The organism is Bradyrhizobium xenonodulans, from assembly GCF_027594865.1.
Classification (GTDB): domain Bacteria; phylum Pseudomonadota; class Alphaproteobacteria; order Rhizobiales; family Xanthobacteraceae; genus Bradyrhizobium; species Bradyrhizobium xenonodulans.
Window position 1 is genome coordinate 5,751,226 of sequence record NZ_CP089391.1, and the last position, 113,736, is coordinate 5,864,961.

103 protein-coding genes, 1 tRNA gene and 1 pseudogene (2 of these 105 cut by a window edge) are annotated in these 113,736 nt (G+C 63.8%); 28 read left to right on the plus strand and 77 right to left on the minus strand.

Annotation, left to right across the window (positions count from 1 at the left end; translation table 11 throughout):
• The 11 genes from I3J27_RS27390 to I3J27_RS27440 all read right to left on the minus strand — a co-directional run.
• Nucleotides 1-82, minus strand: partial view of an acyl-CoA dehydrogenase family protein gene (locus I3J27_RS27390; protein ID WP_270161998.1) — the start only. Its footprint begins 1,073 nt before the window's first position; only the first 82 of its 1,155 coding nucleotides appear in the window; its start codon is at nt 80-82; the stop codon falls past the left edge of the window.
• Nucleotides 83-113: 31 nt separating this feature from the next.
• The gene (locus I3J27_RS27395; protein WP_270161999.1) at nt 114-1,613 is read right to left on the minus strand and encodes a tripartite tricarboxylate transporter permease; all 1,500 of its coding nucleotides are present in this window, start codon (nt 1,611-1,613) and stop codon (nt 114-116) included.
• Nucleotides 1,614-1,625: 12 nt separating this feature from the next.
• Complete coding sequence (locus I3J27_RS27400; RefSeq protein WP_270162000.1) at nt 1,626-2,093, minus strand: tripartite tricarboxylate transporter TctB family protein; 468 nt, start codon at nt 2,091-2,093, stop codon at nt 1,626-1,628.
• Nucleotides 2,090-2,905: a carboxymuconolactone decarboxylase family protein gene (locus tag I3J27_RS27405; protein ID WP_270162001.1), complete on the minus strand. Its 816-nt coding sequence runs from the start codon at nt 2,903-2,905 to the stop codon at nt 2,090-2,092. Before I3J27_RS27405 ends, I3J27_RS27400 begins: the two co-directional genes overlap by 4 nt.
• Before the next feature lie 13 nt (nt 2,906-2,918).
• Nucleotides 2,919-3,692, minus strand: coding sequence for an SDR family NAD(P)-dependent oxidoreductase (locus tag I3J27_RS27410; RefSeq protein WP_270162002.1), 774 nt, complete (start codon nt 3,690-3,692; stop codon nt 2,919-2,921).
• Nucleotides 3,693-3,703: 11 nt separating this feature from the next.
• A complete protein-coding gene (locus tag I3J27_RS27415; protein WP_270162003.1) occupies nt 3,704-4,735 on the minus strand; it encodes an acyl-CoA dehydrogenase family protein in 1,032 nt (343 codons plus the stop codon).
• 25 nt (nt 4,736-4,760) lie between these two features.
• The gene (locus tag I3J27_RS27420) at nt 4,761-5,531 is read right to left on the minus strand and encodes an SDR family NAD(P)-dependent oxidoreductase (protein WP_270162004.1); all 771 of its coding nucleotides are present in this window, start codon (nt 5,529-5,531) and stop codon (nt 4,761-4,763) included.
• Complete coding sequence (locus I3J27_RS27425) at nt 5,531-6,742, minus strand: acyl-CoA dehydrogenase (RefSeq protein ID WP_270162005.1); 1,212 nt, start codon at nt 6,740-6,742, stop codon at nt 5,531-5,533. The genes I3J27_RS27420 and I3J27_RS27425 overlap by 1 nt, the downstream gene beginning before the upstream one ends.
• Before the next feature lie 44 nt (nt 6,743-6,786).
• On the minus strand, nt 6,787-8,004 hold the full coding sequence (locus I3J27_RS27430) for an ABC transporter substrate-binding protein (RefSeq protein ID WP_270162006.1): 1,218 nt from the start codon (nt 8,002-8,004) through the stop codon (nt 6,787-6,789).
• A 62-nt stretch (nt 8,005-8,066) separates the two neighbouring features.
• Complete coding sequence (locus tag I3J27_RS27435) at nt 8,067-10,190, minus strand: acetate--CoA ligase family protein (protein ID WP_270162007.1); 2,124 nt, start codon at nt 10,188-10,190, stop codon at nt 8,067-8,069.
• Between the two features lies 1 nt (nt 10,191).
• The gene (locus I3J27_RS27440) at nt 10,192-10,962 is read right to left on the minus strand and encodes an enoyl-CoA hydratase/isomerase family protein (protein ID WP_247410571.1); all 771 of its coding nucleotides are present in this window, start codon (nt 10,960-10,962) and stop codon (nt 10,192-10,194) included.
• 174 nt (nt 10,963-11,136) lie between these two features.
• On the opposite strand from I3J27_RS27440, the gene I3J27_RS27445 reads away from it, so the two are divergent.
• On the plus strand, nt 11,137-12,114 hold the full coding sequence (locus tag I3J27_RS27445) for a tripartite tricarboxylate transporter substrate binding protein (RefSeq protein WP_270162008.1): 978 nt from the start codon (nt 11,137-11,139) through the stop codon (nt 12,112-12,114).
• A gap of 18 nt (nt 12,115-12,132) precedes the next feature.
• Here I3J27_RS27445 and I3J27_RS27450 read toward each other — a convergent pair whose 3' ends face one another.
• On the minus strand, nt 12,133-12,807 hold the full coding sequence (locus tag I3J27_RS27450; protein ID WP_270162009.1) for a TetR/AcrR family transcriptional regulator: 675 nt from the start codon (nt 12,805-12,807) through the stop codon (nt 12,133-12,135).
• Between the two features lie 110 nt (nt 12,808-12,917).
• Here I3J27_RS27450 and I3J27_RS27455 point away from each other — a divergent pair, with 110 nt between their 5' ends.
• Nucleotides 12,918-13,802, plus strand: coding sequence for an SMP-30/gluconolactonase/LRE family protein (locus tag I3J27_RS27455; protein ID WP_270162010.1), 885 nt, complete (start codon nt 12,918-12,920; stop codon nt 13,800-13,802).
• 7 nt (nt 13,803-13,809) lie between these two features.
• Here the strand turns inward: I3J27_RS27455 and I3J27_RS27460 are convergent, their stop codons facing one another.
• Complete coding sequence (locus tag I3J27_RS27460; RefSeq protein ID WP_270162011.1) at nt 13,810-14,727, minus strand: LysR family transcriptional regulator; 918 nt, start codon at nt 14,725-14,727, stop codon at nt 13,810-13,812.
• A 121-nt stretch (nt 14,728-14,848) separates the two neighbouring features.
• Between I3J27_RS27460 and I3J27_RS27465 the strand changes: the two genes are divergently transcribed.
• Genes I3J27_RS27465 through I3J27_RS27475 form a run of 3 tightly spaced genes read left to right on the plus strand, consistent with a single transcriptional unit; the run spans nt 14,849 to nt 16,823 of the window.
• Nucleotides 14,849-15,931: an LLM class flavin-dependent oxidoreductase gene (locus I3J27_RS27465; RefSeq protein WP_270162012.1), complete on the plus strand. Its 1,083-nt coding sequence runs from the start codon at nt 14,849-14,851 to the stop codon at nt 15,929-15,931.
• A 48-nt stretch (nt 15,932-15,979) separates the two neighbouring features.
• Nucleotides 15,980-16,483, plus strand: coding sequence for a flavin reductase family protein (locus I3J27_RS27470; RefSeq protein ID WP_270162013.1), 504 nt, complete (start codon nt 15,980-15,982; stop codon nt 16,481-16,483).
• Nucleotides 16,484-16,523: 40 nt separating this feature from the next.
• Nucleotides 16,524-16,823, plus strand: a complete 300-nt coding sequence (locus tag I3J27_RS27475) for a hypothetical protein (protein ID WP_270162014.1) — start codon at nt 16,524-16,526, stop codon at nt 16,821-16,823.
• Between the two features lie 68 nt (nt 16,824-16,891).
• Here the strand turns inward: I3J27_RS27475 and I3J27_RS27480 are convergent, their stop codons facing one another.
• The 8 genes from I3J27_RS27480 to I3J27_RS27515 all read right to left on the minus strand — a co-directional run bounded on the left by I3J27_RS27480 (nt 16,892) and on the right by I3J27_RS27515 (nt 25,144).
• Complete coding sequence (locus I3J27_RS27480) at nt 16,892-18,067, minus strand: Gfo/Idh/MocA family protein (RefSeq protein WP_270162015.1); 1,176 nt, start codon at nt 18,065-18,067, stop codon at nt 16,892-16,894.
• A gap of 9 nt (nt 18,068-18,076) precedes the next feature.
• Nucleotides 18,077-19,132, minus strand: coding sequence for a sugar phosphate isomerase/epimerase family protein (locus tag I3J27_RS27485; RefSeq protein ID WP_270162016.1), 1,056 nt, complete (start codon nt 19,130-19,132; stop codon nt 18,077-18,079).
• A 149-nt stretch (nt 19,133-19,281) separates the two neighbouring features.
• Nucleotides 19,282-20,331 (minus strand): LacI family DNA-binding transcriptional regulator, encoded by a 1,050-nt coding sequence (locus I3J27_RS27490; RefSeq protein WP_270162017.1) that lies wholly within the window; start codon nt 20,329-20,331, stop codon nt 19,282-19,284.
• Nucleotides 20,328-20,972 (minus strand): ThuA domain-containing protein, encoded by a 645-nt coding sequence (locus tag I3J27_RS27495; RefSeq protein ID WP_270172898.1) that lies wholly within the window; start codon nt 20,970-20,972, stop codon nt 20,328-20,330. Before I3J27_RS27495 ends, I3J27_RS27490 begins: the two co-directional genes overlap by 4 nt.
• Nucleotides 20,973-20,982: 10 nt before the next feature.
• Nucleotides 20,983-22,080 carry a Gfo/Idh/MocA family protein gene (locus I3J27_RS27500; protein WP_270162018.1) on the minus strand — a complete coding sequence of 366 codons (1,098 nt, stop codon included), beginning with the start codon at nt 22,078-22,080 and terminating at the stop codon, nt 20,983-20,985.
• Between the two features lie 22 nt (nt 22,081-22,102).
• Complete coding sequence (locus I3J27_RS27505) at nt 22,103-22,951, minus strand: carbohydrate ABC transporter permease (protein ID WP_270162019.1); 849 nt, start codon at nt 22,949-22,951, stop codon at nt 22,103-22,105.
• Nucleotides 22,944-23,852, minus strand: coding sequence for a carbohydrate ABC transporter permease (locus tag I3J27_RS27510; protein ID WP_370691984.1), 909 nt, complete (start codon nt 23,850-23,852; stop codon nt 22,944-22,946). Before I3J27_RS27510 ends, I3J27_RS27505 begins: the two co-directional genes overlap by 8 nt.
• A gap of 32 nt (nt 23,853-23,884) precedes the next feature.
• Entirely contained in the window at nt 23,885-25,144 is a 1,260-nt protein-coding gene (locus tag I3J27_RS27515) for an extracellular solute-binding protein (protein ID WP_270162020.1), read from the minus strand.
• 164 nt (nt 25,145-25,308) lie between these two features.
• On the opposite strand from I3J27_RS27515, the gene I3J27_RS27520 reads away from it, so the two are divergent.
• Nucleotides 25,309-26,067, plus strand: coding sequence for an SDR family NAD(P)-dependent oxidoreductase (locus I3J27_RS27520; RefSeq protein ID WP_270162021.1), 759 nt, complete (start codon nt 25,309-25,311; stop codon nt 26,065-26,067).
• A 153-nt stretch (nt 26,068-26,220) separates the two neighbouring features.
• On the opposite strand, the gene I3J27_RS27525 is transcribed toward I3J27_RS27520, so the two are convergent.
• The 6 genes from I3J27_RS27525 to I3J27_RS27550 all read right to left on the minus strand — a co-directional run bounded on the left by I3J27_RS27525 (nt 26,221) and on the right by I3J27_RS27550 (nt 33,110).
• A complete protein-coding gene (locus I3J27_RS27525; RefSeq protein ID WP_370691871.1) occupies nt 26,221-26,661 on the minus strand; it encodes a hypothetical protein in 441 nt (146 codons plus the stop codon).
• 13 nt (nt 26,662-26,674) lie between these two features.
• Nucleotides 26,675-27,592, minus strand: a complete 918-nt coding sequence (locus I3J27_RS27530; RefSeq protein WP_270162023.1) for a DUF2950 domain-containing protein — start codon at nt 27,590-27,592, stop codon at nt 26,675-26,677.
• On the minus strand, nt 27,589-29,268 hold the full coding sequence (locus I3J27_RS27535; RefSeq protein ID WP_270162024.1) for a DUF3300 domain-containing protein: 1,680 nt from the start codon (nt 29,266-29,268) through the stop codon (nt 27,589-27,591). Before I3J27_RS27535 ends, I3J27_RS27530 begins: the two co-directional genes overlap by 4 nt.
• A 203-nt stretch (nt 29,269-29,471) precedes the next feature.
• The gene (locus I3J27_RS27540) at nt 29,472-31,355 is read right to left on the minus strand and encodes an ATP-binding protein (RefSeq protein WP_270162025.1); all 1,884 of its coding nucleotides are present in this window, start codon (nt 31,353-31,355) and stop codon (nt 29,472-29,474) included.
• Between the two features lie 104 nt (nt 31,356-31,459).
• A complete protein-coding gene (locus I3J27_RS27545) occupies nt 31,460-32,692 on the minus strand; it encodes an HlyD family secretion protein (RefSeq protein WP_270162026.1) in 1,233 nt (410 codons plus the stop codon).
• Complete coding sequence (locus I3J27_RS27550) at nt 32,685-33,110, minus strand: hypothetical protein (RefSeq protein ID WP_270172900.1); 426 nt, start codon at nt 33,108-33,110, stop codon at nt 32,685-32,687. Before I3J27_RS27550 ends, I3J27_RS27545 begins: the two co-directional genes overlap by 8 nt.
• A gap of 164 nt (nt 33,111-33,274) precedes the next feature.
• Between I3J27_RS27550 and I3J27_RS27555 the strand changes: the two genes are divergently transcribed.
• A complete protein-coding gene (locus I3J27_RS27555) occupies nt 33,275-33,727 on the plus strand; it encodes a hypothetical protein (protein ID WP_270162027.1) in 453 nt (150 codons plus the stop codon).
• A gap of 20 nt (nt 33,728-33,747) precedes the next feature.
• A complete protein-coding gene (gene ppk2, locus I3J27_RS27560; protein ID WP_270162028.1) occupies nt 33,748-34,548 on the plus strand; it encodes a polyphosphate kinase 2 in 801 nt (266 codons plus the stop codon).
• Nucleotides 34,549-34,591: 43 nt separating this feature from the next.
• Here ppk2 and I3J27_RS27565 read toward each other — a convergent pair whose 3' ends face one another.
• The 5 genes and pseudogenes from I3J27_RS27565 to I3J27_RS27585 form a co-directional block, all read right to left on the minus strand.
• A complete protein-coding gene (locus tag I3J27_RS27565; RefSeq protein ID WP_270162029.1) occupies nt 34,592-35,026 on the minus strand; it encodes a hypothetical protein in 435 nt (144 codons plus the stop codon).
• 19 nt (nt 35,027-35,045) lie between these two features.
• The gene (locus tag I3J27_RS27570) at nt 35,046-36,746 is read right to left on the minus strand and encodes an aspartate:alanine exchanger family transporter (protein ID WP_270162030.1); all 1,701 of its coding nucleotides are present in this window, start codon (nt 36,744-36,746) and stop codon (nt 35,046-35,048) included.
• 18 nt (nt 36,747-36,764) lie between these two features.
• Nucleotides 36,765-39,518, minus strand: coding sequence for a decarboxylase (locus I3J27_RS27575; protein ID WP_270162031.1), 2,754 nt, complete (start codon nt 39,516-39,518; stop codon nt 36,765-36,767).
• A gap of 137 nt (nt 39,519-39,655) precedes the next feature.
• Nucleotides 39,656-41,358, minus strand: a pseudogene (locus tag I3J27_RS27580) (SulP family inorganic anion transporter).
• On the minus strand, nt 41,355-42,035 hold the full coding sequence (locus tag I3J27_RS27585) for a YoaK family protein (protein ID WP_270172901.1): 681 nt from the start codon (nt 42,033-42,035) through the stop codon (nt 41,355-41,357). The pseudogene I3J27_RS27580 and the gene I3J27_RS27585 overlap by 4 nt, the downstream one beginning before the upstream one ends.
• Before the next feature lie 137 nt (nt 42,036-42,172).
• Between I3J27_RS27585 and I3J27_RS27590 the strand changes: the two genes are divergently transcribed.
• The 3 genes from I3J27_RS27590 to I3J27_RS27600 are packed head-to-tail and all read left to right on the plus strand — an operon-like array spanning nt 42,173 to nt 45,368.
• Entirely contained in the window at nt 42,173-43,861 is a 1,689-nt protein-coding gene (locus I3J27_RS27590) for an aspartate:alanine exchanger family transporter (protein ID WP_270162032.1), read from the plus strand.
• 11 nt (nt 43,862-43,872) lie between these two features.
• Nucleotides 43,873-44,760, plus strand: a complete 888-nt coding sequence (locus I3J27_RS27595; protein ID WP_270162033.1) for a dienelactone hydrolase family protein — start codon at nt 43,873-43,875, stop codon at nt 44,758-44,760.
• A 23-nt stretch (nt 44,761-44,783) separates the two neighbouring features.
• Nucleotides 44,784-45,368 carry an invasion associated locus B family protein gene (locus I3J27_RS27600; RefSeq protein ID WP_270162034.1) on the plus strand — a complete coding sequence of 195 codons (585 nt, stop codon included), beginning with the start codon at nt 44,784-44,786 and terminating at the stop codon, nt 45,366-45,368.
• A gap of 14 nt (nt 45,369-45,382) precedes the next feature.
• Here I3J27_RS27600 and I3J27_RS27605 read toward each other — a convergent pair whose 3' ends face one another.
• Nucleotides 45,383-45,751, minus strand: a complete 369-nt coding sequence (locus I3J27_RS27605; protein WP_270162035.1) for a response regulator transcription factor — start codon at nt 45,749-45,751, stop codon at nt 45,383-45,385.
• A gap of 177 nt (nt 45,752-45,928) precedes the next feature.
• Nucleotides 45,929-46,552 (minus strand): response regulator transcription factor, encoded by a 624-nt coding sequence (locus I3J27_RS27610; RefSeq protein ID WP_270162036.1) that lies wholly within the window; start codon nt 46,550-46,552, stop codon nt 45,929-45,931.
• Between the two features lie 305 nt (nt 46,553-46,857).
• Between I3J27_RS27610 and I3J27_RS27615 the strand changes: the two genes are divergently transcribed.
• Nucleotides 46,858-47,541: a helix-turn-helix domain-containing protein gene (locus I3J27_RS27615; RefSeq protein ID WP_270172902.1), complete on the plus strand. Its 684-nt coding sequence runs from the start codon at nt 46,858-46,860 to the stop codon at nt 47,539-47,541.
• Between the two features lie 39 nt (nt 47,542-47,580).
• On the opposite strand, the gene I3J27_RS27620 is transcribed toward I3J27_RS27615, so the two are convergent.
• On the minus strand, nt 47,581-48,030 hold the full coding sequence (locus tag I3J27_RS27620) for a potassium channel family protein (protein WP_270172903.1): 450 nt from the start codon (nt 48,028-48,030) through the stop codon (nt 47,581-47,583).
• Nucleotides 48,031-48,771: 741 nt separating this feature from the next.
• Here I3J27_RS27620 and I3J27_RS27625 point away from each other — a divergent pair.
• Both I3J27_RS27625 and I3J27_RS39210 read left to right on the plus strand, forming a co-directional pair.
• Nucleotides 48,772-48,951 (plus strand): DeoR/GlpR family DNA-binding transcription regulator, encoded by a 180-nt coding sequence (locus I3J27_RS27625; protein ID WP_270162037.1) that lies wholly within the window; start codon nt 48,772-48,774, stop codon nt 48,949-48,951.
• Between the two features lie 218 nt (nt 48,952-49,169).
• On the plus strand, nt 49,170-49,346 hold the full coding sequence (locus I3J27_RS39210; RefSeq protein WP_370691985.1) for a helix-turn-helix domain-containing protein: 177 nt from the start codon (nt 49,170-49,172) through the stop codon (nt 49,344-49,346).
• A gap of 127 nt (nt 49,347-49,473) precedes the next feature.
• Here I3J27_RS39210 and I3J27_RS27630 read toward each other — a convergent pair whose 3' ends face one another.
• The 15 genes from I3J27_RS27630 to I3J27_RS27700 form a co-directional block, all read right to left on the minus strand.
• Nucleotides 49,474-50,343, minus strand: coding sequence for an asparaginase domain-containing protein (locus tag I3J27_RS27630; protein WP_270162038.1), 870 nt, complete (start codon nt 50,341-50,343; stop codon nt 49,474-49,476).
• Between the two features lie 90 nt (nt 50,344-50,433).
• Nucleotides 50,434-51,828 carry an L-serine ammonia-lyase gene (locus I3J27_RS27635; protein WP_270162039.1) on the minus strand — a complete coding sequence of 465 codons (1,395 nt, stop codon included), beginning with the start codon at nt 51,826-51,828 and terminating at the stop codon, nt 50,434-50,436.
• A 5-nt stretch (nt 51,829-51,833) separates the two neighbouring features.
• Nucleotides 51,834-52,160: a hypothetical protein gene (locus I3J27_RS27640; RefSeq protein ID WP_270162040.1), complete on the minus strand. Its 327-nt coding sequence runs from the start codon at nt 52,158-52,160 to the stop codon at nt 51,834-51,836.
• A gap of 91 nt (nt 52,161-52,251) precedes the next feature.
• The gene (locus I3J27_RS27645) at nt 52,252-52,611 is read right to left on the minus strand and encodes a RidA family protein (protein ID WP_270162041.1); all 360 of its coding nucleotides are present in this window, start codon (nt 52,609-52,611) and stop codon (nt 52,252-52,254) included.
• 44 nt (nt 52,612-52,655) lie between these two features.
• Complete coding sequence (locus I3J27_RS27650; RefSeq protein WP_270162042.1) at nt 52,656-54,026, minus strand: FAD/NAD(P)-dependent oxidoreductase; 1,371 nt, start codon at nt 54,024-54,026, stop codon at nt 52,656-52,658.
• Nucleotides 54,019-54,354, minus strand: a complete 336-nt coding sequence (locus tag I3J27_RS27655) for a (2Fe-2S)-binding protein (protein ID WP_270162043.1) — start codon at nt 54,352-54,354, stop codon at nt 54,019-54,021. Before I3J27_RS27655 ends, I3J27_RS27650 begins: the two co-directional genes overlap by 8 nt.
• Nucleotides 54,344-55,480 (minus strand): NAD(P)/FAD-dependent oxidoreductase, encoded by a 1,137-nt coding sequence (locus I3J27_RS27660; RefSeq protein WP_270162044.1) that lies wholly within the window; start codon nt 55,478-55,480, stop codon nt 54,344-54,346. The genes I3J27_RS27655 and I3J27_RS27660 overlap by 11 nt, the downstream gene beginning before the upstream one ends.
• Nucleotides 55,481-55,585: 105 nt before the next feature.
• Nucleotides 55,586-56,395, minus strand: coding sequence for an ABC transporter permease (locus I3J27_RS27665; protein WP_270162045.1), 810 nt, complete (start codon nt 56,393-56,395; stop codon nt 55,586-55,588).
• On the minus strand, nt 56,392-57,261 hold the full coding sequence (locus I3J27_RS27670; protein WP_270162046.1) for an ABC transporter permease: 870 nt from the start codon (nt 57,259-57,261) through the stop codon (nt 56,392-56,394). The genes I3J27_RS27665 and I3J27_RS27670 overlap by 4 nt, the downstream gene beginning before the upstream one ends.
• Entirely contained in the window at nt 57,254-58,321 is a 1,068-nt protein-coding gene (locus tag I3J27_RS27675) for an ABC transporter ATP-binding protein (protein WP_270162047.1), read from the minus strand. The genes I3J27_RS27670 and I3J27_RS27675 overlap by 8 nt, the downstream gene beginning before the upstream one ends.
• A 51-nt stretch (nt 58,322-58,372) precedes the next feature.
• On the minus strand, nt 58,373-59,398 hold the full coding sequence (locus tag I3J27_RS27680) for an ABC transporter substrate-binding protein (protein WP_270162048.1): 1,026 nt from the start codon (nt 59,396-59,398) through the stop codon (nt 58,373-58,375).
• A 238-nt stretch (nt 59,399-59,636) separates the two neighbouring features.
• Nucleotides 59,637-60,545, minus strand: coding sequence for a LysR family transcriptional regulator (locus I3J27_RS27685; RefSeq protein ID WP_270172904.1), 909 nt, complete (start codon nt 60,543-60,545; stop codon nt 59,637-59,639).
• A gap of 435 nt (nt 60,546-60,980) precedes the next feature.
• Nucleotides 60,981-61,520: a 4-hydroxylaminobenzoate lyase gene (locus I3J27_RS27690; RefSeq protein WP_270162049.1), complete on the minus strand. Its 540-nt coding sequence runs from the start codon at nt 61,518-61,520 to the stop codon at nt 60,981-60,983.
• A gap of 25 nt (nt 61,521-61,545) precedes the next feature.
• A complete protein-coding gene (locus tag I3J27_RS27695; protein WP_270162050.1) occupies nt 61,546-62,265 on the minus strand; it encodes a nitroreductase in 720 nt (239 codons plus the stop codon).
• Complete coding sequence (locus I3J27_RS27700; protein ID WP_370691986.1) at nt 62,241-63,464, minus strand: ABC transporter substrate-binding protein; 1,224 nt, start codon at nt 63,462-63,464, stop codon at nt 62,241-62,243. The genes I3J27_RS27695 and I3J27_RS27700 overlap by 25 nt, the downstream gene beginning before the upstream one ends.
• A 218-nt stretch (nt 63,465-63,682) precedes the next feature.
• On the opposite strand from I3J27_RS27700, the gene I3J27_RS27705 reads away from it, so the two are divergent.
• Nucleotides 63,683-64,660: a LysR family transcriptional regulator gene (locus I3J27_RS27705; RefSeq protein WP_270162051.1), complete on the plus strand. Its 978-nt coding sequence runs from the start codon at nt 63,683-63,685 to the stop codon at nt 64,658-64,660.
• 664 nt (nt 64,661-65,324) lie between these two features.
• Here I3J27_RS27705 and I3J27_RS27710 read toward each other — a convergent pair.
• From I3J27_RS27710 to I3J27_RS27730, 5 genes are all read right to left on the minus strand, one after another.
• Nucleotides 65,325-65,400 (minus strand) — tRNA-Lys (locus I3J27_RS27710).
• Between the two features lie 170 nt (nt 65,401-65,570).
• A complete protein-coding gene (locus I3J27_RS27715) occupies nt 65,571-66,179 on the minus strand; it encodes a Spy/CpxP family protein refolding chaperone (protein ID WP_270162052.1) in 609 nt (202 codons plus the stop codon).
• Nucleotides 66,180-66,418: 239 nt separating this feature from the next.
• On the minus strand, nt 66,419-67,423 hold the full coding sequence (locus I3J27_RS27720; protein WP_270162053.1) for a TRAP transporter substrate-binding protein: 1,005 nt from the start codon (nt 67,421-67,423) through the stop codon (nt 66,419-66,421).
• Between the two features lie 292 nt (nt 67,424-67,715).
• Complete coding sequence (locus I3J27_RS27725) at nt 67,716-69,278, minus strand: 2-isopropylmalate synthase (protein ID WP_270162054.1); 1,563 nt, start codon at nt 69,276-69,278, stop codon at nt 67,716-67,718.
• A 404-nt stretch (nt 69,279-69,682) separates the two neighbouring features.
• Nucleotides 69,683-69,952 carry a hypothetical protein gene (locus tag I3J27_RS27730; protein ID WP_270162055.1) on the minus strand — a complete coding sequence of 90 codons (270 nt, stop codon included), beginning with the start codon at nt 69,950-69,952 and terminating at the stop codon, nt 69,683-69,685.
• Nucleotides 69,953-70,228: 276 nt separating this feature from the next.
• Here I3J27_RS27730 and I3J27_RS27735 point away from each other — a divergent pair, with 276 nt between their 5' ends.
• The 4 genes from I3J27_RS27735 (at nt 70,229) to I3J27_RS27750 (ending at nt 76,817) form a co-directional block, all read left to right on the plus strand.
• On the plus strand, nt 70,229-71,476 hold the full coding sequence (locus I3J27_RS27735; protein ID WP_270162056.1) for an SMP-30/gluconolactonase/LRE family protein: 1,248 nt from the start codon (nt 70,229-70,231) through the stop codon (nt 71,474-71,476).
• Between the two features lie 126 nt (nt 71,477-71,602).
• Complete coding sequence (locus I3J27_RS27740; RefSeq protein WP_270162057.1) at nt 71,603-72,724, plus strand: D-alanine--D-alanine ligase family protein; 1,122 nt, start codon at nt 71,603-71,605, stop codon at nt 72,722-72,724.
• Nucleotides 72,725-72,853: 129 nt separating this feature from the next.
• Nucleotides 72,854-75,364 (plus strand): excinuclease ABC subunit UvrA, encoded by a 2,511-nt coding sequence (gene uvrA / locus I3J27_RS27745; protein ID WP_270162058.1) that lies wholly within the window; start codon nt 72,854-72,856, stop codon nt 75,362-75,364.
• Between the two features lie 142 nt (nt 75,365-75,506).
• A complete protein-coding gene (locus I3J27_RS27750) occupies nt 75,507-76,817 on the plus strand; it encodes an ABC transporter substrate-binding protein (protein ID WP_270162059.1) in 1,311 nt (436 codons plus the stop codon).
• A 181-nt stretch (nt 76,818-76,998) separates the two neighbouring features.
• On the opposite strand, the gene I3J27_RS27755 is transcribed toward I3J27_RS27750, so the two are convergent.
• The 4 genes from I3J27_RS27755 to I3J27_RS27770 all read right to left on the minus strand — a co-directional run bounded on the left by I3J27_RS27755 (nt 76,999) and on the right by I3J27_RS27770 (nt 80,708).
• Nucleotides 76,999-78,096, minus strand: coding sequence for an ISAs1 family transposase (locus I3J27_RS27755; protein ID WP_270162060.1), 1,098 nt, complete (start codon nt 78,094-78,096; stop codon nt 76,999-77,001).
• A 135-nt stretch (nt 78,097-78,231) separates the two neighbouring features.
• Complete coding sequence (locus I3J27_RS27760; protein WP_270162061.1) at nt 78,232-79,401, minus strand: Gfo/Idh/MocA family protein; 1,170 nt, start codon at nt 79,399-79,401, stop codon at nt 78,232-78,234.
• Nucleotides 79,402-79,444: 43 nt separating this feature from the next.
• Entirely contained in the window at nt 79,445-79,759 is a 315-nt protein-coding gene (locus I3J27_RS27765) for a septal ring lytic transglycosylase RlpA family protein (protein WP_270162062.1), read from the minus strand.
• Nucleotides 79,760-79,862: 103 nt separating this feature from the next.
• On the minus strand, nt 79,863-80,708 hold the full coding sequence (locus tag I3J27_RS27770) for a CmcJ/NvfI family oxidoreductase (RefSeq protein WP_270162063.1): 846 nt from the start codon (nt 80,706-80,708) through the stop codon (nt 79,863-79,865).
• Between the two features lie 622 nt (nt 80,709-81,330).
• Between I3J27_RS27770 and I3J27_RS27775 the strand changes: the two genes are divergently transcribed.
• Nucleotides 81,331-82,425, plus strand: coding sequence for a catalase family protein (locus I3J27_RS27775; protein WP_270162064.1), 1,095 nt, complete (start codon nt 81,331-81,333; stop codon nt 82,423-82,425).
• Nucleotides 82,426-82,431: 6 nt separating this feature from the next.
• Here the strand turns inward: I3J27_RS27775 and I3J27_RS27780 are convergent, their stop codons facing one another.
• A complete protein-coding gene (locus I3J27_RS27780; protein WP_270162065.1) occupies nt 82,432-85,503 on the minus strand; it encodes an ATP-binding protein in 3,072 nt (1,023 codons plus the stop codon).
• Between the two features lie 202 nt (nt 85,504-85,705).
• On the opposite strand from I3J27_RS27780, the gene I3J27_RS27785 reads away from it, so the two are divergent.
• Nucleotides 85,706-85,885 carry a hypothetical protein gene (locus I3J27_RS27785; RefSeq protein WP_270162066.1) on the plus strand — a complete coding sequence of 60 codons (180 nt, stop codon included), beginning with the start codon at nt 85,706-85,708 and terminating at the stop codon, nt 85,883-85,885.
• Nucleotides 85,886-86,111: 226 nt separating this feature from the next.
• On the opposite strand, the gene I3J27_RS27790 is transcribed toward I3J27_RS27785, so the two are convergent.
• Nucleotides 86,112-86,543 carry a hypothetical protein gene (locus I3J27_RS27790; protein ID WP_270162067.1) on the minus strand — a complete coding sequence of 144 codons (432 nt, stop codon included), beginning with the start codon at nt 86,541-86,543 and terminating at the stop codon, nt 86,112-86,114.
• A gap of 340 nt (nt 86,544-86,883) precedes the next feature.
• Between I3J27_RS27790 and glgC the strand changes: the two genes are divergently transcribed.
• Genes glgC through I3J27_RS27805 form a run of 3 tightly spaced genes read left to right on the plus strand, consistent with a single transcriptional unit; the run spans nt 86,884 to nt 89,894 of the window.
• Complete coding sequence (gene glgC, locus I3J27_RS27795; protein WP_270162068.1) at nt 86,884-88,146, plus strand: glucose-1-phosphate adenylyltransferase; 1,263 nt, start codon at nt 86,884-86,886, stop codon at nt 88,144-88,146.
• Nucleotides 88,143-89,603: a glycogen synthase GlgA gene (glgA, locus tag I3J27_RS27800; protein ID WP_270162069.1), complete on the plus strand. Its 1,461-nt coding sequence runs from the start codon at nt 88,143-88,145 to the stop codon at nt 89,601-89,603. The genes glgC and glgA overlap by 4 nt, the downstream gene beginning before the upstream one ends.
• A 30-nt stretch (nt 89,604-89,633) precedes the next feature.
• Nucleotides 89,634-89,894 carry a SemiSWEET transporter gene (locus tag I3J27_RS27805; protein ID WP_270162070.1) on the plus strand — a complete coding sequence of 87 codons (261 nt, stop codon included), beginning with the start codon at nt 89,634-89,636 and terminating at the stop codon, nt 89,892-89,894.
• A 45-nt stretch (nt 89,895-89,939) separates the two neighbouring features.
• Here I3J27_RS27805 and I3J27_RS27810 read toward each other — a convergent pair whose 3' ends face one another.
• Nucleotides 89,940-90,734, minus strand: a complete 795-nt coding sequence (locus I3J27_RS27810) for a DODA-type extradiol aromatic ring-opening family dioxygenase (RefSeq protein WP_270162071.1) — start codon at nt 90,732-90,734, stop codon at nt 89,940-89,942.
• Nucleotides 90,735-90,893: 159 nt separating this feature from the next.
• On the opposite strand from I3J27_RS27810, the gene I3J27_RS27815 reads away from it, so the two are divergent.
• The gene (locus I3J27_RS27815) at nt 90,894-91,073 is read left to right on the plus strand and encodes a hypothetical protein (RefSeq protein ID WP_270162072.1); all 180 of its coding nucleotides are present in this window, start codon (nt 90,894-90,896) and stop codon (nt 91,071-91,073) included.
• A 15-nt stretch (nt 91,074-91,088) separates the two neighbouring features.
• Here the strand turns inward: I3J27_RS27815 and I3J27_RS27820 are convergent, their stop codons facing one another.
• Entirely contained in the window at nt 91,089-92,549 is a 1,461-nt protein-coding gene (locus tag I3J27_RS27820) for a carboxylesterase/lipase family protein (protein WP_270162073.1), read from the minus strand.
• An 80-nt stretch (nt 92,550-92,629) separates the two neighbouring features.
• Entirely contained in the window at nt 92,630-92,839 is a 210-nt protein-coding gene (locus I3J27_RS27825) for a hypothetical protein (protein WP_270162074.1), read from the minus strand.
• Between the two features lie 227 nt (nt 92,840-93,066).
• On the opposite strand from I3J27_RS27825, the gene I3J27_RS27830 reads away from it, so the two are divergent.
• From I3J27_RS27830 to I3J27_RS27840, 3 genes are all read left to right on the plus strand, one after another.
• On the plus strand, nt 93,067-95,757 hold the full coding sequence (locus I3J27_RS27830) for a flavin-containing monooxygenase (RefSeq protein WP_270162075.1): 2,691 nt from the start codon (nt 93,067-93,069) through the stop codon (nt 95,755-95,757).
• A gap of 135 nt (nt 95,758-95,892) precedes the next feature.
• Nucleotides 95,893-96,165 carry a hypothetical protein gene (locus tag I3J27_RS27835; protein ID WP_270162077.1) on the plus strand — a complete coding sequence of 91 codons (273 nt, stop codon included), beginning with the start codon at nt 95,893-95,895 and terminating at the stop codon, nt 96,163-96,165.
• 85 nt (nt 96,166-96,250) lie between these two features.
• On the plus strand, nt 96,251-96,556 hold the full coding sequence (locus I3J27_RS27840) for a hypothetical protein (RefSeq protein ID WP_270162078.1): 306 nt from the start codon (nt 96,251-96,253) through the stop codon (nt 96,554-96,556).
• A gap of 58 nt (nt 96,557-96,614) precedes the next feature.
• Here the strand turns inward: I3J27_RS27840 and I3J27_RS27845 are convergent, their stop codons facing one another.
• From I3J27_RS27845 to I3J27_RS27905, 13 genes are all read right to left on the minus strand, one after another.
• On the minus strand, nt 96,615-96,770 hold the full coding sequence (locus I3J27_RS27845; protein WP_270162079.1) for a hypothetical protein: 156 nt from the start codon (nt 96,768-96,770) through the stop codon (nt 96,615-96,617).
• Nucleotides 96,771-96,871: 101 nt separating this feature from the next.
• Nucleotides 96,872-97,390, minus strand: coding sequence for a septal ring lytic transglycosylase RlpA family protein (locus tag I3J27_RS27850; RefSeq protein WP_270162080.1), 519 nt, complete (start codon nt 97,388-97,390; stop codon nt 96,872-96,874).
• A 157-nt stretch (nt 97,391-97,547) separates the two neighbouring features.
• The gene (locus I3J27_RS27855; RefSeq protein WP_270162081.1) at nt 97,548-98,702 is read right to left on the minus strand and encodes a serine hydrolase domain-containing protein; all 1,155 of its coding nucleotides are present in this window, start codon (nt 98,700-98,702) and stop codon (nt 97,548-97,550) included.
• 169 nt (nt 98,703-98,871) lie between these two features.
• Nucleotides 98,872-100,122: a DUF1501 domain-containing protein gene (locus tag I3J27_RS27860; protein ID WP_270162082.1), complete on the minus strand. Its 1,251-nt coding sequence runs from the start codon at nt 100,120-100,122 to the stop codon at nt 98,872-98,874.
• Nucleotides 100,123-100,124: 2 nt separating this feature from the next.
• Nucleotides 100,125-101,612 carry a DUF1800 domain-containing protein gene (locus I3J27_RS27865; RefSeq protein WP_270162083.1) on the minus strand — a complete coding sequence of 496 codons (1,488 nt, stop codon included), beginning with the start codon at nt 101,610-101,612 and terminating at the stop codon, nt 100,125-100,127.
• Between the two features lie 120 nt (nt 101,613-101,732).
• Nucleotides 101,733-104,252, minus strand: a complete 2,520-nt coding sequence (locus tag I3J27_RS27870) for a M56 family metallopeptidase (RefSeq protein ID WP_270162084.1) — start codon at nt 104,250-104,252, stop codon at nt 101,733-101,735.
• Nucleotides 104,249-104,641, minus strand: a complete 393-nt coding sequence (locus tag I3J27_RS27875; protein ID WP_092185459.1) for a BlaI/MecI/CopY family transcriptional regulator — start codon at nt 104,639-104,641, stop codon at nt 104,249-104,251. The genes I3J27_RS27870 and I3J27_RS27875 overlap by 4 nt, the downstream gene beginning before the upstream one ends.
• Before the next feature lie 393 nt (nt 104,642-105,034).
• On the minus strand, nt 105,035-106,630 hold the full coding sequence (locus I3J27_RS27880; protein WP_270172906.1) for an NAD-dependent malic enzyme: 1,596 nt from the start codon (nt 106,628-106,630) through the stop codon (nt 105,035-105,037).
• Nucleotides 106,631-106,970: 340 nt separating this feature from the next.
• Nucleotides 106,971-107,966 carry a tripartite tricarboxylate transporter substrate-binding protein gene (locus tag I3J27_RS27885; protein WP_270162085.1) on the minus strand — a complete coding sequence of 332 codons (996 nt, stop codon included), beginning with the start codon at nt 107,964-107,966 and terminating at the stop codon, nt 106,971-106,973.
• Between the two features lie 100 nt (nt 107,967-108,066).
• On the minus strand, nt 108,067-110,400 hold the full coding sequence (locus tag I3J27_RS27890) for a mechanosensitive ion channel domain-containing protein (protein WP_270162086.1): 2,334 nt from the start codon (nt 110,398-110,400) through the stop codon (nt 108,067-108,069).
• Nucleotides 110,401-111,215: 815 nt separating this feature from the next.
• Nucleotides 111,216-112,145 (minus strand): polyphosphate kinase 2 family protein, encoded by a 930-nt coding sequence (locus I3J27_RS27895; protein WP_270162087.1) that lies wholly within the window; start codon nt 112,143-112,145, stop codon nt 111,216-111,218.
• The gene (locus I3J27_RS27900) at nt 112,105-113,124 is read right to left on the minus strand and encodes a branched-chain amino acid ABC transporter permease (RefSeq protein ID WP_270162088.1); all 1,020 of its coding nucleotides are present in this window, start codon (nt 113,122-113,124) and stop codon (nt 112,105-112,107) included. The genes I3J27_RS27895 and I3J27_RS27900 overlap by 41 nt, the downstream gene beginning before the upstream one ends.
• A protein-coding gene (locus I3J27_RS27905) for a branched-chain amino acid ABC transporter permease (RefSeq protein WP_270162089.1) crosses the window boundary here: on the minus strand, nt 113,121-113,736 show its 3' portion. It continues 266 nt past the right edge of the window; only the last 616 of its 882 coding nucleotides appear in the window; the start codon falls outside the window, past its right edge; it ends in the stop codon at nt 113,121-113,123. Before I3J27_RS27905 ends, I3J27_RS27900 begins: the two co-directional genes overlap by 4 nt.

Genomic DNA, 113,736 nt, shown 5'->3' on the forward strand with positions numbered 1-113,736 from the left:
CCTCGGCCGGAATGGCAATGTCGCGAACGAACCGGCGAACGCGCTCCAGCAGGGCCTCGAAGGCGGCAGGTTCCCGGATCATGGCTGCAGCCTTCCGATGCATCTCATGCATGTCATTCCTGGAGCGCCTCCTCGCGGCGCGCACGGATCGTGGGCAGCATGATCAGGAGGATCGCGATGGCCGCCGCAGCCAGAAGGCTCGCCGAGAGCGGCGAGGTGAACAGCGCGGTGACGTCGCCGCGCGACAGCACCATGGCGCGGCGGAAGTTCTCTTCGATCGCGGGGCCCAGAACTAGGCCCAGGAGCAGCGGCGCCGCCGGCAATTGGAGCTTGATCAGGACGTAGCCGAACACGCAGAACAATGCGGCTTCGTAGACCTCGAACGTTCCGCTGTTGATGGAATAGACGCCGATCGAGCAGAACACCATGATCGCCGGAAACAGGTAGCGATAGGGAATGGTGAGCAGCTTCACCCACAACCCGACCAGCGGAAGATTGAGGATCAGCAGCATCAGATTGCCGACCCACATCGAGACGATCAGGCCCCAAAACAGGGTCGGATTCTTCGTCATCACCTCCGGGCCCGGATGGATGTTGTGGATGTTCATGGCGCCAACCATCAGCGCCATCACCACGTTGGAGGGAACCCCTAACGTCAGCAGCGGAATGAACGAGGTCTGGGCGCCGGCGTTGTTCGCGGACTCCGGCCCCGCGACGCCCTCGATCGCGCCCTTGCCGAACTCTTCGGGACGCCGCGACAGCTTCTTCTCAAGCGTATAGGACGCGAAGGACGATAGCACCGCGCCTCCGCCGGGCAGGACTCCCAGCAGCGTGCCGAGCGCCGTGCCGCGCAGCATCGCCGGCACCATGCGGCGGAAATCGTCGCGGGTCGGAAACAGATTGGTGATCTTCTGGGTGACCAGCGACAGCTTGTCGTCCTGCTCCAGATTCTTGACGATCTCGGCAAAGCCGAAGATGCCCATCGCCAGCGGCACGAAATCGAGGCCGTCGAACAGCTGGGGGACGCCGAAGGCAAAACGCTGGCTGCCGCTGTTCAAATCGGTGCCGACGAGGCTCAAGAGCATGCCGAGCACGACCATGCCGATGCCCTCGATGAACGGGCCGCTCGACAGCACGGAGGCAAGGATCAGGCCCAGGATCATGAGCGCGAAGAATTCCTTGGGGCCGAACAGCAGCGCGGTCGCGGTCAGCGGACCTGCGAGGGCGGCCAGGGCAAGCGTCGCCACGCATCCGGCGAAGAACGAGCCGATCGCGGCGGTGGCGAGCGCCACGCCCGCGCGGCCCTGCTTGGCCATCTGATAGCCGTCGATCGTGGTCACGACCGATGAAGACTCGCCGGGCAGATTGACGACGATGGCCGTGGTCGAGCCGCCATATTGCGCGCCGTAATAGATTCCGGCGAGCATGATCAGCGCGGCGTCCGGTGGCAGCGCATAGGTGATCGGCAGCAGCATCGCGATGGTTGCGAGCGGGCCGAGGCCCGGCAGCACGCCGATCAAGGTCCCGAGCAGGCAGCCGACGAAGGCGTAGAGCAGATTGGCGGGCTGGGCTGCCGTGGCAAAGCCGATCGCGAGATTGTGGAAGAGATCCATCGATCGGCCCGTTCAGTTGAGAAGAGACGGCCAGACGGGCAATGGCAGCCCGAGGCCGTAGACGAAGACGGCCAGACACAGCGCGATCAGCACGGCCGCGTTCGCCAGCGCACCCGTCCAGGTGAACTCGTGACTGGCCCGGCTCGACACCATGATCAGGACGAACAGGGCTCCGACCAGACCGAGCGGAAACAGCAGGGCGCCGAACAGGACCACCGAGCCGGTCACCCAGGCGAGCCCCTTGAGATCCCATCTGCGCAGCGCTTCCCGATCCGCGGTCGACCGGACAGCACCGAGGATCACGACGAGACCAATGGCGGCGAGCACGATCGCGAGCAGGCGTGGGAAATAGCCCGGTCCCATCTTCGCGGCCGTGCCTGCGGGATACGCCAATGCCTCGACGAAAAAGAAGATCGCGAAGGCGAGGAACAGGGCGCCCGACGCGAAAGCCCTCTGATTGCGGATCGCCAACCCCTTCATTCCGGTTCTCCTCCCTGGGTCGGTCGTTTCCCGTCCTCGCCCGCATCGGCCTTCGCGGCGCGCTCGTCGAGCGCTTCCATCAGAACCGGCACGCCGATCGCGCAGGCGTGGACGCCGAGATGAGCCGTCATCTGGAGAACCTGAAGGATCTCCCGCTGCGCGATGCCGAGCCGCAGGGCGCGCCTGATCTGCACGCGCAGCCCGTGGGGATTGAGCGCCGTGAAGCAAGCGTTCAACGCGATCGAGATCAGGCATTGCGAGCGTTGGTCGAGACCGTCTCCGGCCTGCCCGCCCGCGAGGAGATCCAGCAAAACGGCGAAATAGCCGGGATCGCGCCGCAGCCATTGCTCGCAGAAATCAGGCCAGTCCCCGAATTGTGCGACATAGGCATCGCGCAGCGCACTCTGCTCGTCCGAGAGCTCGGACTGGTCGACCTCCAGGCCCGCGCTTGCCAATTCCTCCGCCAGGATTCCGATGCCGAGATTGCAGCCGTCCAATCCCTGGGCCGTCGCGAGGCGGAACACGTCGATGATCTCCCGTGCCGTGGCGCCCTGCTGAAGCGCGAGGCGGAGGTGCAGCGCGAGGCCGTCGCGGAACAGATGCGTCGACGAGCCGTCGAGTGCGACGTAGATCAGCTCGCACATTTTGGAAGAGAGCGGCCCCGTGGCCGCGGGATAGCCCGCATATCTGCCATAGGTGTCGAGAAACCCGGGATCGAGGCGCAACAGGCCTTCCGTCCAGGGTCGCCAATAACCGCGGGCCTTGATGTAGGCCTCTTTCAGCACCTGTTGTTCCGGCGTCAGATCGGACATCGCGCTTCCACCGTCAGGCAATGTTGGTCAGGACGATCCCGCCATCGACGGTGAGCACCTGCGCCGAAATGAAGCTGCTCTCATCGCCGGTGAGAAAACAGATCGCCTTGGCGATGTCGTCGACCGTGCCGAGCCGGCCCAGCGGCGTCCGTTCGATCCGGCGCGCATCGAGCTCGGCGTTGCGGTTGCGCATGGTCCCCTCGGTCGGAATCGCCGAGGGCGCCACCGCGTTGACGCGGATGTTGCGCGCACCGAGCTCCGCCGCGGCAGCGCGCGTAATGCCCATCACGCCGGCCTTGATGCCGCTATAGACCATGCTGTTCTTGGCGGAGATCAGGCCAGCCACCGAGGCGACGTTGACGATCGCGCCGCCGCGTTCGGCATCCATGACTTCCGCGGCCGCCTGGATGCCCCACATCACCGCCTTGAAGCCGATGTTGAGCATGCGCTCGACGGTTTCCGGCGCGATGTCCGCGACCGATTGATAGCGGACCCAGGCCGCGTTGTTGACGAGGATGTCGAAGCGGCCCTGTCGCTCCGCCAATCCCAGCACCGCCTGCCGCATGCCGTCGCGGGTCGATACGTCCTGCGTGGCGGCCAGCGCCTCGCCACCCGCTGCCTTGATGGCCTCCACCGTGCTGCTCACGAACTCCGGCTTCAGATCATTAACGCCGACGATTGCGCCGCGCGCGGCGAGCTTGAGCGCGGTCGCGCGGCCGATCCCGTTCCCGGCGCCGGTGACGAGTGCGACGCGGCCCGCGAGCGTCTGATCCCTGGTCTCGGTCATGGTCATCTCCTTCATGCTCCCGCTTCGGTGAATGGAGCAACTTCCGATACGTAGCGGCGGCCGAACGCGCTGATCAGCCCGCTGGCGTCGCCCTGAGCCTGGAGTGTGCGGATGCGGCGCAAATGACGATGCACCGGGACGTCCCAGGTAAAACCCATGCCGCCATGGATCTGCAACGCGCCTTCGCTGATCGAGCTGCCATAGGTCGCTGCTGCCAGAAACGCGGCATCGCGCTGAACCGGACCGCCGTCCCCGGACAGGCTGCGCGTGATCGCGTGACGGATGCTTTCAAGTCCCAGCTTCTGGCGCGCCAGCGCGTGACGGATGGCCTGGTTAAAGGACAGAGCGTGGCCGAACTGGCGGCGCGTCGAGGCATGCTCCTGCGCCAGCGACAGGCAGGCTTCGGCCGATCCCAGGATGGCCGCAGCGCGAAGCACGTTAGCATCGGAGCCGAGCGTGTCCCATGTGTCCGCCGGCAGGATGGAGCCAATCGGAATCTCGACCCTCTGGAGCCGCACCGCGTGCTCCGGCGTCGTCAGGTCGAGGCCGGCTGCTTCCTCCACCACAACACCTTCGGCATTGGTCGGGATCAATGCCGCGGCGCCGTCGCTCATCCGCACCAGGATATAGTCGACGGTCGCTGCGCAAGGCGCGCGCGCCACCGTTCCGCTCAGCAGCAGCACCCCGCCGTCCCGTTCGGCGACGGCCTCGCCCTGCCATGCGATCGTGGCCAATGTCTTGCCGGAGACGACCGCAGCGGCCAGCCGCGTCAGCGATGACTGGAGCAGGCGGCCGACGAGAATGGTCTCCAGGAGCGGAAAGGCGAGCAATCCCGAATGAGCGGCCGCAATCACCGGCACCGCAAAGCCGAGCGGCAGGGCAAGTCCCCCCACCTCCTCGTCCGCGACGACGCCGAGCAGACCGTCACCGGCGAGATTTTGCGCCTGTTCGCGCACATCCAGACCCGCGCATGCGGTCACTGCGCGTGCAGCGGTTGCCGCGAACTCGTCGGGTTGAAGTCCTTCACCGGCCATGGTCATCATAGTCCTCTTCGAAAACTGCTGCTCACTAGGCGAGATACCCGCCGTCGACGGGCAGGATGACGCCGTTGACATAGGACGCCATCGCCGAGGCGAGAAAGATCACCGGCCCTGCGATCTCGTCCGGCTGGCCCACGCGCTTCAACGGGGTCCGCCCCATCAGACCGGACAGCCTCGCCGGGTTATCGCGCGTGCTCTCGCTCATCTCGGTCGCAATGATGCCGGGCGCGACGGCGTTGACCCGGATGCCGTCAGGCGCGAGATCGCGGGCGAGCGCCTGCGTGAACAGCCTCACCGCCCCCTTGGACGGCGAATAGCCGAGCGCACCATTCATGCCGCCAAAGGCCGCGACCGACGCCACGTTGATGATGCACCCCCGCGACTTGCGCAGCGCGGGAATAAAGGCATGAACCACGTTGAAGGTGCCGTTGACGTTGACGTCGAATACCTGGCGCCAATTCTCGTGCGCGCGCGGGCTGTCGATCGGCTCCCGAATGATGATTCCGGCATTGTTGACGATGACGTCGGCGGAGCCGAATTCCTGATCGACCCGCTTCGCCATCTCGGTACACGCCGCAGCGTCGGTCACGTCGAGCGCGTAGGCGATCGCCTCCCGGCCTCCGGCTCGTATTTCGCCTGCGGTGACCTCCGCCCGTTCCTGCCGCAGATCGGCCACGGCGACTCTTGCCCCCGCGGAGGCAACCCCCAGCGCGATGGCGCGTCCGATCCCCTGCCCCGCGCCCGTCACCATGACGAGACGATCGTGCAACAGACCCGCGGCCTCACCCTGGGCGGCCATTATTTGCCCCTCGATAGCTGGAGAATCCGGTCAGCGATGATGCCGAGCTGGATCTCGGTCGTGCCGGCATAGATCGTTTCGGCGCGCGCCTGAAGGTAGATCGCCTCGAAGCGCCGCCGTGCCACCTTGATCGCCGGGCTCTGCGGCAACGACGCCTGTTGGAGCAGCTCCAGGGCAAGTGCGGCAAAGCGCTGATGCGACTCGCTCCAGTACAGTTTCGCCAGACTGCCGCGCGCCCCGATCTTGTCGCCGCTCGCGAGCGCTTCGACGGCGGTCTCGACATGCGCCTTCAACACCTCGATCTCGACCGCGACCTCACCGAGCCTGACGGCGTAATGCCGGTCCGCGACCATCCCGGACAGCACCGGGTCCGTTTTGCTCGCCGAAATCAGATGGCGCAGCTCGTTCTCGAACCGCCAGGCGCGATACATGCGATTGGTCGCGCGCTCGATCTCCAGCACGCGGATCGCCGCGGCCCAGCCCTCATCGGGCGCACCGATCGCATCCAGCTGCGCGACCTCGACGTCGTCAAAGAAAACCTCGCAGAAGCTCTCACGACCGTCGATCGATTTGATCGTGCGCACGCGCACGCCCTTCGCATCGAGCGGCACCGCGAACATGGCAAGGCCACGATGCCGGTCCTCCAGCTGACCGGTGCGGGCGAGCACCAGGCAGCGCTGCGCCCGGTAGGCGCCGCTGGTCCAGATCTTCTGGCCGTTGATCCGCCAGTCGTCACCGCTCCGCGTGGCGCGCGTGCGAAGCCCGGCGAGATCGGAGCCGGCTTCGGGCTCGGAGAATCCCTGACACCAGATATTGCGCATATCGAGGATCGCGGGCAGGAAGCGCCGCTTCTGCTCCTCGGTGCCGACTGCCAGAATGATGGGGCCCGCGAGCTCCTTGCCGATCGAGTTGACGCTCTCCGGCATCGCCAGCGCCCCGATCTCCTGATTGGCGATGAGATGCTCGCGCAAGCTGCGGCCATGCCCGCCATAGGCCTGCGGCCAGGTAATTCCGGTCAGGCCGGCGCGATACATCGCGGCTTCCCAGGCGACGGATTGCGGCAGCGTCGGCGGCGCGAATGCGGCGCTGTCGCTGCGGAAACTGGCAGGAAGACTGGCATGCAGCCAGCGATGCATCGCATCGCGATAGGCCTCGCCCGTCAGGTTCTCACCCGCGACGGTTTGCGTCGATACCGCTTCAACTACACTCATCGCCTGCTTCCTGCTTTCGCCATACGTACCGAGACGTGCTGCCCTCACTGCGACTTGAGAAGATCGCAGGCGCTCTCCGAGGCCGGCCGCCAAGCATCCTCGGGCGCGATCGTGCCGGTGATCTCGTAATAGTCGTAGGTGTATTTCGACTCCGCCGGCGTCTTGATCCGCGCGACATAGAGCGGGCGCATCACCTGGCCGTCGGCCCTGATCGCGACATTCGTCATCTCGAAATCGTTGATCGGCGTGCTCTTCATCTGCCGCATCACGGCATCGCCGTCGTCCGAGCCCGCGGAGGCCACGGCCTTCAGATAATGCGTAATGGCGCTGTAGGTGGCCGCCTTGCCTTCGTTGAGGAGTTGACCGTTGGTCGCCTCGGCATAGCGCTTGGCAAAGGCCCGGCTCTCCGGCGTCATGTCCCAGTAGAAGGGCGTCGTCAGCCGCACGTTCTGGAGATCCTTGAGACCAATTCCGTGGGTCTGACTGATCATGAGGCCGAGCGGGACGAGGAGTTGCTTCTTGGTCAGCCCGAACTCCTGCGCCTGCTTGATCGCATTGGCGAAATCCGCGCCCGAATTGGCGAGCGCAATCGCCTTGGCACCGCTCGCCTGTGCCGTCAGCAGGAACGAGGAGAGGTCCGACGAATTCAGCGGATGCAGCACCGAGCCCACCACCTTGCCGCCGCCCGCTTCGATAAACTTGGTCGCATCCGCCTGCCAGGCCTTGCCGAAGGCATAGTCCACCGTCAGGAAGAACCAGCTGTCGATGCCCTGCGCGAGCAGCGCCTTCACCGTGGCCTTTGGCTGGGCATAGGTGTCGACCACCCATTGCGTGGTCATCGGCGAGCATTTGTCGTTGGTGAAGAACGAGCCCGCCGTGCCGGCCAGCAGATAGGGCTTCTTGCGGTTCTTCATGATGTCCTGCACCGCGAGCGCGATCGACGACGCCGAGCAGCCGACGATGGCATCGACCCCTTCATTGTCGAGCCAGCGCAGCGCGATGGCGACGCCGACGTCGGGCTTGTTCTGGTCGTCGGCGATCACGAGCTCGATCTTCTTGCCATTGACCGTGCCGCCGACGTCGCCGACCGCGAGCTTGGCGGCTGCGACCGAACCGAGGCCGCAATTGTCGGCGTAGGGACCGTTCTGGTCGTTCATGATGCCGATCTTGACGACATCGCCGGAGATGCCCTGTGCGGACAGCGGCGCATTCGTGAGCAGCAAGGCAATCATGCCGAGCGCAGTGACCGTCGTTCTCTTCACCGTTTCCTCCTGCTTTTGCGCATTTCCTCTGGGCCGGCTTATGCGGCCTCTTGTGGTTTGAATCAGTGTCGTGCCTGCTTGCCCTGCGGGATCAGCAGCGCGTCGAGCGCCACGGCCCCCTCGCCTTCGACCCGCAACAACAGCGGGTTGATGTCTATCTCCGCGATCGTGTCGGCATGCGCAGCGGCAAAGCGCGACAATGCGGCTACGGCGCGCGCTGCGGCGTCGAGATCGGCGCGCGGCCGGCCGCGCGCGCCGTCGAGCACCGCGAACGCCTTGAGCGATTTCAGCATCGCCATGGCCTGCGCTTCGCTGACCGGCGCCATCTGCACGGCGGAGTCCTGGAGGATCTCCGCGAAGATGCCGCCAAGGCCGACCATCACCACCGGTCCGAACACGGGATCGATGCGGCTGCCGAGGATCAGTTCGGCGACGCCCTTGGCCATGGGCGCCACGATCACGCCGTCGATCGCCGCGTGCGGTGCCCTGGTGGCGACGCGATCACGCATCTGGGCATAGGCGCGCCGGACTTCGGCTTCCGAACCTACGCCCACGACCACGCCGCCGGCCTCTGTCTTGTGCGGCAGATCGGGCGAGGCGATCTTCAGCACCACGGGATAGCCGATCTCGGTGGCGGCGCGCGCCGCCGCGTCCGCGTCGTGCACGAGACGCTCGGCCAGGACCGGGACACCGGCATCGGCAAGCGCGCGCTTGGCGCCGAGCTCATGGCGGAATGCGTCGGCTGCAAGCGGCTGGGCCCGCTCGACCGCCGCGGGAACGTCCTGCGGATGCTTCGACACGGCCTGCAACCGCACCAGCGCCGCGACGGTCGCGCAACAGCCATCAAAACTTTCCACCGTCGGAAAGCCCAGCGCGTGCAGCTCGGCCAGCGCGTCCTCCGGACCGTCGACGCACAGGATGACGGGACGATGGGGGAATTGCGCGCGGATGTTGCGCAGCGTGTCCATATAGATGGAGCGCAGACGCGGCAGATGCAGCGAGAACGGCAGCGGCAGGATCACCGTGTCGGTGCGCTCGTCCGCGACGACGGCGGACATGATCTTCGCCAGCAGATCGGGACGGCTCGACATCTGCGCCGTGGCGTCGACGGGATTGCGCGCCGACGCAAACGGCACCAGCTCCAGAATCTGGCGCTGCGTCTGCTGTCCAAGCTCCGGCAACGTCAGCCCGACCGATTGTGCGGCATCCGCGAGCAGCACGCCGAAGCCACCCGACGCCGTGAGGATCGCGATGCCCGGCCCCTTCGGCAGCCGGTCCGGCAGCAGGATCGATGCGGCATGACCGAGATCGATGAGCTCATCGATGCTGCGGACGCGCACCGCGCCGCAGCGGGCGAACAGCGCATCGAACACCGCATCCGATCCTGCCATTGCCCCGGTGTGCGAGGCCGCAGCGGCCTGGCCTGCCGCCGACGTCCCGATCTTCATGGCGATGACGGGCTTGCCGGCATCACGCGCCTCCTCCAGCGCCGAGATCAGGCGGCCGGCGTCGCGGCAGGCCTCGAGGCAGCACAGGATCACCTTGGTGGCGGGATCGCGCGCCATCCAGGCGATGCCGTCGGCAATGTCGATGTCGCACTCGTTGCCTGTGGTGATGAAGCGGCTGATGCCAACGCCGCGCTCGCTGGCGAGGCGCATGGTGTAGCTGCCGAGATTGCCGCTCTGCGACACGATGCCGAGCGCGCCGGCCGCCGGCATGCTGTGCTCGAGCACGATCGAGAATGTCGCGATGCTCTTCTCGGCAATGCTGACGGCGCCGAGGCAATTTGGCCCGAGCAACCGCATGCCGCCGTTGCGCGCGGCCAGTCGCAACCGCTCTTGCATCGCACGCCCCTGCTCGCCGAGCTCGGCAAAGCCGGACGAGAACACGACGACGCTGCGGACGCCGCGAGCGGCGCACTGCTCCACGGCCTCGCTTGCGCGCTCCGCGTCGACCGCGATGATCGCGAGATCCGGGGCCTCCGGAAGGTCAGCGACGGAGGCGTAGGCCTTCAGGCCCTGCACCAATGCGGCCTTCGGATTGACCGGGTAGATGTGGCCCGAATAGCCGTGCCGGCGCAGCAGATCGACGGGCCGGCCGCCGATCTTGGTCGCCTCCTGCGAGGCGCCGATGATCGCGATCGAGCGCGGCGACATCAGCGCGTCGAGACCTTCTCCCGGCCGCATCTCAGCGCCCCTTGAACACCGGCGTGCGCTTTTCCAGGAACGCCATCCGCGCTTCCTTGGCGTCCTCCGTCTTGGACAGCGCCATGGTGATGTTCTGCTCGAAGCGGTAGGCGTCGCGCGGCGGCATCAGCTCGACCATGTTCGCCGCGTTCTTGGCGTATTCCATCGCGATCGGGCTCTTCGAGGCGATCTCCCGGGCGATCTTCATGGCCTCGGGGATCAGGTTTTCCTTGGTCGTGCAGGCCTCGATGATGCCGAGGCGGTAGAGCTCGGCGGCCGGCACGCGATAGCCGGTGAAGAACATGCGGCGCATCAGCGAGCGGCCGAACAACGTGTTCAGCATGGCCGCGCCGCCGGCGAGCCCGACGTTGATCTCGGGCATGCCGAAGACGGCTTCCTCGCAGGCGTAGAAAATATCGCAGGAGGCCATCAGGCCGACGCCCGCCCCCAGCGCAACGCCGTTGATTGCCGCGATGACGGGCTTCGAACATTCGCGGATGCAGTTGCCGGTCTCGCGCGTGATCCGGTTGTGGCTGTGGAACGCGCCGATCTTGGCCGGGTCCGGACGATCCTTCAAGTCCGCGCCGCTGCAGAACACCTTTCCGGCGCCGGTCAGGATCGCGACCCTGACGTCGCTGCGCTCGGAAATCTCGTCGAACACCGCCACGATGCGGTCGCGCATCGCGCGATCGAGCGCGTTCACCGGAGGGCGGTTCAGCGTCACCAGCGCGATGTGATCGGACACTTCGAGTGTGACGATATCTCCTGACATGCTTTCCTCCTGGGCTTCTGTCTTGCTTGTTACGCCTGACCGATCGGTCAGCTTTCCGTGCTGATAGCACCAACGATGTCGGCTTGCAATATCCTGCTGATGCCCTATTGACCGACCGATCGGTCAGCCGATAGCTTCGCGGACAATCAAAGAACGACGTTGAGGAGGACTCGCATGCCCAGGATCAGCCGACGCCAGGCCACGACTCTGATCGCCGGCGCCCTCGCCACCCCGCTCGGCGCGCCCGCGATCGTGAGAGCGCGCGCGCAGACGATCTTCATCATCGTGCCCTATGCGCCCGGCGGCTCGATCGACAGCCTGATGCGCTCAATCGCGAAGGCCATGGCGGAAACCCTCGACCAGCCGGTCCTGGTCGACAACAAGCCGGGCGCCAACGGCATCGTCGGATCGCAATATGTGGCGCGCGCGCCGAAGGACGGTTCGGTCCTGCTGGCCGGCGGCACCGGCCCGATCTCGCTGAACGTCCTGCTCCGCAAGAACCTGCCCTACAAGCTCGAGGATTTCGCCTCCGTCGCCATGCTCTGCAACGGGCCGCTGTCGCTGACCGTGAACGCGCGGACGCCCGCCACTGACGTGAAAAGCTTCGTCGCTTACGCCAAGGGGCGCGACAAGCCGTTGTTCTACGCCACGCTGGGCCCGGGCAGCGTCACGCATTTGTTCGGCATCATGATGGGCAAGTCGATGGGGTTTGCCGTCACCGAGGTTGCCTATCGCAACAATCCGGCCTCCTTCATGGAGACGCTGTCGGGCGAATGCGACCTCAACTTCGCGACGCCCGCCGCCGTCATGGAGCACGCGCGCGGCGGTCAGCTCCGCATCCTCGCGGTCTCCTCGGACAAGCGCATGGCTACTCTTCCCGAGATACCGACGCTGGCCGAATCCGGCTATCCCGACCTGACGGCATCATTCTGGACTGCGCTTCATGCACCCGCGGGCACGCCGCGCGATGCCATCGCGCGGCTGAACGCGGCCGCCAACGCCGCGATGCAGAAGCCCGAGATCGCAAAGCAGCTCGAGACCGACGGCCTGATGATCGATACCGGCGCACCGGAACGGCTCGATGCCCAATTGACCAAGGACGCCGCACTCTGGGGCCCGGTGATCAAGGCGCAAAACATCGTTTTGGAATGAGGTGCGGCTGCCCGCCGGTCAGCGCGACTTGCGCCGGCCGGCGCGCGGCGGCTCAGCCCCCGGAAGTTCGACCAGTTCGCCGCTTCGCAGCCCGTTGAAAATCATGTCGAAGAAGATGTCCGCGATCTGCTCGGGCGTTGCGGACTTGTTGGGATTGTACCAGCGATGCATCCAGTTGAGCGAGGAGAGGATCAGCCGCCCGGTCATGGGAACATCGACCTTGCGGATCTCGCCGGCATCGATGGCCTCCTGGATCAGGCCGCGGAGAAAATTCTCGAAACGGTCGCGGCGCGTCAGCCGTTCCTTGTGCCGCTGTCGGTCGGGATCGTTCCAGAACGCCGTTGTGGAAGCGATCCAGGCCCAGCGGTAGCGCCGGAAGTACTCCGCCGTGGCGACCATGAACGCGCGGATCTTCTGCGACGGCGACCCGTCGGGGATGCGGTCTCGGACGAACAGATAAAGCTCGAGCGTCGAGCCGACCGCCACGCGCGCGTAGATCTCGTCCTTGTTGGAGAAATGATGATAGAGCAGCGACTTGGAGATGCCGCAGGCGAGCGCGATGTCTCGCATCGAGGTTCCCTCGAATCCCTTGCTGGCGAACAGGCGCCCCGCTTCGGCGAGGATCTGAAGCACGCGGTCCGAGGCCTCGGCCTGGTTCGCAACGCCATCCTTCATCGTTGACAGTTCAGTCATGCACTCCGCAATCCATCCGCCCAGTTGGGCACCAACCCGAGGGCCTTTAGAATGAACCTAGATTTTCACCGACCGATCGGTCAAGCCCGGCGATCCCGGTGCGAACAACCATGAGCGCGATCCGGATCACGCGCATCGGAGCGACAAAGGACCAGCTCGGCGAGAGCCCGGTGTGGGATGAGCGCCGACAGCGCCTCCATTGGATCGACGCACTGGCCGGATCGATCCACACGCTCGATCCCGTCACCGGCGCGGCCGAGCAGTTCAGCGTGCCCGCACCGATCGGCTCGCTGGCGCTGCAAGGCGATGGCGGCGCCATCCTGGCCCTGCGCCATGGATTTGCCCGCTACGATTTCGACAGGCGCGCGCTGACGCAAGGTCCGTCGATCGGGCTCGACCACCCGAAAGTGCGATTGAACGACGGCAAGGCCGATCCCCATGGACGTTTCGTGGCGGGCACGATGCACGGCGACCGCGCGCCGGACGAGGCGCCGCTCGGCGGCCTCTATCGCCTGGATGCATCAGGCGCGGTGGAACTGCTGGAGACGGACCTCGCAGTCAGCAACGGCCCGTGCTTCAGCCCGGACGGACGGACGTTCTATCTCGCGGACAGCGCCAGACGGATCATCTGGGCCTATGACTACAGTCGGGACGGCCCGCTTCTGAACAAGCGCGTCTTCGCCGATACGGAGGCGCAAGCCTCCGGCTGCGACGGCGCAACGGTCGACGCAGAAGGCTACCTTTGGTCCGTTCTCGTGCGCATCGGCAAGATCGCGCGGTTTGCGCCGGACGGCACGATCGTGCGGACGATCGAGATGCCGATCCGTCATCCGACCAGCGTGACATTCGGCGGGCCCGATCTCGACGTGCTGTACGTGACGTCGATTTCGCGCAGCCACGCCCTCGCGGACGACCATCCGGATGCAGGCGGATTGTTCGCCGTCGAAGGCCTCGGCGTTCGCGGGCTGCCGGCGCACCGGTTCGGCTCGGACTGACCTTCGGCTACTGCGCCGACCTCTTGATCTGCCTTGGCACGTTCTCCACCATATAGTCGACGAAGACCCTGATCTTCTCCGGCAAATAGCTGCTCTGGAGGAACGCTGCATAAATCCCTTCGTCGAAGGTGGAGTTCGTCACCCGGAAACCCGGCAGCAGGCGGACCAGGCGCCCGCTCTTCAACTCCTCCGCCACGGTGTAGTCGTCCAGCAGCGCGATCCCTTGCCCGTTGACGGCGAGATTGCACAGCACCACGCCGTTGTTGCTGGCGAAGGACGACGGCACGACGATCTCGCGTAGCCTGTTTATGCGCATGAATTTCCAGACGACGTCATCCGGGCCCATCCAGTAGGTCAGGCAGTTGTGGCGCGTGATGTCCTCCGGCGCGCGCAGCTTCGGCATCCGTCCGACATAGTCGGGCGAGGCCACGAGAATCCGCTCGCTCCGCAGCAGCCGTCGCTGCATCAGGCCGGGATCCTTCGGCGCCTGGATCTGGAAGTCGACGTCGAACTCGTCTTCGCGGAGCTGGGCGTGCCGCTCGGACAGGCGCAGTTCCACCTTCAGCTCCGGATAGAGCTTCTGAAAGCCGGGTATCAGCGGCGAGAGCACCTTGATGCCGAACAGCGTCCGCGAGTGCACCCGCAGGGTGCCGCGCGGCGCGGTCTGGAGCGCGAGCGCCGCGGCTTCGGCATCCTCGATGCCGTGCAGCACCTGCTCGGTCCGCTGGAAGAAGATCTTGCCGGCGTCGGTCAAGCCGAGATGGCGCGTGCTGCGGTTCAGGAGCTGCACGCCAAGCTGCGCCTCGAGCTCCCCGACATAGCGCGACACCGATGCCGGCGAGAGCCCGACGCGGCGTCCGGCCGCGGAAAAGCTGCCCTCGCGGACGGCGCTCACGAACAATTCCATGGCCTGGAGGCGGTTCATCGATCTTTTCAGTTTCTGCAAAGGACATGCTCAGAATACGTCAATTGTTCGAAAAAGCTCAAGGCCCTAGCCTGATGACAACGCGTCGCAAGAGCGACCGATTCAGTGGAGGACGCAACCGATGGAATTCGGCGTATTCATTCTGGCGCAGCAGCGCGGCTATCATCAGACCTCGCAGCAGGTCATCAACAACGCCGTCGAGCAGACGGTGGCCGCCGAGCACGCCGGCTTCGATACGGCCTGGTATGCCGAGCACCATTTCAACAATTACAGCCTGTGCCCCTCGCCGCTGATGATGGTGGCGCATTGCGCCGGCCTGACCAGGCGCATCCGCCTCGGCACGGCCGTCTGCGTGCTGCCGCTGTACAATCCGGCGCGGCTGCTCGGCGAGATCGGCTTTGCCGATACGGTCTCGAACGGCCGCCTCGATCTCGGCATCGGCTCGGGCTACCAGAAATTCGAGTTCGACCGCTTCGGCGTCGACCTCGATCATTCGCACGCATTGTTCGCCGAATTCTACGACGTGCTCCAGGCCGGCATGCGCGAGCGCATCTTCTCCTATTCCGGCGAGCACCTGAAGATGCCGCCGACCGCGATCGCCGTGCGCACGGTGCAGACGCCAATGCCGCCGATCTGGGTGACCTCCGGCCACGGCGAGACGCTCGGCCGCGCCATTCGCGACAATCACAATCTGTTCGTGACCGCGCTGCTGAACGGCCTCGACGCCATCAAGGCGCTACGCGAACGCCTCGAGGAGATCGCGGCCAAGGAAGGCCGCTCGATCGACGACACGCATTTCGGCTTCCTGCGCTGCGCCTATGCCAGCGACAATGACAGCGAGATCCAGTCGTATCTGGACAATGCGCGCTTCCAGCGCCGGCTCTCCGAAAGCCTGAAGTTCCGCCGTGCCCAGAGCGATGACGGCTACCTCATCAAGGAAGAGGCCGGGCCGAACGACATGAGCCTCGAGACGATGCGGAGCAATTTGCCCGTCGGCAGCGTCAATCAGGTGATCGACCGCATGCTGGAGGAGATCAGCATTCTCAAGCCGACCCACATCGCGCTTCAGACCCAACTCGGCGATTTCGATCAGCGCACGATGCTGCGCCAGATCGAGCTGTGGGGCAGCAGGATCATTCCCGCGATCCGGAAAGAGCTGAAGTCCGGTCGGGGCAAGGTCGCAGGCGAAGCGGTTTCGGCGTAAGCGCAACCGGCGAGGAGCGAGGTCCGGAGGTACGTCATGGGATGTCAGATGTCTCAAATGACCGATGTCCGCTCGGTCGAGGCCGCGGAGTTTCGGCTGGCCATGCGCAACCTCGCGAGCGGCGTCGCGATCGTGGCGACGGGATCGGAGAACGCACGGCGTGGATTGACGGTCAGCTCCGTCACCTCGCTGTGCATGGAGCCGCCCTGCCTGCTCGTCGGCATCAATGCGAGTTCCGAGACACACGGTGCCATGCTCGCCAACGGCCGCTTCGGGATCAGTCTCCTGGGCAAGGGGCAGGAGGAGTTGGCGTTGCGTTTCGCCGGCGGCGCCAAGGGCGTCGACCGCTTCGCGACGGCACCCTGGGAGCAAGGCGTGCTCGACGTGCCGCTGCTGGAGCCTTCGATCGGCGCACTGGAATGCGTGCTGCATCATCACCAGATGGTCGGCACGCACGGTCTCTTCATCGGCAGGATCGTGGCCACCCGCGGCGGCAATGGCGATCCTCTCGTCAATTTCCAAGGCGCGCTGCGGGCCTTGCCGCAGGCGTAGCCGTCACCAACAGGCCGAAATCGCAGAGAGGAGTGCCGTTGTGATCATCGAATGCCTGGACGGCGGCGTTGTCCGCCTGGCTGAACCGTTCGACTTCCGCCGGTTCAAGCTGGTGCTGCGTGCCGATGCCCGCCCCGAAGCGCAGAGCTGGAACGGGATCACGCTTCTTGACCATCGTGATGCCCTTGTCGCGATCGACCTGGTCCCGACCCTGGCGGGCCGCCCCGACGATGCGGACTGGGATCAGCGCTACGCGGAGATGGTGGCCAAGGCCCGTGAGCATGGCTGGATCGACGCCGAGCGACACGCGATCCGGGCTCATATCGAACGAACGCCGTAGGAGCTGCCGATTTGAAACCAGCAAGCCGGCTTGACGCCCAAGGGTCTACCGACGGCTGGCGAGCGCCCTCATCCGACCTTGGTCCATATGTTGCCGGCTTTCGAAGATGTTACAGCTGCCTCGATGAAGCGCATGCCGGCCAAGCCGTCCTGTACGGTCGGATAGATCGTTCCGGGATCGGGCGAAGCGCCCGTCCGCGCCGCGCGAATTGCCCGCGCAGCTTCGGCATAGATTGTGGCAAAGCCCTCAAGATACCCTTCGGGGTGTCCACCCGGCAGACGGGAGACGCGGGCAGCTTCAGGCTGAGCCCCGGCGCCGGCGCGAGTGAGCAGCTGCTTCGGCTGGCCGAAGCGGGTGAACCACAGATAGTTCGGGTCTTCCTGGGTCCATTCCAATCCGCCCTTGGTGCCGTAGATGCGCAGCTTGAGGGCGTTCTCGTTGCCGACTGCCACCTGGCTTGCCCACAGCAGGCCACGCGCGCCGCCCTTGTAGCGCAACATGATCTGGACGTGGTCGTCGAGCAGGCGGCCGGGCACGAAGGTGGTGAGCTGCGCCAGGATTGCTTCAGTCTCCAGTCCGGTGACGAATGCAGCGAGATTGTAGGCGTGTGTTCCGATATCGCCGATGCAGCCGCCGGCTCCCGAACGCTTTGGATCCGTGCGCCACTCGGCCTGCTTGCTTCCCGAAAGCTCGGCGCGCTCGGTAAGCCAGTCTTGCGGATATTCGACCTGCACGACGCGGACGTCACCCAATTCACCTTTGCCGATCATGGCGCGTGCCTGCCGCACCATCGGATAACCAGTGTAATTGTGAGTGAGGACGAACACCTTCCCGCTGCTTTCCACGAGATCGACCAGCCGTTCCGCCTCCGCCACCGTGGTCGTCATCGGCTTGTCGCAGATCACATGGATGCCAGCCTCGAGGAAAGCGCGCGCAGCGGGCGCGTGCACGTGGTTTGGCGTCACGATCGACACCGCCTCGATCCCGTCGGGGCGCGCGGCCTCGGCCCTCGCCATCTCCTCGAACGATCCGTAGGATCTTTCCGCAGCGATGCCGAGTTCCACGGCCGACGCCTTCGCCCGGGCGGGATCTGAAGACAGCGCGCCCGCGACCAGTTCGAACTGCCCGTCGATCCGTGCTGCTATGCGATGAACGGCACCGATAAATGCGCCCTGACCGCCGCCCACCATCCCAAGTCTGACACGGCCGCTCGTGCTGTCGGACCCGCTTGCTCCAATCGCCATGCGAACCTCCTACGCCAGTCCGAGCATTTTGCGGTTCGCTAATTCGTCGGCGCCCGCCCCGGCAAAGTCGTCGAAGGCGCGCTCGGTAACGCGGATGATGTGATGTTTGATGAACTCAGCGCCTTCGCGCGCACCGTCCTCGGGGTGCTTGAGCGCGCATTCCCACTCCAGCACCGCCCAGCTGTCGAAATCATAGGCCGTCAGTTTGGAGAAGATGCCGCCGAAATCGACCTGCCCGTCGCCCAGCGAGCGAAACCGGCCCGCTCGATTCACCCAACTCTGGAAACCACCATAAACGCCTTGTCGGCCCGTGGGATTGAATTCCGCATCCTTGACGTGGAAGGCTTTTATGCGCTCGTGATAGATGTCGATGTAATCGAGATAATCGAGCTGTTGGAGCAGGAGGTGCGACGGATCGTACAGCAGGTTCGCCCGCGGGTGGCTCTTCACCCGTTCGAGGAACATCTCGTAGCTGACGCCGTCATGCAGGTCCTCGCCTGGATGAATCTCGTAGCAGAGGTCGACGCCGTTCTCGTCGGCATGGTCCAGCAGCGGGGTCCAGCGTCTTGCCAACTCGTCGAACGCCGCTTCGACAAGGCCGGCCGGCCGCTGCGGCCACGGATAGATATAGGGCCATGCCAAGGCGCCGGAAAAGGTTGCATGCGCTTTCAGGCCGAGATGTTTCGATGCTCTCAGCGCGCGCATCACCTGGTCGATCGCCCATTCGGTACGTGCCGATGGGTTACCGCGCACTTCCGGCGCCGCAAAGCCATCGAAGGCAGCATCATAGGCAGGGTGGACCGCGACGAGCTGTCCCTGGAGATGAGTGGAGAGTTCGGTGATCGCCAGACCGTGACGTGCCGCGACTCCGCTGATCTCGTCGCAATAGGTCTTTGAATCGGACGCCCTCTTCAGATCGAACAGGCGCGCGTCCCAAGTCGGGATCTGTACACCCTTGTAGCCGAGTGACGACGCCCATTTGCAGATCGCGTCAAGGGAGTTGAACGGAGGCGCATCCCCGGCGAACTGCGCCAGGAAAATGGCTGGGCCCTTCATCGACTTCATGAGTTTTCTCCCGAATGTCCCATAACGTTTACATACGTAGAGCCGCCCGTCGGCTTACGATGCCGTCGAGCGACTTCCGCTGCCGCTCGCCACGATCACGCTACCAGAAAGTTTTTTTGAGGCGGCGCGCTCATTTCGAGAACTCGAAGCTACGGCAGATTGTCCCGCAGGAAAATGTCAATGCGGATGCGTTCCTGGTCGGGGCTGATCGGCTCGCCCGAACAATGCGCGAGCAGGATGCGCGCCGCAGACCGTGCCTCGTGCCCTGGATCCTGGTTGATGATGGCATCGAGCGTGCCGCGGACCAGGAACCGCCGCGTGTGCTGGGTGAGCTCGTGAGTGATCCAGACCACCTCGCGTGCGCGGCCAGAGGCCTCGAGCGCATCGGCGATGCCGCGGTTTCCGGCGCCACAGCAGTAGATGCCGCGAAGATCGGCATGGTGCGCGAGCAGCGCGGCGGTGAGCTTCCGCGTACGCTCGCTGTCGTCGCGGCCTTCGATGACCGGGAGCGCGACCAGGGTTGGATATTCGCTGGACAGGATCTGGTGGAAGCCGAACTGCCGCTCGGTATGATCGCGCAGCGACAACGATCCCGCGATCACGGCGACCGTCCCCTCGCGCCCGGCCAGGAAACGTCCCATCAGCGTCGACGCGGTCCGTCCCGCGGCCGGGTTGTCGATGCCGACATAGTGCAGGCGGCGCGAACTTGGCGCGTCCGACACCAGCGTGACCACGGCGACCCCGCGCGCGGTGAGCTCGTCGATTGCGGCCCGCACCCTGGGATGGTCCAGCGCGATGACGGCGACGCCCTGATAGGCCGGCGACAGGTTTTCGAGCGCGCCTGCCAGCACATCCGGATCGAACACGTCGACATGGAGGATATCGATGAAGCCGCGTTGGCCGGCGAGCCACTCCGCGGTGCGCTGGACCTGTTCGGTCAAATTGGTCATGAAGCTGTTGCTGCCGGTCGGCAGCACGAAGGCGAAGCGAAAACTCTGCCCGCGCGCCAGCCGGGCGGCCGCCACGTCCGCGCGGTAGCCGAGCTTGGCGACGGCGGCCTCGACACGCGCAACCGTCTTGGCGCGGACGCCCTCGCGCCGGTTGACGACGCGATCGACGGTCGCAAGCGAAACGCCCGCCGCACGCGCGACGTCCTCGAGCGTGGCGCGAACAGCCGGCTGCATCGCGCCAGCCGTCATTCGCGCGCCGCCCACAGCATGCCGCGGGTCATCAACGTCCGGATCTCGGGCACGTCGAGTTCGTAGGCACGGTGGCCGAGCGAGGAATAGAACACCCTGCCAGCGCCGTAACGCTTCTTCCAGACCACCGGCATCACCACGCCGTCGATCCAGGGCGCGTGCTCGCCCGTGAAGGTGGTCGTCGCCAAGACCTCGTTGGCGGGGTCAACATGCATGTAGTACTGCTCGGAACGATGCTCGAAACTCTTCAGGCCCTGCATGATGGGGTCATCCGGCTTGGTCAAGTCGACCGTGTAATCGATGATGTTGCCGGGATGCGCCACCCACTGTCCGCCGCACATGAACTGGTAGTCGACGGAATCGCGGAACGCATCGCACATCCCGCCATGGTGACCGGCGAGCCCGACGCCACCACGCACCGCCGCGCAGAGGTTGAGCGCGTCCGCCTTCTCGATCTTCGACATCGTGTAGATCGGGATGATCAGCGACAGATCATGGATCGCCGGATCGCCGAATGCTTCTGTCGTCGTCTCGATCCGGACCTCAAAGCCTTCCGCCTTCAGCCAGCCGCGGATCATCGAAGCGCACAAATCGGGATCGTGTCCCGGCCAGCCGCCCCACACAATTAATGCCTTGCGCATGGTCATTCCCTCAGTCGACCTGTCCGGTTTCATGTCCGGCCGGCAGCATCGCCGGCCGCTCGACGCGGTTCTCGATCTTGACGCGCCGCCCTTCGTCGGCGGAGATCTGGAACGCCTCCATCACCTCCAGCACGTGGAAGGCGAGCGCGCCGCTGGCGCGATGCGGGCGGTTGTTCAGGATCGCGGAGGCCATGTCGGCGACACCAATGGAGCGGAACTCGCCTTCGACATGACCGTGCGTCAACGGCACCGTCTCAAATTCACCGCCGGTCTTCGCAACCTGCACCTCGCCGCCGAAGCGGTTCGGGTCCGGCACCAGCATGCTGCCCCTGTCGCCATAGATCTCGATCGGCGCGTGCCGGTGCTTCGGCACGTCAAAGCTCATCGCGATCGAGACCACCGCCCCGCTCTCGAACTCCAGCGTGCCCGCGACATGGGTCGGCACCTCGACCGGGATCAGCGCGCCGTTCATCGGCTGGCTGGTGACGATGCGCTCCGACCTCGGTCGCGCGGTCGAGCCCATGACGCTGGCGACCGGGCCGAGCAACTGCACGAGATCGGTAATGTAATACGGCCCCATGTCGAGCATTGGTCCGCCGCCGCGCAGATAATAGAAGCCGGGCGCCGGATGCCAGCGCTCATGCCCGGGGCAGCCGAAGAAGGCGCTACCGGCGACCGGCGTGCCGATCGCGCCGTCGTCGATCAGCTTACGTGCGGTCTGATGCCCGCCGCCGAGGAAGGTGTCAGGCGCGCTGCCGACGCGCAAATTCTTCTGCGCGGCAAGATCCATGACCTTGCGCGCTTCGGCGACGTTGATGCCGAGCGGCTTCTCGGAATGTACGTGCTTGCCGGCGTTCAGCACCGCGAGACTGACGTCGGTGTGGGCGAGCGGGACGGTGAGATTGACGACGATCTCGACGTCGTCGCGTTTGAGCAGCTGATCGACCCGCATCGCTGGCAGCCCGAAGGCGGCGCCCTGCCGCTCCGCCACATCGCTGCGCATGTCGGCAAGCGCTCTCACCTCCATGACCGGGAAGCGCTGCGCTGCCTTGAGATAGGCGGTGCTGATCACACCGCAGCCGATGATTCCGACGCCGACTTTTCTCATCGTATTCTCCGTGAAGTCCTGCTCACCCCTTGACCGCGCCTGCGGTGAGGCCGGCGACGATATGCTTCTGTGCCAGCAGGAACAGAATGATCGTCGGCAGGATGGTGAGCGTGATGAAGGCCAGGATCAGGTGCCATTCGGACGAATACTCGCCCTGGTAAATCATGATGCCGAGCGGCCAGGGATAGAGCGCATCGGTGTTGAGCATCACCAGCGGCAGCAGATAAGCGTTCCAGCTGTTGACGAAGGTGATGGTGCCAACGGTCGCCAGGATCGGTCGTGACAGCGGCAGTGTCACGTAGCGGAAGAATTTGATGTAGCTACAGCCGTCGACCAGCGCGGCCTCGAGCAGCTCATAGGGAATGTCCTTGAAGAAGCGTCGCAGCAGCAGCACGCTCATGGCAAGGCTGAAGGCGACCTGCGGCAGCGCGACGCCGAAATAGGTATCGAGCAATCCGAGATCGCGCACCCTGATGAACAGCGGCAGCACGGCAGTAGCGGCCGGAAACAGCAGGCCGAGCGTCAGGTAGCTCAGCAGCATCGAGCTGCCGAAGAATCTGACGTGGGCGAAGGTGAATGCCGCCATCGAGGCGACGATCAAGGTCAATGTCACCGTGAGCGTCGAGATGATCAGCGAGTTGCGCAGGAGCTGCCAGTAACGGGCCGAGAACAGGATGTCCGCGTAGTTCTGCCACTCCCAGTGCGTGGGCCAGCCGAACGGATTGACGCGCAATTCGCCGAGCGACTTGAAGCCGCCGAGCAGGGTCGCGAGCAGCGGCACCAGCACGAAGACGGCAATAACAGCGAGGAACGCCGCCTTGAACAGCACGGCGAGGTCGAACGGCGCGCGGGTGGTCTCGGCACTACTCATCGCGCATGAACCATCGCTTGTAAGTGAAGGCGAAGGTCACGCAGATCACGAACAGGATGACACCGATGGCGCTGCCGTAGCCGACCCGCATCCGCGAAATGCCGTTGTTGTAGAGGAAGCTGACCATCGTGTTGGAGGAATCCGCCGGTCCCCCGCGCGTCAGCGGCATCACGAGATCGAACAACTGCAATGAGCCGACGATCGCGAAGAACACGGAGAGGCGGATCGTCGGATAAAGCAAGGGGATGACGACATGGCGCAGCGCCTGCGAGCGCGTTGCGCCGTCGATCCGCGCCGCCTCGATCAGGCTCTTGTCGAGACCCTGGAGCGCTGCGATAAACAGCATCATGTGGAAGCCGAAATATTTCCAGACGATCACGATCAGCACCGCCAGCATCGCCGTGTCGGTCGAGGCCAGCAGATGCAGCGGCTCGGCGCCGAAGGTGCGCCAGATCGAGGCGACCAGGCCATAATCGCCGTCATACACGAAGGAGAAGATCAGCCCGGTCGCGATCTCGGCGAGGATATAGGGCATGAAGAACAACATGCGCAGCGCCACGGCCCCACGAAAGCGCTCGGCGAGCATCAGGGCCAGCGTAAGCGCAAGCGGCAGCTGGATCGCGAGCGAGACCGCGATGATCAGCCCATTGTTGCGCAGCGCGAGCCAGAAAGCGCGCGTCTCCAGCACGAAGCGGTAATTGTCGAAGCCGATCCAGTTGGTGGGCTTGCCAAAGCCATTCCAGTTGAACGCCGAGTACCAGGCGGCCTCGCCGATCGGAAGCACCACGAACAGCGTGAACAGCAGCAGCGCCGGCGGCAGGAACAGGATCAGGACAGTGAAGCGGCCGTCCCAGCTCGGGCCGCGCAGCGCCTGCGGGGCCGTCTCGCCGGCAACGCCCATCGCCGGCGTGATCGCGAGCCGCCGCGCCACCGTCAGTTGCCCTGCTTCCACGCCGCTTCGATTGCTTTCGCGGCGTCTTGCGGGCTCATGCTGCCGCCGGCGATCTCCGCGGCGACGTCGTTGACGACGCGACCGACCGACGGGCCGAGACTCTGGTCATAGAAATTCTGGTGGTAGTTCGACTTTGCGAGATTAGCCGCGATCAACTTCATGAAGGAATTGTTGAGACCGGCGTCCGCGCCCTGCACCACCGGGATGATGAAGTTGCCCGCCGCAAGCCGCGTCTGCACGTCCTTCGAGACGAAGTATTTCAGGAAATCGACCGCCTCCTTCGGCGAGCCCTTGGTGATCAGCCAGCCGGTGATGCCGCCAAGCGTATCCGTCGGCGCGCCCTTGCCGCCGGCCACGACCGGAAAATCGAACCAGCAGATCTTGTCTTCGGAAAGACCCGTCTTGTCGGCGGCGAGCGCGCGCTGCAGATGATAGACGGTGGAAATCGCCAGCGTCATCGCCGCCTTGCCGTCACCGAAATAGCCGACGGCCTGGGGGTTCTTGAAGCCGAGAAAGCCGTTCTGGAACGGCTGGAGATCGACAAGTTGCTTGAACAGCTCGCCTGATTTCTGGAAGGTCTCGCCGGCGAAGCCACCGTTCTCGCCCTTGAGCGCCGCATCGAAGGCCGGCTTGCCGCCGATGCGCACCGCAAGATGGGTCCAGTAGAAATGCAGCGGCCATTTGTCCGCGCCGCCAACCACGATCGGCGTGACGCCGGCCGCCTTGAGTGTCTTCACCGCGGCGAGCAGATCGTCCCAGCTCTTGATCCCGGCGGGATCGACCTTGGCCTTGGCCATCAGCTCCTTGTTGCAGAGGAAGCCGACCTGCGACAGCGCGGTGGGCAGGCCATAGACGCGGCCATTGCTCGTGAACGCAGCGAGCGCGGCCGGGGTGAGGCTGTCGCTGTAGCCCTTCACCTGATCGGTGATGTCATCGAGCACGCCGGCTTCGATCTGCGTCTTCAGGACACCGCCGGCCCAGCTGTAGATGATGTTCGGCCGGTCCTTGGATTGCAGGATGGTCGGCAGCTTGGCCTTGTAGGCCTCGTTCTCGAGGAACTGCATCTCGACCTTCACGCCGGGATGCGAAGCCTCATAGGCGCGCGCAACTTCCTCCCAGAGCTTCACCTGGACCGGATTGACTTCGATGTGGAGCCATTTCACCGTCGTGTCGGCTGCAGCGATTTGGGCGCCAAGCAGGCATGCGGCAGCGGCGAGTCCCAGCTTCCCGAGCAGTCTCATCACATCCTCCCAGCCGATCTTATTCTTTGACCGCAATCCTGCCTTCAATTTTTGAGGTGCGCAACTAAAATTCTGATCTATGCACCTCACGGATGGACTGGCTAAGGTCGTGACAAGAGTCGGGACGGCCCGCCGCGCCGCCCGCAAAAGACTGGGAGGTGCCCATGGCCGCCATCTATTCCGACCTCGCCGGCAAGGTGGTGCTCGTCACCGGAGGTGCAGCGGGAATTGGCGCCGCGATCGTGCGGTGCTTCGCGGAGCAGAAATCCAAGGTCGTGTTCTTCGACATCAAGGTCGACGAGGGCCAGCGCTTCGCGCGCGAGCTGTCCGATCAGGGACTGTCTGCGCATTTCCAACACGTCGACCTCACCGACATCCCCGCGCTACGCGCCGGCGTCGTGGAGGCACGCAAGGCGCACGGCGCGATCAACATCCTGATCAACAACGCCGCGCATGACGAACGGCACAAGACCGAGGAGATGACGCCCGAATATTGGGATGACCGCATCGCGGTGAACCTGAAGCACCAGTTCTTTGCGTCGCAAGCCGTGCTGCCGGACATGAAGGCGGCCAATGCCGGCGCCATCGTCAATTTCGGGTCGGTGTCGTGGATTGCAGGCCAAGGCGGCATGGCCGCCTACACCGCCAGCAAATCAGGCGTGATCGGATTGACGCGCTCGCTGGCCCGCGATTACGGTCCCTACAACATCCGCGTAAACGCGATCGCGCCCGGCTGGATCATGACCGAGCGGCAGCTCGAGAAATGGATGACGCCGGCGGGCGAGATCGAGCTGCAGCAGCGGCAGTGCCTGAAGCGACGGCTGACGCCGGACGAGGTCGCGAAGTTCACCGTCTTCCTCGCCTCGGACGAAGCTTCCGCCTGCACCGCCCAGCACTACATCGTCGATGGCGGCTGGGTGTGAGATGCTTCGGGAATGGTGGGCGCACCAGGCCGGCGTTGATGCCTGTGCTGGTATCAAACCGACGCGAGATCCCCGGTTTCCGCTGCGCGCTTGACTGCATCGATCGCTCTAAGGGTTTTCAGCCCCTCGCGCCCGCTCACCACGGGCGCGGCCCTACCGCAGCAATATCGCGATCTGGCTGATATTGGCCGCTAGCTCCAGTCCCGCCTTAGGTCCTTGCAGAACGATGGTGACGCCATTCTCATTGCGGAGGTGGACCCCGTTGATGCCTCCAACCAAGGCGAAGCCGCCACCAACGGAGCTGTAGGTGCCGGCGAAGTCGCTGACTTCGCGGATGCCGGAGGCCCAGCCATCCAGCCGACCGACGGTGGCGCCGACCGTGATGCCGAAACTCAGTCCGCTGATCGTGAACGGATAGGTCTTGCCGCGATAGGTCAGCACGCCGCTGCCGGCACCGCCGCCGACCAGAAGCCCGGCCTTGACGATCTTGGCCCTGACGTGGCCGGCCGCTTGCGCGAAGGACGGCGTCGCCGACATGGTCAGGCCGAGCGTCAGCAGGAGGAGCGCCATCAGGCGGAGCGCGTGTGGACGCATGGACGTGCGCCGTTCAGGGCTTCGCTGCATCGACCTTTTTCCAAGTCTCGTCGGGATCGAACAGCGTGATGCGCTCTGCGACGAACGCCGTCCGCTTGCCGAGATCCTTCTGGTAGACAGTGCCGGCGTGATTGACCAGGAAGGTCGTGATGCCCGAATTGCCGTACTCCGCGGGCCAGGCGATCAAGGCGAAGCCGCCGATCATCTTGCCCTTGACGACGTAGTTGAGCGCACCGCCGGGCGCATCCCGCCCCTGCCCTTTGAGGATGCGAAAGTAGTAGCCGTGATAGGGCGCAGGTCCGACGTCGCCTGCGCGATAGCCTTCCCTCGAGGCCTCGGCCGCCAGCGCGCCGAGCGGGCTCGGATCGCTGTCGTCGCGCCAGAACAGGCCGTCCTTCTTGCCAGGCGAGGAAACGATACGCTGCGCATAGACGCCGGCTCCCTCGCCGCGATCTTTATCGGCGTATTCGTTCTGCGCATCGACATAGGCGAGCGCGGTCTGGATGGCGTCGAGTTCGTTGCGGCCGATGCGGCGGCGGAGCACCTCGATGCGTCCCTCGCCGGTGTCGAACTCCCAGCCGGTCTTGGTGTTGACCAGCGGGATCGGGAACGGGAAGTCATCCGGTCCCAGCATCAAGGTCGCAGTCTTGTTGCCCTCCGCTTTAATGCCGTGCTTGGCGTCATACATCGACGTGAAGCGCGCTCGGATGTCGTTGTCGGCGACCTCGTCGCCGGAAGAGACGATGTCGTCAGCGGCCCGGCCGAGCACTTTCAGGATGTCGTCGGGTCCGCTCTTCACCGCGGCGGCGAGCGCCGCGGCTGCATCTTCCGGCGTCTTGTAGGATTGCTGTGCCTGTGACGTAGTGCCAAGCAGCGCCAGCGCGATGATGCCCGGCAACACCGCGCGGCGGAGCGATTTCAGACCGGTCATGGCATCACCTCCGCCGGGATCTTCGCGCCACCGGCGAGCCAGTCGCGGTAGGTGCGGAATGTCAGTCCGAGCTTCTCATAGTAGACGCGGAGGTAGCCATCGCTGCCGCGGGTCACGGCATCGGGCATCACCTGCTCGACCTCCTGTGCCATCACGCCGACATAGGTCTTGTCGCTGCCGATGTAGCTGAAGCGATAGTAGCCGAGGCCGTTGGGAAGATGGCCAAGCAACGCGATGTCGTGCTTCAACGCAATGTCGGAGCGCCGGCCACCGCCGCCGCCACCGCGGAATCCGCCTCCTCCGCCTCCGCCACGGAAGCCGCCGCCTCCCCCGCCACGCATCGCCATTCCGCCCCCGCCGCCGCGTCCGGCCATGCTCGGTCCGCCGCCACCGCGCGGCATGCTCGCCATGCTGGATCGTCCGCGCGCCGACGCTGCGGCTGCCGATCGGCCGGAGGAGACGTTCATTGCGCCGCCACGATTGCCGCCGCCACGGTTGGCCGCAGCACCGCCGCCGGCGCGGTTTGCAGCCTTGGCGCGATCTCCGCCGCCCTTGTTAGCTCCCTTCGCCCGATCGCCGCCGCCCTTGGCACGATCCGCCGCCCCAGCGCGATCACCACCGCCAGGCCGATCGCCACGATTGCCTGCTCGGTCTCCTGTACGGTCTCCTGCGCGATCACCCGGACCGCCACGATCGCCCGCACGGTCTCCCGCCCCCTGATTGGGACGCAGCACCTGGCTTCCGTCACGACCGCGAAAATCCATCCGGTCCGACACGCCCGCCTTCAGATTGTTGTTCCCGAAGCGCTGTTGGACATTGCTGTTGTTGTAGCGAACGCCCTGACGATGCGCCGGATTGTGCTGCCAGCCGTTGCCGATGTTGGTGGTGCGATGGTTGACGTAGACGTTGCGATTGCCCCAATTGCAGCCGCCGCCCCAGTAGTTACCCCAGCGACCGATCGCCCAGGCCGTGCCGAAGGCGAGACCGGCCGCGACCATGCCCGCGCCGATGTAGGACGGATAGCCCCAATAATACGGCGGGTACTCCGCGTAGGGCCAACCGCCGTAAACCGTCGCAGGATCGTAATACGGCACATACATCTCCGCGGGATTGGCCTGCTGGATCACGACGACCTGCTTGCCTTCCTGGGCCTGGACGCTGACCTTCTGCTGTTTGGTCGTGACCAGCTTCTTGTTGTCGTACGCCTTGGTGCGCAGGCGCTGGATCGCATCCATCACATCGGGTTGCTGGGCCAGAAAGGCGTCGCCGAGCTTCTTGGTCCAATCGAGCTGGTCGCTCATCATGGTCAACACATCGGCCGTGCTGGCCAGCGCCTTGACGCTGTCATCCCAGCCCTGCTTGTCCACCTCCGTCTTCAGCGCATCACCCTTGAGCTGCTTGCGCTCCTTCAGCCAGCGGTCGGCCTGCACCACCTCCAGCGGATAGGTGGAGGCCGCCAGCACATTGGCCAGGAGCTCGTCGGGATAGAGCGCGATCGGCGCGACGAGAGCCTCGAGCTGCTCGGGCTTGAGGGGTTCGGCCGACGTTGCGGGCGGGCTCGCCGGCTGCGCCTGCGGAGTCGGGGCCGCTGGTGTCGTCGTGGTCTGCGCCGTTGCAGCGACCGAGGTCGTCATTATGAGCGCAAGCGCCATCACGATTTTGCCGCAGCGAAACATCACATCCTCCCTGACTTCCAGTCTGGAAAGATCGTGCCGGGCCTCGGGCGTTTATTGATCGAGATCAACGAAACGAGCTCGTCGCGCCTGTTGCGGCGCAAGAGCAAAATCTTCATTCGATCAGTTCGGCGTCCGTCAGAGCCCGGCTTGGCGCCGTCAGTCCCGAGGGCATTGGCCGTCTTCATGTTGACGTGTTCAAACCGTCAGCTCGCGATCGGAAGCCGGATCGTGAACAGCGCGCCGCCCGCCGGCAGGTTCGCAGCAGAGATCGTGCCGTGATGAGCTTCGATGATCGTTCTGGCGATCGCCAGCCCCATGCCCATGCCTTGCGGCTTGGTCGTGAAGAACGGATCGAAGACCTTTGCGAGATCGGAGGCAGCCATCCCGGATCCGGTATCAGTGATCCTGATCTCGGCCTGATTGCCGGCACGCTGGGTCGAGACGGTGACCTCCCGCTTTCCGATGCCCGCATCGGAGATCGCATCCATCGCGTTGATGATCAGGTTGAGAATGACCTGTTGAAGCTGGACCGGATCGCCCTTGACGTGCAGATCGACCAGGGTAGGCATGTAGCTCAGAGCGATCCGGCGTCCGCCGGCGACGGCCTTCACAAGGCCGATCGCTTCGCCGACTGTATCGTTGAGCTCGAAGTCCTTGACCTCAAACGGCGTCTTTTTCAGAACGGCGCGCAGCCTGCGGATCACCTCGCTTGCCCGTTGATCATCGCGCCTGATGTCGGCAAGAATCTGACGAATCTCGTCGATGTCGGGCGATTTGGCCTTGAGCAAGAGCTCCGCCGTCTCGGCATTCGTCAAGATGGAGCCAAGCGGCTGGTTCAATTCATGGGCGATCGAAGTCGTAAGCTCGCCAACAGTCGAAAAGCGATTGACGTGAGCAAGTTCGGCGAGGCGCTGGCGCGACTCGACCTCGGCGAACCTGCGGCGACGGCGCTCGTGCAACAACCCGCTGATGAGACCCGCCTGCACCAGGAATACGGCCGAGACCATCAAGATCTGCCAGCGATAGCGCACCCAGATGTTCGGCTCGCGAAACAGGACCTCGCTGCCTGGAGGCAGACGACTTTCGCTGATGCCCCAGCGCTGCAACTCCCGCCAGTCATATCTCGGCGCCGCAAAGCCGATCGGCTCATAATTGATGCTCACGGGTTTCGCACCGCCGAGAATGCCAATCGCGGCTTTGACGGTCCTCGAACTCGTTTCCGAAATCAGATGCATCGGGCCACCAACCGTGCTGTCACCGAAAAACGGCTCCTGATAGGAGAAGATCGGAGCATTCGCGACGGCATGGAGGCTGCGCAGAGCGATATCGCTCTCGTGGACGACCCCGGCCGCATCGACCGACATCAGCCCCCAGAACAGCGCCGTGTGTGGCGGGAGTTTTGATGCGCGCTTCAGTATTTCCTCGAAGGACAAATCCGAATACCAGACGAGCTCGACCCGCTCGCCGAGAGGTTTCAGCTCCCGCTTCACCTCCTCCATCCAGAACTTCTCGAGCGGCGACGCTCCGATCACGACCGCAACCGACTTGGTGTCCGGCAGAACCTGCTGGATGTTCTCGAATGCAGCCACGAAATCGTTGCGGATCGCCACGACCACGTCGTTGTCGCGGAGATCGGCGCGATCGATCAACCGATGCTCGACCGCGGTGAGAATTAGCGGCGTATTGGGGAACAGTCTCGCGCGGTATCTCTGCGCGAACCGGGCGGCAGGCGCGCCGATGCTCAAGACGACGTCGGGCATTGCGCCCTGGTACAACGAGTGCAGATACTCGACGAAAGGCGCCTCGGGACCAGGATTATTGAAGCGGGCCGTGAGCAGCGCATGCTCCTGGATATCGAGCGGCCAGGGCGACTGCCGCTCGAGCTCGGCCTTGATGTCGCGCGCATACTCGCTCCACGGCCGAAACTCGCGGCCGAACGAATGCAGCACCAGCACGCGCTTGAGCTCGCCGCGCAGGGGTCTCTCGACGGCGCCGGCTCGCTCGGCCGACAAGCACACGGCGACGAACAGGCCGAGGCATAACAGTGCGGCCGCGCCTGGCCACGGCCTGCCCGAAACGCTGGACATGCGCCCGCTCAGCTCCATTCCCGCAGCTTCCAACGGCTGCTTTGCGGACCATTCTAGCGAGAATTTCGGCGCGCGGACAGCTCCGACGATACGATCAGAGCCGTTCAATGGCCGCTCAGCACCAACGTCTGGATCGGCAGCAGCAGCGCCTGGATGCGCAGCAGCAGCGCGTGGACAAGGCCGACGCCGTCGACGACATGCAACGCGATCTTCCGGCTGGTCGATGTGTCCTTGGCCGAGATTTCGTCGTGGTTGCTGGTGTAGGCGTTGACGATGCAGCTGCTGCCCGGTGTGACACCATCCAGGCCGCCCTTGTAGAGCGGCTCCAGGAACACCAGGATCGTGCCTGGGCGGACGGCATTTTGCGGATCGATCAACTGCTCTCCAGCGCGGAACTGTCCGGCGGCGATATAGTCCTGCACCGTCGTGATCACCATGGGGATGATGACCCAGGGTTTCGAGATGCAGGTTGCCTCGGCCACCATGCCCGCGCTCATCACCTGCGCCTCAATCTGGCCGAATCCGGCCTGCAGCGCCTTGGTGCCGGCGCCTTCGGGAATCAGCACGCCCGCCGGACGCATGATCTGGGCGACGAGGTCGCCGGGCCGAAGGAGGAATTGCTCGACGCGACCGTCGACGCCTGCACGAATATAAGTCTTGTCGAGATCGACCTGGGCCTGATCGAGCACGGCTTCCGCGCTGGCCTTCTGCGCCGGCAGCAAGACGGAGACCTGCAAGGATGCAGATTGCCTTGCAGCCGTCGCCGCGTCGATGCCGGACTGACGCTGGTCGACCAGCACTTGGAGCTTTTCGATGTCGCGCTGGGGAACGATGCCGGGATTGCGGCGCTGGAGCTCGGTCTTGACCTCGAGCTCGTCCTTGGCCTGCTGGTAGTTGGCTTTCGCCTCTCCGATCTGCGCCTCGGCCTTGACCACGTCGGCCTGCGCCGTCTGCATGGTGGCATCGACCTCGGCCACCCTCCGCTTCGCCGTCTCGTAAGCGGCCCGCTGCTTCGAGCTGTCGAGCGTGAACAACACATCGCCCTTCCTCACCGGCGCGCTGAAGCCGACCTTGACCTCTTCCACGCGACCCGACCCTTCGGGAAGGATCGGCACAGTGCGGAAATAGAGCGTCGCCGACGACGTTGTCGGATGGAAGTAGAAGATCATCGTGATCAGCGACACCGTCAGCATTAGGCAGCCGGTGATACCCCAGCGCAGCTCGTACCAGATCGAGAAGAAGGTGATCTCCTTGCCCAAGCGCTTACCCTGGGCGTAGCGGCGGTAGAGATAGTCCGGCAGAATCGTGACAAGAGAGCAGATCAGGAGCTCAAGCATGGCTGGGCTCCTTATGTTTGGTTGGTCCCGGCTTGTCCGTCGGAGGCGTTGCAGTCGCGGCCTCTATCCGGACCTCCTCGCCCTCGGCGCCCGGCGTTGCCTCCGCAATCTTCTCGACGGATCCGGCAATGCTGCGCAGCGGCGTGCCGAAATCGGGCAAATCGATCATTGCGAGCAGGAGCCCTGCAATCCAGAAGATGTGCATGTGCGTGAACAGCGAGATCAGGCCAAGCACCGCGACGAACTCGAATTGCAGCTTCTGCGACTTGTGCGCCATCCGTTCGGGCAGGCTGTGCAGCTTCCAATAGAGCGTTCCGACCCAGAGCATGGTCCCGATCAGAAACACACCCATCACGACCATGAGCGTATCGGTCCCGCTCCCTGGCGCCAGATAGAACGGAAGATGATGGGGGGCCATCGGATGAAGCTGGTCGCTCAAACGTCTCTCCCCATTAACGAATATCACTTCCGGCACTGTGCTCAGACGATCTAGCTGTTTGCTTGATTTGAATCAAGAAAATGCCCCTTGCCCACCTTAGCGTTCCCAAGGTGCCGATCGCACATCCACCAGGAGCCGCAGCCATGCCCGGCCTCGACGATCTCATCCCCAACGCCGCCCAGATTCGAAAGGAAGCCGCTCTCAAGGAGGCCGAAAAGGCGGATGAGTATGTCCGTCTGGCAACCGCCGCCGAGGCCGAGAAGCGCGCGCTGATCGAGCGCTTGAGCAAACCCTCCGGCAAGAGCGAGGAGGAGAAGATCAAGCTCGCCTCGACCATCATCCAGCGCGCGGTGCGAAACGGCCTGACCGAAGTGCTGGTCTATCGTTTCCCCAACTCGCTCTGCACCGACAAGGGGCGGGCCATCAACCAGATGGAAAAAGGCTGGGAGAACACCCTGACTGGAATACCCAGAGAAATCTTCCAGCTCTGGACCGATTACTTGAAGCCGCGCGGCTATCGGATCGCCTACCAGGTCATCGAGTTTCCTGGCGGCGTGCCCGGCGACATCGGCGTGACCATCTCCTGGGACGAATGACGAGCAGCGAAGGGATCGGCATGGCCAAGGACACACCTGCGCAGCGGATGAAGCGGAAGGACTATGAGAAGGAGCTCGAAAAGCTCCAGATCGAGCTGTGCCATCTCCAGGATTATGTGCGGGAGAACAAGCTCCGGGTCATCGTCCTGTTCGAGGGCCGGGACGCCGCCGGCAAGGGCGGGACGATCAAGGCGATTACCGAGAAGGTGAGTCCGCGCGTTTTTCGTGTCGTCGCCCTTCCGGCGCCGTCGGACCGCGAGAAGACGCAGCTCTTCTTCCAGCGCTACATGGGGAACTTCCCGGCCGGCGGCGAGATCGTGATCTTCGACCGAAGCTGGTACAACCGCGCAGGTGTCGAATACGTCATGGGCTTCTGTACCCCTGCCGAGCACGATCGCTTCCTCACATTGTGCCCACAAATGGAGAAATACGTCATCGACGGCGGCATCATCTTGATCAAGATCTGGCTCGAGGTGGGCATGGACGAGCAGGAACGCCGCTTCCATGCGCGCATCGATGATCCCGTCCGGCAATGGAAGCTGAGCCCGATGGATCTAGAGTCCTACCGTCGCTGGTACGACTATTCGCGAGCTCGGGATCTGATGCTCAAGCAGACCAGCACGAAGGAAGCACCGTGGTACATCATCCGCTCCGATGACAAGCGAAAGGCACGGCTGAACTGCATCGCGCATATTCTTGATGCGATCCCCTACAAGCGTATCAAGAAGGACAAGATCAAGCTGCCGAAGCGCTCCGACAAGGGACGCTACAACGACCAGGCCAGCCTGAAGGGAATGAATTTCGTCGCCGAGCGCTATTGAGACGCAGACGGGCTGCGGTGACGCAGCCCGTCGCCTCGTCGGATCACTTCAGGCGGATCGTGACACCGCCGACGGCCGCCGATACTTCCGCGCCGACCCGTGGGCCGCTGAGCTGAAGGATCACGCCGTTGCCGTTCTGAAGCTGAACAGCGCCGGCACCTGCGGCGATTGCCCCACCCGCTCCTCCCACTGCATAGGAGCCTTCTATCGACGCGGGCCCCTTGAGATTGAGAGCGCGGCCGACAAACTTCGTGGTCGACGCTCCAACCGTCAGGCCGACACTCATGCCGGAGACTGTGAAGGGATATTTCTTGCCCCGGTAAAGCAGGACACCTTCGCCGCCCCCGACACCAACGATGAATCCGCCCTTGGTGAACACGACGGCCACCTGGCCGGTGTCAGCACGCGACGGCATGCTGAATCCGGTGGCGGCTGCGATCGATGCAATCAGAACGGCGCCGATGGTAACTTTCCTCATGACGTTTCTTTCCCCGTGTTTATTGCGCGAGCAGCATTGCGAAGTAGCCGAAGATGGTGAGCAGGATGCCCGAGACGGCGTAGCCGACCGGGAATCCGATCCAGGGCACCGTGCTCTGGATCTCGACCGCGGCTTCGCGGCACGGTCCCGAATGCGATCGCGCGCCGGCAACGCCGCCCATCAGCACGGCCGGGTTGATCTTGAAGACGTGGAAGCCGATCGCCCAGACGATGAACGGCGGGATCGTGCAGGCGATGAATCCGACGATGAAGATCTTCAGGGCAACAGCGCCGGTCAACTGCGACAGCAGTCCCGCGCCGGCATTGACGCCGACGATGGCGACGAAGACGACGAGACCGAGATCCTCCAGCACATTGCGCGCGGCATTTGGCGTATTGCCGAAGAAGCGCAGTCGCGACACCACCGAGGACACAATTACGCCCGACAGCAACAGACCGCCCGCATTGCCGAGGCCGACCCTGGCGCCGAAGGCCGGGAAGTCGACCATGCCGATCAGGAAGCCAAGGATCATGCCGAGGGACAGGGTCAGCAGATCGGTCGAGGTGTTGGCGCGCGCGATGCGACCCCACATCTCGCCGAGCTCGTTGACGGCGGACTTCAGACCGACCACGGAGACGATGTCCATCCGCTCCAGCTTGGTCTTCAGACCCGCCGGGATCTGCACGCCGCCGCGCTCGACCTTGGTGACCTGCAACTGGCCGGCAATCGCGGTGTCGCGGAAGGACTCGAAGGTGCGTCCGACCATCTCCTTGTTGGTGACGAGGATGTCGGCCTGGTCCATGGGGATGCCAAGCGTCCTGGCATCAGCAACCTCCGGCCCGATCAGGCCCATCTTCTCGGTGAGATGCTCGGTCGCGCCGCCAAGGGCGACGATGTCCCCCTTTTGCAGCACGAACTCGGGATCGGCCCCTTGCGGCTCCCCCTTGCGCCCGACGTTGACGATGCGGTATTCCGGATTCATCGCTCGGAATTTTCCGATACTCATGCCGGCTGTCGCTGGATTTTCCAGCCGATAGGCACGCAGGCCGAACTGGCGATAGCCAGTCAGGCCGCCGCCTTCGAGATCCTTGACGCCGAATTCCCGCTCATACTGCTTGGCGGCGGCCTTGGCATCGACGCCCCACCAGCGCGGCAGATATTTGCAGATCAGGATGATGCCGACGGTGCCCCAGATGTAGGTGATACCGTAGGAGAGCGCGATCATGCCTGTTGCTTCCTCGGGCTTCATGCCCGCGGGTAGCTTCACGACCCCCGACGTGACGGCCTGCTCGGCCGAACCGATCGCCGCCGACATGGTCTGCGATCCCGCAAGCATGCCGCCGGCGGCCCCTGGCGGCAATTCGAAGAGCCTGGCACCGAGCACGACCAGCGTCAGGCCCAGAATGCTGGATACGACCGCGAGGAACAGGAACTTGATGCCATCCCCTCTCAGGCTATTGATGAAGGACGGACCGACGCGCAAGCCGACGCCGTACATGAAAAGATAGTAGAACAGGCTCTTGGCAAAGTTGTTCAGCTCGAGCTTCACCCCATAACTGGAAGCCCAGACCGAGATGCCTGCACCGACAACGATGGCGCCGGCGACCATGCCGAGGCCATACCCCTTGATGCTGGCCCGGCCGATATAGACGGCGAGACCGACGACGAAAAACAGCAGCAGATACGGATACTGCCGCAAGAATTCGAAAAACGCCTGCATGTTGGTCCCCTCCAAGCCTTATGATGCGGCCTTGAGCTTCGGCTGCGCGTCGGGCTTCGGTCGGCCGAGCTTCGCCAAAGCTTCCGTGCGCACGAGCTTCAGGCCTTCCTTGGCGTCGTAGCCATGGATTTCCTTCACATCGAGCTTGCGCATGAAGTCGATGGTCTCCTGAGTAATGACCTGGCCCGGCACCATGATCGGGAAGCCAGGCGGATACGGGATCACGAAGTTGGCCGAGACGAGCTCGGGACCGGCCTTCAGCCGCCGGTCGATCTCGGGATCGTTGAGGCGGATGTGCTCGCAACCCGCGACGTCATAGGCGGCATAGAAGCCACTGCGGATATCGCCTTCGTTGGTCTTGGCGCCGGCATCGCCGCGGAAGCTCGGATGGAATTGCGAGAAGTTCGGCAGGTCCGGGACGTCGGTCATCAGGCTCTTGACCCGCGCCTCGAACGTCTTGCGCGCATTCGCGCCGCCTTGGGCCAGCCCGCGATCGACTTCGCCCGCGATCTCGGCGAGGACGCGGATGAGGTGCGCGACATCGCTGCGGGTGTTGTTGATGTTGGACTGGACCAGGACCGAGTTGCGCGAGGTCTTGTTGACCTGGATGTTGTACTCGTTGGCGAGGATGCCCTTGAACTGGGTGCCATCGTAACCGGCCGTGCCGCACACCAGCGTCATGCGGGTCGGGTCGAGGCAGAACTCGTCTTCATCCAGGCTCTTGAGCGTGTTCGCCCAGTTCACACCGTCCGAGAGATAGTCGGTGAAGCCGCTCTGACGGTATTGCGCCGGCACCATAGCGTCGGCGGGAAGCACGCGAAAGTATTTTGAGAGCAGCGGATTGTTGTTGACCGCTCGACGGATCGCGAACCCAACCTCGATCGCATTGGCGACGAGGCCGTAACCCTCCAGCTCCATCTGCCGCCGCGAGATGTCGAGGCTGGCAATGAGCTGCTGGTTCGGGCTGGTCGAGGCGTGAGTGAACACGGCCTCCTTGAACTGCTGCTCGACCGTGTGGAATTCGACATCCTTGACCGACAGCATGGAGCCCTGGCGGATCGCCGACATCGATTTGTGGGTCGAGTTGGTCTGGTAGACACGCAGGCGAATCTGCCGGGGGTCCGGAATCAGCCTGGTGTTGAGCAGCGTCTCGTCCGATGGGTCGTTGCCGAGTTGCGCCTGCTGCTTCTCATAGGCGTCGACCGACCTCGGATCGCGCATCCACGCCTCGATCTCGTTGGCGGCGCCGAGGCCGGTGCGGCGGCGCAGGAAGGGCGAGAAGCGCGCGAAGCCGAACCAGGCCTCGTCCCATAGGAAGATCAGGTCCGGCTTGATGGCGAGACATTCCTCCATCACCCGGCGGGTGTTGTAGATGTGGCCGTCGAAGGTGCAGTTGGTGAGATCAAGCATCTTGACGCGGTCGAGCCGGCCGTCGGCCTTGGCATTGAGCAACGCTTGCTTGATCGTCTTCAGCGGTACCGCGCCATACATCGAATACTCGGTCATCGGAAAGGCTTCGACGTAGAGCGGCTGCGCGCCGGCGAGCACCATGCCGTAATGGTGCGATTTGTGGCAGTTCCGATCGACGATCGCGATATCGCCGGGCGCGAGCAATGCCTGCACCGCCATCTTGTTGGAGGTCGACGTGCCGTTGGTGACGAAGAAGACACGGTCGGCGCCGAGCGCCCTCGCCGCCTTCTCCTGCGCCTTCTTGATGTTGCCGGTCGGCTCCAACATGCTGTCGAGGCCCCCGGTGGTGGCGCTGCTCTCGGCCAGGAACAGGTTCGGGCCGTAGAACTCGCCCATGTCGCGGATCCAGTCGGACTTGAAGATCGACTTGCCGCGGGCGATCGGTAGCGCGTGGAACGTCCCGATCGGGCGCTGTGCGTATTTCTTGAGATTGTCGAAGAACGGGGTGTCATAGCGATCCTGGATGCCTTCGAGGATCGAAAGGTGCAGCTCCAGGAGCTCTTCCACCGAATAGAAGATGCGGCGGACGACGTTGGCCTCGGGATTGCCGGCTAGCTCCTCGACATCGCGGTTCGAGATCATGTAGAGGTCGAGCTCGGGTCGGACGCGCTTGATGATCTGGGCGAGCCGGAGCGCCGAGGCGTCGGCCTCGTCATTGAGACCGGCCGTGGCCGTGATCGAGCGCAGAACCGGCGCATTGTGTCGGGAGCGCAGCCCGAAGCCTTCGTTGACGATGACTGCGCCGAGGTTCGGATTGAGCATCGTCGCGCAGAATGCATCCTCCAGGCTGCCGACGATGACCGGCTCATAGATGAAGCCGTCTTCCGGCCGGCGCAGCTTGCGCCATTCGGCGGCAAGCGCCGGCCACTGGCTGGGGGACACGCCGGTGACGATCAGGGTTTCAAAATACGGCCGGCGCGCCTTTTGCCCGCCGAAGGTGGGCGACACCAGCTCGGGCGTGTCGCCATCGCCGTCGTCCTTCGCGTTCCAGTCGCCGGCATGCTGGCGGAACGATCGCGTGGCCAAGGCCTGGGTGATCCGGGTCGCAAGCGAAAGCGACCCGGCCGCATCGCCGGCCGAGGCCGCCTCGCGCAAGGCCGCCATCAATTGCTGGCCGGGATAGCCGTGGAATTCCTCGGTGATCGACAACTCGGCCAGCGCAGCATCATATTGCGCCCGGTCGCCACCGCGCGCCCATAGCTTTGCCGCCTCGATCAGATCGCGCCAGTCGTCTGCCCGCGCTCCGGGGCCGGAAAAGAACTGGTCGATGCGCTTTTGCGCGGCCTTGGGCTCATTAGACATGTGTCTCTCCCGATCCGTTGGGGCGAAAGTGATGCGGGATCGTGAGTGCGGGGCCGGTCGCTCCATTGATCCAAGTCAACGGTCGCGTGCATTCTGAGAGGCAACGCGATTCCGTTCGCAGCGCAATACGAGAGGCATCAGGCCGTTCGTTGCGCGGTGCTGGCCTGGTCGTCACCGAGCAGACTGTCGAGCGAACGCAGCCACTGCCCGCTGTCGGTCTTGTCCGCGAGCCCTTCGGCGCGCAGGAGGTCGCGGAGCTGCGCGTGCGCACCGACGATGCAGAGCGTCATCCTGCGTGACGCAAGCTCGTCATGGAGATCATGCAGCATGCGTGAGCCCGCGAGATCAATGTAGGGCGAGGCCGAAAGGTCGCAGACGACAAGGTGGATACGCGGCGCGTTCCGAAGCGCGGCCAGGACCGTCTCCAGGATCGTCTCGGCATTGATGTAGAGCAGCGAGGCCTCCGGGCGGAAGGCGATGATGCCGACCAGCGGCTCGACGTCCTCGTGCCTTGCGGCGTCGGAATAGCGGCCGCTGCCCGGCAAGCGGCCGAGGAACGCGACGTTTGGCCGCGATGCCCGCGCCAGCAGCAGGAAGATCGACGCGATCGAGGCCAGCAGCACGCCCTGGAGGATGCCGAGCAGCAGCACGGAGATCAGCGCGATCGACGCCGCGTAGAAATCGATCCGGCTGACCCGCCACATCCGGATCAGAGCGCGGACATCGACCAGCTTGTAGACGGCAGCAAAGACGATGGCTGCGAGCACCGCCTTGGGCAGATTGGTGAGCAGCCCCGTGAAGAACAAAAGGCACAGGCCGAGCGTGACCGAGCAGATCACCAGCGCCAGCGGTGTCCGCGCGCCGGCGCTGTCGTTGACCGCCGATTGCGACAGGCCGCCGGCGACCGGATAGCCGTGGCCGAAGGCGGCGGCGAGATTCGCGGCGCCCAGCCCCAGGAACTCCTGCCGGACGTCGAGCGCATAGCCATGCTTGGCAGCAAAGCTGCGGGCGGCCGAGACGCCTTCGATATAGGCCAGCAGCACGCCCCGGCAGCGAGCGGAAACAGGTCGTCGAACTCCAGCAGGCCGAAGGTCGGGATCCCCAGCGCCGGCAAACCTTCCGGTATCTTCCCGGTAACGGGCACACCGAGCCCGGGGAAGCCGAACACCGTCGCCACCACGATCGCCAGCGCCACGATGGTGATGCCGACCGGCTTGCCCGGCAGCAGCCGTTCGCCGAGCAAGAGCAGCAGAAGTGCGACCGCGCCGATGGCGAGCACGAGCGGGTCAATGCCGCCGAGCTGCCCGGCCAGCTTGACAGCCCGGTCGAAGAAATTGTGCCCCCCGCCGGCCACGCCGAACAGACTCGGTAGCTGGCTCATGATGATGGTGAGCCCGGCCCCGGCCTTGAAGCCGACCAGGATGCTGTCGCTGACGAGGCGAACGAGGACGCTGAGCTTGAACAGCCAGGCGATGAAGCACAGCGTTGCTACCGCAAAGGCCGCAAGGCTTGCGATCTGCGCATAGCGCACCGCATCACCGCCGGCGAGCGCGCCGACGGTCGCCGCAATCATCAGGGAGATTGCCGAGGTCGGACCGATCGCGAGTTGCCGCGACGAGCCGAGCAGCGCGTAGCCGAGGCCACCGAGCATGTAGCCGTAGACGCCGATCTGCGGCGGCAGGCCCGCGAGCGCTGCGTAGGCGAGCGAGACCGGGATGGCATAAGCGGCGAGCGTGATGCCGGCGACGGCGTCGGATGGCAGCCACTCGCCGCGATAGGCGGGGAGCCAGCCGAACGGCGGGAAGAAGCGCGTCCAGCCGGGATCTGGCTGCGAATTCATCCGGTTACCTCGCGTGGCGCGGTTTCACAGCGCAATAGAACAATCAGCAACGCGATCACGGGAATGCCGAGCGCGAGGTTGGGAATGGTCTTGGTGGCGTAGGCACCTGCTGCAGCGCCGAAGCCGAACACCGCGCACAAGGCGAAGAAAATGCCCGACTTGCGCAGCGTGCCTGGCGGCGCGCCTCCGTACACAGCCGCAAAAATGTTCTCGACGGCCTGGCGCATGTTGCCCGTGATCATCACGGTGCTGCAGATCGTGCCCTCGACCTTGATGAACATGCCCGACTGCATGGCGGCGACGACCGAAATGCCAAGCGTTCCGGCCAGGTCAGGCAACCGATTGTGCAGGATGCCGATCGTGATCAAGAGCACGATCTCGACCAGCGTGCTGATCGCGCCGGCCCGTTCGCCGGCAACACGACGCAGCCACGCGGCAATCACGATGCCGACCGCGAAGGCCAGGATCGGCGGCACGAAGTGAAATGCCTTGGCCCAGTTGCCGGCCATTGCATGGGCCCAGAGGAAGATCAAATTGGCGGTCTGCGCATTCGCCAGCACGCCGTGGATGATCCAGGTATAGGCGTCGATATAACCGCCCGCGAAGGCGAGCAGCAATACGATCCCGATCGTTTCATCGCGGCGGATTGCTCCGGCTGCGACGTCCAGGGTGCTCATGTCGGCAATACGGGCTGTCGCGAATTCTCCATGGCTACATAGGCTTCGGCTCGTCCCTGCAAAGGCTTGATCTGGATCAAGCAATCTGTTCCCGCCGCCAATCAAATCCGCCCCAAAGTGTCGGGGGAAATGCGACCATGGACACCGTCAGGTGGATGATCACCACCGCACCGGAAATCTTCCTGCTGCTGGCGATCGCGATCGGCACCATTCTCGGCCGAATCAAGGTTCGCGGCTTCTCGATCGGTACCACCGCCTGCATCCTGATTGTCGCCGTCCTGATCGGGCAGCTCGGCAGCTTCTCCTTCCCGCCGATCCTCCGGGTGGTGCTGTTCAGCCTGTTCGTCTTCACGATCGGCTACCGCTCGGGCCCGGAGTTCTTTGCCTCCTTGAGCTTCCGGACGTTGGCGCAGGTTGCGCTGGCGCTGGTGATCGGCGGCACGGGCCTGGTGCTCGTGCTGATCTTTGCCCATGTGTTCAAGCTCGATACCGGAATGGCGGCAGGCCTCACCGCGGGCGCGCTGACGCAGTCATCCGTGATCGGCACGGCGTCGAGCGCGCTGGCGCAGCTAGGGCTGCCCGCCGACGTCTTGAAGCAGCAGGAAGCCAACATCGCAGCCGGCTACGCCGTGACCTATGTGCTCGGCTACATTTTGACGCTGCTGTTCGTTCCGTTCGTCGCACCGCGGCTGATGGGAATAGATCTGAAGGCGGAGGCAAAGAAGCTCGAGGCGGAGCTTGCCGGCGGCGCGCCCGCGAAGACGGACAATCTCTCCTATCGCAAATTCCAGGCGCGCGCCTATCGCGTCTCGGCCGCCGCAAGCCGGACGGTCGGGGCCATCGAATCCGAGATCGGCCACCGCACGGTGGTGGAGCGGATCGTCCGCCGGGGCGCCGATATTGCGCCTCGTCGCGACGCTATGCTCGAGGATGGCGACGACATCGTCCTGACCGGCCCGACCGCCGCCATCGTCGAGGCCGAGCCGATCATCGGCGAGGAAATCGACGCCGACGCGCTGCTGCGCAGCCTCCCCGGCAACGTGATCGAAGTGCTCGTGGAGAACAGCAAGCTGCACGGCCGCTCGATCCGCGAAGTCGCTGAGATCGTCGGCGATAACGCGCGCGGTGTTTTCCTGCGTTCCCTCACCAGGATGGGCCGCGAAGTGCCGCTCGGGCCCGACACACGCCTCTATCTCGGAGACGTCATGACGCTGGTCGGGAGCACCGGCAATATCGCGCGGGCAACGGCGCAAGTCGGCCACGCACTGAACACCGGCGACCGCACCGACATTGCCTTCCTTGTCGCCGGCATCGCCGTCGGCCTCATGGCGGGCCTTGCCAGCTTCAAGGTCGGCGCGGTCGCGCTGACCCTTGGCGGCGGCGGCGGCGCGCTGATCGCGGGCCTCGTCTGCGGCTGGATGCGCTCGCGCAAGCCCACCATGGGCGCGATGCCGCCGGCGGCACAGCAGACGCTCAGCGACCTCGGCCTTGGTGGCTTCATCGCTGCGATCGGCCTCGGCAACGGCCTCGCCGCCTGGTCGGCGATCCAGACGCATGGGCTGCTGCTGGTCGGCATGGGCGTTGTCGTCACGCTGATCCCGATGACGGTCGGAACGCTGGTCGCCTACTACGTGCTGCGCATGAACCCGGTGGTGACCTGTGGCGCGCTGGCCGGCGCCATGACGGTCGACGCCGCCGTCACCGGGGCCTGCGATGTCGCCGAGAGTCAGACGCCGGTACTCGGCGTCGCCGTGCCCTACGCGGTCGGCAACGTCGTGCTGACGGTGCTCGGTCCGATCGTGGTGGCCGCAACGTTTTCGGGTTGAAGGAGGTCGCGATGCGTCGGGACTTGGCCGCAATCATCCGCCTTTTGGCGACGGCGCTTCTCGCTCTTCTCGTCTTTGCCGCGCCCGCACGCGCCGAGGATGAGATCCGCATCCAGGAGGAGATCTGGGCCCTGCCCCTGCCGCTGCCGATGTTCGCCTATCTGGTGCGCCCGGCCGGCGACGGTCCCTTCCCGCTGGTCATCATGAATCACGGCGTCTCGCTCAACCCGAGAGATCGCAGCTTCTTTCCGCTGGTGGAATTCCGCGACGCCGCCAAATGGTTCGCCAAACACGGCTATCTCGTAGTTGCGCCGGTCGGCAGCGGTTATGGCGCGCAGGCGATCGACATTCCCGAGCGCGCGCTGTTCGGCCCGTTCTTCTCCAAGGTCGGCAAGTGCACCAATCCCAACTTCCATGATGCGGGGCTTGCGGTTGCCCAGGTCGACCTCTGGATCATCGACTACCTGGCCGCCGAGAAGCGCATCATCCCGAAGGACGTGATCGTGGTCGGCCAGTCCGCCGGCGGCTGGGCCTCGATCGCGCTGTCGAGCGCGAACCCGCCGCAGGTGAAGGCGATTATCACGTTTGCCGCCGGCCGCGGCGGCCGAGTCGGCGGCAAGCCCAACAACAATTGCGCACCCGACAGGCTGGTCGAAGCGACCGCGGATTTTGGCCGGACCTCGCGGGTGCCGATGCTGTGGATCTACATCGAGAACGACACCTTTTTCGGCCCCGAGCTGTCGAAGCGCATGCATGCCGCCTTCACCAGCGCCGGCGGCCGGGCCGAATATCATCTGATGCCGCCATTCGGCGACGAGGGGCATTTCTTCATCGGCTCGCCGGACGCGATTCCGCTCTGGTCGCCGCTGGTGACGAACTTTCTCGATGCGCAGAAGTGAGCCCAAGCTTCGGAGACGCGACCATGCCTCGCCCTCTTGATCATCTCTCGGGCCTCCTGATCGTTGCGGTGTTGGCGAGCGCGACGAATTCAGGCATCGCCGCACCGGAGGCGGCGCAAGCCGAGAAAGCCGCCGAGGTCGCAACGCGCGGTCAGCGCGAAGCCAGGGATATCACCTATGGCGATTGGCAAAAGCTCTGCTTCAAGGCCGGCGGCGCGCCGATGCTGTGCCGGACTTCGATCACCGGCAAATTCGCAACCGGCCAGACCGCGGTCCGCGTCGACCTGATCGAGCGCGAGGACGCCCCCACCGTCCGCCTGCAATTGTTCGTACCTGTCGGCATGTACCTGCAACAGCCGCCGAAATTGAGCGTCGACCAAGGCGAGACCTTCCGCGTGCCCTATACTTGGTGTCTCACCAATCTATGCGTCGCGGCCGACGTAGCGGCGCCACAGGTGATCAAAGAGATGGAAACCGGTAAGGCGCTTCTGCTCGAACTCGCCGATTCGAATCTTCTTGCCGTGACGACCTCGATTCCGTTGGCGCAATTCGCCTCCGTCCGCAAGGGCGCACCAACCAGAACGCTCGAGCAATACATCGACGAATGATGACCAGAGTGGAGTTACGAGATACGGGCGCGCTCGACGGATTCGATCAACGACTGCGCCGCAAAGGGTTTGACCAAATAGGCAACGCAGCCGGACGCAAGCGCCGCAGCACGGCTCGCGAGGCTGTCATTACCGGTCACATAGATCACCGGCGCCACGACGCCCTTCTCAGCCAGTATTCGCCGCACCTCGATCCCGGACCTTCCGTCAAGATTGATGTCGAGAATGATGCAAATCGCGGTGTAGAACTTGCCATGATCGAGCAAGGCACCCGCGGTGTCGAACAGCGTGGTGTCGAAACCGTGTCGTCGCAGGAGCCTGTCCATGCTGGATCGCATGGACGGATCGTCGTCGACGACAAAGACGGACTCGCGCAGGGGCAAGGCGATCTGCCTTTCCGGGAGATGACGCTACGATAGTGGGATAATGAATACGATTGCTCCGCGTTCCGAGCGGACCTCTGTGCACTATTGCACACGGCTCGCCGTGCACTGTCAACACGGCTCAGCATTGCCCTTTGGGGAAGTCACAACGGGAACCGTGCCGCGGTGACAAAGCGGCTAATGGTGGTTCGGATCGAGCATTCCGAGCCGCTCTGCGATCGAAACCAGTTCCGCCAGCGAATGAACCTGCATCTTCTCCATGACTTGATGGCGATGCGCCTTCACCGTGCGTTCGGTGGTTCCGAGCTCATGCGCGATCTGTTTGTTGATCCGGCCACGCACGATGAGATCGAACACCTGCCGCTCGCGCTGCGTCAGCGTGGCCACATGACCGCGAAACGCATCAAGCTTGCTGCGCTGGGCCCGCACCGTTTGCTGACCGGCCAAGGCGCGCTCGACCGCATCGAGCAGCTGCTCGGAGGATATCGGTTTGGTCAGGAAGTCTTCCGCACCTGCCTTGATCGCACGAACGGTGGTTGCCGTGTCGACATGACCGGTCAGGAAGATGATGGGCAACATCGAACCTGACGCGATCAACCGGGCCTGCAGGTCGGGACCGCTCAGTCCCGGGATCCGCACGTCGAGCAGAATACACCCCGCCTGCTCGTCATTCGGCACCGCGTCCAGGAGTTCCAGCGCTGATGCATAGGTCGCGACCTCGTATCCCGCGAGCTTCAGCCGACGCTCGATGGCGGTCCGAAAGGACTCGTCGTCGTCAACAACGTGAACGAGGCCTGGCACCTTTTACCTCTCGCACGAGATTTAATGAGAACGGCTCGACGTCCCCCTCAATCTTCAAGGTCATCTTCGCGTTTGGAAGTCGGAATATCTGCTTCGCGAAATGTCGCATCTCCACCGCGATAAGCTTCTCATCCCGCGCAGCAATCGCCGGTGCTGTCCTTTGGTACAATGAACCTTGGGACAATGGATTGAACTACCACCTTGGTCGAAAATCAACTGCGGCGGGAGTGGATGGCGCGGCGCATTTCCGGCCGAGGATATTTCGTCTGACGGACCAATTCGGCGGCAAGCTGAGGAGTTGGCCTATGTTCGTTCGCATCACAACAGATCCCACCCTGCGCCCCAACACCCTCCGCGACCTCGGCATGACAAGTCATTCAAATGCGCTGGTGAATTTAAGCGAATTCTCGTACCGAAAGGGATCTGAGATCTACGGCGAGAAAGAGCCAGCCGAGTATGTTTACCAGGTCAAGTCCGGCGCAGTACGAAGTTACAAGCTGCTGTCGGATGGCCGCAGGCAGATCGGCGCATTTCACCTCGTCGGCGACATCTTCGGGCTCGAGAACGGCAGCGAGCACCGGTTCACGACGGAAGCCATCATCGACACCACGGTGCGCCTGATCAGACGGCAAAGCCTCGAAACCGTGGCCGAGAGCGATGTCATCGTCACCAGAAACCTGCTCAGCATGACCACAGATAACCTCCAGCATGCGGAAGACCACATGCTGCTCCTCGGCCGCAAGACCTCCCTGGAGCGGGTCGCGGCGTTCCTGCTCGAAATGGATAAGCGCCTGACGGCCGCCGGCATCATGGCGCTCCCGATGTCGCGACGCGATATCGCCGACTATCTCGGCCTCACGCTGGAGACCGTCTCGCGCGCTCTCTCACGCCTGCATGACCTCGGCGTTCTCGGCTTCATCGGAAACACCCAGCGCCAGATCGTGCTGCTGGATCGGGACCAGCTCGGCAGCCTGGATCTACAGCCCTGATCTGCGGCTCCATTCGTTGCGCCCGTTTCGGTCCCCGGATTACGACCTTGTAAATCCAGGTGCCTTGACGGCTTCGAGATGGTCGAGCGTCTTGCGGAGGACCTCGAACAGCACGGCCGCCGACCATCCAAACAGCAGCACCCCGTTCATGGCTGTCAGGGGGCCAATGAGCCGCCATTCGCGAACAGGCGTGACATCGCCGTAGCCAAGAGTCGTATAATTGACGAAAGCAAAATAGATCAGCCCATGCTCCGCGGCTGCCGCCCCGACAATGCCGTAAGTCGCGGCCCATATGAGGACTTCCAGTATGTGCGCGGCCATCAAAACCACCGCAGTTGCCATCATCACGCCCATCAAATGCGGTCTCGGCCGCGTCGGGTGACGCAAACCTGCGCTGCGGGCTATGTCGATCGCAACGACAGTCGCTAGCGCGTGCACGGCGATACTGACCAGGCTAACCAGCGTGCCGACAAGAAACTGGAGCATCATAGCTTTCCACCGCAACTCAACTGGCTCGTCATTGTCTTCGGTCACCGAATTCCGAGACGGCTGTGCCGCCACGGTGAGCTGTTCGGCTGTGCGTATCTGGACGCGGCCGGCAAATGTCGTGATTGATCCACGTCAATGTAGACCGGTAGGCCGATCTCACACTTGGCTGGCGTGTTTCAGCGGTGGATGGGCTTCGGCCCTAAGCCCACGTGAAACCAAGGTCACGCAGCGCGCCCGCCTGGCGCACTGTGTCTCGGGTCATCCCTGAACGAGCCGAGCGCTTCGGCACTGGGCATCCGTGAACACGAGGCGTAACCATCGACGATCGCCCGCGCCCGATGAACAAGGCTCCCAAATTTTCCGAATCGTCGCACGGCGTGCGACACAAAAGCGTCGTAAGAGACCCGGTTTGCTCTGCCGCGGAATTAAAAAAGGCCCTTGCGGGCCAATTTCTTAAGGGTGGTGGGCGCACCAGGGCTCGAACCTGGGACCCGCTGATTAAGAGGCAGCCCCGGGTTGAGCACAATCAATGACTTACTTGTCGCACCACTGGGCTTATCCGACCGAGAGTGGGTATTCGTCGCACGATCAAATTCATCGCGCTGCCTGATATCTCAACACGCGCTACCCTGTCGGGTGCGACACAGCCGTTGAGGATGGGTAATACTGTTTTACCGTGGCCGACACATGTTGCCTGCGATTTAGTGCTGCGTGTCAGCTTCGAGCTATTCCAAGCAAGCCATGGTGAAGGCAGCAAGAGAGGTCTATCTCGTCGCCGACTCCACCAAAGTGAATAGAAATTCGTTCACACGGCTCGGCGGACTCGATCTGATCCAGGCCTTTATCACCGACGACGGCCTTTCCAACGTCGATGCAAAGGCAATCGAGCGAATGGGAATCAAGATCATTATCGCTACTTGACCTGGCAAAGCCATCCAGCAAGCCGAACAAACGGATTCGCCCCAAAGGAGGACGGGCCCTCTTGTCAGAGGCCCTGCCGAGCGCTGTAGCCGCGGTGAACCAATTCACGGTCGGCCTGGCGTTGCAGTATGCGAAAGCGGGCATCCCCGTGAATTTAGTGATGGACGACACCCTCCGTATTCCTGAGAGAGACGAGGTTGAAGCGCGTTCAAGACCAATTGCTCGATGCCGGCCCGTCAACGACTGTGACTGAGCTAGCCTTCGGGGCCGGATTCACTCATCTTGGCCGCTTCAGTGAGACCTACCGCAAGGCGTATGGAGAAACGCCGAACGAGACACTCGCTCGTTCGAGGAAGTCATCCCGACGTGGGAAACCAAGAAAGGGGCCGCCTTGAGGTGCCGTCGGGTACTTCCATAATCTACCCCCGTTCGCGCGGACATATTTTCGAAGCCGTCGAAATCCATCGGCCCCAAGTTGAGGCCCATCAAGGGCGCTTGCTACGTCGTACACCAGCGGAAGAGCTACTCCGATAGTTCCAGCCAAAGACGCACGAGCGCAGCCTCCGGCGTCAACCTCCCGCCATTTTTAACACCGCTCTTCCAAAGCAAAGCACCTGCGGCATACGCACCGGGCACAAGGCCTCCATTTTCGCAGCTGCTTACCGCGACAATACGACAGCCACGGCTCGTCGCGTCGGCGAACGTACGAAGCAATTCCGGGCTGTGCATCAGCGTCCCGGTACCAAAAACCCGGAGTACGGCACCTTCGAGCTGGCGGAGAGCCGCATCGATGGCCGCCACGCAAACGCCAGGCGAAAGGGTCAGAATGGCGAGCCGTCGTGGCAGGAAGCGACGCGGACGAAACTGCGCAAATTGTTGCTGACAGCTTTGATCGTCGGTTTCCCGGAAGGATGCCGGCCCGATTGAATGATGCTTGACCAGCCTTCGAGCGCACAGCAGCCTGCCATCAAAGGCCAGCCAGACACCTGGAGGCCCCGAAGCAGCACTACGAAGAGCGAAACGCAGATTCTCTTCCGCATTCTGCCCTATTCCCAGAGGCTGCATTGAACCCGTGAAGACCACGGGAAGGTCAATGCCTTCGAGCGCGTACGATAAAGCGGCACACGTGTACGACATTGTGTCCGTCCCGTGCACAATGACGACGCCATCATATCGCCGCGACATGATCAACTCGATCAGTCGATTCCATTGCTCTGAACTGAAGTCAGCACTATCGACAAGCGGAGTAAACGAAACAACGTTTAGCCGCGCGGCTGCAGGAGCGAGTAGACTAAAAGCCGCTTCGACGAGCCCCGAAGCCGGCACGAGGCCATTCGGCCCGTCCGCCATGCTGATTGTGCCGCCCGTATTGATCGCCAAAATGTCCCGCACGTCTGATCCTCGATCATCAGGCCGACGGGGCACCCGTCCGCAAATCACGGCACCGGTGCTGGCGAAGTTGCCCGATTTGTCCCGGCACCGTCAGCATGCAACCACATTGACCGCGAGCCCTCCAAGGCTCGTCTCCTTGTATTTGCTGCTCATGTCCGCACCAGTCTGTCGCATTGTTTCAATAACAGTATCCAATGAGACGACCTGGTCATGTGCCTTCAGCGCAAGCCGAGCAGCGTTGATCGCCTTGACCGCGCCCATCGTGTTGCGTTCGATACAGGGAATCTGGACCAGGCCGCCAACAGGATCACAGGTCAGCCCAAGATGATGCTCCATGCCGATTTCGGCTGCATTGGCGACTTGCTCATTGCTGCCGCCGAGCACGGCCGTGAGGGCGCCGGCCGCCATGGAGCACGCAACACCGATCTCCCCCTGGCAGCCCATCTCGGCCGCTGAGATGGAAGCGCCTATCTTGTACAGAATGCCGATTGCCGCGGCCGTAAGCAGGAACTCGCGAGATCGGGACGGCGAGGCGCCTGAACAGAACTTCTCGAAGTATTTGAGGACGGCTGGGAGAACGCCGGCAGCTCCGTTGGTCGGAGCTGTAACGATCCTGCTTCCAGCCGCATTCTCTTCATTTACCGCGAGCGCATAAAGGCTGACCCAGTCCATGCCGCGCATCGGATCCTGCTGATCGGACGACTGGCACAGTGACCTATGCATTGCCGGCGCGCGCCGCCTTACATTGAGACCGCCGGGCAGAATGCCATCCGCGAGACATCCGCGCTGAATGCTCTCCATCATGGTATCGCGCACAAGATCCAGAAACACACCTGTTTCTGTTTCCGGTCTCCATGCGCCTTCGTTCGCCTGCATGATCCCGGCTATCGTCATGTTCTGATGGCGCGCGATCTCGAGCAACTCAGCCGCGGAACCAAAAGGGAAATCAAGGGGATGATTCGGCAGAGACCGGCTGACGCGACCGTCGCCGTCCATGATCGTGCCGCCGCCTATGGAGTAATAAACCCGTTGCAAAACGACGTCGTTGCCATTGAAGGCGGAAAACTCAACGGCATTTGGATGACGAGGCAGGAATTCGTGCTTGCGGAAGTTGAGATGCGCAGCCTGGACGAACAACACGCTCTGGGTTCCACCAAGGCGAAGCTCATGCCGCGTCTGGATGTCGTCGATGATCGACGGAATGTTCTCGGGATCAATCGTCGCTGGATCATATCCCGATAGGCCCAGCATGACGGCGACGTCGGTCGCGTGCCCTTTTCCGGTGAGGGCAAGCGAACCGTACAGGTCAATCCTGACACCGGTGCAGTCCGAGATTTTGTCTCCAAGTTCGTTGACGAACCGGAGGGCTGAGCGCATTGGGCCGACGGTGTGCGAACTCGATGGCCCGATTCCAATGCCATAGATTTCAACCGCCGATATCTGAGCCACAGGGTCGGAAGTAGAACATTGCTGATCCCCACTCATAAAGGTCACTGCTCCGCAACTCTACCGGCGAAACTGCTGATGGAGCATTCTTTAACCACGCCAATAGCTTCGAGACGCAGCAAGAGATTGGCCAGTGCAGCGTCGTCACGCGCCCCGATACGGTAGTTTACCACGCCCGCGCCTGCCTCCATCCGGGCTTCGATCGCCTTGAGTTTAACACCATGCTCGAGCAGAATCGGAGCCGTCGAACAAACAACAGCAAGCGCATCAGTTCCGATCAGATTGATTTCGTGGACCACCTCAGTCCCGGGGAAGGCGGCGCCAACCAGTGCCCAGAACTTGAACTGACGCTCCGTGTGGTTGTCGTTCATGCTCGACTTGCCCACTTCTTCCTGTAATTCCACCTATGCATCAGCGACGCCGCAACACTGAATTTCGTAGCGGCGCCGCGCCTGCAATTGCCTATTGAGAGACCGCGGCTGTAACGATGATTTCCACCAGCACATCGGGTGCGCCCATGTCGCACTGCGCGGTTGCGCGGGTTGGAGCCGCATTCCGCGCAGTCCAAGCGTTCCAGACTTCGTTCATGCCCTCGAAGTCTTTGGCGATGTCCTTGATCCAGATCTGCGCGGTGAGCAGACGGCTCTTGTCAGTACCCGCCTTGGCCAGGAACTCCTCGATTTTTACGAGTGTCTGCCTGGTCTGCCCTTTGATGTCCTGACTGCGATCGTCCGCGGTCATGCCGCCTACAAAGACCATTCCGTTGTAGACCACGGCACGACTGCGACGCTTATCGGTCTCAATGCGGGCGATATCACTCATTCGATTTTCCTCGTCAGTCTGTTGTTGTTTCAAGGTTTGTTTCCCTAACCGCCAAGCTCGCCGAGCGTGATCGGTTTGATGGGCGGCCGAATTCGATAGTATCCGATGTCAGACGGCTCGACGCCGCGCGCCTGGGCGATCATCTCGGTGACCGTCAAACCGCAGAAGCGTCCCTGGCAAGGTCCCATGCCGCAGCGACCAAATGCCTTGGTCTGATTAGGACCCAAACAACCCAGTTGGACATAATGACGTATCTGCCCCGATGTGACTTCCTCGCATCTGCAGACCATGACGTTGTCGGACTCGGGTATCCGGTTCTCGTTGTTCGGCCGGTAAAGAGCATCCAAAAACGGACGGATATGTGTGTGGCGCTTGAGTTCGCGGAGCAACGGGTTCGAACGCCGTGCAATGCTCGTCGCAGCGCCAAGTCGCTGGCCAATTGCGAGAGCAGCCAAGCGACCTTGTACGGCCGACGCTTGGGCTCCCACGATGGCTCGACTATCGCCAGCCACATAGATCGACGTTTCTCCTAACCGGCCCCACGCATCCGTGACCGGCTGCCAGCAAAGTTGATCCGCACTCCAGCGATGCTCTGCGCCAATGGACCAGCTTAGCTGCGTGTTCGGAACGACCCCTTGATGCAGCAGCACCAGGGACGCAGGAAGCTGAACTCGCTTCCGACGATGTGTGAAGGTCACGCCCTCGACCTGCTTCTCACCTTCGATTTGGAGCCCGCTTGCTCCGGAGAAAACCGGAACAGCCTGACGCCGAAGCACCGTCAGCAGCTTCACGCCCTTCCCCAGGTCCCGCCACCCCTTCAGGGCCGCCGGCAAATAGCGAATGGCGCGCAAGTAGGCGGACGGTGCGGTAGTGTCGACCAGCGCCGCGATCTTGGCGCCTGCGCGCAAGTACTGCGAAGCCAACAGATAGAGCAGCGGACCGCAGCCTGCGAGGACAATCGGATTCGTCGGCAGCGCACCTGCGCTTTTGAGGAGGATTTGCCCCGCACCGGCTCCCATGACACCGGGCAATGTCCAGCCCGGGATCGGAAAAGGCCGCTCCATCGCGCCGCTTGCGATCAGGATGTGTTTGCCAGCAGCTTTGGCCGCCTTGCCATTCGCAACGTAGTCGACCGTGCCGTCCAGGGATACTTTCCAGACGGTCGCCCCGCCCAGATATTGCGCGCCACTGGCGCGGAATTCCGCCACCAAACGCTGACCAGCGGCATAGTCCTGGCCGAGAATGGTGCGTCGGTCCGTTGGTGCAGATTCAATGCTTCGATAAATCTGCCCGCCAATCGTCACCTGCTCGTCGAGCAACAGGACAGATAGACCAAGCGATCGAGCTTCGCAGGCAGCGGCCATTCCGGCTGGACCCGCCCCGATGATGACGAGATCTGCCACGCGATCAGTCATGGCTTCTCTCCGAGGTGCCACCATTCAACTCCGCGGCACCAATCTGACGCCGCACTTGCATTCCATCCCGCACCTCGATGAGGCAGCTCTGTCGCGCGGGCACATCGTCGATTTCAACCAGGCATTCGAAGCAGACACCCATCATGCAATAGGGAGCTCTCGGAGCCCGCCCCACCACGCTTGAGCGGAAATCGCGCACGCCAGCGGCAAGCAAGGCGGCCGCAACACTGATTCCAGCGGGAACGCGGAGGGCTCTGCCTTCGAAGGTAATCGTAACGGCTTCCGACTCTGAGGTTCTCGGAAGTACGAAGAGCGGTTCAGTGGTCATGGGAGACGCTCGTATTGGGACCGGCGAACCGATCCCCCTTGAAGACATCGAATTCGGCGGGCGTTTGCGCGAGTCCGCTCATCCATGGTCCGATGACGAGAGCATGCGCGGATGCAAGCGTGACGCCGCTGTGGCAGGTGGCGACATATGCCCCCGGACAGGACGGCGACTCCTGATAGACCGGATAACCATCAGGCGTCAGCGGTCGCAAAGCCCCCCAGGCCCGGACCAACCGCGCTTGCGCCAGGGCGGGAAACGTCGCGACCGCGCGGCGAGCCAACCATTCGATTTTATCGGAGCTGGTACCGTCGTTCAGACCGACATCTTCAGAGGTGGAGCCGATCTGCACGGTGCCTTCGACGGTCTGCCTTGCCTTGTTTGTCGGGTAATCGAGGAACGGCTTCAGCCGCTCCGTGATCAGCACCTGCCCGCGAGTCGCAGCGACCGGAGCACATAGACCTACCTGCGGTGTCAGCGACGCATTGCCGAGCCCCGCCGCCAGCACGATCCGCTCGCTCTTCCAGCTCTGGCCATCGCCCGCGATCGCTTCAAACAAGCTGCTACTGGCATCGTACTTAACCTGTTTGACGTCCACGCCGTTTATGACGTCGGCGCCTTTGAGGCGCAGGCCTGCATGCAAGCCATGAAGCAGCATCAACGGGTTTGCATGGCCATCGAGCGGACCGAAACTTCCACCGACCACGGCGGACCCAAGTCCGGGCAGGTATTGCCTGAGCTCAGCCGGCTCCATCATCTGAAACGGGACGCCACCGGCCTCGCGATCTATCTTTTCTAGCACCTTGGCGCGGGCCTCGACCTCTGCCTCGCTGAAGCCCAACCAAAAGCCTCCTGGCTGCCGCAAGCCGGAGTCGACACCCGTCAACTCAAGGAGTTCCTTGTGCAAGGCCGGCCATAGTTTGGCGGCATCTCGACTCCACCGGGCATAGCGGGGAACCCCTGAGCCCTTGCTTGAAACCCAAACGAGCCCGAAATTGCCGCGGGACGCTCGAAAGGCGACGTCGCCCTGATCAAGCAACCGGACGCGCGCGCCGGCCCGGGCGGCACCGTAGGCGATAGCTGCCCCTACGAGGCCGCCTCCCACGACAGTTAGACATTCGTTGCTCATTCAAACTCTTCCAGTTCTCATCCTAGGCGAGCTCTCAGACGCGCGAGCGCTGTCGTCCTCCGGCGACGAGGCGAGAGACGAGAGGCGATTCAGGCGAAGGGCGAGCTAGCTTTTCCCGACCAAGACCCTGTCCAGACCAACGATCCGGTCGAGGGCGAACATCAACATCATCGTTCCGATAATCAGCACCGTGGAGACGGACGTCGTCACCGGATCCGTCAGTTGTGATACGCGGTTGTACATGGCGACCGGCAGCGTCATCGTCCCTGGCGTCGCCACGAAGATCGTCATCGTGACCTCATCGAAACTTTGAATGAACGCCAGAAGCCATCCCGCGATCACGCCTGGCAAAATCAACGGCAGGAGAATTCGCCGGAAAGCGACGTACCGCGATGCGCCGAGTGACCTTGCCCCGGATTCCGCGTCGCGCTCGAGGCCGATGACAGCCGCAAGAGTCAGCCGGAGGGAATAGGGTACGACGACAACGGCATGGACGAGGACCAGCGCCGGGAACGAGCCGGTCCAATCCATGAGGGAAAAGAACCTCAGGAATGCCACTCCGAGCACGACATGAGGAATCATCAGCGGAGACATCAACACCGCCATCAACGCGTCGCGGCCGGCGAAGCGATGCCGCGCGATGGCAATGGCTGCAGGAATGGCAACAACGGAAGCCAGGGTGGCCGACGCGAGACCCAGCCAGATCGAGAGCCAGAACGCACTGACCAGTTCCGGCGCGGCGAATATTTCCCGATACCAGCGCAAGGAGGCGCCATCAAACGGCATCGAGATGTAGTCCTTGTTCGAGAAGGAGACCAGCATCACCACAATCAATGGTGCTGTGATAAAGACGATGAGCAGCACGTGAAATGCCAGCGCCACCGGCCCGTTCCGTCCGACTGTGCGGCTGGTCATGTGAACACCTCCTTGAAGCGTCGCTCTACCAACCGATTGGAGCCGACAATCACAAGGACAATGGCCACCAGCAGCAACACAGCGATTGCCGCCCCGAGAGGCCAGTTCAACGAATTTAGAAACTCATCATAAGTTGCCGTGGCGACAACCTTGACCCTCCGGCCGCCGATGATGGACGGAGTCGCAAACGCTGACGCGGACAACGCGAATACGATGATCGCGCCAGACAGAATGCCCGGCATCAGCTGCGGCAAGATTATGCGAAAGAAGGTCGACGTCGAAGTCGCTCCGAGAGACCTCGCGGCATGTTCGACTTGCCGGTCGAGCCTTTGCAAAGCACTCCAGACGGCAATAATCATGAAGGGCAGGAACACATGCGTCAGCACAATGATCACGCCTGTCATGGAGAACAGCAGACGAAGCGGTTGGTCTATGAGGCCGATCCCGAGGAGCACAGAATTTACCAGGCCACGATTGCCGAGCAGAACGGACCAGCCGAGGGTCCGAACGACGACGGAAATCAGCAATGGGCCAAGGATGATTGCGAAAGACGATCCGCGCCATAACGGTGTCATCCGCGACAGGATCAACGTTTCGGGCACTCCGAGAAGGATGCAAATGAAGGTAACGCCAAGCGCCATTCCTGCGGTGCGCAAGAATATCTGATGATAATAGCTGTCCAGCAAGATCTCAGCGTAGTTCTGCAAGCCAAGGGCAGGCTGGATCCCGCGCATTCCATCGAACGCATTGAGCGAAAGGATCGCGGTCAAGGTGAGCGGCACGGCCAGAAGACCCAAGAACAGCAAAAGAGCCGGCATGGACAGAAGCCAGGGCGTACCGCGATCCAGGAAGGTTGGCTTAGCCATCTGTTTGCTCCGAAGCGACGATCCGCAGGTCTCCGTGATTCCAGCCTATTCCAACGACCTCTCCTTCTTGGGGCTGTTCCATTCCCAGATTCTGCGTCGTAACGCGAAGCGCACCGATGTCGCTCTCGATTTCGAAGAGCCAGAGACCACCGAGGAAGAGCCGTGTATTCACGCGTCCCCGGACGTTGGAGGCATCGGCTGCCATGATGCGCAAGCGCTCGGGACGAACGAACAGCTCGATCTCGGAGCCCACATGCGTCTCGCTGATTGCGGCCGAAAACGTCGTTGAACCAACACGAACGACAGCGCTGGAATGATTTCTCGACGTGATCTCTCCCGTAATGACATTTGCATGCCCGAGAAATTTGTAGACGAATTCGGACGCTGGCTTGTCATAGATCTCATGTGGGCTGCCCAACTGAGAAATACTGCCATTTGTCATGACGGCGATCCGGTCGCTCATCGTCATGGCCTCGACCTGGTCATGCGTCACGAGAACCGTGGTGATGCCGAGGCGCCGTTGAAGCGCACGCAGTTCCACATGCATCTCGCCCCGCAATTTGGCATCGAGATTGGACATGGGCTCGTCCAACAGAAGGACACTCGGCTGGATTGCCAACGACCGCGCGATGGCGACACGTTGGCGCTGGCCGCCCGAGAGTTGACTTGGATAGCGATCTCCGAAGCCGGAGAGGCGCACCATGGACAGAGCCTCCTCGACGCGATCATCGAGCTGAGTTCGCGCCAGCTTCCGCATCTCCAGGCCAAAGGCGATATTCTGCCGCACGGTCATATGAGGGAAGAGCGCATAGCTCTGGAAGACGACGCCCATGTCGCGCTTTTCGGGCGCGACCTCCGTGAGATCCCGTCCCCCTACCACGACAGTACCTGCGGTCGGCGGCACAAAGCCTGCGACCATCTGCAGAGTCGTGGTTTTGCCGCACCCGGAGGGGCCGAGCAAGGAGAGGAACTCTCCGCGCTCTACATCTAGGTCCAGGTCGCGAACAGCGTGCGCCAGGCCATAGACTTTCGACAATCCACGTAGAGACAAATAGCTCATGAGATCCGCTGAGGCTTGGAGGAACGGCTCGCTCTAATGAAAGCGCCGCGCTCACCGTTCGATTGTACGATTCCAGCGATTGGTCCAATCGGCCCGCATCTCGTTGATCTTGGTCCAATCCACGATTGCCATTTTGGCAATCGTATCGTCACCATAGGGCACTTGAGCCGCCAGCTTGTCGTCCAGCTTTGTCTGCTTGTTGGTCGGCCCCCACCCTTCAGTGGCCAACTTCGCCTGAACTTCCGGCGACACCAGATATTGGACGAACGCTTGAGATACTTCAGGAGCGCTGTTCTGGACGACCGAGCAGGCCGCCGGAAGGAGCGCTACTGCTCCCTCTTTCGGATAGACAAACTCAACTGGAAATCCCGTGTTTTTGAGCGCCATTGTGCGGCTACTTCCCCAAACAGCCACATCAATTTCATTGTTCTGGAACATTTCAGCGAGCTGCGCTGGCGATGAGGACCAGCTCAGCACGTTCGGGGCGAGGTTCTTGCGGATTTCCTCGAACCCGGGCTCGATGTTGTTCTCACCACCGCCCTTGATGCGAGCAAACGTCACCAGCGTATGAACGCCGTACGTTCCAGACAGCGACGATGCCGTGAAGCGCTGCGCATATTTCTTGTCGGTGAGATCCAGCCACGAGACCGGAGGTGCCCAGCCTTTCTTTTGAAAACTGGCCTTATTGTACGCGATGCCGGTTGCTATGAGACCAACTCCGACCGCTCGTCCGCCGAAGTGAGCAAATTCGTAGAGGTCGTTGTAAACCCGTGACGGCGCCAGTTTGTCGCAGTATCCGTATTGTATCGCCTGATACATCGGGCCGTCATCGACGATGACGACGTTCAACTCTTGCTTGCCGCGCTGCGCCTGCAACTTGGCGACGATCTCACTTGAAATCCCTGGCACATACGTAATCTTGACGTTGTGCTTGGCTTCAAACTCCGGGATGATTTGAGTTTGAAACAATCTTTGGACGCTGCCGCCGGACCCGGCGACGTACATCGCTTGCTGGGCAAACGCAGCTGAACTGATCAAGGTCGCGCCCAAAAAAGCCAGAGTGCCCAACGGCTTCATTTGTTTTCCTCCCTACCTTGCTCCGGCGTCCCTTAGGGCCGGATCCGATAATGAATGAACCCTATGAGCCAGCCCCCATCAGGACAAATAGAAAGATACGTAGAGGTTATGCATCGGCGATATAGGCCCTGCGGGTCGCTCAAAGGGTGCGGATTAGAAGTAAATCTCCTGGAAGTTGTGATTGACAGCCGATAGAGATCAAGCACCGCCTGTGGACCGACCGAGCCGATCTACGGGGTTACGCCGGCCCTGTCAGGGCACGCTGCTCCTCTAGGGTCACCGTCTTGAGGACTTCCACAAAGCTGGAAACGAGGCGATCCTCGCGGCTTTCCCTCGGATAGATCAACATGGCCGAATGCTTGATCGACGGGCGGAATGGTCGGATCACAACGCCCATGTGCTGATAATCCTGAGCAGCAATTGGATTGACGATCGCGACACCAAGACCCTGCGCGACAAGGGAGCAGGTGATCGAACTGTAGGGCGTGTCGAGCGTCATTTGACGAGCGACGCCAGCCTGCTCGAAAATCGCGTCGACGTCGGAGCGGCCATAGTCGTTTTGAGAAAAGGAGATGTAGGGTTCTCCCGCCAGGTCAGCGGGCTCAATGTACGCTTTCGCGGCCAGGGAATGGCCCTTCGGCATCACGCAGACCCCGTCTATCCGGTAGAGCTCCTCGCTTTCAAAGCCGTAGCTTCCAGTTAGATGAGACACGACACCAAAGTCGCAAAACTGCTCGTCGACCCATTGCGACACTGCAGCCGAATGACCAGCATGGATCGAGATGCTCGCCTCGGGATAGATTTGAGCAAAACGCCTGAGCGCTCGCGGAATCAAACCAAGCGCCAACGTCTGGATGGCAGCGATCCTGAGCAACCCTCCGCTGAAACGACGGATACGTTTCGCAGCCTCTTCGAGGCGCTGCAATCCAACGAAGCTGCGCTGCACTTCCTTGAATAACGAGAGCCCGTCTTTCGTTGGAACGACCTTGCCGGGAAGACGCTCGAACAGGCGTAAACCCGTGGACTTCTCCAACTGAGCGATTGATCGGCTAACATTTGGCTGAGAGGTATTCAGAATGCGCGCAGCCGCAGTTGTGGAGCCGGAGACCATCACGGCTCGAAATGCCTCCACATGTGAAATGCGCATCAATACCCGCACCCCTTCTTGGCTTCCATTCTGAGCGCGAGAGTCTAGCAACTTTTTGGGTGACATCCAGAGTGCCAAGCGCAAGGTTCTGAGTGAACTGTAGGCCCCCCGAAGCACCGATGACATCGAGAAAGTGCCGATCAGCGGCTTAAGCTTCCATGGGAGCCGAGCAGGCCTGCGCCCCGGGGCAAGTCCGATCAGAGCCACGCTGTCAGCAGCGAAAGGCTTTACGTTTCAATCATCAATACTATTGTGGCTATCAACGCTAAGGTCCCGCTGCCAGGGACATTCCCTGCCGATTCCCCCTCGAACACCGCATATCTGGATGCGATCTCCTGGAGCAGGACGACTACGAACAACTTTATCCGTACGATCGTCCCAAGCTAGACGGCATTCGGCGAGACACGCAGCAAAATCTACGAACCGCGACCATCCTTAAGATGGTGGATCGAAATCGTAAGAGATACGACCGGCGGGCAGGTAGAACAATGCGATGACGGCACCGCCTCTGACCTCAGGATAGTGGCGGCTCCCCGGATCAGGCGCAGTCCAGCCGGGTCCCTGCCAGCCCTGCAAACCCTTCAACTCGGCGCCCTTGTTCAAAGGCACCACCAGATTGAGCTCGCCGTAGGGATGACCGTGAAACTGCCCGCGCAGCACTTCATCATCATGATCGTCCCTGAAGCGCTTGGCGTCGTTGCTGTTCATGTACACGGCGGTAATGCTGAAGTGGAACGTTTCGGGCGACGGCTCCCAAATCCGGCTACGCCGGTAATTCGGACCGTCCACCTCCTGATTTGCCGCCCACCCCTCCTCGACCCCGATCTTGATCAGACAAGCCAGATCCTGATACAGCGAACTCTCCTCGCCGTATTTGTCATTGAGCCAGCGCTCCATCTCGGCGTTCGGCGTCATATCCTTGACTTCCCGAAGAAAGGGAATGCTGCGCTGGATCAGCTCATCACGGGCGTCCATGGTCGTCTTCCTCCTCGATCAGGTGTTAATCTTCGAATCCCGCGAACGTGGCGAACTCATCGACTTCCGCTCGCGGCATCAATCTTTCCTTCGCCTCACACTTCGCTCGACCGATCGAAATTCCGCACACCACGATGTGCTCTGCCGGAATCGACAGCAGCGGGCGAAGTATCCGGTGATATCTGGAGAACGTCTCCTGCGGACAAGATTGGAGGCCGTGCCCCGCCGCGGCCAACATGACGTTCTGAACAAACATCCCGAGATCGAGCCAGCTTCCCACTTCCAGCCGACGATCGATCGTCACGATCAATCCCACCGGCGCACCGAAGAAAGCGTAGTTTTTTGCCGTTTGCCGGCTCCGGGCCTCGACGTCGCTTTGAGCGATCCCGAGAGACCCGTAAAACAGCCTTCCGAATTCCTGCCGTCGCGTCAGGTACGGGTCCGGTAACTCATTGGCGTAGTACTTGTACTCGGATATGTGCTCGTCGCGACACGTTTGGTGTGCCTCGAGGAGTGCCGCTGACACTCGGTCCTTATCCGTGCCCGCCAGCACATATGCGCGCCATGGCTGGATGTTCGCGCCGCTCGGTGCAAACCGCGCCACGCGAAGAATCTGCTCGACGGTCTGGCGCGAAACGGGAGCGTCGGAGTAGTCGCGGCACGCAAATCGGCCAACGATGATCTCGTCAATCCGCACAAGCCCAACCGTGCCCTCGCCGATCACGGCTTCGTCACGAGTGAACATCCTCCCTCCTTCAACGGCCTGAAGGCCTCTTCTCCTGGAATTGTCGCGAGCAGCTTGTAGTAATCGAACTTGTACTTCGACTCCTCCGGCGACTTGACGCGGAACAAATACATGTCGCGAACCAGCCGACCATCCTCTCGAATCCTGCCGTTCTTGGTCATGAAATCGTTCACGGGCATTTCGTGCATCTTGGCGGAAACAGTCGGTCCGTCCAGCGTGCCCGCAGCTTCAACCGCCTTGAGATAGTGCATCACCGCGCCATAAGTGCCGGCATGGATCATGGTGGGGACCTTGCCGGTCTTCTCGATGAAGCGCCTGGACCATGCGCGTGTCTCGTCGTTGAGATCCCAATAGAATGCCGAGCTCAGCATCAGGCCCTGCGCGCTTTGCAATCCAAGGCTATGAATGTCGGCAATGAAAACGATCAGACCCGCAAGCTTCTGCTGCTGCGTGATGCCGAATTCACCCGCCTGTTTGACAGCGTTGATGAAATCGCCGCCGGAATCGGCGAGCGCGATCACGTCCGCCTTCGAGGATTGCGCTTGCAGCAGGAAGGAGGAAAAATCAGGCGTATTCACTGGATGCTTCACAGCGCCGACAACCTTGCCGCCGGTGGCCTCGATCACCTTGCGGCTATCGGCCTCAAGCTGCGAGCCGAGGGCATAATCGGCTGAAAGGAAGAACCAGGTCTTCGCGCCGAGGCGCGAAATGGCCTTGGTTGTGCCCTGCGATAGGGCATAAGTGTCGTAAGTCCAATGAATCCCGGTGGGCGAGCATTCGTCGCCCGTCAGGCGGGAGGTGGCGGCGCCCGTCGCGAGGAAAAGCTTCTTCTTGTCTCTGGTGATGCCCTGTACCGCGAGCGCCACGGCCGAGTTAGGCACGTCGAGGATCGCCTCGACGCCCTCGTTTTCGAGCCACCGTCGGGTGATTGCCGATCCCACGTCGGCCTTGTTTTGATGGTCGCCGGTGACAACCTGAACGGAGCGCCCGAGCACTTTCCGGTTGAAATCGTCGACGGCCATTTGCGCCGCGACCACCGAGCCCTGTCCGCCGTTGTCGGCGTAGAGTGAGGACATATCGGTCAGGACGCCGATCTTGATGAGATCGTTCTGCGCGATCGCCGATGTCGAGAATATCGCCAACGTGAGTATCGCACCGATCGCCCTTCCTGTGGCACCCGACATCGCTCCGGATCTCATTTGCCGCTCCTCCAAACTTGGCCATGAGATAATGACGGGATCGACTGGTTGCGGAAGTGAAACTCTTGCAGAATGGTCCTGAACCGCCTTCAGGTTACCTGCAAGGCCGCTATTTCCGGCTGTTCAATTAGTTGCGCCTACGGCAGGCCTGGATTTAACTATCGACGATCGCGGCGGCCTGTTCAGGCACGCGGTCAGTCACCAACTGGATCCTCCTCGTGTCCGTTTCCTTCAAGACATTGGACCTGAACCTGCTCAAGGTCTTTGACGCCGTCATGGAGGAGCGCAGCGTGCTGCGGGCCAGCCAGAAAGTTGCGCTAAGTCAGTCCGCCGTGAGCCACTCACTCGCTCGGCTGCGCGAAATGCTGGACGACGACTTATTCGTGCGCACGGCAACAGGAATGCAACCCACAGCTCGCGCGCTGACGATGGCGCCGCAGGTTCGCGATGCCTTGCGCGCCCTCGAGGCAGCGGTCGAGCTGCCGACCTTCGTTCCGGCAAGCTCAACCAAGCTATTCACACTCGCCGCCAACGACTTCACCACAATGGTGCTGGCATCTCCACTCCTCAAGATACTCGGCCGCGAGGCGCCTTCTATCGACCTAACTATCAAACCAGTAACTCGGATCGATCTTGCCGAGCAGATCGATCTTGGCCGCATCGACGTCGCGATCGGTGTGTTCTCGGTCCCGCCGAGCCGCTTCCGCACTTCGCTGCTCTTTGAATATGACGACGTGCTGATCGTCGGCGGAAAACGCAAAGTCGGCCGGCTGGACAAAGCGAGGCTCGCGCGCCTGCCGCTGGTCGTCGTCTCCTTTGGCGGCGAGCAGGAGGGCGCGATCGATGGCTTCATCTCCGAGCGGGGCCTTGCCAGGCGCTCTGAAATGTACGATCGCGCCGCACTCGAGCGGGCGCTCGCCGAGAGCGAACGGCCACCGCGTATCGCAGTCTCATTGCCGCATTTCCTTGCCCTGCCCGCGCTGCTGCAGGATTCCGAACTTGCAGCCATCGTCCCGCGCCCGCTCGCCAAGGCTCTCGCGCAAAGCAATGGGATAGCCACTTATGAGCTGCCCTACAGTACAACGCCGGCCGAAGTCCGGCTCCTCTGGCATGAGCGAGTCGAAAGCGAGTCTTCACACGAATGGCTTCATGATATCCTCCGGCGCGCTGCTGAGGAGCTTAGGCGCGGGCGCTAGCTAAATTATGGATCTGATTTCTGTCGACACGCTTCAAAATGGCAACCACCCTGGTCGCACAGATGTTCGATTAGCGCGCTCCAATTATCGCTCGCCGGACACTACCCCGAGAATGTCGCCTGCTCACGTTGGCTGTGGCGCGATTTTTCTTGATTTCCCGATGCACACGTCGTGCACACGCGGCCCTCTAACCAATTGAAAAAAATTGAACTCTTGCTCCAATCCATCATTGGACGACGCAACGTTCGCCCTCGGCGTCAGCTGGCAGCACTCGCGCGTGCTGCGCGATGGCATGCGATTTTCAACGTCATCAAGAGTTGATTAGTCGTTGCTTGCCGCTCGAAATCGCAGGCCGCCGTGGCGGCAATCGACTGGCCCCTGGCCCGAACGATCCGGTTCTGCTTCTGCGGCAAGCAGATGCCTGCCACGAAGGAGCAGAACAGATTGTCCGTTTTGCTCGCCCGAATATCCTATTTTACGACGAGCACGTAATCGGTCTGTGCCATCAGGTCTGAGCGCTTTATCAAATGGGACGAAGACAAGAGACAATGGAAAAGCCGAACAGCAATATGGCCATGTCCGCCTAAGCAATGAGCGTCGCACGAGACCCGGTTTGTTCCGCCGCGGAATTTAAAAAAGCCCTTGCGGGCCAATTTCTTAAGGGTGGTGGGCGCACCAGGGCTCGAACCTGGGACCCGCTGATTAAGAGTCAGCTGCTCTACCAACTGAGCTATGCGCCCGAAAGGCGGTCAATGCCTTGCGAGGCCGGTCGTTTAGCAAAGCGATCCGGGGATGGCAAGCGATGCGGTGAAGGTTTTTCCACAGTCCCCAAAAAGCGAAAAGCCGCTGGATTCCAGCGGCTTCGCCAAGGTTAATCTCGGGGTTGATCCCCGCAAAATCCCGCACGCGCTCAGAGCCGGCCCTCGCGGTCGCGGTCCGGGCCGCCATCGCGGTCGAAACGGTCGCGGTGAAAGTGCTCCATGCCGCGCTCCATCATGCGGTCCATGCCGCGTTCCATGAAGTGGCGGGGCGGGCCGTCCTCGCCGCCGCCGAACGGGCCGCGGTGGCGGGTCAGCACGGCGAGGCGCCGCTTCTGGCCCTCGTCGAGCGTCTTGTAGAGCGGATCGGCCGCATCGGCGATCGTCTTCAGGGCGGCGGAGGTCGCGCCCATGTCCTCGGCCCGCTGGCGCAGGCGGGCGACCGGATCCTCCGGCTTGTCGGTGTCCATGCCGGCATCGCCCGGGCCGGCGTTCATCCGCGCATTGGCGCGATCGATGCGCAGCTTGGCGAAGTCGCGCACGGCGGCCTCGACCGGCGGCCACAGCTTCTCCTGGTCGGCGTTGAGCCTCAGCCCGGCATGGACGGCGGCGATCCGCGCGTCGACGAAGGCGGCGCGATCTTCCGGGTTCATGCGGATGTGGCGGACGTGCTCCATCCACGGGCGGTGATATTGGGCATAGACCGCGCCCGAGCCGGCGATGCTGAGCACGGCGATGGCGGCGATGGTGAACTTCTTCATGCGAACCTCCTCTGAAGGATGCGCTGAGGATGAGCGCCGAACCGCTTACACGCAACTTACAACTTGGACAGGGAAGCCGTTCTTGCAGAGATGTAAGTGCCGTGAATGCCTGTTCAGATGCACACTGCAATGATTTGCAACAAAGAGGGCTTCCGTGCCGACACGGAAGCCCTCGTTCATGCATTATTTATCCGCGCACGGCGTGAGCTGGTTCGTCGTGCTCCTCGTTGGTGGCGCTCTTAGTTGGTGGTGCTCTTGGCTTCCTTCAGGAACTCGTCGATCAGCGGCTGGCCGACGCGGCCTGCGGCGTCCTTGTAGACCGGCTCCATCGCCTTGCGCATCGCCTCGTCCTGCTCGCCCGTGAGCTTGATGATCTCGCTCTTGCCGCTCTTCTTGATCTCGGCGAGCGCGTCGTCATTCTCCTTCTGCGACTGCGCGTTGCTGAAGGCAGTCGCCTCCTTCATCGCCTTCGATAGCTGGTCGCGGATGTCGGCCGGCAGATCGTCCCAGAACTTCTTGTTCACGATCACGACGTAGCCGATGTAGCCGTGATTGGTCTCGGTGATGTACTTCTGCACCTCGTGCATCTTCTGCGTATAGATGTTCGACCAGGTGTTCTCCTGCCCGTCGACGACGCCGGTCTGGAGCGCCTGGTAGACTTCCGAGAAGGCCATCACCTGCGGCAGCGAAGAGAGCGCCTTGAACTGGGCCTGCAGCACGCGAGAGGACTGAATGCGGAATTTGACGCCCTGATAATCCGCCGGCGTCACCAGCTTCTTGTTGGCGCTCATCTGCTTGAAGCCGTTGTCCCAATAGGCGAGGCCGGTGATGCCCTTGGCGTCCAAGAGCTTGAGCAGCCTGATGCCGAGCGGGCCCTCCGTCACCTTCCGCAGCGTCTTCAGGTCGGGAAGGATGTAGGGCAGATCGAACACCTCGAACTCGCGGATGCCGAGCGGGCCGAACTTTGAGTTGGAGGGCGCCAGCATCTGCACGCTGCCGAGCTGGAGCGCCTCGAGCTCCTCCTTGTCCTTGTAGAGCGTCGAGTTCGGATACACCTCGACCTTGACCTTGCCGCCGGTGTACTTCTCGGCGAGCTCCTTGAATTTCTCGGCCCCCTTGCCCTTCGGGGTGTCGGTCGCGACGACGTGGCTGAACTTGATGATGATCGGGGACTGGGCCGAGGCCGGCCCGGCCAAGCCAAGTGCCAGTATCGCGATAGACGCGGCGGTCGCGAAGGTGCGCATGATTTCTCCCTGTCGTTATTTGGACCACCCGGCGCGCGGCTGGCCGATCTAGGTGTCGACAGCATCAATAGCGGCTGGGAGACGGAGCCGCTATTGGCCCTTAGCAGGGCAGCCATTCATCGTGAACGACGCGAACACTGCTGCGCCCTCTCTCCCGCTTGCGGGAGAGAGTCGGGGAGAGGGTGTCTCCGCAAAGGTGCAATCCCAGCGAGGAAAGAACCCTCCCCCCCCCGCTCTTCGAGCGTGGCGGCCTCTCCCGCAAGCGGGAGAGGCAAAGACAAGCAATGTAACGTCAGCTTGCCGCGGCCGTCGTCACCGTATCGCGCTGGCGCTTCATGACGATCTTGTTGAGCGCGCCGAGATAGGCTTTTGCGGACGCCACCAGCGTATCGGGATCCGCCGCGCGCGCCGTCATCGCACGTCCCTCATGCGACAGCCGCACCGAGACTTCGGCCTGCGCGTCGGTGCCTTCGGTGACGGCATGGACCTGATACAGCTCGAGCTTGGCCTCGTGCGGCACCAGGCGCTTGATACAGTTGAACACCGCATCCACCGGACCGTTGCCCTCGGCCTCCTCGATCTTGATCTGGCCGTCGACGTCCAGCTTCATGGTTGCGCGCTGCGGGCCATGGGTGCCGGCGATGACGGTCAGCGAGGTCAGCTTGATGCGGTCGTGCGAGGCCGCCATCTCCGCGTCGACCAGCGCTTCGATGTCCTCGTCATAGATGTCCTTCTTGCGGTCGGCGAGCGCCTTCATCCGCGTGAACGCATCTTCGAGCTGGTTCGGACCGAGCTTGTAGCCCATCTCCTCCAGCTTGTGCACGAAGGCGTGGCGGCCGGAATGCTTGCCCAGCACCAGCGAGGACTGCTTCAGGCCGACCATCTCGGGCCGCATGATCTCGTAGGTCGAGGCGTCCTTCAGCACGCCGTCCTGGTGGATGCCGCTCTCATGCGCGAACGCGTTCCGGCCGACGATGGCCTTGTTGTACTGGACGGGAAACGAGGTCGCCGCCGACACGACCTTGGAGGCGCGGGTCAGCTGCGTGGTGTCGATCTTGTTCCAGAACGGGAATTTGTCGTTGCGCACGTTGATCGCCATCACGATCTCTTCGAGCGCGGCATTGCCGGCGCGCTCGCCGATGCCGTTGATGGTGCACTCGACCTGGCGCGCGCCGCCGACCACGCCGGCCAGCGAGTTCGCCACGGCCATGCCGAGGTCGTTGTGGCAATGGACCGAGAACACCGCCTTGTCCGAGTTCGGCACGCGTTCGATCAGCGTCTTCATGAACTGCGTGTATTCGTCGGGCGTGGTGTAGCCGACGGTGTCGGGGATGTTCACCGTTGTGGCACCGGCCTTGATGACGGCTTCCACGATGCGGCACAGATAATCCATCTCGCTGCGGGTGCCGTCCTCGGCCGACCATTCGACGTCGTCGATCTGGTTGCGGGCGCGCGCGACCATGGCGACCGAGGTCTCGATCACCTGCTCCGGGGTCTTGTTCAGCTTCACCCGCATGTGCAGCGGCGAGGTCGCGATCACGGTGTGGACGCGGCCGCGCTTTGCAAACTTCACCGCTTCGGCGCAGCGGTCGATGTCGGCCGGATGGGCGCGCGACAGGCCTGCGATCACGGCGTTCTTGGAGCGGCGGGCGATCTCGCTGACCGCCTGGAAATCGCCTTCCGAGGTGATCGGGAAGCCGGCTTCGATGACGTCGACGCCCATATCATCCAGCAGCTCGGCGACCTCGAGCTTCTCCTCGAAGGTCATGGTGGCGCCGGGGCACTGCTCGCCGTCGCGCAGCGTGGTGTCGAAAATGATGACGCGGTCCTTGTCGGACTTGTTCGCGGGGGCCATTTCAAATTTCCTTTTGAGCTTCGGCGCCCTTCGTCTGCCTTGAGCGCCTGAGGTTGTCCGGTGATCTCGTACAAACCCCTGAGTGCCCAGGCGCGTAGCGCCCAGCCGGCTCTCAGGGGCAGGTAAGAAGAAGCCCGCCGATAAGGAGGGTGGGCAGCAGCGCGGCCGGGATCGTGGCGGCGGCCAGAGCCACCTCCCCCGAAATCCCATCAATTTGGCCGCGAATCAGCATTGCCAGACCCTTTTGAGCCCTCAAATCCTCGGTCAAAACCGTTGACGGTTGGTTGCCGGGAGGCTCGATGCGCCGTTTCTAGACGAGAAACGGGCGCATCTGCAACGCCAAAAGATGGTCAGGGGAACTGACCTGATTGCGGGATTGCGTGCGGATCGCAGTCGTTCGGCTGCTATCCGGCACGGCGGGCGCGTGCCCGGTTCTCCCAGCGATCCAGCATCTGACCGAGTTCGCCATTGGCCGGAGCCGGCGGCGCCATCTGGTTGATGGCGGTGACCTCGTTGGTGTTGGCAGGCGGCCTTGCGCGGAGCCAATCGGGCTCAGCATAGCTCCGCCAACGGCGCGCTTCCTCGCGCCTTTTCCGGGACATGTAGCCACGCGTGAAATAGCCGGCCGCAAACGCGATCCCAAGCAATATCACCAGTACGACGACACCTTGCACAATGAGCTCCAGCTTATGCCCCTGTAGTGTTCTGCCATCCCCGCGCGTCAGGTCAAGGCTTGACAGCCCCCAAAACCGATTCCGGTTAACTGCCACAGTCGGAACGAATTGCCGCTTCGCCATCCGGCAGCCGCAATGCGGCCGTGTTCCAGCCTTTGCATCTCAGGCGTCGCGCAGAGGATGCGGACCTGCCCCTCGCAACCGGCTGCGGACCGGACTAACCTGCACCCGCTCGGCCGGATCAACCGGCCAGCTGAACATGACCGGGAGGATGCGATGACACGCCAAGAGGCTGGTGACCACGCGGCTCGTGACCAAGAGCTGCGTAACCAGGATGCTGCGCTTTCACGACGAACACTCGTGCGGGGGCTCGCGCTCGGCGCAGCCGCCACGATGGCCGGCCCCGCGCTGGCCCAGACCGGCCCCGCCGCACCGCCGACGACGATCACCACCCCGCCGCGCGACTTCGGTCCGAACGGTGCGCCGACCACCTATTTCTGGGATCCCGACATCATCGCGGTCGATCCGTCCTTCAACGATCTCGCGCAGCCGAACACCGCGATCAAGCGTCTCTACACCGGCCTGCTGTGGGCCGAAGGTCCGGCCTGGAGCGCGCAGGGCCGGTATCTGTTGTGGAGCGACATTCCCAACAACCGCCAGATGCGCTGGAGCGAGGACGACGGGCGCGTCAGCGTGTTTCGCTCGCCCTCCAACAACTCCAACGGCAACTCGTTCGACTTCCAGGGCCGCCAGCTCTCCTGTGAGCATCTGACCCGGCGGGTGACGCGCTACGAGCATGACGGCACCGCCACGGTGCTCGCGGACTCCTATCAGGGCAAGAAGCTGAATTCGCCGAACGACATCGCCGCGCATCCCGACGGCAGCTACTGGTTCACCGATCCGCCCTATGGCGGCCAGCTCTACGAGGGCGAGCCCGACGTGGCGGGCGGCCCGAGCAATTCCGGCGGCAAGCTCAATCCGCGGATCGGACAGCCGGCCGGCTTCGCACCGGGCAAGCGCGAGTTGCCGACCAACTGCTATCGCATCGACCCCAGCGGCCGCATCGACCTCGTCGTCACCGAGGAGCAGGTGCCCGATCCGAACGGCCTGTGCTTCTCGCCCGACTACAAGAAGCTCTACGTCGCCTCGACCGGCAAGGGACCGGGCGACACCGGGCCCGGCGGCAAGGGTGAGATCTTCGTGTTCGACGTCGGAGCCGACAACAAGCTCTCCAACCCGAAGCGCTTCTCCGACTGCGTGATCGACGGCGTGAAGTGCGGACCCGACGGCGTGCGCTGCGACGTCAACGGCAATGTCTGGGCTTCAAGCAATGCCGGACGCGCCGTCGGCTATAACGGCGTGACGGTGTGGTCGCCGGATGGCAAGCTGCTCGGCCGCATCCGCCTGCCGGAAGTCTGCGGCAACATCACTTTCGGCGGCCCCAAGCGCAACCGCCTGTTCATGGCCGCGAGCCAGTCGCTCTACGCGGTGTACACGGCAACGCAGGGCGCAGGACCCGGCTAAGGCGGAGCCATTGCGACGCGGCGCCGGCAGGCCTTGCCGGCGCCGAATTATTTTGATCGCCTCCTCGCGGCACGAGCTTGGGAGCAACAGAGGTGACTCCCGCGCGGAGCGCGTGATAATTGAGCCATGGCAGACAAAATTCGCGTCGTTGTTCTCTATGGTGGCAGGTCAGGCGAGCACGAGGTCTCGCTGAAATCGGCCGCCTCCGTGCTCAGGCATCTCGACCGTGCGCGCTTCGAGGTGATCCCGGTCTCGATCGACAAGACCGGGCGGTGGCAATGGAACGACCTTGGTACGATCGATCAGGCGCAGGCGGCCGCCTTGCCGATCCTGCCCGAAGCGCCCGAGATGCGGCTCGCCAGAGGACCCGATGGACGCGGCGTTCTCATCCCGATTTCCGCAAGCGCGACTGCCCCGCTCGAGATCGACGTCGTCTTTCCGGTGATCCATGGGCCTCTGTGCGAGGACGGCACGATGCAGGGCCTGCTGGAATTGGCCGACGTCGCCTATGTCGGATCGGGCGTTCTCGGCTCCGCCGTCAGCATGGACAAGGACGTCGCCAAGCGCCTCGCCGAATTCGCCGGCGTTCCGGTCGCGCCCTATCGCGTGCTCACCCGCAAGGCATTCGTACGGGATCGCGCGTCATCTCTGGCGCAGGCGATCGAGGGGCTGAGCCTGCCGGTCTTCGTCAAGCCATGCAACATGGGCTCCAGTGTCGGCATCCACAAGGTCAAGACGCGGGATGCGCTCGACGCGGCGCTCGACGATGCCTTTCGTTATGACGTCAAGGTGCTGGTCGAACAGGGCATCGACGCCCGCGAAATCGAGGTCGCGGTGCTCGATGGCGAGCCCCTGTTCGCGAGCCTCGCCAGCGAGCTCAATCCCAACGCCCACCACGAGTTCTATTCGTACGAGGCCAAATATCTCGATCCCGACGGCGCCCGCGTCGATCTTCCGGCCAGGCTCGACGCCGCACAGATGGAGCGCGTGCGCGCGCTCGCGGTGCAGGTCTTCGCGGCGCTCGAATGCAGCGACCTCGCACGTGTCGATTTCTTCCTCGACCGGCGGACCGGCGAGTTCTGCTTCAACGAGATCAACACCCTGCCCGGCTTTACGTCGATCAGCATGTATCCGAAGATGATGGAAGCCTCGGGCGTGCCCTATGGCGAGTTGCTGACGCGGCTCGTTCATCTGGCGCTGGACCGGCACCGGCAGCGACAATCCCTGGAACGGGGTTACGCGAGCTAGGCCACCCATGACATTTGGTTATGCTGGCATCGGAGGACCCATCCAGCGATTTGCTGGTTAGTCTCTCGCCGAAACTGCTCTTGCGGCAAGACATGCTATGCCGCTCCCCCACGGGGCCGGAGGAGCCAGATGGACGATCGACCGAGACAATCCGACAGCCTGATGCAGGACGACGGATTCGTTCATGTCCGGGGCGCGCGCGAGCACAATCTCAAAAACATCGACGTCCGCATTCCCCGCAACGCCCTCGTCGTGTTCACGGGCGTATCGGGCTCCGGAAAATCATCGCTCGCCTTCGGGACGATCTATGCGGAGGCGCAACGACGGTATCTGGAGTCGGTGTCGCCCTACGCGCGGCGCCTCTTCCACCAGATGCAAATCCCCGAAGTCGACGACATCGAGGGCCTGCCGCCCGCCGTCGCGCTACAGCAGCAGCGAGGCGCACCGACGACGCGGTCGTCCGTCGGCAGCGTGACGACCATCTCGAACCTGCTCAGGATGCTCTATTCCCGCGCCGGCGACTATCCGCGGGGACAACAAACGCTCTATGCGGAGTCGTTCTCGCCGAATACACCCGAGGGCGCCTGTCCGACCTGCCACGGCATCGGCCGGATGCTCGACGTGACCGAGAAGTCGATGGTGCCCGATGACACCAAGACGATCCGCGAGCGCGCCATTGCGGCTTGGCCGAGTGCCTGGCAGGGCCAGAATCTCCGCGACATCCTGACGACCCTGGGCTACGACGTCGACAGGCCCTGGCGCGAACTGCCCAGGAAGGAGCGCGACTGGATCCTGTTCACCGAGGAGCAGCCGACCGTCCCGGTCTATGCCGGTTACAATGCGGCCGAAGTCAGACGCGCGCTGCGCCGCAAGGAAGAGCCGAGCTACCAGGGCACGTTCACGGGCGCGAAGCGCTACGTGATGCAGACCTACGCCAAGTCCGAGAGCGCGATGATGAAGCGTCGCGTCGCGCAATTCATGATCACGCAGGACTGTCCGACCTGCCATGGCACGCGGCTGAAGCCCGAGGCGCTCAAGGTCAAGTTCGCCGGCCTCAATATCGCCGAGATGTCGCATCTGCCGCTCAAGCAACTGCACGAGCTGATCAAGCCATTCGCAAGAACATCGACTGACAAGTCAGAGAAAACCGTCGTCGCGCGACGCATCTGCGAGGATCTGTCGGCGCGGTTGGCCGTCATGCTCGATCTCGGCCTCGGCTATCTCGCCTGCGAACGCAGCACGCCGACACTGTCGCCGGGCGAGTTGCAGCGCCTGCGGCTGGCGACCCAGGTCCGGTCGAACCTGTTTGGCGTCGTCTACGTGCTCGACGAGCCATCGGCTGGCCTTCATCCCGCGGACACCGAGGCGCTGTTGCGTGCGCTGGACCGGCTGAAGCGCGCCGGCAATTCGATCTTCGTGGTCGAGCACGAGATCGAGGTGATCAGGCATGCCGACTGGCTTGTCGATGTCGGCCCCGACGCCGGCGACGGCGGTGGACTCGTCCTCTATAGCGGGCCGCCAGAAGGGCTCGGCGACATCGCGCAATCGCGAACCGCCCATTATCTCGCGCATCCGCGCAAGAAGCTGCCGACAGTCCGCCGCGAGCCGAAGGCACATCTGAAGCTCAGGGGTGTGACCCGCAACAATCTGCGCAGCCTCGACGTCGACATCCCCTTGGGCGTCCTCGCCAGCATCACCGGCGTGTCGGGCTCCGGCAAATCGAGCCTGATCAGCCAATTCCTCGTCGACACCGTGGCCGGGCATCTCGGCCACACACTTGCCCCGGATGCCGATGATGACAGCCTGGCCCCCACGATCGAGACGTTGGGCGGCAAGATTGTAGCAGGCCTCGACCTGGTCGATCGCCTCGTCGTGGTGGATCAGAAGCCGATCGGCCGCACGCCGAGATCCAACCTTGCAACGTATACCGGCCTGTTCGACCATGTGCGGAAGCTGTTCGCGGCAACATCGCAGGCCAGGTCGCGCCGTTACGATGCCGGACGCTTCTCGTTCAACGTCGCGAAAGGCCGATGCAGCACCTGCGAGGGCGAAGGGTTCGTCTGCGTCGAGCTTCTGTTCCTGCCCAGCGTGTATGCGCCCTGTCCGACCTGCAAGGGCGCGCGCTACAACGACAAGACGCTCGAAGTGAAGATCGACGGAAACTCCATCGCCGATGTGCTGGCAATGCGCGTCGATGAGGCCCTCGCCTTCTTCCGCGACGATGCAACGCTGAACCGGTCGCTGTCAGTCGTCCGCGAGGTCGGCCTCGGCTATATCCGCCTCGGCCAATCCGCCACCGAACTGTCCGGCGGCGAAGCCCAGCGCATCAAGCTGGCGACTGAGCTGATGCGTCCGCAACGTGGCCACACGCTCTACGTCCTGGACGAGCCGACCACCGGACTTCACCCGCGCGATGTCGAGCGGCTGATCGCCCAGTTGGATCGGATCGTAGATGCCGGCAACAGCGTGGTCGTGGTCGAGCATGACATGGATGTCGTCTCTTACAGCGATTGGATCATCGACCTCGGCCCCGGCGCCGGCGACGAGGGCGGCCACATCGTCGCAGCGGGCACGCCGGATCAGGTCTCGGCGGGCGGCGGCAAGACGGCGCGCTATCTGGCCCGCCGCTTGAAGCAGTAGCGCGCGGTCACGCCACTCATTTCGCATTTGCGTTCGGCCGCGGGAGGATACACCCCGACTTTCGCCATGTTGACTTTCCGCCTCCCCGCTCCCCATACTTCGCAAAAAGCCCAATCAACAAACGGTCTTGAGGGAGGATAGGATGCCGACTTCACGCAGGCAGCTGCTGAAGAGCTCGGCGGCTGCCGCCGCCGCACTCAGCCTCGATTGGACGCGGGCGCAGGCGCAAGCCGAGAATTTGCGCATCGGCCTGATCTACGATCTCACCGGTCCCTTCGCCGCGGGCGGCTCGGTCGCCTCGTCGGTCGGCGCGCAGATCGCCATCGATCTCGTCAACGAGAAGGGCGGCGTCAGTGGCAAGACCAAGATCGTGCCGGTCGCGGCGGACTCGCAGAGCAAGGCCGATGTCGCGATCAACGAGGCCGAGCGGCTGATCAGCCAGGAGAAGATCGACATCATCAACGGCGTCTATTCCAGCGCGCACGCGGTGCCGATGGCGGCGAAGGTCGAGCAGCAGAAGAAGATCCTCTGGATCACGACAGCGGTCTCGACCGCCGTGTTCAAGGACAAAAACCTGCAATACGTGTTTCGCGCGCAGATCCATTCCGACCAGTACGGGCAGGCCTTCGCCGGTTTCCTCGCCGAGCACGCGCAAGGCAAGCTCGGCATGGATCCGAAGGACGTCAAGGTCGCGCTGATCCACGAGGACGGCCCCTATGGCGTCGGCGTCGCCGCCGCCGACGAGGCCTATGCCAAGCAGGCCGGCATCCAGGTGGTGCTGCGCGAGGGCTATTCGGCCTCCGCGCCTGATCTCTCGGTGCTGGTCACGAAGATCAAGCGCGCCAAGGCCGACGTGATCTCGCATGCCGGCTACAATCCCGACATCACCCTGTTCCTGCGCCAGGCCCGCGAGAGCGGCCTGCGCTTCAAGATGCTGTTCGGCGCCGGCGCCGGCTACAGCCAGCTCGACAAGCTGCGCGCCACCTTCGGCCCCGACATCGACAATTTCTGCAACATCGATCCGGTGCCGGCGCAGCTGCTGGATCCGGCCAAGCTCGCGCCGGGTATCGGCGATCTGACCAAGACCATGGTGACGCGCTACCAGGCCAAGACCGGCGCGACCGACGTGCCGCCGCACTGCTCGATGGGGTTCAACCAGACCTGGATTCTGCTCAACAACGTGCTGCCGGTCGCCAAGGAGAAGTACGGCAGCTTCGAGCCCGAAGCCATTCGCAAGGCGGCGCTCGACGTCGACATTCCCGCCGGCGGCACCATCCAGGGCTATGGCGTGAAATTCTTCCCGCCGGGCACGCCGATGTCGGGCCAGAACGAACGCTCGACCCCGGTGGTGATGCAGAACGCCGGCGAGCACATCTCGGTGGTGTGGCCGACCAACATCAGAACGCAGGACCCGGTGTTTCCGCTGCCAAAGGGATCGACTTACGGGGCGTGAGCACGTGCATCGCGGCCTGCGGTTCTTACCCTCCCCTGGAGGGGGAGGGTCGCTACGCATGCAGCGAAGCGGAATGCGTAGCGGGGTGGGGTGATCTCTCAACACGGGCACTGTTCGAATGGAGAGATCACCCTACCCCGCTCGCGCTGCGCGCGATCGACCCTCCCCCTCCAGGGCAGGGCTATCGCATGTGGCCGAGGAGTTCGAAGAAGAAGGCATCGTTCCAGCCGGCCCGCTTGAGCTTGAGACGCAAGGAGATGGTGCTGTCGGGGTGAGCTCTGGCGACGTTGAGGGCAAGTCGCCTGAGGACGGCAAGGTTGGCAGGACCGTTGTCCTTGCGGTTGCGGGCCAGATCCTCGTCGAGGATGACGTCGAGCGGCCAGTGCAGGCCGTTTTCGATGGTCCAATGGGTGCGAACGATGCGCAAAACCTGTGTGCGACTGTAGTTTTGGCTCATCAGGAAGTAGCGCTCGACAGCTTTGTCCTTGCCGCGCTTGCTGGTGATCCGGGCGACAGCTTTGAGGGCGGGAAAGTTATGTTTCTCGGCCATGTCTTTGACGGGCACGACAAGCGCGCTGCGTCTTTCCTTACGCCCATGGTCTGCATCGGCGGTAGCAACCGGCTTCTTCCCCTTGCGCGCCGCTGCGGCAATCGCGGCCTTGGCGTCAGCCAGCAGGGCGGGCTGGTTCTCCTTCACCGCCAGCACGTAGTCGCCGCCCTGCGTCACGATCTGCTTGGCCATCCCTCGGTGACAATGCAGTGCATCGGCCGTCACGACGCAGCCTTTGAGTTGCAAGAGTTCGAGCAGTTGCAAAACGCCGGCGGCTTCGTTGTTGTTCGGCGCCAGAACGTTGGCCAGCGCCATGCGCGTCTGCGCTGCCCACGCCGTCACCATCACCGGCGGCATGTGGCTTTTGCCGCTCTCGTAGCCACGCCGCAGCGCCTTGCCGTCCAACGCGATCACGCCTTGCGGCCGTGCAATCTGCGCGCCTTGAGCGAAGGCTTCCATAAAGCGGCGGAATGCCGCCTCGAATGCTTTTGGATCGAGCATGCGGAACACTCGGCTGAACGTGTCATGGCTCGGCAAGCCATGCTTGAGCACCAGCACGTCCTGCCAAAGATAAGCCTTCAGCCGCGCAAACAGCGCCATGTCGGTGCAACTCGTCGCTCCGCACAACGTCGCCATCAGCGCGATGAACAAAAGCTCCGTCAGGTCGTGCAGCGCATTGTCCGCACGCGGGTCGGGCAGGTCTTCGAAGCACTCCGAAAATCGATCCATCGGTCGCCCTCTCCAACTCCGGGAGCCACCTTCAGAATCGATTTCTCTCCAAATCGCAATGCCTTAGAGCCACATGCGATTCCCCTGCCCTCCAGGGGAGGGTAAGAGAGCGCCGCTTCCGCGAACGCGATAGTCCTACAACACCACCCTCCGCCCCTCCTCCGCCGCCCAGTACCCCGCGTAGTTCACCTTGATCGTCTCATACGCCAGCGCCAGGTCCGACAGCGGCTGGCGGCCCGTCGCGGCGCATTCCATGAAGTCCTGGATCTCCTGCAAATAGCCGCGCGTCCATTCCTCCTCGAGGCAGACATATTGCCAGCCGGTTTTGCGGTCGACCTTTTCGGTGATGTAGACGCTGGCGAGCTTCTCCTCGGAGGTCTGGTAGCTCATCAGATGGTTGTTCGGCGTGATGTTGGCGAACAGCGAGCCGCCTGACGTATAGGTCTCGACCAGGTTGCGCACGCCGCCCATGATCATGTCGCCGGAGAACACGGTGGCCTTGGTGCCGTCCGAGAACGTCGTGGTCAGCGTACCCCAGTCCTCGACGTCGACCGGGTTGGCCTTGATGTAGGTGCGCTCCTCCGGCTTCAGGTTAGCCGTGACATTGCCGACATCGCCGGTGACGCTGGCAACGCGGATGGTCTCGCCGCGCGCCTTCGCCTCGACCTGCTTGAGATAGAGGATCGCCGAGAGCGGATGGCAACCCATCCGGATCAGCGAGCCGCCGCCGGTCATCGCCCATTGCGCGGCATGCGCGGCGTGGGAGCCGGAATGGCTCTCCTCGCCCTTCATGAACAGGATCTTGTCTTTGGTGGCCTTGAGAATCTCCGCGGTCTTGGTCACGGCCGGCGCGTAGATCCAGTCCTCGGCATACATGAACAGTTTTCCGGTGCGCTCGATCGCGGCCCGGGTGGCGTCCATCTCCTCCAGCACGCGCTCATACATCAGCGCCTTCGGCACATGCCTGCCGATCGGCTGCGGGTCGCCGTCACGGCCGAAATAGCCTGCGAACGGCTTCTCGCAGATCACGTGCTTGCCGGCCTGCATGCTGGCGACAATCATCTCGGCATGGAGATTGGGCGGGGTGCAGATGTCGATGACGTCGAGCTCGCGGTCCGCGATCAGATCAGTGAAGCTGCGATAGACGCGCGGAATGCCGTGATGCCCCGCGAATGCGACGACGCGATCGCCGCGCGCGGCCACCGCTGCGACCTCGACGTCAACGCCGTAGACGCGCCGGAACGCATACATGTGCAGCTCCGACACGAAGCCGCAGCCGACGAGTCCCACCCTGATCCTGCTCATAGCGCCCCCTTGCTTTGGGCGGCACTATAGCGTGACGGCAGGCCTATTCCACCGAGACCCGCACCACGCCGGCGCTCATCATGCCGAGCGCGCGGGCGGCGGGGACCGAGAGGTCCACGATCCGGCCGCGGATGAACGGGCCGCGATCGTTGACGCGGCACTGGATCGAGCGCCCGCTGTAGGACACCCTGAGCACGCTGCCGAACGGACGCGTGCGGTGAGCACAGGTCAGCTCGCCGCCTTTACCGGCTTTTCCGTATCCGTAATAGGAGGCGAGCCCGCTCTCGGCGTGTGCAACGGAAAAAGCTGAAAGCGAGAAAGTGGCTATACAAAACAATAGAGTCAGCTGTGCTCGCACGGCACCGCTCCCGTTTGGCCCTACCCGGAGCTGCAAACGTGGATTTGTTCCGCTAAGTTCCCGGAGCACTGCCGGGCGCGCCCGGCAGTGCCATCACACATTGTTACTGTTTGTGAAAGACCAGTGTGCGGACCTCGATGCTTTCGCGCGGCGCGGCATCGGCGGGCGTGGTCGGATCGACGAAGGCAGTATGCGGCCCGAAGCGGGTGCGGCCGTCGGTCGCCGAATCGTAGCATTTGAGCAGCAGCGCCTCGTCCGGCGTCATCTCCGGAAAATAGAACCAGCGATGGTTCGGATTGTACTTCACCGAATAGGTCTCACCGCGACGATTGGGATAGATCAGGTCGGAAGCGACGAGATCATCGGGCGCGACCGTGGTGCCATCCACCACCGCCAGCGGTGAATCCTGCAAGGGCCCGCGGATCGGCCGCCAGAGATTGATCACCTGCACACGGCCCTTCAGCAGCTCCTCGGCCTCGTCAGGCAGATGCTCGCGCACGCGGTTGGCGCCGGAGATGTCGGTCTGATCGACATGAACACGCGTCGCAGGCTGGCGTGGGCCACCGTCGCGGATGTCAGGGGCGCCCTCGACGCGCTTGCGTACAGTGTGGTCGAAGATGACGACGCGGTCAGCCTTCAGCGTTGCGCGCAGGAACGCCTCGACCGCGGGATAGTAGACCGCCTTGATCTCCGCCTCGTTGTAAAAGTCCTTCACCTGGTTCGGATGGCGCACCAGCGCAAAGCCCTCGCGATCGAGCGAGAAATTGTTCGCGATCAGCCGCCCATCGAAGATCGGAACCTGGTGCGGCTCCGGCAGCGAGGTGCTCTTCGGCTCGCCCGGCGGCGGATCGAAAGCATAGGTGCGCGGCTTGCCCGAAACGGGCGCGAGATAGTTGAGTTCGGCAGTGACGAAGGGAAGCGACTCGATTTTTGTTACTTGCAGGCCCATGGCCGGTCTCCCGATGTGGTCGTCTGGTTGATTTTTGCGAGGGCGGGGCGCGGTGCAAGGGAGGTGGCGCAAATAGCAATGTCGGTATTGTTGAGAGGCTGGAACGCAGAAGGAATGTTTCGAGGATGGCTGTCGGATTAGATGGCGCACCTGTGTCTCACGGATGCTTGAACAGCTTGTGAGATCTCGTGCCCCGGACGCAGCGCATCACCACAAGCGCGCTTACGCGCGTCTTCGACGCGCTATCGCACTGGTGGCGGGTTCGATCGGCATCTCGCCACGATCGTGCTCGCGCATTTCACCTGCATGTGCCTGATCGTGTGGCTCTCCCTGTAGACGCAAGCAGAGTCGCCGCGTGCCGGCTCGGACCGCAGCGTCGGAGCCGGCCTTAAGGGAAAGATCAGGACAACATAAGGAGCCCATAAGGACTTGGGAGACACCGTTGGCCTAGCATCGACCCTGTGATCTCGTCGGTAACGGGATGCCTCATTCCACGGCTCGTGCAGGCAACAGCAGCTCGTGCAGATTGCCGATTCGAACCGGGCGGGTTTACAGTGGGAACCGCCCTGCGGCCGTCGACGCTTGCAATGGGAAGGCGACGCGCGGGCTGGAGATCAGCGCCATGTCAGCCGGTCAGTATCTTCGTTATGACCCGTCCGTCGAACAAGTCCGGCCGGAAGAAGCGGAGGCCGTCGAGGCGATCGTTGCCTCGATCTCGCGGACGAGTGCCCGCAGCTTCGCGAAGGACGGGCACGGCACCCGGCAGCAGCACGCCAAGGGCGCCGGTTATCTCCGCGGCGAGCTGATCGTTTACGACGACTTGCCGGATCATCTGCGTCAGGGCCTGTTCAAACAGGCCGGCCACTTCCCGATCATCGTACGGCTCTCGACCGCATTCAACAGGAGCGACCGCGTACGTTCGCCGCGCGGATTTGCCATCAAGATCCTGGGCGTGACCGGACCCAAGGCGCTCGGCGACGACGGCTCGACGAACCAGGATCTCCTGCTCGTCAATCATCCCAGCTATTTTGCGGACGCGATGAGCTATATGCACGCGCAGCACAAGGTCGAGAGCAGCCTGATCCTGCCGGATCTGGCGTACGGACCCATCGGCTTTGTCGCGCGCGTCCTGGTCGCCGCGTCGGACAGGACAGGCATTCCGATCCCGATCGTCTTGAAAGCGCTCGGTGATGCCGGCAGCAACATTCTCGGAGAAACCTTTCACACGGAGGGAGCGCTGCGGTTTGGCGATTATATTGCAAGGCTTCGCCTGGTGCCGATCTCGGCCTCGGTCCGCCGGCTGACCGGCCAGCCCTGCCACGACGCCGATCATGCCGTGCTGGACAACGTCGTTGCCTTCTTCAGGGACAATGCGGCCGAGTACGAACTGTTCGCCCAGCTCTGCACCGACCTGGAGCGGACACCGATCGAAGACGCCTCGATCGATTGGCCCGAGGACGTCGCGCCGCCGCAAGCGCTCGGCAAGATCACGCTTCCGCGCCAGACCGCCGACAGTCCTGCGCGTCGCGTCTATTCCGACGAGGTGCTGTCGTTCGATCCATGGCGATGCCTCGCCGCACATCAGCCGCTCGGCTCGATCATGCGGTTGCGCCGGGACGCTTACCGTGCCTCCCGCACGCTGCGGCAGCAGCAGAATCAATACATCATCAAGCAGCAACCCGGAGAACCGCGACAGATCGCGGACCTGCCGGATTGAGACCGATCATGGTCCCGCAATATCGGGGCCGGCGTCCCGGCCGGCGTCGAAAAAGGATGCCGACCGCAGCGGATCGCCGGGATCGAGCGTCTCGGCCAGCGACGCAATCACCTGGCGGGAGCGGTCCCGCCACTTCGCGGCCCTTTGCGCATGTCCGAGGCTCCCATAGAGCACCGCGACCGTGCGATAGACCTGCCAGGCGGCATGCGGCAGCCTGGCGCGGCGGACGATCGAAATTGCCGTCGCCAAATGTTCGCCGGCGAGTTGCGCATCCTGCTTCAGGATCGCCATTCTTGCCATGACCTCGTGGCACAGCGCGAGAAACGGGCGGTCGGGTGCCGCGCTCGTCACCTCGTGAAACTGGCCGGCCGAACTGCGGGCGCGATCCAGATCGCCGGTCGCGATCCAATAGTCGCAGCAAGTCAGCAGATAGTGGGGAATGACCAGCGACTCCATCGGCACGCGGTCGATCTCCATTCGCCGCTCCATCGCATCGAGATGCTGCCGTGCCCGCGCCAGGTCGCCCATCCTGACATAAGCTCGCGCCAGCAAATTCCTGCCAACGAAGAAGGTGAACGGATTGGCCTCGATCATCCCACCGAGCGCATCCTCCGCACGCCGCGCCGCGCTCCCGTATTCCCCGGCCTCGGAGTACAGCCATCCGATGGTGAGGTGACACAGCGCGATGGCCTGCGGATTTGCATTCCGCTCCGAGATGGCCAACGCGGAGGCGACGTTTCTCTGCGCCCGCCCCCATTCGCCGAGATAGATCTGCGCAAAGGCCTCGACGGCTTCATAGAGCACGAACAGATAGACGTCACCGACCACGCGGGCGAGCTCCTTGCCCCTGGTCGTCGCGTCGCAGCAGGCCGGATAATTCGCGCGCAGGAACTCCAGCACCATCTCCATCGAGCAGCGTCGCAGCCGCATGCTCAGGTCCTGCTCTCCCGTGATCAGTGCCGAGGCCTGCTCGGCAAGGGAGGCGTTCTCGCGGTCCCAGCCGCAGAGCATCAGCTTCAAATTGGCAACGTTCCCCTGGACCAGCGCGCTGAACGCGGCGTCATCGATCGCACGGCTCTTCACGAGGGCCTGTTCGGCGACGGGCAGGCTCTGGCGCCGGTCGACGTAAAGACAAAACCGGCTGAGGTCGACCAGTGCGTTCACCTCTTCGCGCACGTGCCCATTCTCCGCCGCATGCGCGACGACTGCGCTGAGATCCTGCAGGGAATTCAGGAAATCTCCGCTGGCCCGCCAGGCCCAGGCGCGCTGAAGCAGCAACTTCAGACGTGTTGCCACCCGAAACTCCGGCGGCAAATGCGGCACCAGATCCAAGGCCCGGGAGAGATAGCTCGCCGCCTCGCGCGTGCTGAATCGCCGCGCCGAGCCCTCGGCGGCAGCGCCCAGATAGTGCATCGCCTTCAGAAAATCGCGGCCCAGTTCGAAATGGCGGGCGAGCACGGCGGCGATCTCCGGAGCCTGCAGCCCATATCCCTGCTCGAGCCCCGCCCCGAGCAGTGCATGGGTTTTCGCACGGCGCGCGGGCGCGAGCCGCTGGTACAGGATCTCCTGGTAGAGCGCGTGCTGGAACGCGTAACGCCCGGAGACGTCTCCGCTCGGCCACTCCGTCATGCCGTCGACGAGGAGGATGCGATCGGTCCGCGCCAGGTCCTCGCACATCTGCTCGACGTCCAGCACGGAACGGTCGAGGGCGCCTGCGATATGGAGCGCGGAAAACTCCGCACCCGCCGCACTTCCGACTTCGAGCAGGCAGCGCTCGTCCGCAGTGAGATGATCGATCTGCTGCTTGATCATTCCTTCCAGATCGCGCGGCATGCTGTCCTGCGAGGCTGCGTCTTCGCGGACCAGCCGCCAGCCTGCGTCGCTCTCGACGAGCGCGCCCTGCGCCACGAGATGATCGATGAGTGAGGTCACGAACAACGGCTGCCCGCCGGTTCGCGCGAAGATGCGCTGGACCAGCTCCTTGGCGAAATCGGCGGAGTTGAAGCGCAGGGAAAGATAGCGTTCGACGTCGATGTCGGTCAGTCGGTCGAGCGCGAGCTCGGTGGCGTATCCGTGAATCCGCAGGTCCTGGTGAACCGCGCGGACGGGATGTCCGCCCACGGCGACTTCCATCGGCCGATAGGTGGCCAACACGAGGATGGCCGCCTTCCCATCCCGGCGCGCAAGGCGCGAGAGCACATCCACGGTGGCAAAGTCGCTCCAATGCAGGTCTTCCAGCACGATCACCCATGGTCGCCGGGCGGCGAGATGTTCCATGAGATCGGCAAATTCACGCAGCATGCGCTCGCGGGTTGCGCCAAAGACCTCGTGCTGGAATGCGGCCCGGTCTGCTTCGCCGAGGAAGCCGGGCATTTGCGCGAGCCAGGTCGGCGCGTGCTCGCGTATGGAAGCCAGCAGCGATGCTCCATCGGTTCGACGGCAACACTCGTTCAGCGCTCCGATCAGTGGAAGAAAGGCCTCATGGGTGCCGAACAATTCGTTGCAGCCACAGTGCAGCACGCCCAGTCCCTGCCGGTTCATCCTGTCGAGCGTCATTTGCAAGAGGGTGGTCTTGCCGATCCCCGCCTCGCCGGTGATGAAGACGATCTGGCGCTGTCCGGTACGCGCGAGTTGCAGCGCCTTGTCCAGCATCTCGAGGGCCCCGGAGCGCCCGACCCGCCATTGCCGGCGTCGATCGATCGCCTGCTCCGCGGCGGAAGCCCCCTCCACGTCAGCCGCCCGCTCGATCGCACGCAATTCGGCGGTCGCGACCGCCGCAATGAAGCGATAGCCGCGCCGCGGGACCGTCTCGATATAGTTGGGGGACTGCCTGTCGTCGCCGAGTGCCGCGCGGAGCGCGTTGACGGCGACGGCAAGGCTGGACTCGCTGACGTGGAGATCGGACCAGACCGCGTCGAGCAACTCTTCCTTGGTGACGAGCTCACCGGGACGATCGGCCAGACAGCACAGGACCTCGAACGGCTTCGGCGGCAGCGCGACCCGCTCCGCTCCTCGCCACAATAGCGCGTTGGCCCGATCGAGCCGGAATTCACCAAAGGTAAGCGCGTCTCTACGCACGGCTTCCACCTCCGGATATTCCCCGATCTTAAGCGAAAGCTCAGCCAAATGTAAGGACGCGCTAAAGACCTGCGCCTTGCGCCGGCACTAGCATCGCCCTGTTCATGTCTGAGACGCCGGCAAGGTGCCGGACCGACTTTTCATCGTGACGTCATTTCAGTCGACGGGCAGTTGATGCCCGAATTTTGGCAAGGAGTTGGCCATGAGCATTTTGAACCCCCAGGCAATCCCGCATCTCCCAATTGCCATACGCGGTTACGACCTCAGGGTCATCTTGAGCGTCACCGTCCTCAGCCGCCTCTTCCTCGCTGCCATCTATTTTGCGTACGCCGGCCCGAGCCTGTCCGGGACCGACCTCATCAACGCCATCGCGCTGCCATGAGCTCGGGACCGCTTGAATGGTGCATCGGGATCGCGATCATCGCCGCGATCTGCATCGGGATTTTCGCAGCCGCGCATGTCCACATCAGCGTGCCGGATCGGGACTCTCGCCGCGCGCCGCGCGACCGGGCCGCCTGCTTTCAGCGTTCCGCGAGCGGCGCAAACACCGGAGCGCTCTCGCACAGCCGGCACCCCGCTTGATCGGGGTGCCCTGCCGGCGTGTGCGATCACCAATATCCGCGATGATAGGCTCGATATGGCCGATAGTAGCCGTAGCGGGGGCCATAGTACGGGCGGTAGGCCCTGTAGCCGTAATACCGAGGACGCGCGTAATACGGCCCGCCATATCCATAATAGGCCGGCGCGTAGCCGTAGCCGTAGCCCGGATAGCCATAGCCACCGTAGTATGGGCCGCCGCCATAATAGCCATAAGGTCCGCCGCTGGCGATGGCGCCGCCGATGATCGCGCCGGCCGCGAGGCCGCCGAGACCCCATCCCCAACCACCGCCGCGCCAATGCACCTGCGTCACATCATCGCCGGCCGCGGCTTTCATGGTCGCGACGTTCGTGGGCAGCGGGGCGGCCGCCGCCTGCTGAATTTCGCCGGCCGTGACCACGCCGGCCAGCGAACAGGCAATTGCTGTTTTCCAGATCCTCATCGTCTTACTCCCTGTCTGACGTTTCGCTTGGACATGGATCGCATCGCCATGATCGGGCATTATTGCGCGAAGTCAAAGCTTCGAATCCGGCCTCGAATTTGCGTGCACCGCACAAGACGCATGCCTCCGTTTTGTCCAACCGGTGCAGGACGGACGCTGCTGCGCCTTGTGACACCGGCACGACGGCGCCTGTGGCCCGATCACCCGGCAAAGCATTAAGCTTCCCGTGCATTCGCAACCAACAACCACCTTCACGATTTACTATTCGTGCCATTACTATCGGTTCCAATGTGCGCGGCCGGGAGGCTTCTCGCGAGCGCCAGAGTTGTGGGAGGATGACATGAGTGCCGCGAGACCTGAGCCACTTGCCCGTCAGGCGCTGGCGTTCGTCCTAGCCGGCGGACGCGGCAGCCGGCTTCTGGAGCTGACCGACCGGCGCGCCAAGCCCGCCGTCTATTTCGGCGGCAAGTCCCGGATCATCGATTTCGCGCTGTCGAACGCGGTGAATTCAGGCATCCGCCGCATCGCGGTCGCGACCCAGTACAAGGCGCACAGCCTGATCCGGCATCTGCAGATGGGCTGGAACTTCTTCCGCCCCGAGCGCAACGAGAGCTTCGACATCCTCCCCGCAAGTCAGCGCGTCTCGGAGAGCATGTGGTATGTCGGCACGGCGGATGCGGTCTACCAGAACATCGACATCATCGAATCCCATGCCTGCCGCTTCATCGTCGTGCTCGCGGGCGACCATATCTATAAAATGGACTACGAGGTGATGCTGCGCCAGCACGTCGAGAGCGGCGCCGACGTGACGGTCGGGTGCCTGGAGATGCCGCGCGCCGAATCCTCGGGTTTCGGCATCATGCATATCGACGAGAACGGCTGGATCAAGTCGTTCCTGGAGAAGCCGAAAGATCCGCCGCCGATGCCGGGCAAGCCCGACGTCTCGCTCGCCAGCATGGGCATCTACGTGTTCAACGCGAAGTTCCTGTTCGACGAGCTCAAGCGCGATGCCGAGGATCCCCACTCCAACCACGATTTCGGCAAGGACATCATCCCCTACCTTGTCAAGAACGGCCGCGCCATCGCGCACCAGTACTCGACCTCCTGCGTCCGTTCCGGCAGTGACCCGCGCGCCTATTGGCGCGACGTCGGGACGGTCGATGCCTATTGGGCCGCCAACATCGATCTCACCGACGTGGTGCCGGAACTCGACCTGTTCGACAGCGCCTGGCCGATCTGGTCCTATGCCGAGATCACGCCGCCGGCCAAATTCGTCCACGACGAGGACAGCCGCCGCGGCCAGGCCGTGAGCTCGCTGGTCTCGGGCGGCTGCATCATCTCCGGCGCGGCGCTGCGCCGCTCGCTGCTGTTCACCGGCGTGCGCGTCAATTCCTACGCCAATGTCGAGAACGCCGTGATCATGCCTTACGTGAACGTCGGCCGCGGGGCGCGCTTGAAGAACGTCGTGATCGACCGAGGCGTCGAGATCCCGGAAGGGCTGGTCGTCGGCGAGGATCCCGAGTTCGACGCGAAGCGCTTCCGCACCACCGAGCAGGGCATTTCGCTCATCACCCAGACGATGCTGGACAGGCTCAATACATGACGCCTGTTCGCGTCCTCGCGGTCGTCTCTGAAGTCTATCCCATCGTCAAGACCGGCGGCCTCGCGGATGTCGCCGGCGCGCTGCCGCTCGCGCTGAAGGGGCATGGCGTCGAGATGCGCACCTTGATGCCGGGCTATCCCGACGTGATGCGGTTGCTCTCCGGCGCCGACGAAATCCGGCGCTGGCCGGATTATTTCGGCGGCCCCGGACGCCTGCTCGCGGGCTCGCATGACGGGCTCGATCTGTTCGTGCTCGACGTTCCGCATCTCTATGCACGGCCGGGCAACCCCTACGTCACCGCCGAGGGTGTCGACTGGCCGGACAACGGCATCCGCTTTGCCGCGCTGTCGCGCATCGCCGCCGATATTGGCCACGGCCTCGTTCCGGCGTTCGTGCCCGATGTCGTGCACGCCCATGACTGGCAGGCGGGGCTCGCGCCGGCGTATCTGCACTATGATGGCCGGCCGCGGCCCGGCACCGTGATGACCATCCACAACATGGCCTATCAGGGCAAGTTCGCGTCCGAGCTGATCGGATCGATCGGCCTGCCCTGGTCTTCCTTCAGCGTCAACGAGATCGAATATTTCGGCGGCATCAGCTTTTTGAAGGCCGGCCTGCAATTCGCCGACCGTATCACCACGGTGTCGCCGACCTATGCGCAGGAAATCCAGAGCGACGAAGGCGGCATGGGATTCGGTGGCTTGCTTCGTGCGCGTGCAAGCGTGCTGAGCGGCATCCTCAACGGCATCGATATCGAGGTGTGGAATCCGCAAACCGATCCGCACATCGCCTACCGCTTCGGCGCGGAGGACCTGACGTTCCGGGCTGCGAACAAGGCGGTGCTTCAGCAGCAGTTCAATCTCGATTCCTCGGACGAGGCGCCGCTGCTCGGCGTCATCAGCCGCCTGTCCTGGCAGAAGGGGCTCGATCTCCTGCTCGAAGCCATTCCGACCATTTTGGGCGAAGGCATGCAGCTCGCGCTGCTCGGCAGCGGCGACCGCGATCTCCAGGATCGCTATCAGGCCGCCGCGCGCGCGAATCCCGGCCGCATCGGGGTCATGGTCGGCTATGACGAGGTGCTGGCCCATCTGGTCCAGGCCGGCTCGGACGCGCTGATCGTGCCGTCGCGCTTCGAGCCATGCGGGCTGACGCAGCTCTGCGCGCTGCGCTACGGCGCCGTCCCGATCGTCGCGCGCGTCGGCGGCCTCGAGGATACCATCGTCGATATCGGCGGGGCCGACACATCGCACCACGATGCCACCGGATTCAAGTTCGCCCCCGTCACGGCGGATGCCCTCGCCGGCACGCTGCGCAAGGCCAACACCGCCTTCCACGACAAGGTGACGTGGCGCCGGCTGCAAAGAAGCGGTCTTGCGACCGACGTCTCCTGGCGCAACCGCGCCGGCGACTATGCCGCGCTCTATCGCGATCTCATGGCGGCGCGCCACCCGGCATGACCGACGTCGAATCCATGCTATAGAGCCGGCATGGAACCCCTCGTCATCAAGCTGATCGGCTTTGCTGCCGCCACCTGCACCACCGTGGCCTACGCGCCGCAAGTCATCAAGGTGTGGAAGACCCGTTCGGCGCGCGACATCTCGCTCGGCATGTTCCTGATCATGGTGCTGGGCCTGGCGCTCTGGCTGGTCTACGGCCTGCTCTCCGGCGACGCCCCGCTGGTCGCCGCCAACGCCGTCACCATGGTGCTCGCCGGCGGCATCCTGTTCATGAAGCTGAAATACGGATGAGGCTTTCTTCGCCTCTCCCGCGTGCGGGAGAGGGAGAAGAGATCATCATCCAAACACATACGACGCCATCGCCACGTTGGCGACCTCGTCGACGAAGACGCGTTTGCCGACGTCGCTGCCGGCGGCACCGGCGGCCACCATCAGGGGCAGCAGATGGTCTTCACGGGGATGCGCCAGGCGCGCGCTCGGGGCGTTCTCCCAGTCGACCAGCATCGCGTTGCGGCGCGCCGCATCCGGATTGCCGATCGCCTCGTTCAGATAGGACTCGAAATCATACGACACCGGCTTGGACTCGGGCCGATTGAAGCCGCGCATGTTGTGATAGGTGAGCCCGCTGCCGACGATCAGGATGCCCTCATCCCGGAGCGGCGCGATCGCCTGCCCGACCTTGATGTGCTCGGCCGCGTCGTAGCTCGACTTCAGCGACAGCAGCACGATCGGCATGTCGGCGTTCGGATACATCAGGCCGAGCGGCACGAAGGTGCCGTGATCGAAACCCTGATTGGCGTCCTCCCGGCAATCGAGGCCCGCGTGCTTGAGCAGCGCCTTCACCTCCATCGCGAGCTCGGGCTTGCCCGGCGCCGGATATTTGAGGTGGTAGGTATGCTCGGGGAAACCGTAATAGTCGTACACCATCGGCGGCTGCGCCGAGGTGGAGACGGTGAAAGCGTCGGCCTCCCAATGACCTGAGATGACGAGCACGGCCTTCGGCCTCGCGGGGAGAAGCTGCGGCAGCCGACCAAACTCCTCGGCGGTCCTGGCATATTGCACCCGCCGGTCCTCCATGAACGGCCAGGGACCACCGCCATGCGACAGGAAGAGGGTCGGGAATCGCGTCATGGATGCGAGCTCGGCTCAAAGACAACATGCGCGTGCGAACGGCCCGCGCCAACGGCCGCGAGCATAGGCAAACCGGCATGGTTAGCAAGTCGTTAACGATTTGCCGCCCAAAATCGCGGCGGGCCGAAGGAATCGGCCTGAAGACAAGTGAGACGTGAGATGAAGAAGTTTGCGCTGGGGGATGTCGTCAACAGTGACAAGGGCCGCCGCGGCGTCGTTCGCGCCGCCTACAGGTCGAAGGACGGCCAGCAGTTCTACGCCGTCGAGAAGGATGGCGCGATGGACTATCTCGAAGAAGACCGGCTGAGCCCGGCGCCCCGGGTCGAGCTCGCGGCCTAAATCCAACTCATTTTTCTAACGCGCGAGGCGGTCGAGACGCTCCATCCAGGGGTCGTCTCCGCTCGCGATGCGATCGTTCGTGATCAGCAGCAGCCGATCGCGGTCTGCGGCCGCGTCCCAACGCGGCAAGTCAGGGCCGTTGGGATCGCCGCTCCTTGCAAAGTTGATCCAGTAAGCGCGCATGCGGCTTCCGACCTCGCGATCCCCTCGCGAGAATATTCCCGCACCGGGCACGCCTTCCGCGCCGAAGATGAACTGCAATTCGCGCCCGTGGCCTTCGTCGGGGTTTTGGCGCCGGGCTTGGGGCACGTAGGCGAAGCGATAGCGAAACGTCGGTGCGCCGGTGGCCGCATGGAGGCGGGCGAGCAATCTGACCGGCTCGGAGAAGACCTTGTCGGTATGGAATTTGGCTGCGCGCTCCCACGGCCTCGCGATGTCGGGATAAAGCCTGCGCAGCTCGTCGCTGCTCTCGCCCGAGGACGCCAGCGTCTCCTTGATCTCCGGCTCGCCATCGAAACGCGTCTCGTCGTCATTGGAGCCGATGATGAGGGGAATGCGGCTCTCGTGCCTCGCCGCAAATCCCGCTGCCACGTCCTCCGTCACCAGGCGTCCATCCATCGCCGGCGCGAAGCTGCGTGCGGATGTGGCGAGCAGGCCTTGTTCGGCAGCAAGCAGCCGCGCCGGCGCAGCGACGCGCCAATCCGCCTCCGGCCCAAGCGCCGCCCCAAATTGCCGGCCCACGGCCTCCGCCTCCTGCGCTGAGCGCAGGCGGGCGCGGCCGGGCAGCGATTGCAGAATGGCTTTCTGGAACAGATCGCGCGATTGCGCGCACAGCATCAGAAGCGCGATCGACGTCGCGCCCGCGCCGCTCCCGAACAGGGTGACGTTGCCTGGATCGCCGCCGAAGGCCGCGACGTTGTCATGCACCCAATGCAGCGCCGCGATCTGGTCCATCAGGCCGTAATTGCCGGAGCCGCCTTCCGACAGCGCCGGATGCGTCAGCCAGCCGAGCGCACCGAGGCGATAATTGACGGTCACCACGATGAGGCCCGCCTGCGCGAGCTTTGCACCGTCGAACAGCGGATCATTCGCGGTGCCACTGACGAAGCCGCCGCCATGGATGAACACCATCACCGGCAGCGGGCCGTCGACCCCGAAGGGGCGGAAGACGTTGAGCGTGAGGCAATCCTCGCTCGTATCGGGCCGCGACGGCTGAAGGCACGGCGCACCATATTCATAGGCGGTGCGCATCTCGGAATTCTCTTCCGTTGCCTGCGGTGGGCGCCAGCGCAGCGGGCCGACCGGCGCTGCCGCGTAGGCCAGCGCCTTGAACGACGCCACCTCGCCCTCGACGGCGCCGAGCATCTGCCCCTCGCGCGTCAGCGCGAACGGGAACTGTCCGACCGCCTGCGCGACGGCCGCACCGTCGCAGCAAAAGAGTGAGCAGGCCACAGCGAGCGCAAGCAGGGACCGCATCTTGGGGATCTCGATGCGCGAAAAGGTTCCCGGCAGGTTACGTCTGCGGCCCTCGACGAAGCAAGCTCCGCGGCACCAGGCTAACCGCCCTTGGCGATGATGTCCGCCAATGCGCGGCGAGCGACGATGCCGAGCTCCCCAAGCGTGGAGTGCCCCGACTGCGCCGCCTCGATCAGGCGCTCGGCGATGAATTTGCGGCTGTCATGATCGCCGCCGTGCGGCAATTGGCGGCACGTCTCTTCCAGGACGACGTCCATGTTCGCTTTCGTCCGCTCACTCAACTCGGTCATGACGCCCTGGGTACGCGTGGCTTGTAAGCGCAAGCATACACAGAAGGATGTGGTCTGATTACCCCGGAGAATCCCGGCGATTGTGCATCGCGGCGCGTGTATCGCCACCACCTTCGCGCGGCCACGATGGCGTCGCCAACGACCACCAAAGATTGCACTTGCCCTGATGACAAGCTGAACCTGCAGCGATAGCCTGCCGGCAAAACAAGATACACGGGAGGAATGCCATGCCTGACGCAATGGTCGCCACACGTGAGTCCGAAGCGGCGAGTGGAACCGCCCAGCAGGTCGATGTCGCGGTGGTCGGCGCCGGCTTTGCCGGCCTCTATCTCCTGCATCGCCTGCGCAAGGCCGGCTTCAAGGCGATCGCCCTCGACGAGGCCGGCGATGTCGGCGGCACCTGGTACTGGAACCGCTATCCCGGCGCGCGGTGCGATATCCAGACCATCGACTACAGCTACACCTTCGATCCGGAGCTCGAGACGGCCTGGACCTGGTCGGAGAAATACGCGACCCAGCCCGAGATCCTGCGCTATCTCGGCTTCGTCGCCGACCGCTATGACCTCAGGCGCGACATTCGCTTCAACACCAAGGTCAGGGCAGCCACATGGGACGAAACGACGGAGCGCTGGCAGCTCACCACTGACAATGGCGCGCACGTCTCCTGCCGCCATTACATCATGGCCACGGGCTGCCTCTCGGCGCCGAAGCCGCCGGAGATCGACGGCGTCAAGGATTTTGAGGGTAAGGTCTACTTCACCGGACGCTGGCCGCATGACGGCGTCGACTTCGCCGGCAAGCGCGTCGCCGTGATCGGCACGGGCTCGTCAGCGATCCAGTCGATCCCGCTGATCGCCGAGCAGGCCGCGCATCTGACCGTATTCCAGCGCACACCGAATTTCGCGCTGCCGGCGCATAATGGCCCGGCGCCGTCCGATCGCATGGACCTTTTCCAGAGCGACCGTGCCGCCTATCGCGAGCAGGCGCGTCAGTCGATGGCCGGCGTGCCCTATCCGCAGCAAACCGTCGTGAGCTGGCAATTGAGCGATGCCGAGCGTCGCGAGCGGTTCGAACGTGCCTGGGCAGCCGGCGACCTCGTCCACATCCTGACGCAGCTCTGGGCCGACCAGGCCGTGGATGTCGACGGCAACAGGATCGTCCAGGACCTGATCCGCGAGAAGATCCGCGCCGCCGTCAAGGATCCCGAGACCGCCGCGGCACTCACGCCGCACGATCATCCGTTCGGCGCCAAGCGCCCCTGCCTCGATACCAATTACTACGCGACCTACAACCGGCCGAACGTCACGCTGGTCAATCTGCGCCAGGAACCGATCAAGGCAATTACGGCGGGCGGCATCACGACGGCCAAGCGCAATGTCGACGTCGACGTGATCGTGTTCGCGACCGGCTTCGACGCCATGACCGGCGCGATCCGCGCCGTGCATCCGATCACGGGGCGTAGCGGCAAGTCGCTCACCGATGTCTGGGCGCAGGGGCCGCAAACCTATCTCGGCCTCACGGTCGAAGGCTTCCCGAACTTCTTCATGATCACCGGACCCGGCAGTCCGTCGGTGCTGTCGAACATGGCGGTGTCGATCGAGCAGCATGTCGACTGGGTCGTCGATCGCCTCAAAGCGTTGCGCGACGCCGGCTTCACCACGATCGAGCCGACCGAGACGGCGCAGGCCGGCTGGGGCCGGCACATGGCCGACTGCTCGATGGTGACGCTGCACCGGCTCGCCAACACCTGGTACACAGGCGCGAACGTGCCCGGCAAGGTGCAGGGCCTGATGCCCTATACCGGCGGCGTCGGCCCCTATCGCAGCATCTGCGACGAGGTCACGAGCCGCGGCATGCTCGGCTTCAAGCTGACCGGACCGAATGGCGCCGCGCAAAGCAATGACGGCGAGGTGGTGAAGTTGCAGCCGGACGTGCGGCTGGTGCTGAACCTGCTCGCGTCGCTGAATCTGCCGCCGATCGAGTCGATGGGCGCACTCGGTGCGCGCGCCTTCGTCGACGAGTTCAACAAGGGCCGGCCTGCGGGACGGCCGATCGGCGACATCGTCGACGGCACCCTGCCCGGCGCCGACGGGCCGCTGCCGTATCGCGTCTACAAGCCGGCAACGCCGGGGCCGCATCCGGTCGTGGTCTATTTCCACGGCGGCGGCTGGGTGCTCGGCGACGAGCAGTCGGACGAGCCGTTCTGCCGCGACATGGTACGGCGGACCGGGATGATCTTCGTCAGCGTCGGCTATCGCCACGCGCCGGAGCATCGCTTCCCGACCGCGGCCGAAGATGGCTATGCGGCAGCGCGCTGGATCGCCGAGCACGCGACCGAGCTCGGCGGCAAGCCGGGCCCGGTGCTGGTTGCCGGCTGGAGCGCCGGCGGCAACATCGCCGCCGTCACCTGCCAGCTCGCGCGCGACCGCGGCGGGCCGGAGATCGCCGGCCAGCTGCTGGTGTGCCCGGTGACGGACTGCACGTTCGACCGGCCCTCCTACAACGACAATGCCACAGGCTACTTCCTGACGCGCTCGCTGATGTACTGGTTCTGGGACCTCTACTGCTCGCCGGCCGACCGCACCGATCCGCGGGTCTCGCCGCTGCGCGGCAAGGTCGCGGGCCTGCCGCCGGCCTTCGTCGTCACCTGCGAGTTCGATCCGTTGCGCGACGAAGGCATCGCCTACGCCGAGGCGATGGCCGCCGCCGGCGTCCCGGTCGAGCAGCTCAAGGCACGCGGCCATTTCCACTCGTCCTTTGCGATGGTCGACGTGATCATCACCGGCGTGCCGGGCCGGGTGCAGATGGCCGAAGCCCTGCGGCGCTTCGCCGGGCTTCCGCCGCAGGTCAGCCGCGGCGACGAGCACGGCCACGGCGATGCCAGCCCGGGGCACAAGATCGCCGCGGCCGCGAGCTGAATGGGGCGCCAAGGCGGCCGGGAACCTTTTTCCGGCGGCTGCGTTGAGTGCTCGTGGCATTGAGATGCAGCGATTAGGTGTAGGCCCCGGCGCGCAAATCCGCGTGCTGGGGTATTTTTTGCGTGAGGCGAGACGATGGGGGACGTGGTTGCGGATTCAAAGGTCGATTTCGGCGCGCTTGCGGCCTTGTACAAATGGCCATCACTCGCAAACCAGCGTCGCCCGGATAGCACGCCGTATCAGGTGATCGAGGGCACGCTGGACGAATGCATTTCCGCTTTCACGGCGAAGCCGGCGGCGACCCGGCACCTCTATGAGATTCGGACGATTGCGCAGCCGCCGCTGGTGACGGATATCCTCTCGCCCGAGCACGTCATCGAGCTCTCGCGCCTGAGGGAATTTCTCTGACGGCCTTCACAAGCGCGCGAGCAGGAACCTTCTTCCGGTTTTTCCCGTTGTCAGGGATCGGAAGCCAAGACGTGAGCGCCTCAAGATGCCTGAAGCCGGTAGACCATCCGCGGTCGTGCCCTATGGCGCAGACCAGACCCTGTTCGTGGTGATCGATCGCCGTGCCGAGGCGACTGAAATCCGCATCGAGCGGAGCGATCTCGAAGCCACCATCGGCGAGCTCGTCGCCGGCTGCTTCAACGATCCCATCAAGGTGATCTCGTTCAACACGCTCGAGCACTGGATGAAGGACATCTCGACCGATGTTGCCGGCGAGATCAAGGCGCGTTGCGACATCGACGGCGTGACGCTACCCGACTATCTCAGCGATTTCGTCGAAAGCCATAGTTGAGCACACATCGCTGCGCTTTCCCGCGTCACGGCGCGGAGCAATCGGCGTGGAGCCTGGGTCAGGCGCGCCGGTGTTTGCCGCCGATAACCTCGATCTCGCGGCGGCGCTCGCCGGCAAAGGTCAGGAGCTTTTCGATCGTCAGCGTATCCGTGATCCGTTTGGCGAGCCGCTCGGCGCGCGCGGCCTGATCTTCGAGATACTGGATCGTGTTCAAACGCCGCCTCCCCCAAAAGCCCCGAATTGTTCGGGCAGCCATGGTGCTTGAGGAGCGGCTAACAGCCGGTTAAGCGGCGGCATCGGATCGATCAATCGCAGCTATCGCACCACGTCGAGCCGGACGCTGGCGAGGCCCTTGTCGACCATGCCGAGGGCCTCGGCCGCGGAGGGCGAGATGTCGACGACGCGCCCACGCACATAAGGCCCGCGATCGTTGACCCTGACCGTGACGAAGCGGCCGGAGGAGACATCGGTGACGCGCAGCTTGGTGCCGAACGGCAGGCTCGGATGGGCCGCAGTCAATTCGTTCTTGTCGAACTTCTCGCCGCTTGCGGTCTCCGTGTCCGAATAGAAGCTGGCAACGCCGTGCGAGGCGGTCTGCTTTGCGTTACTGTCGGGCATGCGCGCCCGGCTGATCGGCCGCGGATGCAGCGCCGCCACCCTGTGGGGCCGCTCCACCGCAGCCTGGCGGCTGGTCGCCCCGAGGTCCGCCTTCTGGCGGCCGACCGGCGACTGTGCGCACGCGGCGAGCGAAGCGGCAGCGGCGACGGCGAGCAGCAACCGGCTCGAGGTTGCCAGCGAAATCCGGGCAGTTTCGGCATTTGCAAAGCAAGACATGATGCGCCCTCCGAACAATCCCAAGTTTCGGTGGGCAATCGGGGCAGAACCTTGGCTGAAGGAAAGCGGGGTTAGGGCCGCAGCCGTTTCGCGCCGGCTGTGACGATTCCATCACAGTGCCGTGTCCTGAATCGGGACAGAGACAGGCAGCTCCAGCTCAGGCCGGAGGCGGGATCGCGCGCAACACGTCCCTGAAGACGCCGTATTGCAATCGAAAGGCTTGCCGGCTGTAGTCCTGATAGTAACCCGCGGTCACCGCGACGACGAGATCGAGCTCCGGGACGATGCGGATCGACTGCCCGCCCCGACCCAACGCACCGATCCAGTTGATCTTCCGGTCATTGAGCCGTGCCTGGCCGCGCCACCACAGATATCCGTAGGATCGATCGTCCGTCGCCGTGATCTTCTCTGCCGTCGAAGCGTCGATCCATGCCTTGGAAACGATCTGGCGGTCGTTCCAGCGGCCGCTCGCAAGTACCAGCTGGCCGATCTTGGCCATGTCGCGCGGCCGCAAGCGCAATCCGCCTCCGGCATCGGTATCCCCCCTGTACCGACCCCACGCCGTGCTGACGATGCCCAGAGGCTCGAACAAATTCTCGCGCGCGAATTCATCGAGGGGGCGTCCGGTCGCCTTGCGGATGATGGCCGACACCAGCGTGAGCGCGCCGGTGTTGTAGAAGAACTCCTGCCCCGCCGCGGCGGTCACGGGAAGACCGAGAACGTAACGGCACGGATCCGATGCCATATGCATGCGCGTCTCGTCGTTGTCGTCGTCTCCCGTTGCGGGCGTCGCTTCGACCCACTTCAGGCCCATCGACATGGTGAGCACGTGCGCCAGTCGGATGCGGTCCTTTTCGGGGGAGCGCAGATCGGACAGCTCGGGGAAGAAGCTGAAGATCGGCTCATCGACGCTGCGTATCAGCCCGCGATCGATCGCGATCCCGACGGCGAGTGACGTAACGCTCTTCGACACCGATTTCATGTTGTGCAGCGTATCGGCATCGAAGGCGACGGTTTCCACCCGGCGGCCGTAAATGTAGCCGGGCACCTCGTCAGCTCCCTTGAAGTAGCGTTCGAACGCCAGCTGGCCATCGCGGGCCACCAGCACGGCATGAACATTGGCATCGCTCGCGGCCAGCCGGTCGGCCATCCCGCACAGCGCCCCGCGATCGACGAGACCGTCGCCATCGATCGACCCGCCCGGCCAGCCGTCGCCCCGCGCCAGCGGAACACCGCAGCCATCGGCCGCCTTCGCGGAGAGCGGCGCCAGTGCGGCGCCGCCGAGAAGTGACATGAACTGGCGCCGCCTCATGCAAGCTTCATCCCTGTTGCGGCGCGGAGCAAACTTCAGCGCCGGCGGAGCCGGGCTGCGCGTTCTCCCGGAGGATGCGCGCGAATTCACGCCAATAGAGCCTTCGCCAGCTCGTCTTCAAGCTGACGAGAAAATCGAGCTCTTTTTGCGTCAGCGTGCACATCGCGCTTCAGGCCAGGAGGCCCCCCATCGGCTTGACGTCGGCGCTGCCGGGGAAGACCGTTTCTGCGAGCACCTTCTCCTCGACGCGCAGATGATCCCGCAGCAGGCCCTTCAGCACGGCGCGCAGATCGGTCGTCGGCTTGAGGTCGCGGTCCTCGAACAGCTGCGCCGGCTTCAGTCCCGGCCAGTCCGCGATCACGCGACCGCCGGCGAGGCCGCCGCCGACGAGGAAGGCGACCGTGCCGGTGCCGTGATCCGTTCCCTGCGTGCCGTTGATGCGCGCGGTGCGTCCGAACTCGGTGACGACGGCAACGACCGTCTCCCGCCACGCCTCGCCCATGTTGCTCTCGATCGCGGCGAAGGCGCCGTCGAGCGCACCGAGCAGATTGTAGAGCTGGCCTGACGCTGCGCCTTCGGCGATGTGCGTGTCCCAGCCGACGAAACCCATCGCACCGACGCGGGGGCCGTCGGGCTTGGCGAGATAGCGCGCGGCGGTGCCGGCGGCCTCGGCGAAATAGGCGCGCACGCGCGCGATGCCGGGCGGCGCCAGCGTCGGATCATCGGACATCGGATCGCCCGTGCCAGGTGCGCCGCCGAGCGAGGCGAGCTTCATGCGCGCCTGGAGCACGGTCGCAAGCTTGGGATCGGTGTGCTGGTAGAGATCGAGCAGGCGATTCTGCGTGTCCTCGCTCGCCGGCAACAATTTCTGCGGCACCCATGTCATGACAGGCGCCGAGCCCCGCACCACCAGCGGCGTCACCGAGCCGATGCCGAGCGCGCGGCTGCCGCGCGGATCGACGCGTCCGCCCGATTCCATCGCGAGCAGCGCGCGGTTGAGCCAGCCCGAAGCCGTCATACCGGGCTTGACGAGCCCGCTCTCGAGCACGTCCTGACCGTCGAAATGCGAGCGCTCGCGATAGGGCGTCGCGGTGGCATGGACGATCGCGGCCTTGCCGCTCTTGTAGAGCCGGTGCAGGTTCGGCATCGCCGGATTGAGCGCGAAGAAGGCATCGAGCGGCAGCGCCGGCGGCTTGCCGTCCAGCAGCAGCGCGCGATCGCCGCGCAAGGAGACCCAATCGGGATCGCCGACCGGCGCGACCGCGCCGAGGCCGTCGAGCGCGCCGCGCAGGACGATGACGAGCAGGCGCGGATCGCGCCCTTCGGCCCGCGCGATCCGCGGCATCTGGCTCCATGCGAACAGCGCACCGGAGCCGACCAGAAGCTCGCGCCGCGTGGGCAAATGATCGACGACGCCCATGCTCACCTCCTCTGAAAATCCGCCGACATGAACAGCAGCGCCAGCGCCTGCTGGCGGCTCTCGGCCCGGCCGACCGCCTGCTTCACCTCGGGCGCGATCTGCGATGCAAAGACGTCCTCGATGATGGCTTGCGGATCGGCCATGCTGGTGATGCGCTCGGCAAAATTGTTGGCGATGTCGAGCCGGCGGCCGACGCCGTCGATCCAGCTCGCCTCGTCGTCGGGATAGCCCTTGGGCGCGGACGGACGCCACAGCGCCTCGCCGAGCAGCGCCTGGCCGCCAGTGAAGCGTTCGGGATCGACGGTCGTGATCCCTGTCGCGCGCACCATGCCGACGCCCCATTCGCTGGGCCGCTTGAGCTTTGACGGCGGCCCGCGCCAGGCATCGTCCGACGACACCATCGCGATCGCGACCTGCTTGAGATCGCCTTCGGTGTCGCGAAAAGTCTTCGCCATCTGCTCGACCAGCGGCGGCGGCGGCTCGTCGGCGACGAAATGGCGCGCGAGCTTGGTCGCGATGTGGGTCGCGGTCGCCGGATGTGCGGCGAGGTCGCGCAGCACGGCGCGGCCCTGCTCGACGTCGTCCTGCTCATAACGCTTGCCGAGCACGGTCTGCCCGCCGGGCTCATGCAGCCGCGGATTGAAGGTGAACTCGCCGCCGTGCTGGGGATCGGCGCCCGGCGGCACCAGCGTCCAGCCGGTCATGACGTTGGCAAAGCTGATCACGTCGTCCTGGGTGTAGCCGGTGCGCACACCGAGCGTGTGCAGCTCCATGATCTCGCGCGCAATGTTCTCGTTGAGGCCGCGGTTGCGGTTGATGCCCGCCGTCGAGTTCGCGCCCATCGACTCCAGATTGTCGAGATAGAACAGCATCGCCGGATGGCCCTCGGCGGCCAGCAGGAGATCGACGAAGCGGCCGAGCGCGTGAGCGCGAACCGCCTCGCGCTCATAGGCGCCGGACATGCTCTGGATCCGGTTGGCCGAGACGCAGAAATGGTTGGACCAGAACCACACCAGCCGCTCGGCAAAGCCGATATCGACACCGAGCGCGGCTTCAGTGCGCAGCTTGGCCTCCTGCAAATAGATCGGACGGCCGGGATCGGGGATGGCGTCGGCCGCCTGCTTCGCCGCCATCTCGGCAGCGTCCTTCTGTTGGGCAGCGTCCTTCTCTTGGGCATAGCCCTGCGCTTGCCCCTCGGGCTGCGCCTGGGCCTGGCCCTGGTCGCCCGCAGCAGCCATCTGCTGCTTCTTGGCCTGCTGCTGCGCCTGCTTGGCGCGCGCGGTTCGCCGCGCATTGGCATCGGCCACAGTGCGATAGGCCTTCGCGCTGGTGGGAAGGCTGGATGTGGCACTCAGCGCGAGCGGACGATCGAGCTCGGCGATCAGCGCGCCGCGCGGGTCGGTCCCGATAGCCGCAATCGATCCCGGCCGCGGCCCCATCCCGAAGCGATGCAGCGCCAGCACGGAATCGGCCTTTGCAGAATTGCTCATGGCGAACGCCCAATTCTATCGCGCCTGCGGACAGCGTGTGCGAGGCTACAAACCGTAATGCTACACATCGTAGCATTCGCGACAGCGGTCCGCAAGCGGAGATTGAGGGCCCCGAAGCCGCTAGAAATTCGGCCCGAGCGCGATCTTCGTGATCGTGCCGTTCCTGACGCCAATGCGCCATTCCGCGGAGCCGTTGGCGAACTGCGCGACATAGATATCGCTGTCGAGCGCGGTGACGCCGCGGAACGAGACCGCACGCAGCGCGCCGAGCTTCGCCAGGATCGCCTGGTCGAACGGAAGCTGCTGCCGCGTGATGTCGGCAACCTCCGACGTCATGTGCTCGTAGTCCGGCTGGCCCTTGCCGACGCCTTCGATGTAGCGGCGCAGCATCTCCTCGCCATTGGCAATCGGAACGGCGCGGCGCGCGGCGCGCCCCGGCTTTGCGCCGAGGTTCGAGGCTTCCATATTGTGGAAGCGCGTCTGCCGGCCCGGCATCAATATCTCCAGGCAGCGTCCGGACTTGTCGGCAATCACCCAGGGATTGTTCACGGTGGTCGTCGAGGCCCAGGTCGCATTGGGCCTGACGACGCTCTGGGACTTGCGATGGCCGTCGGCGTCGAGATTGAAGACCTGGATGTCGTCGCCCATCTCGTTATAGACCATGATCCGGATCGGCGAGGTACCGGCGCGGCCGCGCACGCTCGCCTCCTCCGCGCAAGGCACGATACCGCCGAGCTCGTCATTGCCATCGGCCCGGAACAGGACGTCTCCGACCTTGCCGTCGGGCTCGAGCAGCAGGCGGAATTCCGCCGAGCCGTTCTCGAACTTGGCGCCATAGATGTCGTAGCCGCCGGGGCCGACACCACGGAAGAAGATCGACTCGACCGCGCCGAGCGCCACGAATGTCGCCTGCGTTTCATTGAGCTGGCGGTGGATCTTGGCCGCCAGCGGCGCGCTCATGCGATCGTAGTTCGGCGTGCCCCGGCGCATATCCTCGATCCCACGCAAGATCAGCTCCTTGCCGCCGGTCATCGGGACCTGCTCACGGAAGCGATCCGGCACTTCCGCGACACGGCGCGCGAAATCGGCCTCGATCGCCTGCGCGACTGCCGCGTCGATCCGCGGCGCCAGGCGCGCGCCGAAGACCGCGTTCTGGACCAGAACGCGCGAGACTTTGGCCTGCTCATCGCGCAGGAAGATCAAGAGATTCTCGCCACGGATCGAGAACACGTCGGCACCTTCGGCGAGGAGCGTGGCACGGCCCTGCACGGTTTCCTGCACCTGGAGCCGATCGCCCTCGCGGCGCACGTTGAGCACCCGGTTCGGCGCGATCCTGTACCAGCCGACATACGGGTCGAGCGAGGCAGGATCGGCAGCCGCCACCGGCATCTCGGCGACGCGAACCGCACGCACGTCGCGCCCATTCATGCGCAGCACCAGCTCGGAGGAGCGGCGCTCGGCATCAGCCGAGAACGTGATCTCGCCGGACGAGGACGCATAGGATGCGGTGCCGTCATTGCCGACCGTCAGGCGCAATTTGCGTTGTCCGGTGAACTGGCCATAGACCTCATCGCCCTCGCGGAAGATGGCGAACACCGAGGCCGGCCCCATGGCGTAGAAATTGACGAAGGGGCGGTAATGCTGGGCCGGCACCTCGCCGGTCTCCGCAGCGACGGGTGCGGGATCCGGCGTGCGGTAGGCGATCATGCCGGCGGACACGATCACGGCCGGGACGATCGCGGCCGCGATCCACAGCCGCTTGCGCCAGCCGACCGCGACGGGCATCGCGGCCGCTGCAATGATGCGCTCGACGCGGGCGCGCACGGTCGAGGCCCGCGCCATCGCGAGCTCGACCGAGCGAGGTTTCACGGTGCTGGCAAACTCGAGCAGGATTTCCGCATAGGACAGCCGGTCGTCGATCACTTCGATCGCCTCGGCATCGCTGATGATCTCGGCGAGCTCGGCCAGGCGCGCGAGCTGCCACCACGAGAACGGGCTGAACCAGAACACCGCGCGGTTGAGCGAGGCGAGCAGCAGGACGTAGAAATCGCGATTGGCGACATGCGCGCCCTCATGCGCAAGCACCGCGAGGCGCTTCTTCGCATCCCAGCCGGCAAATTGCGGCGGCACCAGAATGGTCGAGCCGAAGGTGACGGGACCACCGACGTCGCGGCTGACGCGCACGTCGGCATCGATCATCTGCGCGCCCTTCATCGGCTTTGCCGCGCGCGCCAGGCGCCAGGTCAGGCAGAGACCGATCGTGAGCCGCAACAGCAGGCAAGCCGTGACGCCGGCATAGACGATGGTGGCGACCAGCCACCAATTGATCGAGAGCCCGCTCTTCGCCGGCGGCGCGACGGCCGCGCCGGGCGCGATCGGCAGCGCCGGCTGCGGCGCCTCCAGCATCGAGATGTCGGCCGGCAGGACATCATCCGGCATGGAGACCGGCAAAGGCAGCCGCGTGATCGTGAGCGTCGGCCAATGCATCACGAACGGCATCGCCAGCGAGGCCAGCAACACGACGACCCACGCCGTCATGTGGACGTGCGGATTGCGCACGCGAAAAACGTTGAGACCGAACCAGACCACGCCTCCCAGCACAAGGGAGCGCAGCGCCGCCTCCGCCAGAGTTGCGATCATTCTTTTTTCACTCCCCTCGCCTTCTTCGCCTTGGCCACCTGGTCGGCCAGCGTGCGCAATTGTTGCTGGTCGAGCATCGCATTGTCCACCATGCCGACGAGAACCTCTTCCATCGAACCGTTGCAGAACCAGTCGACGATGCGCTGCACCGCCTTGGCCGCAACCCGCGAGCGCTCCTCGGCCGCGTGGTAGACATAGGTGCGTCCGTCAACCGTGTGATTAGCATAGCCCTTTTCTTCGAGCCGGCGCAGCACCGTGCGGACCGTCGATTCCTTCAGACGCCGCGACAGCCGCTCCCGCACCACTTCGGCCGTGACAGGACCATGGGCCCAAACCAGTTGCATGACCTCGTGCTCGAGGTCGCCGAGTTCGGGCAAACGATCGTCCATGGTGTCTGACCTTGCGGATTGAGTTTTCTTGTAACGCTACGGATTGTCGCATATACGGCCGCGCGGCACAACGGCGATTCCACCTGAAATGGTGGCGCGGGGCTGACCTAGCGGCGATCTAGAAACGTCTGGGGAGTCGGATGGACCTCCGACCTGATTGGCAGCGTGCCCTGCCCCTCACCCGGATTGCGCCGGACGATGCTTCGCATCGCCGGGGGCAATCCGACCTCTCCCCGCAGAAGAGCGGGGCGAGGTTAAGAAGCGTCCCCGCAAACGATCTGGCTGGTGATCCGGCGCCAGGGACGCACCCTCTCTCACTCCCTCGCCCCGTTCTTACGGGGAGAGGGGTGGGGTGAGGGGCTGCCTCCACACGCCCGGCTCGAATTGTGAATCTCAGTACTGCGGCTCGTACATCTGGGACTGGACCAGCCCCTTCACGTCATTGGGTGCGGGCCCGTCCGCGAGCCCGCGCTGATAGGCGACATCAGCGACGGCGGCGGCGATCCGGGCCGAGACCTCGCGAATACGAGGCAGCGCCGGATAGAGGCTGCCCTGCGCGAGGTCGTCCTTGCCGACGCAATCGGCGAGCGTATGGGCGGCCGCCATGAACATCTCGTCGGTGACGAGGCGCGAACGGGTGGCGATGACACCGAGGCCGACGCCGGGGAAGATGTAGGAGTTGTTGCCCTGGCGCGGCACGAAGGTGCGGCCGTTCAGCTTGACCGGATCATAGGGACTGCCGCAGGCAAACAATGCGCGGCCCCCGGTATAGCGGTAGGCATCCTCCGCCGAGCATTCGGCCTTCGAGGTCGGGTTGGAGAGCGCGAACACGATCGGCTGCTCGTTGAGCTCGGCCATCGTCTTGAGCACCTCGGGCGTGAAGGCGCCACCGACCGCGGCGACGCCGATGATCGCCGTCGGCTTCAGCGTCTTGATCGCGGTGAGGAAGTCGGCGATCGGCGCCTGGTCGGCATGGGCATAGCGGAGCTTGTGGCCGGAGAGGCCGTCACGGCCGCTGACGACGAGGCCGCGGGAATCCACCAGCCAGTTGCGCCGGAGCGCTTCGGCTTCGGAGGCGCCCTCCGCCATCATGGCGGAGACGACGAGATCGGCGATGCCGGTCGCCGCTTCGCCCGCGCCGAGGAACAGGATGCGCTGGTCGCTCAGCTTGCCGCCGTTGACGCGCAGCGCCGAGAACAGGCCCGCGAGCGCCACGGCCGCGGTGCCCTGGATGTCGTCGTTGAAGACACAGGCTTCATCGCGATATTTGTGCAGCAGCTTGAACGCCGAATGATTGGCGAAATCCTCGAACTGGATCAGCACGCCCGGAAACGTCTTTCGCGCGGCCGTCATGAATTCGTCGACGAAGCTGTCATAGGCTTCGCCGGTGAGCCGCCGCTCGCGCAGGCCGAGATAATAGGGATCGTTCAAGAGCTCTTCGTTGTTGGTGCCGACGTCGAGCACGATCGGCAGGCACTGCTCGGGGTGCACGCCGGCACAGGCCGAATAGAGCGAGAGTTTTCCGACCGGAATGCCCATGCCGTTGGCGCCGAGATCGCCGAGGCCCAAAATGCGCTCGCCGTCGGTGACGACGATCAGCTTGGCCGGATAGGGCCAGTTCTTCAGGATCTCGGCGATCTGGCCGCGATCGCGCGAGGAGATGAACATGCCGCGCGGGCGCTGGAAGATCAGGCCGTATTTCTGGCAGGCGAGCCCGACGGTCGGCGTGTAGATGATCGGCTGGATCTCGTCGATATTGTCGACGACGACGCGGAAGAACAGCGCCTCGTTGCGGTCATGCAGCGCATTCAGCGCAACGTATTTTTCCAGATCTGTCGGCAGCGTGCGCAGATTGGTGAGTACGCGCTCGACCTGGGTCTCCATCGTCAGCACGCAGGGCGGCAGCAGGCCGCGCAGGCCGCGCGCCTCGCGCTCCGCCTCCGTGAAGGCGGTGCCCTTGTTGAGCAGGGGATCGCGCAGCAGCGTCATGCCTTGCGCGGTGTTGGATGATGTCGAATGGGCGCTGACCCGAGCAGGTCTATTCACGAATTCCCCCAGGGAGTTTCTTATTGAACGGCTGGCATTGTCGGCCAGCGCTCAATCGAGATCAAGGACGTAGAAAATTCAGGCAAGGATTGTGATCTCGCACCGCAGCGAGAACTGCGAAGGACAAAGGTTAACGGCGCAAACCTCTCTCCCCTCATCCTGAGGAGCCTGCGCAGCAGGCGTCTCGAAGGATGAAGGCCCCGCTCTCGCCCGTAGCCATCCTTCGAGACGCCCGCTTTGCGGGCTCCTCAGGATGAGGAGCGTTGCTTGTGAGATAGCAAGGCTATTCCGGCTTGATGTCGGCGGCTTTCACGATCGGCCACCATTTCTCGGTCTCGGCCTTCTGGAAGGCCGCGAGCGCGGCCGGCGCTTGCTGGTCGGGCGGAGGAATCTCCTGCCCGAGTTCGCCAAAACGCTGTTTGACGGCGGGATCGGCGAGCACGGCGACGATGGCCGCGTTGAGCTTTGTGACGATGTCCTTCGGCGTGTTCTTCGGTGCCCAGATGCCGTGCCAGTAGGAGATATAGAGGCCGGGCAGGCCCGCCTCGTCGACGGTCGGAATGTCGGGCGCGGAGGCGAGCCGCGCCGGCGAGGTCACCGCGAACGCCTTGATCGCACCGTTCTTGTATTGCGGCAGCGAGTTCGAGGCCTGATCGAACATGATGTCGATCTGGCCGGCAACGAGATCGATCATCGCGGGCCCGGCGCCGCGATACGGCACGAACTGAAAATCGGTGCCGGTCTTCTCCTTGAAGAAGACGCCGGCGACATGCGCGCCTGTGCCGGCACCGGCCGTCCCGGCGGTGGCCTTGCCGGGATTGGCTTTCAGCCAGGCGATCATCTCTTTCAGATTATTGGCCTCGAGCGACTTCCGGCCGACGATGAGCTGCGTCCCCATCGCGATCGTCGCGACCGGCTCGAAATCGGCGACCACGTCATAGGGCAGCTTGAGGACCGCGCCGTTGAGCACATGCGTGCCCCAATGGCCGATCGTGATCGTGGTGCCGTCAGGTGTCGCGCGTGCGACGCGGGCGCCGGCGATGCTGCCGGAGGCGCCGGCGACGTTCTCGACCACGACCGTGGTGCGCAGCTCTGCCGCGATCCGCTCGGACAGGATCCGCGCCAGCGTGTCGGTCGGGCCGCCCGCCGCGAACGGCACGATGAGGGTGATGGGGCGCGACGGGAACGGCTGGGCATTGCCCGGTACGCTCCACGCACATCCAATTAGCGCGAGCGCGACAATCACATGACCGCGCAATCCGGCCCACAGCCCCCGCATCAGTCTCTCCCACCCTTTTTACCGCCCGCATGTTGTCAGCGGACTGGGGCCGGAGTGAACGCTGCCGGGCGGGCCGAGGCAAGCTGGAAATTCTGGCAGGCTATCCCGCCGCCCGCCGCGGCGTCAGGTTAGCGGCGCCATCGGCCGGCGGCGCGACCTGCATCAAAATGGTCTGGACCGGGGATGCGACTTCGATGCCGTGCTGCTGGAAGCGCAGCTTCATGCGGCGATTGAATTCGCGCTGGACCGGCCAGCGGCCGGTCTCGGTGCAGCGGATCTGGCCGACGATCGACACCATGGCGCCGTCGACCTTGTCGATGCCCCAGAGCTCGAGGTCGCCGCGAATGGCGGCGCGAAACTCCGGCTCGCGCCGCATCTCGTCGACGATCTCCTTGAGGACCTGGCCGGCACGGTCGGTATCCTCCTTGTAGGCGACATTGACGCTGACGGACGCATTGCCGGCGCCGCGGCTGGCATTGGTGATGGTCGTGACCGCGCTGAAGGGCACGATGTGCACGGCGCCGTCGCCGGCGCGCAGGCGGATGGTGCGGATCGAAACATTCTCCACGACGCCCGTAAGGCCCGAGACGCTGACGGTGTCGCCGACCTGGACCGTGTTCTCCAGCAGCAGAAACAGGCCGGTGATCAGGTCCTGCACCAGCTTCTGCGAGCCGAAGCCGATGGCGATGCCGACGATGCCGGCGCCCGCGAGCAGCGGCGCGACATTGACGCCGATCTCGCTCAGCGCCGTGAGCCCGACCACCGTGGCGATCAGGCAGATCAACGCCGTCCGCAACATCGGCTGGAAGGTGCGCAGGCGCGCGGCGCGGGCGTAATGCCCGTCGCGCGAGAGCGTGTTGATCTGGCGGTCCATGAACGCGTTGCTGGCTTCCCAGATCGCCGCGGCGATGATGACGGCGATGCCGATGGTCGCCACGGCCGAGATCAGCCGGCTGCCGATCTGGCCGCCATAGAACCAGACGATGGCATCGACGCCCCAGACTTCGAGCACGGCGACGAAGCCGACGAAGCCGATCACGCCCGAGACGATCCTGCGCAGCAGCGGCAGGTAGCGGTTGGCGCGGGTCTCGAGCCCGGGAAAGCGCTGGAGGATCTCCGGCTTGATGCGGAAGCCGCGATCGATCAGGCTCAGCGTCACCATGATGGCGACGCGCGTGATCAGCGCCACCACGACGGTGCCGACGAAATATTGCAGCAGCAGCGAATAGCCGTTGCGGATGTTGAGCGCCCACACCGCCCACAGCGCAAGATCGAGCGCGATGGCAAGATAGTGCCAGCCGCCGGCGATGCGATTGCGCAGACGGGCCGCGATCCCCTGCCGTTCGGCTGGGGCGCGGATGGCCTCGGCGACCTGGCGGCGGCATTGCAGGATGATGACGACGACGAAGAGATGCACGACCAGCATGACCATGCGCAGCAGCGCCGCATAGCCGGCGCGGTGCAGGCCGAGCAGCAGCGCCACATTGGCGAAGGCGATGCCTGACACGCCGACACCGACGATACGCCGCGCCCAGATCTCGACATAGGCCGCGGTCTCGGCCCGCACCGGAAACAGGCCGAACGGCCCTGCCAGCGCACGGACCACGCAGATGAGGCCGCGCGAGAACGCATAGGCATTGGCGACCGCGAGGATCACGAGGCGAACGGTGGTGGGTTCGCCGATCTCCGTGCCGAGCAGCGCCGTGGCGACGCCCACAAAGACGAACACGGGAAGCAGCTCGAGGACGAGGCGGCCAAGCACGAAGGGGAGCCGCAGCAACAACTGCCAGACCCGCGCGAGACTGTGACGGCGCTTGTGCAAATCCGGCTCGGGGGTGACATCCGCCACGGATGACGGCGGATCGGCAATGGGCAGCGCCTGCGCCGGCAGGCGCGTGCTCTGCGGCACGCGTCCTTCCAGGAACGCGACCGGACGCCGGATCAGGCGGAAGATGACCCATTCGGCGCAGAAGGCGCAGCCGAACACCAATGCGAGCTTCCACGCGATCTCGATCAGGAGATTATAGGCCGCGGGATCGTTCGCGGTCCGCACGATCCAGTAGTAGAACGCCGGGAAATTCGTCAGCGTCCGCGCGACGCCGGCGATCTCGCTCGAGATCTCGCCGATCTCCTCCGACACCGTGAGCAGGAGCTGCGCGCCGAGACCGTCGGCCGAGAGCGGAATCGGCGACTTCTGCTCAGGCGCGGGCGGCGCCGGCTGTTGCGGACCTGATACATTCGCGATCGCGCGCAACGTGTCGATCATCTGCGCACGCTTCTTGTCGTCCTGGAGCGTCTCCAGCGCACGCCTGGCGTCCTCCGGCGACAGCGCAGCAGCGCTGCTGGCGGCCGGCGGCTCGGCGCGGGCGCTGGAGAAAGACGAGACCGCGAGGAAGAGAGCGGCGAGGAGCGCCGGGACGAGCTTATGCGACACGAGGATTCCCTGAAAAAATGAATGCGCCGGCGGAGTCGGGACCGTTACCGCCGAAGCACTGCGTCATGTCGGATCGTTGTTATTCGCCCGGGCGCTGTGTCGGAAGTTGGCCAACGCGGCGACATTCTCTTGGCATTTGCCGCAGTGCAGGATCGGGAACCGTGGGCGCGGCGCGCGCAAATCCGGTGCGCACAAGGCCCTCTCGCGTCATTCCAGGGATCGGACCTGGAATGACGGTGAGGAGGAGGAGAGAGATGAGATTCGCAGCTTATCCGCGCCGGTGACGCGTCACGGCATCCGACACGATCGGTGCTTGCAAAACGCACAGCGCCGGGCAGGTAGGGGCCATGCCACACTGATGCGGCCCTCTAGACCTGTACCCGGCGTGCCGTTCGCGGTTTCTGCCGCTATGCGATAGTCCGAACGAGCTCCATCGCACTTAACGCGGCTGGATTTGCGGAGGTGGAGTCATAGACCTCCCCTTGCTCATGAGATGGACGTTGCGCGTCGCTTGTTTGCGACCCTTGCGATGGTCCTCCCGTGACATAAGACTGTCAAGCGGGATCAATAGCGCCGGTATCACATTTGAGAACGCGTTCCCTTGCCATCGCGAGGGATAGGCGACGGCGGGGGAGGGAATAAATTCCCTCCCGGGCGATGGTGACATCATGTCCCTGTTTTGCCCGACGAGTCAAAATAATTTCGTAAAATCAGCAGCCATTCGCAACGATCCCCAAGCCATTGATTTCGCTATCCTCGGCTACTGTGCATGGGGTTGTTTTCGCATTTTTTTGTGCGTGGCTACGAGCGCGGACTCACTTCGTGCGCTTCTTGCCTCCCTGTCCCTCTTTCTCCAGCGCCTTGCGCACCTGCTCGAACTCATCCAGCGAGGCCTTGTCGGCGCGCGGGAAGCGCAGATCGAGCTTTTCGAGCGCCGCCACGATCGCCGAGCCGATCACGACGCGGGCGAACCATTTGTGGTCGGCGGGCACGACGAACCACGGCGCATGAGGCGTGGCCGTGTGCCGGACGATGTCCTGATAGACCGCCTGGTAGCGCGGCCACAGCGCGCGCTCCTTGATATCGTCCATGGAGAACTTCCACTGCTTGGCCGGCTCCTCCAGCCGATCGAGGAAGCGCTCGCGCTGCTCGTCCTTGGAGAGGTTCAGGAAGAACTTCAGGACCAGCGTGCCGTTGCGGCAGAGATAGCGCTCCCAGGCGGTGATGTCCTCGAACCGCTCCTTCCAGATGTTCTTGGTGACGAGCTTTGGCGGCAGCTTCTCCTTGGCGAGAATCTCCGGATGCACGCGCGTCACCAGGCATTCCTCGTAATGGGAGCGGTTGAAGATGCCGATATGGCCGCGCTCCGGCAGCGCGATCACGTGGCGCCAGAGGAAATCGTGATCGAGCTCCTTGCTGCTCGGCGCCTTGAAGGCACTGACTTCGCAGCCCTGCGGATTGATGCCCTCGAAGATCGCCTTGATCGCAGAATCCTTGCCGCCGGCGTCCATCGCCTGGAACACGATCAGCACCGACCAGCGGTCCTGGGCATAGAGCTTCTCCTGAAACGCGATCAGCCGCTTCTTGTTCTCGTCGAGAATCTCCTGTGCGGTCTCCTTGTCGAGATCGCCCTTCGCATCGGTCTTGTGGTCCTTGAGATGAAACTTGCCCGATCCATCGTAGCGGAACGGTGTGATGTAGCGGTCAAGTTCCTGGGCGAGCGATCTGGACGGCTTCTTGCTCATGAGCGCGGGGCACCTTGCGTTGCGGCTTCAGTCGGTCGAGCACGCTACCAAGGATACCCTTGGGAAGGAATATGATGAAAAGCACGAGCAGCACGCCGTAGACGAGATTGTCCCAGCCGACCGCCTTGGTGCCGAAGCCGATGCGCAGGGTTTCCGCCAGCAGAATCGTGATCACGGCGCCGAAGGTCGGGCCGAGCGAGACGAACAGGCCGCCGACGATCGCTGCGAACACCATCTGGAGCGACACCGCGATGCCGCTGACGGTGTCGGGCGTGATGAACATCTGATACTGGCAGTAGATCGCGCCCGCGAGCGCGGTCATCACCGCGCTGAGCAGCGTGATCTTCAGCTTCTCCGCGGTGACGTCGACGCCGGCGGCGGCCGCAGCGTCCTCGTCCTCCGAGATCGCCTCCAGCGCATGGCGGGCCATGCTGCGGTCGACCCAGTGCCAGATCACGATGCCGAACAGCCAGACCGCGAGCGCGAGCAGGTACCAGCTCGTCTTGTCGTCGAATTGCAGCGCCAGCAGCTTGTTGCCCGACGCGCGGTTGGGCGTATAGCCGAGCGAGCCGCCGGTATAGTCGCGCGTCGCCGTGATGACCTGGAGCACGATGCCTGACAGCGCCAGCGTCACCAGCACGAAATAGTGCCCGGTGATGCGAAAGCGGAAACAGGGATAGCCGACGATCAGCGCCAGCGCGCCGGCCGCGACCATGCTGATGGGGATGCCGATCCAGGGCGACAGACCCAGATGATTCCAGAGCAGCGCGGTGACATAAGCGCCGATCCCCATGAAGCCGCCATGGCCAAGCGAGACGAGGCCAAACCGCCCCATCATCGACCAGGACGTATAGGCGAACGACCAGATCAGGATCAGCACGAGGATGTGCAGATGATAGGGATCGCGATAGACGAACGGCAGCGCGACCAGCGCCGCCAGTCCGATCCCCCAGGCCGCAAGCCGCCCCTGCCCCGTCATCGGCGCCTCGCAAGCAGGCCCGCGGGCCGGATGAACATCATGACGATGAAGAAGGCGAAGGCGAGCACGTAACCCCATTCGAGGTCGGAGAACAGGCCGCCGAGCGAGATGATCTCGGCGAACACGAAGGCGGCGATGAAGCCGCCGATGAAATTGCCGAGGCCGCCGAGCACACAGATCAGGAAGGTGATCGGCCCGAACGAGAGACCGACGAAGGGATGCACGTCATATTGCAGCACGAGAAGACAGGCGGCGAGCCCCGCCAGCCCGCCGCCGAGGGCGGAGGTGACGAGATAGATCCGCTTGGTGTCGACGCCCATCAGCGCCATGATCTGCCGGTCCTGCGAGATCGCGCGGATCGCGGTGCCGGTGAAGGTCCGCGTCATGAACAGATAGACCGCGACCATGCCGACAAGCGCCGCCAGGAACGAGAGCAGCCGGGCATAGCTGAAATTCATGTCGCCGAAGGCGAGCACCGGCAGGCGGATGCCGAGATTGCGGAAGTCGATGCCGAACGCGACGGTGGCAAAGCTCTGGAGCACGAACAGCACGCCGCCGGTCGCGAGCAGCTGATTGATCGGCGGCGCTGTCAGCAGCGGCGCGATCACGAGG

Bases quoted from the DNA above. Each gene is read 5' to 3' on its own strand.
- I3J27_RS27395 (WP_270161999.1), bottom strand. From the start codon at position 1,613: ATGGATCTCTTCCACAATCTCGCGATCGGCTTTGCCACGGCAGCCCAG.
- I3J27_RS27400 (WP_270162000.1), bottom strand. From the start codon at position 2,093: ATGAAGGGGTTGGCGATCCGCAATCAGAGGGCTTTCGCGTCGGGCGCC.
- I3J27_RS27405 (WP_270162001.1), bottom strand. From the start codon at position 2,905: ATGTCCGATCTGACGCCGGAACAACAGGTGCTGAAAGAGGCCTACATC.
- I3J27_RS27410 (WP_270162002.1), bottom strand. From the start codon at position 3,692: ATGACCGAGACCAGGGATCAGACGCTCGCGGGCCGCGTCGCACTCGTC.
- I3J27_RS27415 (WP_270162003.1), bottom strand. From the start codon at position 4,735: ATGATGACCATGGCCGGTGAAGGACTTCAACCCGACGAGTTCGCGGCA.
- I3J27_RS27420 (WP_270162004.1), bottom strand. From the start codon at position 5,531: ATGGCCGCCCAGGGTGAGGCCGCGGGTCTGTTGCACGATCGTCTCGTC.
- I3J27_RS27425 (WP_270162005.1), bottom strand. From the start codon at position 6,742: ATGAGTGTAGTTGAAGCGGTATCGACGCAAACCGTCGCGGGTGAGAAC.
- I3J27_RS27435 (WP_270162007.1), bottom strand. From the start codon at position 10,190: ATGCGGCCGGGAGAAGGTCTCGACGCGCTGATGTCGCCGCGCTCGATC.
- I3J27_RS27440 (WP_247410571.1), bottom strand. From the start codon at position 10,962: ATGTCAGGAGATATCGTCACACTCGAAGTGTCCGATCACATCGCGCTG.
- I3J27_RS27445 (WP_270162008.1), top strand. From the start codon at position 11,137: ATGCCCAGGATCAGCCGACGCCAGGCCACGACTCTGATCGCCGGCGCC.
- I3J27_RS27450 (WP_270162009.1), bottom strand. From the start codon at position 12,807: ATGACTGAACTGTCAACGATGAAGGATGGCGTTGCGAACCAGGCCGAG.
- I3J27_RS27455 (WP_270162010.1), top strand. From the start codon at position 12,918: ATGAGCGCGATCCGGATCACGCGCATCGGAGCGACAAAGGACCAGCTC.
- I3J27_RS27460 (WP_270162011.1), bottom strand. From the start codon at position 14,727: ATGAACCGCCTCCAGGCCATGGAATTGTTCGTGAGCGCCGTCCGCGAG.
- I3J27_RS27465 (WP_270162012.1), top strand. From the start codon at position 14,849: ATGGAATTCGGCGTATTCATTCTGGCGCAGCAGCGCGGCTATCATCAG.
- I3J27_RS27470 (WP_270162013.1), top strand. From the start codon at position 15,980: ATGTCTCAAATGACCGATGTCCGCTCGGTCGAGGCCGCGGAGTTTCGG.
- I3J27_RS27480 (WP_270162015.1), bottom strand. From the start codon at position 18,067: ATGGCGATTGGAGCAAGCGGGTCCGACAGCACGAGCGGCCGTGTCAGA.
- I3J27_RS27485 (WP_270162016.1), bottom strand. From the start codon at position 19,132: ATGAAGTCGATGAAGGGCCCAGCCATTTTCCTGGCGCAGTTCGCCGGG.
- I3J27_RS27490 (WP_270162017.1), bottom strand. From the start codon at position 20,331: ATGACGGCTGGCGCGATGCAGCCGGCTGTTCGCGCCACGCTCGAGGAC.
- I3J27_RS27495 (WP_270172898.1), bottom strand. From the start codon at position 20,972: ATGCGCAAGGCATTAATTGTGTGGGGCGGCTGGCCGGGACACGATCCC.
- I3J27_RS27500 (WP_270162018.1), bottom strand. From the start codon at position 22,080: ATGAGAAAAGTCGGCGTCGGAATCATCGGCTGCGGTGTGATCAGCACC.
- I3J27_RS27505 (WP_270162019.1), bottom strand. From the start codon at position 22,951: ATGAGTAGTGCCGAGACCACCCGCGCGCCGTTCGACCTCGCCGTGCTG.
- I3J27_RS27510 (WP_370691984.1), bottom strand. From the start codon at position 23,852: ATGGGCGTTGCCGGCGAGACGGCCCCGCAGGCGCTGCGCGGCCCGAGC.
- I3J27_RS27515 (WP_270162020.1), bottom strand. From the start codon at position 25,144: ATGAGACTGCTCGGGAAGCTGGGACTCGCCGCTGCCGCATGCCTGCTT.
- I3J27_RS27520 (WP_270162021.1), top strand. From the start codon at position 25,309: ATGGCCGCCATCTATTCCGACCTCGCCGGCAAGGTGGTGCTCGTCACC.
- I3J27_RS27525 (WP_370691871.1), bottom strand. From the start codon at position 26,661: ATGCGTCCACACGCGCTCCGCCTGATGGCGCTCCTCCTGCTGACGCTC.
- I3J27_RS27530 (WP_270162023.1), bottom strand. From the start codon at position 27,592: ATGACCGGTCTGAAATCGCTCCGCCGCGCGGTGTTGCCGGGCATCATC.
- I3J27_RS27535 (WP_270162024.1), bottom strand. From the start codon at position 29,268: ATGTTTCGCTGCGGCAAAATCGTGATGGCGCTTGCGCTCATAATGACG.
- I3J27_RS27540 (WP_270162025.1), bottom strand. From the start codon at position 31,355: ATGTCCAGCGTTTCGGGCAGGCCGTGGCCAGGCGCGGCCGCACTGTTA.
- I3J27_RS27545 (WP_270162026.1), bottom strand. From the start codon at position 32,692: ATGCTTGAGCTCCTGATCTGCTCTCTTGTCACGATTCTGCCGGACTAT.
- I3J27_RS27550 (WP_270172900.1), bottom strand. From the start codon at position 33,110: ATGGCCCCCCATCATCTTCCGTTCTATCTGGCGCCAGGGAGCGGGACC.
- I3J27_RS27555 (WP_270162027.1), top strand. From the start codon at position 33,275: ATGCCCGGCCTCGACGATCTCATCCCCAACGCCGCCCAGATTCGAAAG.
- ppk2 (WP_270162028.1), top strand. From the start codon at position 33,748: ATGGCCAAGGACACACCTGCGCAGCGGATGAAGCGGAAGGACTATGAG.
- I3J27_RS27565 (WP_270162029.1), bottom strand. From the start codon at position 35,026: ATGAGGAAAGTTACCATCGGCGCCGTTCTGATTGCATCGATCGCAGCC.
- I3J27_RS27570 (WP_270162030.1), bottom strand. From the start codon at position 36,746: ATGCAGGCGTTTTTCGAATTCTTGCGGCAGTATCCGTATCTGCTGCTG.
- I3J27_RS27575 (WP_270162031.1), bottom strand. From the start codon at position 39,518: ATGTCTAATGAGCCCAAGGCCGCGCAAAAGCGCATCGACCAGTTCTTT.
- I3J27_RS27585 (WP_270172901.1), bottom strand. From the start codon at position 42,035: ATGAGCACCCTGGACGTCGCAGCCGGAGCAATCCGCCGCGATGAAACG.
- I3J27_RS27590 (WP_270162032.1), top strand. From the start codon at position 42,173: ATGGACACCGTCAGGTGGATGATCACCACCGCACCGGAAATCTTCCTG.
- I3J27_RS27595 (WP_270162033.1), top strand. From the start codon at position 43,873: ATGCGTCGGGACTTGGCCGCAATCATCCGCCTTTTGGCGACGGCGCTT.
- I3J27_RS27600 (WP_270162034.1), top strand. From the start codon at position 44,784: ATGCCTCGCCCTCTTGATCATCTCTCGGGCCTCCTGATCGTTGCGGTG.
- I3J27_RS27615 (WP_270172902.1), top strand. From the start codon at position 46,858: ATGTTCGTTCGCATCACAACAGATCCCACCCTGCGCCCCAACACCCTC.
- I3J27_RS27620 (WP_270172903.1), bottom strand. From the start codon at position 48,030: ATGATGCTCCAGTTTCTTGTCGGCACGCTGGTTAGCCTGGTCAGTATC.
- I3J27_RS27625 (WP_270162037.1), top strand. From the start codon at position 48,772: ATGGTGAAGGCAGCAAGAGAGGTCTATCTCGTCGCCGACTCCACCAAA.
- I3J27_RS27635 (WP_270162039.1), bottom strand. From the start codon at position 51,828: ATGAGTGGGGATCAGCAATGTTCTACTTCCGACCCTGTGGCTCAGATA.
- I3J27_RS27640 (WP_270162040.1), bottom strand. From the start codon at position 52,160: ATGAACGACAACCACACGGAGCGTCAGTTCAAGTTCTGGGCACTGGTT.
- I3J27_RS27645 (WP_270162041.1), bottom strand. From the start codon at position 52,611: ATGAGTGATATCGCCCGCATTGAGACCGATAAGCGTCGCAGTCGTGCC.
- I3J27_RS27650 (WP_270162042.1), bottom strand. From the start codon at position 54,026: ATGACTGATCGCGTGGCAGATCTCGTCATCATCGGGGCGGGTCCAGCC.
- I3J27_RS27655 (WP_270162043.1), bottom strand. From the start codon at position 54,354: ATGACCACTGAACCGCTCTTCGTACTTCCGAGAACCTCAGAGTCGGAA.
- I3J27_RS27660 (WP_270162044.1), bottom strand. From the start codon at position 55,480: ATGAGCAACGAATGTCTAACTGTCGTGGGAGGCGGCCTCGTAGGGGCA.
- I3J27_RS27665 (WP_270162045.1), bottom strand. From the start codon at position 56,395: ATGACCAGCCGCACAGTCGGACGGAACGGGCCGGTGGCGCTGGCATTT.
- I3J27_RS27670 (WP_270162046.1), bottom strand. From the start codon at position 57,261: ATGGCTAAGCCAACCTTCCTGGATCGCGGTACGCCCTGGCTTCTGTCC.
- I3J27_RS27675 (WP_270162047.1), bottom strand. From the start codon at position 58,321: ATGAGCTATTTGTCTCTACGTGGATTGTCGAAAGTCTATGGCCTGGCG.
- I3J27_RS27680 (WP_270162048.1), bottom strand. From the start codon at position 59,398: ATGAAGCCGTTGGGCACTCTGGCTTTTTTGGGCGCGACCTTGATCAGT.
- I3J27_RS27685 (WP_270172904.1), bottom strand. From the start codon at position 60,545: ATGCGCATTTCACATGTGGAGGCATTTCGAGCCGTGATGGTCTCCGGC.
- I3J27_RS27690 (WP_270162049.1), bottom strand. From the start codon at position 61,520: ATGGACGCCCGTGATGAGCTGATCCAGCGCAGCATTCCCTTTCTTCGG.
- I3J27_RS27695 (WP_270162050.1), bottom strand. From the start codon at position 62,265: ATGTTCACTCGTGACGAAGCCGTGATCGGCGAGGGCACGGTTGGGCTT.
- I3J27_RS27700 (WP_370691986.1), bottom strand. From the start codon at position 63,464: ATGAGATCCGGAGCGATGTCGGGTGCCACAGGAAGGGCGATCGGTGCG.
- I3J27_RS27715 (WP_270162052.1), bottom strand. From the start codon at position 66,179: ATGAAGAAGTTCACCATCGCCGCCATCGCCGTGCTCAGCATCGCCGGC.
- I3J27_RS27720 (WP_270162053.1), bottom strand. From the start codon at position 67,423: ATGCGCACCTTCGCGACCGCCGCGTCTATCGCGATACTGGCACTTGGC.
- I3J27_RS27725 (WP_270162054.1), bottom strand. From the start codon at position 69,278: ATGGCCCCCGCGAACAAGTCCGACAAGGACCGCGTCATCATTTTCGAC.
- I3J27_RS27735 (WP_270162056.1), top strand. From the start codon at position 70,229: ATGACACGCCAAGAGGCTGGTGACCACGCGGCTCGTGACCAAGAGCTG.
- I3J27_RS27740 (WP_270162057.1), top strand. From the start codon at position 71,603: ATGGCAGACAAAATTCGCGTCGTTGTTCTCTATGGTGGCAGGTCAGGC.
- uvrA (WP_270162058.1), top strand. From the start codon at position 72,854: ATGGACGATCGACCGAGACAATCCGACAGCCTGATGCAGGACGACGGA.
- I3J27_RS27750 (WP_270162059.1), top strand. From the start codon at position 75,507: ATGCCGACTTCACGCAGGCAGCTGCTGAAGAGCTCGGCGGCTGCCGCC.
- I3J27_RS27755 (WP_270162060.1), bottom strand. From the start codon at position 78,096: ATGGATCGATTTTCGGAGTGCTTCGAAGACCTGCCCGACCCGCGTGCG.
- I3J27_RS27760 (WP_270162061.1), bottom strand. From the start codon at position 79,401: ATGAGCAGGATCAGGGTGGGACTCGTCGGCTGCGGCTTCGTGTCGGAG.
- I3J27_RS27770 (WP_270162063.1), bottom strand. From the start codon at position 80,708: ATGGGCCTGCAAGTAACAAAAATCGAGTCGCTTCCCTTCGTCACTGCC.
- I3J27_RS27775 (WP_270162064.1), top strand. From the start codon at position 81,331: ATGTCAGCCGGTCAGTATCTTCGTTATGACCCGTCCGTCGAACAAGTC.
- I3J27_RS27785 (WP_270162066.1), top strand. From the start codon at position 85,706: ATGAGCATTTTGAACCCCCAGGCAATCCCGCATCTCCCAATTGCCATA.
- I3J27_RS27790 (WP_270162067.1), bottom strand. From the start codon at position 86,543: ATGAGGATCTGGAAAACAGCAATTGCCTGTTCGCTGGCCGGCGTGGTC.
- glgC (WP_270162068.1), top strand. From the start codon at position 86,884: ATGAGTGCCGCGAGACCTGAGCCACTTGCCCGTCAGGCGCTGGCGTTC.
- glgA (WP_270162069.1), top strand. From the start codon at position 88,143: ATGACGCCTGTTCGCGTCCTCGCGGTCGTCTCTGAAGTCTATCCCATC.
- I3J27_RS27805 (WP_270162070.1), top strand. From the start codon at position 89,634: ATGGAACCCCTCGTCATCAAGCTGATCGGCTTTGCTGCCGCCACCTGC.
- I3J27_RS27810 (WP_270162071.1), bottom strand. From the start codon at position 90,734: ATGACGCGATTCCCGACCCTCTTCCTGTCGCATGGCGGTGGTCCCTGG.
- I3J27_RS27815 (WP_270162072.1), top strand. From the start codon at position 90,894: ATGAAGAAGTTTGCGCTGGGGGATGTCGTCAACAGTGACAAGGGCCGC.
- I3J27_RS27820 (WP_270162073.1), bottom strand. From the start codon at position 92,549: ATGCGGTCCCTGCTTGCGCTCGCTGTGGCCTGCTCACTCTTTTGCTGC.
- I3J27_RS27825 (WP_270162074.1), bottom strand. From the start codon at position 92,839: ATGACCGAGTTGAGTGAGCGGACGAAAGCGAACATGGACGTCGTCCTG.
- I3J27_RS27830 (WP_270162075.1), top strand. From the start codon at position 93,067: ATGCCTGACGCAATGGTCGCCACACGTGAGTCCGAAGCGGCGAGTGGA.
- I3J27_RS27835 (WP_270162077.1), top strand. From the start codon at position 95,893: ATGGGGGACGTGGTTGCGGATTCAAAGGTCGATTTCGGCGCGCTTGCG.
- I3J27_RS27840 (WP_270162078.1), top strand. From the start codon at position 96,251: ATGCCTGAAGCCGGTAGACCATCCGCGGTCGTGCCCTATGGCGCAGAC.
- I3J27_RS27850 (WP_270162080.1), bottom strand. From the start codon at position 97,390: ATGTCTTGCTTTGCAAATGCCGAAACTGCCCGGATTTCGCTGGCAACC.
- I3J27_RS27855 (WP_270162081.1), bottom strand. From the start codon at position 98,702: ATGAGGCGGCGCCAGTTCATGTCACTTCTCGGCGGCGCCGCACTGGCG.
- I3J27_RS27860 (WP_270162082.1), bottom strand. From the start codon at position 100,122: ATGGGCGTCGTCGATCATTTGCCCACGCGGCGCGAGCTTCTGGTCGGC.
- I3J27_RS27865 (WP_270162083.1), bottom strand. From the start codon at position 101,612: ATGAGCAATTCTGCAAAGGCCGATTCCGTGCTGGCGCTGCATCGCTTC.
- I3J27_RS27870 (WP_270162084.1), bottom strand. From the start codon at position 104,252: ATGATCGCAACTCTGGCGGAGGCGGCGCTGCGCTCCCTTGTGCTGGGA.
- I3J27_RS27875 (WP_092185459.1), bottom strand. From the start codon at position 104,641: ATGGACGATCGTTTGCCCGAACTCGGCGACCTCGAGCACGAGGTCATG.
- I3J27_RS27880 (WP_270172906.1), bottom strand. From the start codon at position 106,630: ATGACGCTGCTGCGCGATCCCCTGCTCAACAAGGGCACCGCCTTCACG.
- I3J27_RS27885 (WP_270162085.1), bottom strand. From the start codon at position 107,966: ATGCGGGGGCTGTGGGCCGGATTGCGCGGTCATGTGATTGTCGCGCTC.
- I3J27_RS27895 (WP_270162087.1), bottom strand. From the start codon at position 112,145: ATGAGCAAGAAGCCGTCCAGATCGCTCGCCCAGGAACTTGACCGCTAC.
- I3J27_RS27900 (WP_270162088.1), bottom strand. From the start codon at position 113,124: ATGACGGGGCAGGGGCGGCTTGCGGCCTGGGGGATCGGACTGGCGGCG.